The 115,343-nt window shown below is 70.3% G+C and carries 102 protein-coding genes, 1 tRNA gene and 3 pseudogenes (1 of these 106 running past the window's edge); 66 read left to right on the forward strand and 40 right to left on the reverse strand.

Annotated elements, in window-relative coordinates:
- Positions 1-7: 7 nt before the first annotated feature.
- The 3 genes from E0E30_RS02930 to E0E30_RS02940 all read right to left on the reverse strand — a co-directional run bounded on the left by E0E30_RS02930 (position 8) and on the right by E0E30_RS02940 (position 2,327).
- Positions 8-1,315, reverse strand: coding sequence for an ISL3 family transposase (locus E0E30_RS02930; protein WP_130865021.1), 1,308 nt, complete (start codon positions 1,313-1,315; stop codon positions 8-10).
- 104 nt (positions 1,316-1,419) lie between these two features.
- Positions 1,420-1,902 carry a metal ABC transporter substrate-binding protein gene (locus tag E0E30_RS02935; protein ID WP_130865022.1) on the reverse strand — a complete coding sequence of 161 codons (483 nt, stop codon included), beginning with the start codon at positions 1,900-1,902 and terminating at the stop codon, positions 1,420-1,422.
- Positions 1,903-1,919: 17 nt separating this feature from the next.
- On the reverse strand, positions 1,920-2,327 hold the full coding sequence (locus tag E0E30_RS02940; RefSeq protein WP_130865023.1) for a peptidase inhibitor family I36 protein: 408 nt from the start codon (positions 2,325-2,327) through the stop codon (positions 1,920-1,922).
- Positions 2,328-2,932: 605 nt separating this feature from the next.
- Here E0E30_RS02940 and E0E30_RS02945 point away from each other — a divergent pair.
- Positions 2,933-3,172, forward strand: a complete 240-nt coding sequence (locus tag E0E30_RS02945) for a DUF2283 domain-containing protein (protein ID WP_130865024.1) — start codon at positions 2,933-2,935, stop codon at positions 3,170-3,172.
- Between the two features lie 253 nt (positions 3,173-3,425).
- Here E0E30_RS02945 and E0E30_RS02950 read toward each other — a convergent pair whose 3' ends face one another.
- Positions 3,426-4,895 carry a GuaB1 family IMP dehydrogenase-related protein gene (locus tag E0E30_RS02950; RefSeq protein WP_130865025.1) on the reverse strand — a complete coding sequence of 490 codons (1,470 nt, stop codon included), beginning with the start codon at positions 4,893-4,895 and terminating at the stop codon, positions 3,426-3,428.
- A 56-nt stretch (positions 4,896-4,951) separates the two neighbouring features.
- On the opposite strand from E0E30_RS02950, the gene E0E30_RS02955 reads away from it, so the two are divergent.
- The gene (locus E0E30_RS02955) at positions 4,952-5,275 is read left to right on the forward strand and encodes an MGMT family protein (protein ID WP_130865026.1); all 324 of its coding nucleotides are present in this window, start codon (positions 4,952-4,954) and stop codon (positions 5,273-5,275) included.
- A 3-nt stretch (positions 5,276-5,278) separates the two neighbouring features.
- On the opposite strand, the gene qcrB is transcribed toward E0E30_RS02955, so the two are convergent.
- The 4 genes from qcrB to ctaE are packed head-to-tail and all read right to left on the reverse strand — an operon-like array spanning position 5,279 to position 9,568.
- Positions 5,279-6,991 (reverse strand): cytochrome bc1 complex cytochrome b subunit, encoded by a 1,713-nt coding sequence (gene qcrB / locus E0E30_RS02960; protein ID WP_130865027.1) that lies wholly within the window; start codon positions 6,989-6,991, stop codon positions 5,279-5,281.
- Positions 6,991-8,073, reverse strand: coding sequence for a cytochrome bc1 complex Rieske iron-sulfur subunit (qcrA, locus tag E0E30_RS02965; RefSeq protein ID WP_210115854.1), 1,083 nt, complete (start codon positions 8,071-8,073; stop codon positions 6,991-6,993). The genes qcrB and qcrA overlap by 1 nt, the downstream gene beginning before the upstream one ends.
- The gene (qcrC, locus tag E0E30_RS02970) at positions 8,040-8,843 is read right to left on the reverse strand and encodes a cytochrome bc1 complex diheme cytochrome c subunit (RefSeq protein ID WP_130865029.1); all 804 of its coding nucleotides are present in this window, start codon (positions 8,841-8,843) and stop codon (positions 8,040-8,042) included. Before qcrC ends, qcrA begins: the two co-directional genes overlap by 34 nt.
- A gap of 29 nt (positions 8,844-8,872) precedes the next feature.
- A complete protein-coding gene (gene ctaE, locus E0E30_RS02975; RefSeq protein WP_130865030.1) occupies positions 8,873-9,568 on the reverse strand; it encodes an aa3-type cytochrome oxidase subunit III in 696 nt (231 codons plus the stop codon).
- A gap of 267 nt (positions 9,569-9,835) precedes the next feature.
- Here ctaE and E0E30_RS02980 point away from each other — a divergent pair, with 267 nt between their 5' ends.
- Positions 9,836-10,243: a DNA-binding transcriptional response regulator gene (locus E0E30_RS02980; RefSeq protein WP_130865031.1), complete on the forward strand. Its 408-nt coding sequence runs from the start codon at positions 9,836-9,838 to the stop codon at positions 10,241-10,243.
- A gap of 235 nt (positions 10,244-10,478) precedes the next feature.
- Positions 10,479-11,525: an anthranilate phosphoribosyltransferase gene (trpD, locus tag E0E30_RS02985; RefSeq protein WP_130865032.1), complete on the forward strand. Its 1,047-nt coding sequence runs from the start codon at positions 10,479-10,481 to the stop codon at positions 11,523-11,525.
- Positions 11,526-11,541: 16 nt separating this feature from the next.
- On the opposite strand, the gene E0E30_RS02990 is transcribed toward trpD, so the two are convergent.
- From E0E30_RS02990 to E0E30_RS03000, 3 genes are all read right to left on the reverse strand, one after another.
- The gene (locus E0E30_RS02990; protein ID WP_130865033.1) at positions 11,542-12,231 is read right to left on the reverse strand and encodes an A24 family peptidase; all 690 of its coding nucleotides are present in this window, start codon (positions 12,229-12,231) and stop codon (positions 11,542-11,544) included.
- Position 12,232: 1 nt separating this feature from the next.
- On the reverse strand, positions 12,233-12,766 hold the full coding sequence (locus E0E30_RS02995) for a hypothetical protein (RefSeq protein WP_130865034.1): 534 nt from the start codon (positions 12,764-12,766) through the stop codon (positions 12,233-12,235).
- A gap of 210 nt (positions 12,767-12,976) precedes the next feature.
- A complete protein-coding gene (locus E0E30_RS03000) occupies positions 12,977-14,083 on the reverse strand; it encodes a sunset domain-containing protein (protein ID WP_130865035.1) in 1,107 nt (368 codons plus the stop codon).
- A 226-nt stretch (positions 14,084-14,309) separates the two neighbouring features.
- On the opposite strand from E0E30_RS03000, the gene E0E30_RS03005 reads away from it, so the two are divergent.
- Both E0E30_RS03005 and E0E30_RS03010 read left to right on the forward strand, forming a co-directional pair.
- On the forward strand, positions 14,310-14,822 hold the full coding sequence (locus tag E0E30_RS03005; protein ID WP_130865036.1) for a peptidylprolyl isomerase: 513 nt from the start codon (positions 14,310-14,312) through the stop codon (positions 14,820-14,822).
- Between the two features lie 31 nt (positions 14,823-14,853).
- On the forward strand, positions 14,854-15,498 hold the full coding sequence (locus E0E30_RS03010) for a rhomboid family intramembrane serine protease (RefSeq protein ID WP_130865037.1): 645 nt from the start codon (positions 14,854-14,856) through the stop codon (positions 15,496-15,498).
- 54 nt (positions 15,499-15,552) lie between these two features.
- Here the strand turns inward: E0E30_RS03010 and E0E30_RS03015 are convergent, their stop codons facing one another.
- The 4 genes from E0E30_RS03015 to E0E30_RS03030 form a co-directional block, all read right to left on the reverse strand.
- Complete coding sequence (locus E0E30_RS03015; protein WP_130865038.1) at positions 15,553-15,828, reverse strand: Lrp/AsnC family transcriptional regulator; 276 nt, start codon at positions 15,826-15,828, stop codon at positions 15,553-15,555.
- A 152-nt stretch (positions 15,829-15,980) separates the two neighbouring features.
- Entirely contained in the window at positions 15,981-16,790 is an 810-nt protein-coding gene (locus E0E30_RS03020; protein WP_130865039.1) for a hypothetical protein, read from the reverse strand.
- Positions 16,787-17,347 carry an RNA polymerase sigma factor gene (locus E0E30_RS03025; RefSeq protein WP_210115756.1) on the reverse strand — a complete coding sequence of 187 codons (561 nt, stop codon included), beginning with the start codon at positions 17,345-17,347 and terminating at the stop codon, positions 16,787-16,789. Before E0E30_RS03025 ends, E0E30_RS03020 begins: the two co-directional genes overlap by 4 nt.
- 221 nt (positions 17,348-17,568) lie before the next feature.
- On the reverse strand, positions 17,569-19,266 hold the full coding sequence (locus tag E0E30_RS03030; RefSeq protein WP_130865040.1) for a DEDD exonuclease domain-containing protein: 1,698 nt from the start codon (positions 19,264-19,266) through the stop codon (positions 17,569-17,571).
- A gap of 260 nt (positions 19,267-19,526) precedes the next feature.
- Between E0E30_RS03030 and E0E30_RS03035 the strand changes: the two genes are divergently transcribed.
- From E0E30_RS03035 to E0E30_RS03060, 6 genes are all read left to right on the forward strand, one after another.
- Positions 19,527-20,684, forward strand: a complete 1,158-nt coding sequence (locus E0E30_RS03035) for a C40 family peptidase (protein ID WP_130866703.1) — start codon at positions 19,527-19,529, stop codon at positions 20,682-20,684.
- Entirely contained in the window at positions 20,685-21,734 is a 1,050-nt protein-coding gene (locus E0E30_RS03040; RefSeq protein ID WP_130865041.1) for an ROK family glucokinase, read from the forward strand.
- Positions 21,735-21,805: 71 nt separating this feature from the next.
- A complete protein-coding gene (locus E0E30_RS03045; protein WP_130865042.1) occupies positions 21,806-22,582 on the forward strand; it encodes a lysophospholipid acyltransferase family protein in 777 nt (258 codons plus the stop codon).
- A complete protein-coding gene (locus E0E30_RS03050; protein WP_130865043.1) occupies positions 22,579-23,355 on the forward strand; it encodes a lysophospholipid acyltransferase family protein in 777 nt (258 codons plus the stop codon). The genes E0E30_RS03045 and E0E30_RS03050 overlap by 4 nt, the downstream gene beginning before the upstream one ends.
- A gap of 10 nt (positions 23,356-23,365) precedes the next feature.
- Positions 23,366-24,760, forward strand: coding sequence for a class II 3-deoxy-7-phosphoheptulonate synthase (locus E0E30_RS03055; protein ID WP_130865044.1), 1,395 nt, complete (start codon positions 23,366-23,368; stop codon positions 24,758-24,760).
- Between the two features lie 44 nt (positions 24,761-24,804).
- Positions 24,805-25,455 carry an MBL fold metallo-hydrolase gene (locus E0E30_RS03060; RefSeq protein WP_130865045.1) on the forward strand — a complete coding sequence of 217 codons (651 nt, stop codon included), beginning with the start codon at positions 24,805-24,807 and terminating at the stop codon, positions 25,453-25,455.
- Here the strand turns inward: E0E30_RS03060 and E0E30_RS03065 are convergent.
- A pseudogene (locus tag E0E30_RS03065) lies at positions 25,361-26,567 on the reverse strand (protein kinase domain-containing protein); the annotation flags it as partial. The gene E0E30_RS03060 and the pseudogene E0E30_RS03065 sit on opposite strands and share 95 nt — an antisense overlap.
- A 296-nt stretch (positions 26,568-26,863) precedes the next feature.
- Between E0E30_RS03065 and E0E30_RS03070 the strand changes: the two are divergent.
- The 3 genes from E0E30_RS03070 to E0E30_RS03080 are packed head-to-tail and all read left to right on the forward strand — an operon-like array spanning position 26,864 to position 28,406.
- Positions 26,864-27,580, forward strand: coding sequence for a thiamine phosphate synthase (locus tag E0E30_RS03070; protein ID WP_130865047.1), 717 nt, complete (start codon positions 26,864-26,866; stop codon positions 27,578-27,580).
- On the forward strand, positions 27,577-28,047 hold the full coding sequence (locus E0E30_RS03075) for a guanyl-specific ribonuclease (RefSeq protein WP_130865048.1): 471 nt from the start codon (positions 27,577-27,579) through the stop codon (positions 28,045-28,047). Before E0E30_RS03070 ends, E0E30_RS03075 begins: the two co-directional genes overlap by 4 nt.
- The gene (locus tag E0E30_RS03080; RefSeq protein ID WP_130865049.1) at positions 28,044-28,406 is read left to right on the forward strand and encodes a barstar family protein; all 363 of its coding nucleotides are present in this window, start codon (positions 28,044-28,046) and stop codon (positions 28,404-28,406) included. The genes E0E30_RS03075 and E0E30_RS03080 overlap by 4 nt, the downstream gene beginning before the upstream one ends.
- 13 nt (positions 28,407-28,419) lie before the next feature.
- Here the strand turns inward: E0E30_RS03080 and E0E30_RS03085 are convergent, their stop codons facing one another.
- The gene (locus E0E30_RS03085; RefSeq protein ID WP_130865050.1) at positions 28,420-29,514 is read right to left on the reverse strand and encodes a polyprenyl synthetase family protein; all 1,095 of its coding nucleotides are present in this window, start codon (positions 29,512-29,514) and stop codon (positions 28,420-28,422) included.
- A gap of 115 nt (positions 29,515-29,629) precedes the next feature.
- On the opposite strand from E0E30_RS03085, the gene E0E30_RS03090 reads away from it, so the two are divergent.
- A complete protein-coding gene (locus E0E30_RS03090) occupies positions 29,630-30,538 on the forward strand; it encodes a methylenetetrahydrofolate reductase (RefSeq protein ID WP_130865051.1) in 909 nt (302 codons plus the stop codon).
- Here the strand turns inward: E0E30_RS03090 and E0E30_RS03095 are convergent.
- Positions 30,468-32,756, reverse strand: a complete 2,289-nt coding sequence (locus E0E30_RS03095; protein WP_130865052.1) for a HelD family protein — start codon at positions 32,754-32,756, stop codon at positions 30,468-30,470. The two genes, E0E30_RS03090 and E0E30_RS03095, sit on opposite strands and share 71 nt — an antisense overlap.
- 87 nt (positions 32,757-32,843) lie before the next feature.
- Positions 32,844-34,088, reverse strand: coding sequence for a carotenoid dehydrogenase (locus tag E0E30_RS03100; RefSeq protein WP_130865053.1), 1,245 nt, complete (start codon positions 34,086-34,088; stop codon positions 32,844-32,846).
- A 184-nt stretch (positions 34,089-34,272) separates the two neighbouring features.
- On the opposite strand from E0E30_RS03100, the gene E0E30_RS03105 reads away from it, so the two are divergent.
- The 3 genes from E0E30_RS03105 to E0E30_RS03115 are packed head-to-tail and all read left to right on the forward strand — an operon-like array spanning position 34,273 to position 37,318.
- Positions 34,273-35,409, forward strand: a complete 1,137-nt coding sequence (locus E0E30_RS03105) for an ABC transporter substrate-binding protein (protein WP_130865054.1) — start codon at positions 34,273-34,275, stop codon at positions 35,407-35,409.
- The gene (locus E0E30_RS03110; RefSeq protein ID WP_130866704.1) at positions 35,406-36,476 is read left to right on the forward strand and encodes an ABC transporter permease; all 1,071 of its coding nucleotides are present in this window, start codon (positions 35,406-35,408) and stop codon (positions 36,474-36,476) included. Before E0E30_RS03105 ends, E0E30_RS03110 begins: the two co-directional genes overlap by 4 nt.
- Entirely contained in the window at positions 36,470-37,318 is an 849-nt protein-coding gene (locus E0E30_RS03115) for an ABC transporter ATP-binding protein (protein ID WP_130865055.1), read from the forward strand. Before E0E30_RS03110 ends, E0E30_RS03115 begins: the two co-directional genes overlap by 7 nt.
- 43 nt (positions 37,319-37,361) lie before the next feature.
- Here E0E30_RS03115 and E0E30_RS03120 read toward each other — a convergent pair whose 3' ends face one another.
- Complete coding sequence (locus E0E30_RS03120) at positions 37,362-38,546, reverse strand: TDT family transporter (RefSeq protein ID WP_210115757.1); 1,185 nt, start codon at positions 38,544-38,546, stop codon at positions 37,362-37,364.
- Between the two features lie 71 nt (positions 38,547-38,617).
- Between E0E30_RS03120 and E0E30_RS03125 the strand changes: the two genes are divergently transcribed.
- The 3 genes from E0E30_RS03125 (at position 38,618) to E0E30_RS03135 (ending at position 42,284) form a co-directional block, all read left to right on the forward strand.
- Complete coding sequence (locus E0E30_RS03125) at positions 38,618-39,550, forward strand: LysR substrate-binding domain-containing protein (protein WP_210115758.1); 933 nt, start codon at positions 38,618-38,620, stop codon at positions 39,548-39,550.
- A 64-nt stretch (positions 39,551-39,614) separates the two neighbouring features.
- Positions 39,615-41,726: an MMPL family transporter gene (locus E0E30_RS03130; protein ID WP_245306477.1), complete on the forward strand. Its 2,112-nt coding sequence runs from the start codon at positions 39,615-39,617 to the stop codon at positions 41,724-41,726.
- Between the two features lie 123 nt (positions 41,727-41,849).
- Positions 41,850-42,284, forward strand: coding sequence for an Hsp20/alpha crystallin family protein (locus E0E30_RS03135; protein ID WP_130865057.1), 435 nt, complete (start codon positions 41,850-41,852; stop codon positions 42,282-42,284).
- A 103-nt stretch (positions 42,285-42,387) separates the two neighbouring features.
- Here E0E30_RS03135 and E0E30_RS03140 read toward each other — a convergent pair whose 3' ends face one another.
- From E0E30_RS03140 to gcvT, 6 genes are all read right to left on the reverse strand, one after another.
- Positions 42,388-43,248 (reverse strand): ABC transporter permease, encoded by an 861-nt coding sequence (locus E0E30_RS03140; RefSeq protein WP_130865058.1) that lies wholly within the window; start codon positions 43,246-43,248, stop codon positions 42,388-42,390.
- Entirely contained in the window at positions 43,245-44,150 is a 906-nt protein-coding gene (locus E0E30_RS03145) for an ABC transporter permease (RefSeq protein ID WP_210115759.1), read from the reverse strand. Before E0E30_RS03145 ends, E0E30_RS03140 begins: the two co-directional genes overlap by 4 nt.
- A 1-nt stretch (position 44,151) precedes the next feature.
- Complete coding sequence (locus E0E30_RS03150) at positions 44,152-45,090, reverse strand: ABC transporter ATP-binding protein (protein WP_210115760.1); 939 nt, start codon at positions 45,088-45,090, stop codon at positions 44,152-44,154.
- 593 nt (positions 45,091-45,683) lie between these two features.
- On the reverse strand, positions 45,684-48,629 hold the full coding sequence (gene gcvP, locus E0E30_RS03155) for an aminomethyl-transferring glycine dehydrogenase (RefSeq protein WP_130865059.1): 2,946 nt from the start codon (positions 48,627-48,629) through the stop codon (positions 45,684-45,686).
- 114 nt (positions 48,630-48,743) lie between these two features.
- Positions 48,744-49,115 (reverse strand): glycine cleavage system protein GcvH, encoded by a 372-nt coding sequence (gene gcvH / locus E0E30_RS03160; protein ID WP_130865060.1) that lies wholly within the window; start codon positions 49,113-49,115, stop codon positions 48,744-48,746.
- Positions 49,116-49,144: 29 nt separating this feature from the next.
- Complete coding sequence (gene gcvT / locus E0E30_RS03165; RefSeq protein ID WP_130865061.1) at positions 49,145-50,266, reverse strand: glycine cleavage system aminomethyltransferase GcvT; 1,122 nt, start codon at positions 50,264-50,266, stop codon at positions 49,145-49,147.
- A gap of 249 nt (positions 50,267-50,515) precedes the next feature.
- Between gcvT and E0E30_RS03170 the strand changes: the two genes are divergently transcribed.
- On the forward strand, positions 50,516-50,947 hold the full coding sequence (locus tag E0E30_RS03170) for a DUF3040 domain-containing protein (protein ID WP_130865062.1): 432 nt from the start codon (positions 50,516-50,518) through the stop codon (positions 50,945-50,947).
- A 109-nt stretch (positions 50,948-51,056) separates the two neighbouring features.
- Here the strand turns inward: E0E30_RS03170 and E0E30_RS03175 are convergent, their stop codons facing one another.
- The 3 genes from E0E30_RS03175 to E0E30_RS03185 are packed head-to-tail and all read right to left on the reverse strand — an operon-like array spanning position 51,057 to position 55,631.
- Positions 51,057-53,462 carry a DUF3488 and transglutaminase-like domain-containing protein gene (locus E0E30_RS03175; RefSeq protein WP_130865063.1) on the reverse strand — a complete coding sequence of 802 codons (2,406 nt, stop codon included), beginning with the start codon at positions 53,460-53,462 and terminating at the stop codon, positions 51,057-51,059.
- Positions 53,381-54,643, reverse strand: coding sequence for a DUF58 domain-containing protein (locus tag E0E30_RS03180; protein WP_130865064.1), 1,263 nt, complete (start codon positions 54,641-54,643; stop codon positions 53,381-53,383). Before E0E30_RS03180 ends, E0E30_RS03175 begins: the two co-directional genes overlap by 82 nt.
- A gap of 4 nt (positions 54,644-54,647) precedes the next feature.
- On the reverse strand, positions 54,648-55,631 hold the full coding sequence (locus tag E0E30_RS03185; RefSeq protein WP_130865065.1) for an AAA family ATPase: 984 nt from the start codon (positions 55,629-55,631) through the stop codon (positions 54,648-54,650).
- A 215-nt stretch (positions 55,632-55,846) separates the two neighbouring features.
- On the opposite strand from E0E30_RS03185, the gene mraZ reads away from it, so the two are divergent.
- The 21 genes from mraZ to pyk all read left to right on the forward strand — a co-directional run bounded on the left by mraZ (position 55,847) and on the right by pyk (position 78,237).
- On the forward strand, positions 55,847-56,275 hold the full coding sequence (gene mraZ / locus E0E30_RS03190; RefSeq protein WP_130865066.1) for a division/cell wall cluster transcriptional repressor MraZ: 429 nt from the start codon (positions 55,847-55,849) through the stop codon (positions 56,273-56,275).
- 171 nt (positions 56,276-56,446) lie between these two features.
- Positions 56,447-57,457, forward strand: a complete 1,011-nt coding sequence (gene rsmH / locus E0E30_RS03195; RefSeq protein ID WP_130865067.1) for a 16S rRNA (cytosine(1402)-N(4))-methyltransferase RsmH — start codon at positions 56,447-56,449, stop codon at positions 57,455-57,457.
- A gap of 83 nt (positions 57,458-57,540) precedes the next feature.
- Positions 57,541-57,924, forward strand: a complete 384-nt coding sequence (locus E0E30_RS03200) for a cell division protein FtsL (RefSeq protein ID WP_342588121.1) — start codon at positions 57,541-57,543, stop codon at positions 57,922-57,924.
- Between the two features lie 388 nt (positions 57,925-58,312).
- Positions 58,313-60,061 (forward strand): peptidoglycan D,D-transpeptidase FtsI family protein, encoded by a 1,749-nt coding sequence (locus tag E0E30_RS03205; protein WP_130866709.1) that lies wholly within the window; start codon positions 58,313-58,315, stop codon positions 60,059-60,061.
- Positions 60,058-61,674, forward strand: coding sequence for a UDP-N-acetylmuramoyl-L-alanyl-D-glutamate--2,6-diaminopimelate ligase (locus E0E30_RS03210; RefSeq protein WP_459348730.1), 1,617 nt, complete (start codon positions 60,058-60,060; stop codon positions 61,672-61,674). The genes E0E30_RS03205 and E0E30_RS03210 overlap by 4 nt, the downstream gene beginning before the upstream one ends.
- Positions 61,671-63,185, forward strand: coding sequence for a UDP-N-acetylmuramoyl-tripeptide--D-alanyl-D-alanine ligase (locus tag E0E30_RS03215; RefSeq protein WP_130865068.1), 1,515 nt, complete (start codon positions 61,671-61,673; stop codon positions 63,183-63,185). The genes E0E30_RS03210 and E0E30_RS03215 overlap by 4 nt, the downstream gene beginning before the upstream one ends.
- A complete protein-coding gene (mraY, locus tag E0E30_RS03220) occupies positions 63,182-64,252 on the forward strand; it encodes a phospho-N-acetylmuramoyl-pentapeptide-transferase (RefSeq protein ID WP_130865069.1) in 1,071 nt (356 codons plus the stop codon). The genes E0E30_RS03215 and mraY overlap by 4 nt, the downstream gene beginning before the upstream one ends.
- Positions 64,234-65,742, forward strand: a complete 1,509-nt coding sequence (murD, locus tag E0E30_RS03225; RefSeq protein WP_130865070.1) for a UDP-N-acetylmuramoyl-L-alanine--D-glutamate ligase — start codon at positions 64,234-64,236, stop codon at positions 65,740-65,742. Before mraY ends, murD begins: the two co-directional genes overlap by 19 nt.
- Positions 65,743-65,744: 2 nt before the next feature.
- Entirely contained in the window at positions 65,745-67,013 is a 1,269-nt protein-coding gene (gene ftsW / locus E0E30_RS03230; protein ID WP_130865071.1) for a putative lipid II flippase FtsW, read from the forward strand.
- A gap of 48 nt (positions 67,014-67,061) precedes the next feature.
- Positions 67,062-68,180, forward strand: a complete 1,119-nt coding sequence (gene murG, locus E0E30_RS03235) for an undecaprenyldiphospho-muramoylpentapeptide beta-N-acetylglucosaminyltransferase (protein ID WP_130865072.1) — start codon at positions 67,062-67,064, stop codon at positions 68,178-68,180.
- Positions 68,177-69,586, forward strand: a complete 1,410-nt coding sequence (murC, locus tag E0E30_RS03240) for a UDP-N-acetylmuramate--L-alanine ligase (RefSeq protein ID WP_130865073.1) — start codon at positions 68,177-68,179, stop codon at positions 69,584-69,586. The genes murG and murC overlap by 4 nt, the downstream gene beginning before the upstream one ends.
- 5 nt (positions 69,587-69,591) lie before the next feature.
- Complete coding sequence (locus E0E30_RS03245; RefSeq protein ID WP_167853868.1) at positions 69,592-70,308, forward strand: cell division protein FtsQ/DivIB; 717 nt, start codon at positions 69,592-69,594, stop codon at positions 70,306-70,308.
- A gap of 164 nt (positions 70,309-70,472) precedes the next feature.
- Positions 70,473-71,669, forward strand: a complete 1,197-nt coding sequence (gene ftsZ / locus E0E30_RS03250) for a cell division protein FtsZ (RefSeq protein WP_130865075.1) — start codon at positions 70,473-70,475, stop codon at positions 71,667-71,669.
- Position 71,670: 1 nt separating this feature from the next.
- A complete protein-coding gene (gene pgeF, locus E0E30_RS03255; protein WP_130865076.1) occupies positions 71,671-72,438 on the forward strand; it encodes a peptidoglycan editing factor PgeF in 768 nt (255 codons plus the stop codon).
- A gap of 126 nt (positions 72,439-72,564) precedes the next feature.
- Complete coding sequence (locus E0E30_RS03260) at positions 72,565-73,089, forward strand: cell division protein SepF (protein WP_130865077.1); 525 nt, start codon at positions 72,565-72,567, stop codon at positions 73,087-73,089.
- Positions 73,090-73,107: 18 nt separating this feature from the next.
- Entirely contained in the window at positions 73,108-73,395 is a 288-nt protein-coding gene (locus E0E30_RS03265) for a YggT family protein (protein ID WP_130865078.1), read from the forward strand.
- Positions 73,396-73,503: 108 nt separating this feature from the next.
- On the forward strand, positions 73,504-74,607 hold the full coding sequence (locus E0E30_RS03270; RefSeq protein ID WP_130865079.1) for a DivIVA domain-containing protein: 1,104 nt from the start codon (positions 73,504-73,506) through the stop codon (positions 74,605-74,607).
- Positions 74,608-74,835: 228 nt separating this feature from the next.
- Positions 74,836-75,258, forward strand: a complete 423-nt coding sequence (locus E0E30_RS03275) for a TraR/DksA family transcriptional regulator (protein ID WP_130865080.1) — start codon at positions 74,836-74,838, stop codon at positions 75,256-75,258.
- A 44-nt stretch (positions 75,259-75,302) separates the two neighbouring features.
- Positions 75,303-75,767, forward strand: coding sequence for a signal peptidase II (gene lspA, locus E0E30_RS03280; RefSeq protein WP_130866711.1), 465 nt, complete (start codon positions 75,303-75,305; stop codon positions 75,765-75,767).
- Positions 75,764-76,687: an RluA family pseudouridine synthase gene (locus E0E30_RS03285; RefSeq protein ID WP_130865081.1), complete on the forward strand. Its 924-nt coding sequence runs from the start codon at positions 75,764-75,766 to the stop codon at positions 76,685-76,687. The genes lspA and E0E30_RS03285 overlap by 4 nt, the downstream gene beginning before the upstream one ends.
- A 119-nt stretch (positions 76,688-76,806) precedes the next feature.
- Positions 76,807-78,237: a pyruvate kinase gene (gene pyk, locus E0E30_RS03290; protein ID WP_130865082.1), complete on the forward strand. Its 1,431-nt coding sequence runs from the start codon at positions 76,807-76,809 to the stop codon at positions 78,235-78,237.
- 57 nt (positions 78,238-78,294) lie between these two features.
- On the opposite strand, the gene E0E30_RS03295 is transcribed toward pyk, so the two are convergent.
- Positions 78,295-78,377 (reverse strand) — tRNA-Leu (locus tag E0E30_RS03295).
- Between the two features lie 222 nt (positions 78,378-78,599).
- Here E0E30_RS03295 and E0E30_RS03300 point away from each other — a divergent pair.
- On the forward strand, positions 78,600-79,256 hold the full coding sequence (locus E0E30_RS03300) for an ANTAR domain-containing response regulator (RefSeq protein WP_411914009.1): 657 nt from the start codon (positions 78,600-78,602) through the stop codon (positions 79,254-79,256).
- A gap of 65 nt (positions 79,257-79,321) precedes the next feature.
- On the opposite strand, the gene E0E30_RS03305 is transcribed toward E0E30_RS03300, so the two are convergent.
- Positions 79,322-79,744 carry a PaaI family thioesterase gene (locus E0E30_RS03305; protein WP_130865084.1) on the reverse strand — a complete coding sequence of 141 codons (423 nt, stop codon included), beginning with the start codon at positions 79,742-79,744 and terminating at the stop codon, positions 79,322-79,324.
- 137 nt (positions 79,745-79,881) lie between these two features.
- Here E0E30_RS03305 and polA point away from each other — a divergent pair, with 137 nt between their 5' ends.
- A complete protein-coding gene (polA, locus tag E0E30_RS03310; RefSeq protein ID WP_411913984.1) occupies positions 79,882-82,563 on the forward strand; it encodes a DNA polymerase I in 2,682 nt (893 codons plus the stop codon).
- Positions 82,564-82,639: 76 nt separating this feature from the next.
- Here the strand turns inward: polA and E0E30_RS03320 are convergent, their stop codons facing one another.
- The 3 genes from E0E30_RS03320 to E0E30_RS03330 form a co-directional block, all read right to left on the reverse strand.
- Positions 82,640-85,483 carry an FAD-binding and (Fe-S)-binding domain-containing protein gene (locus E0E30_RS03320; RefSeq protein WP_245306480.1) on the reverse strand — a complete coding sequence of 948 codons (2,844 nt, stop codon included), beginning with the start codon at positions 85,481-85,483 and terminating at the stop codon, positions 82,640-82,642.
- 26 nt (positions 85,484-85,509) lie between these two features.
- Positions 85,510-86,313: a class F sortase gene (locus E0E30_RS03325; RefSeq protein ID WP_411913985.1), complete on the reverse strand. Its 804-nt coding sequence runs from the start codon at positions 86,311-86,313 to the stop codon at positions 85,510-85,512.
- 147 nt (positions 86,314-86,460) lie between these two features.
- Positions 86,461-87,678: an integrase catalytic domain-containing protein gene (locus E0E30_RS03330; protein WP_130865088.1), complete on the reverse strand. Its 1,218-nt coding sequence runs from the start codon at positions 87,676-87,678 to the stop codon at positions 86,461-86,463.
- A gap of 245 nt (positions 87,679-87,923) precedes the next feature.
- Between E0E30_RS03330 and rpsA the strand changes: the two genes are divergently transcribed.
- The 5 genes from rpsA (at position 87,924) to E0E30_RS03355 (ending at position 94,023) form a co-directional block, all read left to right on the forward strand.
- Positions 87,924-89,423 (forward strand): 30S ribosomal protein S1, encoded by a 1,500-nt coding sequence (gene rpsA / locus E0E30_RS03335; protein ID WP_130865089.1) that lies wholly within the window; start codon positions 87,924-87,926, stop codon positions 89,421-89,423.
- 164 nt (positions 89,424-89,587) lie between these two features.
- The gene (locus E0E30_RS03340; RefSeq protein WP_130865090.1) at positions 89,588-90,109 is read left to right on the forward strand and encodes a hypothetical protein; all 522 of its coding nucleotides are present in this window, start codon (positions 89,588-89,590) and stop codon (positions 90,107-90,109) included.
- A complete protein-coding gene (gene coaE / locus E0E30_RS03345; protein ID WP_245306481.1) occupies positions 90,106-90,714 on the forward strand; it encodes a dephospho-CoA kinase in 609 nt (202 codons plus the stop codon). Before E0E30_RS03340 ends, coaE begins: the two co-directional genes overlap by 4 nt.
- Before the next feature lie 10 nt (positions 90,715-90,724).
- Positions 90,725-92,836 (forward strand): excinuclease ABC subunit UvrB, encoded by a 2,112-nt coding sequence (gene uvrB, locus E0E30_RS03350; protein ID WP_130865091.1) that lies wholly within the window; start codon positions 90,725-90,727, stop codon positions 92,834-92,836.
- Between the two features lie 206 nt (positions 92,837-93,042).
- The gene (locus E0E30_RS03355; RefSeq protein ID WP_130865092.1) at positions 93,043-94,023 is read left to right on the forward strand and encodes a TerC family protein; all 981 of its coding nucleotides are present in this window, start codon (positions 93,043-93,045) and stop codon (positions 94,021-94,023) included.
- A 167-nt stretch (positions 94,024-94,190) separates the two neighbouring features.
- Here the strand turns inward: E0E30_RS03355 and E0E30_RS03360 are convergent, their stop codons facing one another.
- Positions 94,191-94,703 carry a GNAT family N-acetyltransferase gene (locus E0E30_RS03360; protein WP_167853870.1) on the reverse strand — a complete coding sequence of 171 codons (513 nt, stop codon included), beginning with the start codon at positions 94,701-94,703 and terminating at the stop codon, positions 94,191-94,193.
- A 143-nt stretch (positions 94,704-94,846) separates the two neighbouring features.
- Positions 94,847-95,485: a DUF4386 domain-containing protein gene (locus E0E30_RS03365; RefSeq protein WP_210115762.1), complete on the reverse strand. Its 639-nt coding sequence runs from the start codon at positions 95,483-95,485 to the stop codon at positions 94,847-94,849.
- Between the two features lie 97 nt (positions 95,486-95,582).
- Between E0E30_RS03365 and E0E30_RS03370 the strand changes: the two genes are divergently transcribed.
- On the forward strand, positions 95,583-96,281 hold the full coding sequence (locus E0E30_RS03370; protein WP_130865095.1) for a TetR/AcrR family transcriptional regulator C-terminal domain-containing protein: 699 nt from the start codon (positions 95,583-95,585) through the stop codon (positions 96,279-96,281).
- A 32-nt stretch (positions 96,282-96,313) separates the two neighbouring features.
- On the opposite strand, the gene E0E30_RS03375 is transcribed toward E0E30_RS03370, so the two are convergent.
- On the reverse strand, positions 96,314-96,976 hold the full coding sequence (locus tag E0E30_RS03375; RefSeq protein WP_130865096.1) for an MBL fold metallo-hydrolase: 663 nt from the start codon (positions 96,974-96,976) through the stop codon (positions 96,314-96,316).
- A gap of 22 nt (positions 96,977-96,998) precedes the next feature.
- Positions 96,999-97,706, reverse strand: coding sequence for a maleylpyruvate isomerase family mycothiol-dependent enzyme (locus E0E30_RS03380; RefSeq protein ID WP_280953298.1), 708 nt, complete (start codon positions 97,704-97,706; stop codon positions 96,999-97,001).
- A gap of 108 nt (positions 97,707-97,814) precedes the next feature.
- Between E0E30_RS03380 and uvrA the strand changes: the two are divergent.
- Positions 97,815-100,658 (forward strand): annotated as a pseudogene (gene uvrA, locus E0E30_RS03385) (excinuclease ABC subunit UvrA); the annotation flags it as partial.
- 57 nt (positions 100,659-100,715) lie between these two features.
- Here the strand turns inward: uvrA and E0E30_RS03390 are convergent.
- A complete protein-coding gene (locus E0E30_RS03390) occupies positions 100,716-101,123 on the reverse strand; it encodes a Rieske (2Fe-2S) protein (protein ID WP_130865099.1) in 408 nt (135 codons plus the stop codon).
- A gap of 63 nt (positions 101,124-101,186) precedes the next feature.
- On the reverse strand, positions 101,187-101,933 hold the full coding sequence (locus tag E0E30_RS03395) for a histidine phosphatase family protein (protein ID WP_130865100.1): 747 nt from the start codon (positions 101,931-101,933) through the stop codon (positions 101,187-101,189).
- Positions 101,934-101,968: 35 nt separating this feature from the next.
- On the opposite strand from E0E30_RS03395, the pseudogene uvrC reads away from it, so the two are divergent.
- The 13 genes and pseudogenes from uvrC to E0E30_RS03460 form a co-directional block, all read left to right on the forward strand.
- Positions 101,969-104,013: pseudogene (gene uvrC / locus E0E30_RS03400) on the forward strand (excinuclease ABC subunit UvrC).
- 146 nt (positions 104,014-104,159) lie between these two features.
- Positions 104,160-104,984: an RNase adapter RapZ gene (gene rapZ / locus E0E30_RS03405; RefSeq protein WP_210115858.1), complete on the forward strand. Its 825-nt coding sequence runs from the start codon at positions 104,160-104,162 to the stop codon at positions 104,982-104,984.
- A 95-nt stretch (positions 104,985-105,079) separates the two neighbouring features.
- Positions 105,080-106,027, forward strand: a complete 948-nt coding sequence (locus E0E30_RS03410) for a gluconeogenesis factor YvcK family protein (protein WP_130866713.1) — start codon at positions 105,080-105,082, stop codon at positions 106,025-106,027.
- 29 nt (positions 106,028-106,056) lie between these two features.
- Positions 106,057-107,043: a DNA-binding protein WhiA gene (gene whiA, locus E0E30_RS03415; RefSeq protein ID WP_130865102.1), complete on the forward strand. Its 987-nt coding sequence runs from the start codon at positions 106,057-106,059 to the stop codon at positions 107,041-107,043.
- Between the two features lie 114 nt (positions 107,044-107,157).
- Positions 107,158-108,165: a type I glyceraldehyde-3-phosphate dehydrogenase gene (gene gap, locus E0E30_RS03420; protein ID WP_130865103.1), complete on the forward strand. Its 1,008-nt coding sequence runs from the start codon at positions 107,158-107,160 to the stop codon at positions 108,163-108,165.
- Between the two features lie 106 nt (positions 108,166-108,271).
- The gene (locus tag E0E30_RS03425; RefSeq protein ID WP_130865104.1) at positions 108,272-109,480 is read left to right on the forward strand and encodes a phosphoglycerate kinase; all 1,209 of its coding nucleotides are present in this window, start codon (positions 108,272-108,274) and stop codon (positions 109,478-109,480) included.
- Positions 109,480-110,259 (forward strand): triose-phosphate isomerase, encoded by a 780-nt coding sequence (gene tpiA, locus E0E30_RS03430; RefSeq protein ID WP_130865105.1) that lies wholly within the window; start codon positions 109,480-109,482, stop codon positions 110,257-110,259. The genes E0E30_RS03425 and tpiA overlap by 1 nt, the downstream gene beginning before the upstream one ends.
- A gap of 202 nt (positions 110,260-110,461) precedes the next feature.
- Positions 110,462-110,722: a preprotein translocase subunit SecG gene (secG, locus tag E0E30_RS03435; protein ID WP_245306482.1), complete on the forward strand. Its 261-nt coding sequence runs from the start codon at positions 110,462-110,464 to the stop codon at positions 110,720-110,722.
- 87 nt (positions 110,723-110,809) lie between these two features.
- Positions 110,810-111,166 (forward strand): RNA polymerase-binding protein RbpA, encoded by a 357-nt coding sequence (locus E0E30_RS03440; RefSeq protein ID WP_130865107.1) that lies wholly within the window; start codon positions 110,810-110,812, stop codon positions 111,164-111,166.
- Complete coding sequence (locus E0E30_RS03445; RefSeq protein ID WP_130865108.1) at positions 111,163-112,602, forward strand: bifunctional folylpolyglutamate synthase/dihydrofolate synthase; 1,440 nt, start codon at positions 111,163-111,165, stop codon at positions 112,600-112,602. Before E0E30_RS03440 ends, E0E30_RS03445 begins: the two co-directional genes overlap by 4 nt.
- 77 nt (positions 112,603-112,679) lie before the next feature.
- Positions 112,680-112,994, forward strand: a complete 315-nt coding sequence (locus E0E30_RS03450; RefSeq protein WP_130866714.1) for a DUF4233 domain-containing protein — start codon at positions 112,680-112,682, stop codon at positions 112,992-112,994.
- A gap of 45 nt (positions 112,995-113,039) precedes the next feature.
- Positions 113,040-113,465: a nucleoside-diphosphate kinase gene (gene ndk, locus E0E30_RS03455; protein WP_130865109.1), complete on the forward strand. Its 426-nt coding sequence runs from the start codon at positions 113,040-113,042 to the stop codon at positions 113,463-113,465.
- Positions 113,466-113,499: 34 nt separating this feature from the next.
- Positions 113,500-115,343: the 5' portion of a TIGR03960 family B12-binding radical SAM protein gene (locus E0E30_RS03460; RefSeq protein ID WP_411913986.1), read on the forward strand. It continues 121 nt past the right edge of the window; 1,844 of the gene's 1,965 nt are visible here — the first part of the coding sequence; it begins with the start codon at positions 113,500-113,502; its stop codon lies beyond the right edge, outside the window.

Genomic DNA, 115,343 nt, shown 5'->3' on the forward strand with positions numbered 1-115,343 from the left:
CGGCTCTTCAGGATCCAGGGTGTAGTCGGGGTCTGAATCCTCCGGTCTCCAGGAGTGATCTGGTGATGTAGTGGGTGAGGTTGCGGAATCCCAGGGCGATGCCGCGGAGGTGTTCGAGTCTGCCGTTGATGGCTTCACTGGGCCCGTTCGAGGTCCCGGGGTGGTCGAAGTAGGCCAGGATGTCGTCGGCCCGCTTCTTCAGGGTGTGGCCCAGAGTGGTGACTTCGGGCAGGGCCTTCGGGACTTTGGTGGCGATCGCGTCGATGAGGTGGGCCATGATGCGTCTGCCCTCGGCACGGTTCTCGGCGCGGTAGGCGGCCACGATCTCCTGGTAGACCGCCCAGGTGACCTGGACCGGGGCGTGGGCGTCGGCGGCGAACACCTGTTCCAGGCGGGCGGCCTGCCGGTCGGTGAGCAGGTCCCGGCCCGTGTGCAGGGTCAGCCTGACCCCGAACAGGGGGTCGCCCGCCCGGCCCCGATGGCCCGTGGTGTCCTGCTGGACGCGTTGGCGGGTGACATCGAGCTGGTCGCCGGCGAGCTGCACGACGTGAAACGGATCCACGACCTCGACCGCGGCCGGGAGTTCTTCGGCGGCTGCGGTCTTGAAGCCGGTGAACCCGTCCATCGCCACGATCTGGATGCGGTCGCGCCAGGCCTGGTCGCGGCCGGCCAGCCAGGTCTTGAACACCTTCTTGGAACGTCCCGCCACCATGTCGAGCAGCCGGGAGGCCCCGGTGCCGTCGCGTCTCGGTGTCAGGTCGATGATCACGGTGACGTACTTGTCACCACGGCTGGTGTGGCGCCACACGTGCTCGTCGACCCCGATGACCTCCACGCCCTCGAAGCGGTGCGGGTCGTCGATGAGCCGGCGGGTGCCCTCGGCCAGCACCGCATCGTTGGCGGTGGTCCAGTCCACCCCCAGACCAGCGGCGATACGGGAGACCGGCAGGTGATCGAGCACCAGGCCCTCCAGTGCCCAGGCCAGCCCGCCCCGCGACAGTTTCGCCCTCGCCTCGGCGGCCTGGTCGGTGTTCTGGCGCCACACGTGTCCGCAGCCGGTGCACCGGTACCGGCGCACCCGGATCCGGAGGATCGTGGTCCGGTGCCCCATCGGGGTATGGGCCAGCCGGCGGATCACCGTGTCACGAGGGACCCCCTGGCATCCGCACCAGTGGCACCAGTCGTCGGGGGCGACGACCCGGCAGGCCAGGACCGTCTCCTCGTCACTGATCAGCTGGCCGGTGACCTCCAGACCGAGTTCGTCCAGACGGGCGAATGTGGTCAGGTCAGGGGCGCCGAAGGTAGCGTGGTTCATGGAGGACCTTGCGATTCACGAGGACGGGACTTAAGACACTCCGATCCTCGCGCAGGGTCCTCCCCCCACGCACCCCGGCCCCACAGGCCAACTACAGCAGACTCTCACACAGTCAAGTCACAACTACACCCTGGATCCTGAAGAGCCGGGTTCCCATCGGCGTCCTGACCGGTCATGACCTCCGCTTCACGCGGTGACGGGTCCCACGAACCCTCGTCGACGTGCTCCATCATCGGGGCCTCGCTTCCGTGCTTGGCGATCCACGCGAGGTCGAACGAGCCGTAACGCGTGGGTAGGTCAATGGTGTCGGTCGCCATCGCATTCGGTGTGAGGTCGGGTTTGAAATCGACACCGAACCTCTGGGCACAGGGAATCGCAAGGATGTCGATGGCCTTGGAGATGGTCGCCGCATCGCGCCCGGTGGGGGCGAACTTGAGCAGGGGAGGCTGTACCTGGGCGATGGAGGTGAGGGGTGGCGGGGAGGCGGCGATGGTCGGTTCGCTCACCGGCGCCGAGGACCCCCCGCCGCAGCCGGCGGCCAGCAGGAGGCAACCGGCTGCGGTGAAGGCTTGAAGATACCTGGACATCGTCGATGGTGTCGTCGTCAGGAGATGATGAAAAAGCTGGCACGGTCGTTCCAGAGCGCGCCGACGTAGCTTCCCTTCTCTGTGTAGTCCACCCACCCCGTACTATCGCCGCCATAATTCAGGTCGGCAAAGAGCTTGACGTCACAACGATTATAATCTTTGATAGAGGTGATGACATCATTCCAGCCGACGGAACCTAGATATGACGAGACGGTTTCGCGATCGGACGTCTGAGGTGTGCATGCTCGGGATCCGTGGACCGTGAATACAGCTCCCTTGAATCCTGAGTGTTCCCAGAATCGCGCTCTCACTACCGATCCGGTAGACCAATCGACACTGTCTATCGCATGAGCCGGCGTTGCGATGGTCGGTGTGATAAGAACCGCGGCCAAGCCGCAGGATGCGATGATTCTCTTGAAGTTCATGATGGATTTCGTCCTTGACTTGTGAGATACAGCGACATCAATGTAGGTTCCCTGGGTGAGAGCTTGCATCCACGTTGGCGACGCTGGATGCACGACATCCCCGAGGGTGCGGTAGGCGGAAGGTCGGATGCTTGCGAGCCCACGTCGTCCGTGGCGAAGGCTCAACCACATGATGACACCTGGGCATACGGATACGCAAGAGGTGGGATGAATACGTTTGTGGAGATCGCGGACATCCACACACGGACTATCCCGGTGAGTGGTGAGCAGCGGTCACGTCCCCGGTAGAGGCGCGGCGATCTTTCGCGGGGGGCTGGGTGGTCAGGGTGGACGGGCTGAGGGAGCGGCGTCCGTGGCCCCTGCATCGGTTGGCTCGACTCGGGCTTGGCCATGGGAGCCGGAAGGATGACATCGTGGTAGCGCCCATGTCCGGCACCGTCAGGGCACGACACACTGTCGAGGATTCACCTGGCGATCGAGCCCATCCTTGTAAGCTTCGTGGACAGCACCGTCGAGGACGCCGAGATGAGCGATCTCCTGGCGATGGTCGGGCACGTGGGCGTGCTTCTCCGCAGGGCAGGGACACAAGACGTTGGAGGCCGTGAATGATCGTGAGGACGACGTCCACGTACAGTCGACTGATCGATGCCGTTTACCTGTATCCCGGTGATCTCAGAGACACCGACGCGCAATACGCTTGCACACTGGTCGTTGACGTCGAGGGCCTGACTCAGAGCATCAATATCGATGTCGACGACCGCGGACGGATACTCGGATTCGAGATTTTGTGTGCCTCGATGGTGTTCTCGCCGGACATCCTCCGCTCGCTCGAGCAGATGGACTGAAGTCCGGACGGGTGTGGCCCACGAAGGGCCGTCCACCGTCCATGTCGTGATGCCGGCGAGGTGTGATCCTTGTGACCTGGCCGTGGCACCTTTCGGGCGATGTCGAGTACTTCGCTCGACCGCCACGATTCACCGCGCAACCGCCGGCGCAGGGCCGTCCGAACGGATCGGGTGGGTTGCGCGGTGAATCGTGGCGGTCGGTGGCTGCGTCGTCCCTGCCCGACGGGCGGGGGAAGGGACAGGCAGATGCGACTCAGGTCCAGGAGGACGGGACCGGGCGGCCCTCCTCGTAGCCGGAGGGCGACTGGACCCCGACAACGGCCTTCTCGTGGAACTCGGCGAGGTTTCCCGCGCCGGCGTAGGTGCACGAGGAGCGTACCCCGGACGTGATGAAGTCGAGCAGGTCCTCGACCCCCGGGCGGTCCGGGTCGAGGTACATCCGCGAGCTCGAGATCCCCTCCTCGAAGAGCGCCGCGCGGGCCCGGTCGAAGGCCGACCGTGACCGCGTGCGGTGACGCACCGCCCGGGCCGAGGCCATGCCGAAGGACTCCTTGTACAGCCGGCCCTGGGGATCGACCATCATGTCGCCGGTCGACTCGTGCGTCCCGGCGAACCACGACCCGATCATGACCGACCCGGCTCCCGCCGCCAGGGCGAGGGCGACGTCGCGCGGGTGACGGACCCCACCGTCGGCCCACACCGAACCGCCGACCTCGGCCGCCGCCTCGGCACACTCGAGGACGGCGCTGAACTGCGGCCGACCGACCCCGGTCTGCATCCGGGTCGTGCACATGGCCCCCGGGCCGACCCCGACCTTGACGACGTCGGCTCCGGCGTCGAGAAGGTCGAGGGTGCCTCGCCGGGTCACGATGTTCCCGGCCACGACGAGGATCCGCCGACCCGTCTCCTCCTCGAACCGGTCGCGGGCCTGCCGCGCGATCCCGAGGGCCTCGATCATCCGATCCTGGTGGCCGTGGGCGGTGTCCATGACGAGGACGTCGGACTCGGCCTCGAGGGCGGCGCGCACCCTCCCGGCGACATCCCCGTTGATGCCGACCGCGGTCCCGATCATGAGGCGCCCCTGCGGGTCGAGGGCGGGCCGGTAGATGGCCGTACGCAGCGCCCCGCGCGAGGTCATGATGCCGATGAGCCTGCCGTCGTCATCGACCGCCACGGCGACCTTCTGGTGGTGATCGGCCAAGGTGTCGAAGACCTCGTCGGGGCTGGCGGTGGGGGACACGAGGGTGAGGTCCGTCGTCATGACCTCCCCGACCTGGGCGAAGCGGTCGACCCCCTCGGCCTCCTCGGGTGAGACGAGCCCCAGCGGCCGATGGTCATCGACGACGAGGACGACCCCGTGCGACCTCTTCTGCAACAGGCTCATGGCCTGCCCGACGGTCGTCTCCGGGTCCACCGTGACCGGGGTGTCGAAACGGGTGTGGGCCGACTTCACGCGCTTGATCGACCGGGCGACGAAGGGCACCGGGATGTCCTGGGGGAGGACGGCGATCCCACCACGCCGGGCGATGGTCTCGGCCATGCGACGCCCGGAGATGGCCGTCATATTGGCCACGACGATGGGCAGGGGAGTGGCCAGACCGTCGGTGGAGGTGAGGTCGACGTTCATCCTCGACCCCACCGAGGAACGGTTCGGCGCCATGAAGACGTCGTTGTACGTGAGGTCGTAGGTCGGCTGTTCGTTGAGGAAACGCACGATCCCCATCTTCCCACGCCAGCCGCGCGATGCCGGTCACCTCGCGCCCGTGCCACACTGACCTCATGGCCGACGAGCTGCTCACCGAACGCGTCCTGCGCGCCGTCGAGACCCTGCCGTCCGGGGCCGTCGTCACCTACGGGGAGGTCGCCGAGCTCGTCGGCACCGGGCCCCGTCAGGTCGGTCGCGTCATGGCCGAGTACGGGTCGTCCGTGCCCTGGTGGCGGGTCGTCAATGCCGCCGGGTGCCTGCCCGAGCACCTCGTGGCCGAAGCGCGTCGACACTGGCTTGAGGAGGGGTTGGAGACGACGCAGCGCGGGGTCCGGATCAGTCGTCCCGACCCCGCGCTGTGGCGTGATGCGTGGCTCGCCGCGGTGGGCGACCTGTGAGACTCAGACGGTGACGCCGTCCTCGGCACCCTTGGTGAGCTCGTCGCGCTCGGCTCCCTCGACCTCGCCATGGTGGCGGGCGGCCTCGAGCTCCTCGCTCGTCGGCTTGGGGACATTCTGACCGAGGAACCACTTCATGACGCGGGCCCGACGCTTCGACACCCGGCCGGCGACCGGCAGGGCCGAGTCGTCGTCACCGGTGGCCTCGAGCACCGGGTGGGTCCGGTGCTGGGTGAGGGTCCAGGCCTCGTCGTGGGTGATGGGCTCGTGGTCCTCGTGGAAGCCACCGTCGGCAGTGCGCACGATCTCGCCGGTCGGCGACCCGTGGAGCAGGCGTTCACGGTCGGCGTGCTGCAGCGAGACGCAGATCCGCTTGGTGATGATGAACGCCAGGATCGGGGCCACGAAGACGGCCACCCGCATGAAGTAGGTCACCGCGTTGAGGCTCACGTGGAAGTGGGTGGCGATGATGTCGTTGCCGCCGGAGAGCCAGAACATGGCGTAGCAGGTCATCGCGGCCACACCCAGCGCCGTGCGGGTCGGGACGTTGCGCGGCCGGTCGAGGACGTGGTGCTCGGAGGTGTCCCCGGTGATCCACCGCTCGACGAAGGGCCAGGCGACGAGGATGACGGCGAGCAGGCCCATGAGGCACACACCGGGCAGGAAGATGTTCCAGCTCCACGTCGTGTGACCGATGTGCCACTCCCAGTTCGGGGTGATGCGCACCGCGCCCTCGAGCCAACCCATGTACCAGTCGGGCTGCGAGCCGGCGGTCACCTGGGCCGGGTTGTAGGGCCCGAACTTCCAGACCGGGTTGATCTGCATGAAGGTGCCCATGAGCGTGAGGACGCCGAAGACGACGAAGAAGAATCCGCCGGCCTTGGCCGCGTACACGGGGAACAGCGGGTAGCCGACGACGTTCTTCTCGGTGCGTCCGGGGCCCGGGTACTGGGTGTGCTTGTGGTAGACGACGAGCATGAGGTGCGCCGCCACCAGTCCGAGGATGAGGGCCGGGATGAGGAGGATGTGTGCCATGTAGAGGCGCGGCACGATCGCGGTGCCCGGGAACTCGCCGTTGAAGACGAAGAACTCGACCCAGGTGCCGACGAGCGGGATGGCGCGCATGAGACCGTCGGCGAACCGCAGGCCGGTGCCCGAGAGAAGGTCGTCGGGCAGCGAGTAGCCCGCGAAGCCCTCGACCATGGCCATCATGAACAGGCCGACGCCGATGAGCCAGTTGATCTCACGAGGACGACGGAACGCGCCGGTGAAGAAGACACGGAGCATATGGACCATCGCCGCGGCGACGAAGAGGATCGCCGCCCAGTGGTGGATCTGACGCACCAGCAGCCCACCGCGCACGTCGAAGGACAGGTCGAGGGTCGAGGCGAAGGCCTCGGACATCGGCACGCCCTTGAGCAGCTGGTAGGAGCCGTTGTAGTCCACCTCGGCCATCGACGGCTTGAACCAGATCGTGAGGAAGACGCCGGTGATGAGCAGGACGATGAACGAGTACAGGGCGATCTCGCCCAGGAGGAACGACCAGTGGTCGGGGAAGACCTTGCGCAGGTTGTCCTTGTTGAGGATCTTCGCGACGCCGAGTCGGTCGTCCAACCAGGTGGCGGCCGTCGGACGCTCGACGGAGGCGGGGACGTCCTGGGGCAGGTGCGCGTCCAGGGCGGGTGAGGTGTCGGCTTTGCCGGTCGGCCGTGCCATCAGTTGTCACCCTTCTTGTAGTCGTGACGCGAGTCCCGCTCGAAGTAGCTCGGACCGACCGGGACGGTGAAGTCGCGGCGGGCCACGAGGTAGCCCTTGTCGTCGACGGTGATGGGCAGCTGCGGCAGGGAGCGCGCGGCCGGCCCGAAGACGACGACTCCCGAGTCGCCCAGGTCGAAGGTCGACTGGTGGCAGGGGCACAGCAGATGGTGGGTCTGCTGCTCCCACAGGTTCACCGGGCAGCCGACATGGGTGCAGATCTTGGAGTAGGAGAGGATCCCGCCGACCTGCCAGTCCTTGCGCGAGTCGGGGATCTTGATGGAATCGGGGTCCATCCGCACGACGAGGATCGACGACTTGGCCTTGGCCCGCTGCAGCTCGACACCCTCGAGGTCCTTGAGGTTCTCGGGCTGGGCATTGATGAGCTGGCCGATCTCGACCTCCTCGGCCTTGATGGGCAGGTAGGTGACGTCGTTGACGAGCCGGATGCCGGGAGCCCAGATGGTGCGCTCGATGGTGGCCCGACGCATTCCCGGTCCCGGCTTGGGGCCCAGATCGGCGAGGGTGACGAGGGCCGGCAGGGCGATCATGCCGACGGCACCACCGGCGGCGCCCAGGAGGAGCTTGCGGCGCGGGACTCCGGAGTCCTCGACCCCGGCCTTCCACTCGGTGATGAAGGCCTCGCGTTCGTCCTTCGAGGACTCCAGGGGATGACGCTCCTGGATCCACTCGCGGTCGCTCATGATCTGGCGTCCCCACTGGATGAGGGACAGCCCGATGAGCAGGACCGCCACACCGGCGGTGGTGCCCAGGCTGAACGACATGGCGCTCATGTACAGCGGGCCGAGGTGGATGGTGGCGTCGCGCGGCACGGCGAAGTACAGGACGACGAAGGCGATCGCCAGCACCGGCACGAGGCCGAGCATGAGGAGGATCTCGCGATAGACGCGGCGTCCGGTGGCCTGGTCGGCGTCGGCCCAGCGCTCGACGTGAGGCTCGAGGCCGGGGTCGGTGACCGGCTGGTCCAGATCAGTGTTGTGGCCGTCGCTCATCGCGCGCGGGCTCCCTTCCGTGCCAACCAGTGGGCGACCAGGATGAGGCCGCCGATTCCGACGATCCAGCCCCACAGACCCTCGGTGACCGGGCCGATCCCGCCGAGGGCGAGGCCCCCGTCATTGGGCTGGGTGCGCACCGTGTTGAGGTAGCCGATGATCTCGCGGGCGTCCTCGTCGGTGACGACCCCCTTGGAGAAGACCGGCATCTGCTGCGGACCGATGCGCATGGCCTCGTAGATGTGCTTGTCCGAGGTCTTCGACAGGCTCGGGGCGTAGGAGCCACCGGGCAGCGCGCCGCCGCGTCCCTCGATGTTGTGGCAGGCCGAGCAGTTCGTCTTGAAGAGCTCCCCGCCGCGGGCCAGCTGTTCGGCGGTGAGACCGGAGGCGTTGTAGGTCGACGACGACGGCACCTGCGGTCCGGGGGCCAGGGAGGCCACGTAGGCCGCGACCTGGGCGATCTCCTCGTCGGTGAACTTCGTCGGTTTCGACGGGGCCTGGGCCTCGGGGCGGGCCATGGGCATACGTCCGGTGCCCATCTGGAAGTCGACGGAGGCCGCGCCGACGCCGGCCAGGCTCGGGCCCTGGGTGGTGCCCGCCCCGCCCAGACCGTGGCAGGAGGAGCAGTTCTGCTCGAAGATCGCCTTGCCTGCGGCGACCTGGCTGGAGGCGTTGGTGTCGGCCTGGCTCGAGGTGGCCGGGCTCACTACGGCGTAGACGCTGCCCACCAGCATGAGGGCCAGCAGCAGCATGATGGGCTTGGCTGCCCGACTGCGTCGCCTCGTGGAGAGGAATCTCACGGGATTGACCTTTCTGTGGGTGGTGGGCGTCAGCGGATGAGGTAGATCACCGAGAAGAGGATGATCCAGATGACGTCGACGAAGTGCCAGTAGTACGAGACGACGATCGCCGTGACCGCCTGCTCGTGGGTGAAGGTCCGGGCCAGGTAGGTGCGGGCGAGCGTGAAGAGGAAGGCGATGAGGCCGCCCAGCACGTGCAGACCGTGGAACCCGGTGGCCAGGAAGAAGGCCGAGAAGTAGACGCTCGACGAGATCGTGTGGCCCTCGGAGACGAGGGTGGCGTACTCGGTGAGCTGTCCGGCGATGAAGACGGCGCCCATGACGAAGGTGAGGGTGTACCACTCGCGCATTCCCCAGGACATGATCGAGGCCAGACCCTTGGTACGGCGCACTCGGCCGTGCTCGGCGGCGTGCACGCCCAACTGGCAGGTGACCGAGGAGGCCACGAGGATGAGGGTGAAGACCGCCGAGAGGGGCACGTTGAGGTGCCCGGACTCGAGCTGCCAGAGGTTCTGGGAGCCGGCGATCGCCCGGTCGCTCGTCGTCTGGCGGATCATGAAGTACGCGGCGAAGAGGGCCGCGAAGAACATGAGCTCGCTGGCGAGCCAGATCCACACGCCGACGGGCAGCAGGTCGGGCCGTCCCGCCGGAGCGTTGAGTCGCGACTGTGCGATCGGGTGGACGGCTCCTGATGGTCGTTCGGAGGTCTGCGCTGAAGTGGCCACGGCCTCATTATGGCGGCAATTGTGCGTTTGGTCATGTCCTTGGGGTCTCGACAGGGACGCGACGTTGAAGTTGCGCGGTCAGGTGGCATAATCCGGCGCCCCTGCGCGGCGTGTCATCGCAGGAGGGAAGGGGCTAGCATGAGCTTGGACGCGCAGGCGTCCGGGAATCCCCGGACCGGCGTCGCCCAGTGTCAGGTGCCAGGACCAGCGCTGCGATCCACGGCGCGGAACCGGGCACGGTGCCGAACGACCCGACGAGGACGAGGGATGAGCGAAGACCAGAAGACCGCAGGCGACACCCTTCACGTGCTCGTGTACTCCGATGACCGGGGTGTGCGCCAGCAGATCAGGCTGGCCCTGGGGCAGTCGGTCGCCGCCGACCTGCCGCCCGTCGAGGTGGTCGACGCCGCCACCCAGAAGGCCGTGCTCGACGCCGTCGAGTCGGGCTCGTACGACGTCGTCATCGCCGACGGTGAGGCGGTGCCCTCCGGTGGCATGGGGCTGACCCATCAGCTCAAGGACGAGATCGCGGACTGCCCCCCGGTGGTGCTCGTCGTCGCCCGCCAGGCCGACGCCTGGTTGGCGACGTGGTCGCGGGCCGATGCGGTGACGACCCATCCGATCGACCCGGTGAAGCTCCCGGGGATCGTCGCGGACCTCGTCCGCGCCCAGTGAGACCCGCGGACCTCGTCCGCGCCCAGTGAGACCCGCGGACCTCGTCCGCGCCCAGTGAGACCCGCGGACCTCGTCCGCGCCCAGTGAGACCCGCGGACCTCGTCCGCGTGCGGTAGCTTGGCACCCCGCCATCCGCGGGTGAGACGCCCTCCCAGCTCGGCCCGGCTGGCCCTAGGATCCGGTGACGTCCCCTCCGACCATCGTGGGGGTGACGTCGTCGGAGAGGAACTCGCCCATGACCCCGCAATCCTGGCCCGATCTGCTCACCCGCCTCGTGCGAGGGGAGAACATGGACTCCTCGACCGCCCGCTGGGCGATGGACCAGGTGCTGTCCGGTGACCTCACCCCGGTCCAGATCGCCGGGTTCGCCGTCGCCCTGCGCGCCAAGGGGGAGAGCGTCGACGAGATCTCCGGCATGGCCGACGGGATGCTCGGTCGCGCGACAGCCCTCGAGCTCGACCGGGAGGCCGTCGACGTCGTCGGCACCGGTGGCGACCGGGCGAACACCGTGAACGTCTCGACGATGGCCGCCATCGTCGCGTCCTCGGCCGGGGCCAGGGTCGTCAAGCACGGCAACCGGGCCGCCAGCTCGGCCTGCGGCACCGCCGACTGCCTCGAGGCCCTCGGGGTCGCCCTCGACGTCCCGCCGGCGCGACAGGGTGAGGTCTTCGAGAAGGCCGGGCTCGTCTTCCTCTTCGCTCCGCTGTACCACGCGTCGTTGCGGTTCGCCGGGCCGGCCCGCAAGGAGCTCGGCATCCAGACGACGTTCAACATCCTCGGTCCGCTCACCAACCCGGCCCGCCCGCGCGCCAATGCCATCGGCATCGCCGACCGGAGGATGGCACCCCTCGTGGCCGGGGTGCTCACCGCCCGGGGCTGCCGTGGCATGGTCTTTCACGGAGACGACGGGCTCGACGAGTTGACGACGACGACGACCTCGCAGATCTGGGTCTTCCGGGACGGCGAGTGCGCCGAGACGACCTTCGACCCCGCGGCCCTGGGACTGGCGCGGGCCGACGTCGACGACCTCGTCGGTGGCGACGCCCGGCACAATGCCGGGGTCGTCCGCGACCTCCTCGACGGCAGGACGGGCCCGGTGCGCGACATCGTCACCCTCAATGCCGCCGCCGCCCTGCTGGCCTTCGAGGGTCCCGACCCCTCCGCACCGCTCATCGACCAGATGGCCGTCCAGCTCCACCGGGCCCGACGGGCCATCGACTCGGGTGCGGGGACGGCAACGCTCGAGACCTTCGTCGAGGCGACGAACGCGGCCCGGCGCTGAGCCCGGGCCGTCCGCCTCACAGGGTCCGTGTGGCCAGGGCGATCCACGGACCCGCCCACAGGGCCGGTCCGTAGGGGACGGCCTCTCCCCAGGGTGAGGGGCGCCAGCGACGGATGACGGTGACCGTGAGCGTCCCGAGCGCCCCGGTGAGGGTGGCGCCGAGCAGACCGACGCCCAGGGCGGAGACCCCGAGGGTCGCGGTCAGCGCACCGGTGCCCAGGGCCAGTCGGACATCCCCGAAACCGAGCTGGCCGGTCCACCGCCACGCCGCCCAGAACGGCAGGGCGGCCGCCGCGGCGCACCCGGGGACCGTGATCAGCCACGTCCAGCGTGGGCCGACCAGGACCACCCCCAGGGCGAGCGCGAGCAGTCCCTCGGCCAGGCACAGGCGCCACAGGAGCCTCGGCAGGAAGGTCGTCTCGACGTCGACGGCGACGAGCGAGGTCACCGATCCGGCCCACACCCACCACAGGGGTCGCGCCCAGGGCGGGGCGACGACGGCGACCGCCCCGGCGAGACCTGCGATGGCGGTGACGACGACCTGACGGCCCGGCCCCGCCAGCGTCGCGTAGGCCGGTTTGGCGGCCACGACGTCGTCACCGACGTCCTCGACCCGCGGTTCGGGCAGCTGGGGGACGATGAGCCGGGTGTGCGTCAGGGCCAGCACGGCCGCGACGACGGCCCCGAGCAGGGCGTGGACAGCCATCTCAGGCCGCCTCGTCGAGCACGGTGGGTCCACAGGTGCGACGCGGGACGTCGGGGATGACGCGGTGCCGCTCGCACGCCGCCCGGGCTCGCAGCCGGACCATCTGGGTGCACTGGCGGCGTCGTCCCGATCCGATCTCGCCGACCTCGTGGCAGCTGACGTCGAGGTATCTGGCCACCTGGCGGCGCGTGTGGCCGGCGCGCAGCAGGGCGTCGACGCGATGTCTGGTGCTCGTGGCGTCCACCAGGTGGCGACGGGTCCGGTCGACCTCGTCGGGACCGAGGGTGAGCAGCCGGATGGCGTCGACCCGGCGGATGCGCGTCATGGGGCGGCCGTGGCCGAGCAGCCGGGCCACGGTACGACTGGAGACCCCGGAGAGGATCGCGATGACCCGCCAGGGCGCACCGGTCTCCTCGACGAGATGGCGGGCATGCCGGGCGAAGTCCTGGGCGGGCACCCACAGGGACTGCGGACCGACGGGCTGCCTGCGGGCGACGTCGGATGCCGTGACGGCGAACGTGGGGGCGTCGGTCATCGGGTCCTCCTTCGGGTGGGGTCGCCCCTCGTTGGACGACGCAGCTCCACCCTTTCGCGTCGATGTCCGCGTGCTGTGGAGACTCCGTGACGTCTGGGGGACAGGAGGGTGTGCCACTGGTGACAGGAGATGGCGCCACCGCGGGCGGACGCACCGAGGGGGCCCGACGCGAACGTCGGACCCCCTCGTGGTCAGCGTGTGCGGGTCAGCTCAGCGCTGGGCCCTGGTGAACCCCGCCGCCTCGGCGTCGGCCTCGGAGGAGAACCAGACGTCGGCGATGGTGCGGTCGTAGCCGCCGGAACCGGGCACGTGGTACTTCTTCGAGCGCTCGTTGCCCTTGATGACGAAGCCCTCGGGTGGGTTGTCGCCGACATAGGACGCGGTCGCCCCGCCCTCGGTCGTCCTGCCCTCGGTTCCCTCGCCGTCGATCATGGCCCCGTCCGCAGCGGCCGGTTCCGCCTCGGGGGCCTTCTCTTGGCCGGCCTCCTCGACAGGGGATTGGGCGGGCGTCTCGGCCACGGTCTCGGGAGATGCGGCGGCGGGCTCGGTGACGGGCGTGTCCTCGACCACGGGCGCCTCGGCCGGTGCGGACTCGGCCACGGGCTCGGCCGCAGCCTCTTGGTCGGCATCGCTCCGGGCGTCCTGGGTGGGGGCCTTCGGCGTCCACGAGTACGTCTCGGTGGGCTCATGGGCGGTCCACCCGTCATCGGCCTTGCCGAGGAACTTGCGGGCGGCGACGACCCCGGCACCGATGATCCCGACGACCGCGGTGAAGCCGAGGAACTTCTTGAACCCGCCGCGCTTCTTCACGGCGACCGCCTGGCTCGGGGCGACCTCGACGGCCTGGCCACGCAGGGCGGCGACGGCGGCCTGGCCACGGCGTCCCGCTTCCTGGGTCAGCGGATGCTGGGCGACCTGCTGGGCACGGTCCTCGATCTCGGGCAGGACGTCCTTCTGGAAGGTGTCGTAGGCCTGCTGCAGGGCGGGGACGACCTTGTTCTGGGTGACGTCCTTGGCGATGTCCCGGGCGTTCTCGAGGGCCGGACGCAGGTTCTTCTGGGCCTCGGTGAGCGCCTTGGAACCGTACTCCTTGGCCTGGTCGCCCAGCGGTGCGAGACGCTCGGTCGTCGCCTTGGCCAGGGGAGCGAGTTTCTCGCTGGCCTGGGCGGTGAGCGGCGCGGCCTTGGCCTGCGCGGCGGTGAGATAGGTGGCCGCGGTCTCGAGGGCCTGGGCACGCTGTTCCTTGGTCGACAACGGAACGTTCGCGGCGGCGGCCTCACGGGCGGCGGCCACGGACGACTTCTTCTTGCAGGACACGGTTCCTCCATGAATCGGCTGGTGCTCGTGATCGAGCGGCTCGTGTTCGAGCACTGTCCACGGTAGCCGGGACGACGTCCGGAACCCAGGGGTTCGTCGAAATCCGGGACGCCACGGCCCGATCCTCAGCCCACGGCTGATCGGCGCGACAGGAGAACGAGCCGTCCTGTCACCGGTCGTGGGTAGGGTGGTACGACGTCAACCCCTCTCACAGGAAGGCACCCCGGTGGCCTCTACCGCGACCCTGCACACCAACCACGGTGACATCGTCCTCACCCTCTTCCCCGACCAGGCGCCCAAGACGGTCGAGAACTTCGTCGGACTGGCCGGCGGCACCAAGGAGTACCTCGACCCACGCACCGGCAAGCCGACGACCGGCAAGTTCTACGACGGCCTCACCTTCCACCGCGTCATCGACGGGTTCATGATCCAGGGCGGCTGCCCGCTCGGCACCGGTACCGGCGGCCCCGGCTACCAGTTCGCCGACGAGTTCCACCCGGAGCTCAACTTCGGCAAGCCCTACCTCCTCGCCATGGCGAACGCCGGACCGGGCACCAACGGCTCGCAGTTCTTCATCACCGTCGCACCGACCCCGCACCTCAACCGGCGCCACACCATCTTCGGTGAGGTCGCCGACGAGGCCTCGCGCAAGGTCGTCGACGAGATCGCCGCCGTGCGCACCGGCCGGATGGACCGCCCGGTCGAGCCGGTCGTCATCGAGAGCGTCGAACTGGCCTGACCCGACTCCGGCTGACACGAGGACGACCGAGATGGCCGATCGCTGGGTCGAGCACCCCATCAGGCCCGGAGGGACGGGAACGCCGGCCAGCTCCGTGCTGGCCGGCCTCGTCGTCGTGGTCGCCGTCGTCTCGGCGGTGACGCCGTTGCTCGGCTGGCTGGCAGCCGGGGCCGCGCCGTCGTACGCCTTCCAGCTGTGGCGTCCGCTGCTGTACGGCCTCACCTCGGGATCGCTGCTCCAGGCGGTCATCAACGCCGTCTTCCTCGTCCTCGTGGGGCGGGCCCTGGAACCGGGATTCGGGAGCTGGCAGTTCGCCTCGCTCTATGTCCTGTCGGGGCTGGGAGGAGCGGCCGCACTGTGCCTCGTCGGGGTTCCTGCCGATGTCCAGGGGTCGATGTGCGGGGTCTTCGGCATCCTCGCCGCGGCGGCCGTCGTCAAGCATTTCCGGCGGGAGGACGTGCGCAGCGACATCGTCCTCATCAGCCTCTTCATCATCTGGTCCATCGTCGTCGGCAGCGCCGCCTGGGTCGCCGATCTCGGAGCGGTGGCGGTCGGGGTGGCCGTGGGGCTGGTCCAGGCGCGCATCCCGTTGGCCGACCGGCGCCGGGCCGTCATCGGGCACGTCGGCGTCGCCCTGGTGTGCCTCGTGGCGATCGTCGCGACCTGGTTGCGCTGACGTCCCAGCGGCGTGCCGCTGCCGAGATTTCCCAGCGGCGTGCCGGGGCCCCACTCACTCCCCGATGTCGAAGAGCGCCTCGAGGTCGTGGTCGGAGTAGGTCCGCAGAGCCACGTGGGTCTCGGTGTCGACGATGCCGTCGACCTTGTTGATGCGGTCGGCGACGATCGTCGCGACGTCGTCCATCGACGCGGCCCGCACCATGGCGATGAGGTCGATCGACCCGGTCGTCGAGTACACCTCGGAGACCCCGTCGATCTCGACGATCGTCTGGGCGACCTCGGGAATTCGCGGGGAGCTGGCCTGGATGAAGACGATGGCGTTGATCATGGGCCCAGCGTAGGACCTCGCCGCGTCGCTGTCCGCCGTGAGGTGGCGGTCGTGAGATGGCGTGAAGGCGGGTGCGGACCCCGGGACGGGCGGGGCCGACCCGACGCCCCGGCCAGGGCGTGGGGTCCGGCCGGGGCGTCGGGTCAGAGGGGTCACCTCAAGGGCTCATGGTTGCGCAGGACCTGCCCATCGCTGAGGACCAGGTCGTAGCGCGGTGTGGCCGGTGTGCTGCCCCGGGCGATGGGCCACCACGCCGCGAAGTGGCCATGGGTGACGGTGGCCCTGGTGTCGCGGCCGTCGGCATGGATGACCACGGAGACGACCTCGGACCCGACCTGGCCCTGCGCGCTGGTGAACGCCCCACGGCCGTCCTCGTAGAAGCCACCTGACTGGGCCGTGAAGCCGCTGGTCCCGAGCTCGGGCACGGGCGCGGCCCGGCCGGTGGCCACGGCGCCGATGCCCGCGACGACCCTCGCCGGTGAGGTGGCCTCCGCGATGCAGTCGTAGCTGCTGCCGTCCTGGGCGGCTAGGGCGGTGAACACCCACGGGCCCCGCACCTCGGTGACGACCTGCTGGTAGCCGTCAGCCCCGGTGAGGGCGTCCTGGCCGGAGATGTGCGCGAGTGATTCCTTGAGTGACTGCAGGCAGCCCTTCCCCGCGGCCGAGGAGACCTTGGTACCTGCAGGCTTCGCCGTGGCGGTCCAGGACGCGAAGGCGACGCCGTCGTCGCCGTGGGGCCAGCTCAGCACGGCCGCACCGATGACGGCGGCAGCCACCGGCGCCAGCCACCGCAACCGGGTGCTGCGGCGCAGCGGGATCGGGGCGGAGGGGGCGTCGCCGGCGGTCGCCAGGATGCGCTCGAGGGTGGCCGTGGCGGCCTTCCGCTCGGTAGCTGTGAGGGGCGTGGCGGCGGGGTCGCTGGCACGAAGTGCCTGGTCGAGAGCTTCGTCGGTGATGGTCATCGTGACTCCTGGAGACAGACGGGGGGCAGAGTGGTGACGGCGGTCGAGCGGAGCTCAGGTCCCTCGACGTGCAGATGGCTCCTGAGCCGGCTGCGGGCGCGGGACAGCCGGGTGCGGTAGGCGGCGGCACTGATGCCGAGGACCTGGGCGGCCCGGGCGGCGTCGAGGCCGTCCAGCACGGTCAGCGAGATGGTTTCCTGGTCGTCCTCGCTGAGGTGGTCCCAGGCGCGGACCAGGTCGATTCGGGTCACCGCGAGATCGTCCTCGTTGCCGAGGACCGGCTGTCGATGGGTGTCGAGTCGGATGGCCAACGCGGTGCGGCGTCGGCTCGACCGTCGGGCGTTGAGGATGGTGTTGCGCGCGATCCCGAACAGCCAGGCCAGAGCACTGTCCAGGTCGACCGGGAGGTCGTCCACGCGGCGCCACGCGGTCGCGAACGTCTCAGCGGTCACATCCTCGGGGTGCGGGCTGCGGCGCTTCGCATACCGCAGCACGTCGGGGTAGATGGCCCGGTACACGCTGCTGAACCGCGTGGCGGGGTCGGTCAGTGCTCTCACACCCTTCTCCTGTCCAGCTCACCCGAGGTGTCACAGGCCGACCCAGCATGACTCACTCGGCCCGCCATCCGCGACCGGATCCCGGTCGCTCAGCCGACCATCCGCGACCGGATCCCGGTCGCTCAGCCGACCATCCGCGACCGGATCCCGGTCACTCAGCCGACCATCCGCGACCGGATCCCGGTCACTCAGCCGACCATCCGCGACCGGATCCCGGTCACTCAGCCGACCATCCGCGACCGGATCCCGGTCGCGAGGGCCCTCTCGTCGACGCAGATGTCCCGCGGCCACGACCAGTCCCCGTCGATGTCGACGAGCCGGACGCCGTCCTCCTCGAGCCAGGAAGCGACGAGCTCGGCCTCCTCGACGCTGCACGCCGGCAGTCCCTCCACCGCCGGAGCAGCGACGGTCTCCGCGCAGCGGCACGTCGACTCGATGATGGGCATGGGGTTCTGCCCGGCCGGGCACAGTGCCGCCCCGGCCAGCCGGCCGTGCCGTACGACGTGCACCTCCCAGCGTCCCTCGATCCTGCGGGCCGCGACGATCTGTGGACAGCGGGCTATCGACGCGATCCGTGCCCGGCGTCGCCCCGCCGCCAGGAAGGTGCGCACCCGCTCGGTGAGTGCCCCGGCGTCCTCGAACCGGTCGGCCCCCGAGAGCTCGGCGATCCGCTGCGCCTGCGTGCGCACGACCGGGGTCACGTCGAGGGTCATGACCCGACGGGCCGTCGCCACGACCTCCTCGTACCCACTGCCGGCCGGGTCGAGGCACGGAGCCGGGCACCGTCCCATCTCGGCCAGGGGACATCCGTGGGGATGGGCCGACAGCGGCCCGGTGCACTCCCTCAGGGGAGCGGTCTCGCGAAGCACCCGACACGCCTCCAGGGCGTCGTCGCGCCGTGAGAACGGGCCCCAGTAGAGCCGATCGGCCTGCGCTGTCGATCGCACCACCGACAGCCGCGGGAACTGCTCCCGGGTGAGCGTCACCCACAGGACGTCGTCCTGACGGCGTGACCGACGGTTGTACCGCGGCTCGTGGGCGGCGATGAGCCGCAGCTCCCGCACCCCGGCCTCCAGCCCAGTGGCGCACGACCTGGCCTGCACCCCGGTCGCCACGCGGACCATCTCGTCCATCCGGCGTCGGGTCTCCGAGGCCGTGAAGTACTGCGCCACCCGACGCCGCACATCGACCGAGGTGCCGACGTAGAGCACCTCGCGGGGCCGACCCGGCTCATCCCGGTGGAACCAGTAGACGCCGGGGCCCTCGGGCAGCTCGGCCGCCCACCTCCGTTTGGCTCGACGTGCCGGACTCACCCGATGGGTCACCTCGAGGAGGTCCTCCAGGGTCGTCACGCCGAGGTTGCCGACCCGCTCGATGAGTCCGTGGAGCACGTCGACCGTGGCCCGGGCATCGTCGAGGGCACGGTGGTCGGGGGTCGTCGTGGCGTGGAAGAGCTGCGCCAAGGTGCCGAGCTTGTGGTTGTGCACCTCCCCGCGCTGCAGGCACGACCGGGCCAGGGCCAGGGTGTCGACGACGACGTTGCCCGGCCAGGGGTGATCGGCCGCCTCGCAGGCCCGCCTGAGGAAGCCGACGTCGAATCGGGCGTTGTGGGCCACCAACACGGTGCCGCGGCTGAACTCGAGCCAGCTCGGCAGGACTGCGCCGATCGGGGGAGCGTCGGCGACCATGGCGTCGGTGATCCCGGTGAGCACCTGGACCGAGGCCTGGATGTGGCCGCCCGGATGGACGAGGGTCTGGAACTCTCCCTCGACGACACCGCCGCGCACCTTGACCGCGCCGATCTCGGTGATGGCGTCGTCCTGCGACCCGCCGGTCGTCTCCAGGTCGACGACGCAGAAGGTCACCTCGGGCAGAGGTGTGCCCAGGTCGTCGAAGGAGGGTTGCAGGTCCGGCGTCATGGATCGGACTCTAGGAGCCGGCGGTGACGATTCTGAATGACACCCTCAGGGATGCCGAACAGACGTACCGATGAGGGGCGTTCAACCGCGTCATGACACGGGTTGCGAACCGGCTGAAGGCCACCTAAGATTTTCTCAGCCGTCAGGGGTGAGTCCTACGACGGCGTCAGAATCGGCTGCGACATGCAGCGACCGACGAGACGTGAGGATCCTCCGTGGTAGACGAGCGACTGGCCACCTCCGGCGTGCGTGCGAACGGCATGCGTCCGAGGACGTGGTGGCGAGGACTGACCTGCGCCGCTCTCACTGGTGCCTTCATCATCGGCGGGATGGTCGGGGCACAGAGCCCCGCGAGCGCCGACCCCGACGCCGTGGCCAAGGCCAAGGCCAGCCTGGAGACCATCCAGGCCCAGTCCGCCAAGATCGAGTCGGACTACACCGACGCCCAGGCGGCCCTCGACAAGGCGCAGAAGTCCCTCTCCCAGGCCGAGCGCGACCTCACCTCCCAGAAGGCCAAGGTCGCGTCGATGCGTGCCGCCCTCGGCCGCGTCGCCCTGGGCGACTACCAGTCCGGGGGCACGGTCTCGACCGCCACCCAGCTCGTCACCAGCGGTGACGCCGGCCAGTTCCTCACCAAGCTCTCCATGGTGCAGAACGTCACCTCACGCACCAACGAGCAGTTCCAGTCCTTCCAGGCCGAGCAGGCCACCCTGCAGACCCTCGAGTCGACGGCCGCCGCCGATCGCGCGACGATCCAGGCCAAGCGCGACCAGCAGGCCAAGCTCCTCAAGGACGCCGACGCCAAGGAGAAGCAGGCCAGGGCCGTCCTCGACAAGCTCACCGCCCAGGAGAAGGCCCGGCTGGCCGCCGAGCAGGCCGCGCAGGCGCAGGCCCTCGCCGCCCAGGCCGCGGCCCGGTCCCAGGCCACGACGACCGTCTCCCGGGACCAGTCGCGCACCACCGACACGACGACGACCACGACCTCGTCGCCCTCGACGACGAGCCGCTCGACGAGCACCTCGTCGTCGAGCACCTCCTCCTCGAGGACGACGGTGTCCACCTCGTCCTCCGGCCGTGCCGCCACCGCCATCGCCTACGCCATGGCCCAGGTCGGCAAGGCGTACGTCTACGGCGGCACCGGCCCCAACGGCTTCGACTGCTCGGGCCTCATGCTGCGTGCCTGGGGGGCCGCCGGCGTCAGCCTGCCGCGCACCTCCGGTGAGCAGTACGGTGCGGGCACCCCGGTGTCCGTCTCCCAGCTCCAGCCCGGCGACCTCGTCTTCTACTACTCCGGCATCAGCCACGTCGGCATGTACATCGGCAACGGGATGATCGTCCACGCCGCCAACCCGCGGTCCGGCGTCACCACCGCCCCCCTCATGTCGATGCCCTACCAGGGCGCTCGCCGGGTCGGCTGAGTGCTCAGTATCGGGGTTGACATCGGCGGCACGAAGGTTGCCGCCGGTGTCGTCGACGAGCACGGGGCCATCCTGCGGCGACTCCAGCTGCCCACCCCGTCCACCAGCCCGGAGGCCGTCGAGGACGCCATCGTCCGCAGCGTCGAGGAGCTGTCCGAGGGGCTGCCGATCGTCTCGGTGGGCATCGGCGCAGCCGGATGGGTCGACACCGAACAGGCCCTCGTCCGTTTCTCCCCGCACCTGGCCTGGCGCAACGAACCGCTGCGCGACCGTCTCTCCTCGAGGATCACGGTTCCGGTCCTCGTCGACAACGACGCCAACGCCGCCGCCTGGGCGGAGTACCGGTTCGGGGCCGGACGCGGCTCCAGGGTCATGACCTGCATCACCCTGGGCACCGGCATCGGCGGCGCCCTCGTCATCAACGGGCGCATGTTCCGGGGACGCTACGGCATGGCCGGCGAGTTCGGGCACATGACGGTCGTCCCGGGAGGGCACTGGTGCCCCTGTGGCAATCGCGGGTGCTGGGAGCAGTACGCCTCCGGCAACTCCCTGGTGCGCGACGCCAAGGCCCTCCTCGCCGAGGGATCGGCCGAGGCCCGGGGACTGCTGGACTACGTGCCCGACGGCGACCCCGACCACCTCGTCGGGCCCGACGTGAGCCGGGCGGCCGTGCACGGTGACCGCACAGCGATCGAGCTCATCGCCGACGTCGGTACCTGGTTGGGGCGGGGAATGGCCAACCTGGCCGCCGCCCTCGACCCCGACCTCTTCGTCATCGGGGGCGGGGTGAGCGCTGCCGGGGACCTGCTGCTCGAACCTGCGCGCGCCGCCTATGCCCGGACCCTCACCGGACGCGGCTTCCGTCCGGTCGCCGACATCGAGCGGGCGCGGTTCGGCAATGATGCCGGTCTCATCGGTGCCGCCGACCTGGCCCGGCACTCCATCGAGGAGCCCCCGGGCATCGCCCGCGGGTTCTGGCCGCGCCGGCGGGCGCCCAGACGGCGTCGTCGCCCCATGTTCTCCAACGGCTGGGCCTCGACCGCCGACTGAGGTCCGTGGGGATGCCGGGACCGACGAGTCGTCACCCCCGGCCGATATGGTTGCCCTGACAAGGAGGCCCCATGTGGTATCAGATCCTCAAGTACGGACTGTTCGCGCCCGGGATGCGGCTCGTCTTCCGTCCCTGGGTCATCGGTGAGGAGAACATCCCGGCCAGCGGCGGTGCCGTCCTGGCCGCCAACCACCTGGGAGCCCTCGACCCGCTCGTCATCGCCTCGATGATCTCGCGCAAGATGACCTACCCGGCCAAGAAGGAGCTCTTCGAGGGACGCGGGGGAGTCGGGCCCAGGGTCGTCGCCTGGTTCATGAAGGCCGTCGACCAGGTGCCGCTCGATCGTTCGGGTGGTCAACGCAGCGTGACGACGATGGAGCCGGTCCTCGAGCGGCTCGCCGAGGGCGGCCTGGTGGGGATCTTCCCCGAGGGCACCCGCTCGGCCGACGGCCGCATGTACAAGGCGCGCACCGGGGTCGCTCGGTTGGCCCTGCGGGCCAAGGTGCCGGTCATCCCGGTCGGCGTCGTCGGCACACGGACCGCTCCCGGGCTGTTCGGCATCCCCCTGACGCAGCGCCCCGGGCTGGTCATCGGCGAGCCCCTCGACTTCTCCGACCTGGCCGACCGGGCCGAAGAGACCGCCGTGCTGCGCTGGGTCACCAACGAGGTCATGGACGCCATCGACGCCCTCACCGGCCAGGACTACGTCGACGTCTACGCCACCCGCGTCAAGTACGGCGACCTCAAGGGCGCGGACCTGTCACGCTGGCAGCGTGAGCGTCCCGGCGGCAACACCGTCCCGGCCCCACGGAACGCGCCGAGTCCGACGATGAGGAACGGCTCATGAGGGTCCCGCGCGTCGAAGGACTCACCGGCGAGCCCGTCGTCCTGGCCGGTGAGGCACTACCCGAGGGTCCCTTCGTCCTGGCCGTCCACCACTGTCGGCGGACCGACGCCCTGGTCGTGCGCTCCGCCCTGCGCCGGGCCGGGCGTTCGATCTGGTTGGGCCTCGTCCTGCCCACCCGGGCCATCCCGTGGGGGACCTCGGCCCGGGCCGGGGCCCTGGCCAGGCTGCGCTCCGGAGTGCCGGTGCTGTGTTTCCCCGAGGGGGCGCCAGCACCCCGGGGGGCGATTCACAAGGGCGACGTCGAGCTGGCCCACCTGGCCCTCGAGGGACGGGTCGTCGTCGTTCCGGCATACCTGGACGACGAGTCGACCCAGCTCGTCGTCGGCGGGGCCCTCGACTTCTCGCGTCATGCCGACACCCCGCACAGCCGGGCGGTGTTGCGAGCCGTCACCGACGAGGTCATGGAGGCTCTGGCCTGCCTCACCGGCCTGCCCTACCGGGACACCCCCGTCGCCGCCGCCCGCTCCGAGCAGGCCGACGCCCGGCGCGAGCGGGCCCGTTCCCTCCGCGCCGACCGCCAGGCAGCCCGTCAGGCCGAGGCCCTGGAACGTCAGGAAGTGCGTGCCCAGGCCGCCCGGGAGGCTGCCGATCTGGCCCGGGCAGCCGTCGAGGCACGGGAGGCGGCCCGTCAGCAGGCACTGCGGGCGGCCATGGAGGACCGGCGTCGATCCGCGGACCGGAAGCCGACGGCCGATCCGGATTCGCCCCAGTAGACTGCCCGCCATGCCTGACGGTGTCCCCAGCCTCGAGTCCCTGCACGCCATGCCCCTGGTGCAGCAGCCGAGCTATCCGGACCCCGAGGCCGCGGCCAGGGTCGTCGAGCGGATGCGTCAGCTGCCGCCCCTGGTGTTCGCGGGGGAGTGCGATGAGCTGCGTGCCGGGCTGGCCGAGGTGGCCGCGGGGAGGGCCTTCCTCCTCCAGGGTGGTGACTGCGCCGAGACCTTCGCCGCGGTCAAGGCCGACAACATCAAGGGCAAGCTGCGCGTCCTGCTGTCGATGGCGGTCGTCATGACCTACGCCGGCCAGCTGCCCGTCATCAAGGTGGGACGGATCGCCGGCCAATACGCCAAGCCGCGCTCGCGCGACACCGAGGTGCGAGACGGCGTCGAGCTGCCCAGCTACCGGGGTGACGCCGTCAACGGCTTCGAGTTCACCGCCCGGGCCCGCGCCCACGATCCCGAGCGTCTCGAGCGGGTGTACAACGCGTCCGCCTCGACCCTCAACCTCGTCCGCGCCTTCGTCAAGGGTGGGTTCGCCGATCTGCGCGGCATCCACGCCTGGAACGCCGACTTCGTCCGCAACTCCAACGTCGAGGCGCGCTACGAGGCCATGGCCGACGAGATCGAGCGTGCCCTGGCCTTCATGATCGCCTGCGGGGTCGACGACGAGGAGCTGTCCACCGTCGACTTCTACGCCAGCCACGAGGCCCTCCTGCTCGACTACGAGCACGCCCTCACCCGCATCGACTCGCGCTCCCAGCTGCCCTACGACACCTCCGGCCACCTGCTGTGGATCGGGGAGCGTACCCGTCAGCTCGACGGCGCCCATGTCGCCTTCATGCGGTCCATCCACAATCCCATCGGCATCAAGCTCGGGCCGACCACCTCGGGCGCCGACGCCGTCGCCCTGGCCGAGGCCCTCGACCCCGATCACGTGCCGGGCCGGCTCACCTTCATCACCCGGATGGGGGCGCGCCACGTCCGCGACCGACTCCCGGCCATCATCGAGGCGGTCGAGGCCACCGGCCGCAAGGTCGTGTGGAGCTGCGACCCCATGCACGGCAACACCTTCGAGACGGCCAACGGCTACAAGACGAGGTCGTTCCGGGACGTCTGCGAGGAGGTCAACGGCTTCTTCGACGTCCACGAGGAGCTCGGCACCTGGCCGGGCGGGGTGCACGTCGAGCTCACCGGGGACGACGTCACCGAGTGCCTCGGCGGGGTCGACGAGTTGGCCGAGGCCGACCTCGAGCACCGCTACGAGACGGCCTGCGACCCCAGGCTCAACCGCAACCAGTCGCTCGAGCTGGCCTTCATCATCGCCGGGCGGCTGTCGGACGGGCGGATCAAGAGGGCGACGGCGAGCCCGCTCGCGCCCTTCCGCAGCCTCGACCTGTGAGGGCTTGAGGCCCCCCGCGCGGACGGAGGTGCCAGACTGAATGCATGAGAATCACCCATCTTGGACACTCCTGCGTGCTCGTCGAGGCGGCCGAGACGCGGATCCTCATCGACCCGGGCAACCTCTCGGACGCCTGGCACGGCATCACCGACCTCGACGCGATCCTCGTCACCCATCGGCACCCCGACCACGTCGACCCCGTGCACATCGAGGACCTCGTCAACGCCAACTCCGCGGCCATCTGCCGGGCCGAGGAAGGGGTCTGCCGCGAGGTGCCGCAGCTCGACGCCGACCCCATCGCCCCCGGCGACGTCCTCGACCTGGGTGGGGTGCACATCGAGGCGGTCGGGGGCCGTCACGCCATCATCCACCGGGATCTCGAGCCCATCGGCAACGTCGGGTTCCTCATCGGCGAGGGCCTGGGCACGATCCTCTTCCATCCCGGGGACGAGCTCGACGAGACCCCGCGCGGGGTGGACGTCCTGGCCATTCCAGCCCATGCGCCGTGGGCGGCGATGAAGGAGACGGTCGACTTCACCCGGGCCGTCGGGGCCCCCCACGGATTCCTCATCCATGACGGGCTGCTCAACGAGTACGGGTGGCGGCTCGCCCACGACCGGCACGCCGAGATGACCGACACCCAGATGCACGACCTGCGTGGCGGCCAGGCCTGGCAGGTGCCCGACCGGGGCTGACTCCCGGGACGTGAGGACGCCCGCGGAGGGATCCGCGGGCGTCGGGGAGTCGATGTCGGGACCGTGCCTCAGAGGTACCGGTCGAGGGCGACGTGGGGCGCCTTGACCGAGGGTTCCGGGCGGGNGTCATCGGTCGCCCCGGACCGGGGCTGGGTGGTCCGGGGCGCGCCGCCCTCCGGGACCGTTGGCCCCAGCTTCGCGAGGAGGGCGGTGAGCACCGGGTCGGACCCCTGCCGGGTGACGATGGCGCGGCGGGCTCGCCGGATGAGGTCGAGCATCGACCGGGCATCGGCCGGGCGACGTCGCGGGTCGCGCGCCGTGCAGGTCCGCACGATGGCGTCGAGGAAGTCGGGGATCCTGGCCGCGAGGTCCTGGCTCGGGCCGCTCTGGCCGGCCAGGAAGTCCGACGGCGCCGGGATGTCCTCGTTGACGTGTGCCCACGCCACCTGGATCGGGGAACCCCCGGTGTGCGGCTTGCTGCCGGTGAGCATCTCGAACAGGACGATCCCGGCCGAGTACACGTCGGACCGCTCGTCGGCGCGACCGCTCGTCACGAGCTCGGGCGGGATGTAGCTCACCGTGCCGATGAGCTGCCCGTTCGTCGCCGAGATCGTCTGGTTCGTCACGGCCCGCGCCAGCCCGAAGTCGGCGACCTTGATCTGCCCCCGATCGGAGATGAGGACGTTCTCCGGCTTGACGTCCCGGTGCACGAGGCCGTCCTCGTGGGCGCTGGCCAGGGCCGAGACGACCGGTTCGAGCAGGTCGAGGGCACGCAGCGGAGGCAGCGGGGCCTCGCGGGTGATGACGTGGCGCAGGGTGCACCCGGGCACGTACTCCATGACGATGTAGGCGCGGCCCTCGTCGGCCCCCTGGTCGAAGACCGAGACGATGTGGGGGTTGACGAGTCGCGCCGCCGCCTTCGCCTCGGTGTCGAAGCGTCGCGAGAGTTCGGCGTCGAGCCCCTCGTGGATGACCTTGACGGCCACCGTGCGCCCCAGGTGCAGGTCGTGGGCCCGATACACGGTCGCCATGCCGCCGCGGGCGATCTTCGAGGTGATCTCGTAGCGGTCCTCGAGGACACGACCCACCAGGGGGTCGGTACTCATGGTCATGCTCACGATTCGCCTCACACACGGTCGGGGGAAGAGAGGCCGTGTCAGCCTGCCGTCGAGTGTATGCGAGTGCCGGGGTCGTCGTCGTGCAGGTCGGCCGGCGTGCCCGGAGCTCGGTTCCCGCCGTGAGGTCGGCGACGGGCTCCGGCGGCGCGCTCCACCGTGTTCAGGCGCCTGACGGCGCGCCTTGCCGTGTTGTGGCGCCTGATGGCGCGCCTTGCGGTGTTGTGGCGCCTGTCGGCGCGCCTTGCGGTGTTGTGGCGCCTGTCGGCGCAGGGGACCTCTAGGCTGTGCCCGTGACTGTCCTCATGGGCCTTCGGGAGCGTCTGGAGGCGACCCGCCTGTGCCTCGTCACCGACCTCACGCCGCCCGCCGGCTCCTTCGTCGAGGTCGCCGCAGCGGCGGTGCGCGGGGGCGCGGGGATGGTCGAGATCCGTGACCGACACGCCGGCATCGACCAGATCGCGCAGGCCGTCGACGCCCTGCGGACCGACCTCGGGTTCACCTCGGTCCTCGTCGCCGTCCACGGTGACGCCGCCCTCTACCGGGCGGCGCGTGCCGACCTGGTCCACCTGCCCGCTGGCGGCGGCATGAGGGCGACCCGCAGGGGAGTCGCCCCGCACGGACTCGTCGGACGCTCCGCCCACGACGCCGCCGAGCTCGACGGCGCCTGGGACGCCGACTTCCTCGTCGTCGGACCGGTCAACCCCGGTCGTGCGGCGACGGCCCGGCTCGGCACCGGACGTGGCGGGCTCGACGTCGTCCGGTCGGCCGCCAGCAGGTTCCCGGCGACCGAGGAGTCACCCATGGTGTGGTTCGCCGCCGGGGGGATCGACATCGACCTCGTCGACGAGGTCGTCGCCGCCGGGGCCGGTCGGATCGCCGTCGGCCGTGCCATCACCGGGGCCACCGATCCCGGACGCGCCGCCAGGGACCTGACGACGGCACTCGACCGTGCCCTCGTACGCAGCTCGGGCGCCTCGAGTGAGCCCTGCCCCTGGAGCGCCTCATGAGACGGTTCGTCGGGCTCCTCCTCGGGTTGCTGCTCCTCGTCACCGGCTGCGCGGCCGGAGCCGGGGTGACCGACTCCCCGGCCGCCACGGCCACGAGCGCCGCCGCCACGGCCAGCCACGGCGCGTCGGCGCGGTGGATGGGGTCGGGCACACCGGCGACCTCCCACCGGTCCGGTCACGGTGCCGCCGACGGCTTGCCGACCGTCCCGCTGGCCGACCTGCCCGTCGAGGTCCGCACGACTGTGCGACTCATCCACGCCGGCGGGCCCTTCCCGTACTCGCAGGACGGCGTCACCTACCACAACTACAACCGGCTCCTGCCGCGTCATCCGGACGGGTGGTACCACGAGTACACCGTGCGCACCCCGGGCGAGCGCAGTCGCGGCGCGCGACGGATCATCACCGGTCGCGACGGCGTCCTCTACTGGACGCCCGACCACTACTCGAGCTTCGCGAGGATCACATGAGTGCCACCTTCCGGCCCACCCCCGGCGTCCACCTCCTCGACGAGGTCACCCGGTCGCGGACCGACGACCTCGCCGCCGCCTGGCGGCAGGCCGGCTGGCGGGTCGTCACCGTGTCCGGTGGCGCGACCCTGCCGCAGACCCTCCGGCTGCTCGGCGACGCCCTCGATCTTCCTGACCACTACGGCGTCAACCTCGACGCCCTGTGGGACTGCCTCTCGGAGCGGGAGGACCCGACGGCCGTCCTGTGGACCGGGTGGCAGGGGTTCCACGAGCACCACCGGGACGACTGGAACCGGCTCATCGAGGTCCTCATCGACGCCTCCCGCGAGGATCCCGGCCTGGCCGTGCTGCTGGGCTGAGTCGCGCCCGTCCTCAGGCCGCCCGATCGACCGACCGGTGGGCGAGTTCGAGCAGCCCGGCACGCCCCTCGGCGGTCATGTCCGTCCCCTCGAGCACGGCGACGGCGCGCCGCAGGCCGTCCTCGATCATCTCCTCGACGGCTGTCCGCGCCCCGGAACCCTCGATGATGCCGCGGGCGGTGGCGATGTCGGAGTCGTCCAGGTCGGCGCGTCCGAGCATCGACGCCAGCCGGGAGGCCTGGGCGGGTGTCGACCGGCTCAGGGCGTGCGCCACGAGCACCGTGCGCTTGCCCTCGCGCAGGTCGTCGCCGGCGGGCTTGCCGGTCTGGGAGGTGTCCCCGAAGACGCCGAGGAGGTCGTCGCGATACTGGAAGGCCCGGCCCAGGGGAGAACCGAACCTGGCCATCGCCTCGACGAGCCCGGGCCCCCCGGATCCGAGAGCCACCCCGATCTGACAAGGCCGTACGACGGTGTACGAGGCCGACTTGTACTCGACGACCCGACCGACGAGGTCGAGGGCCGACTCGTCGTCGGCACCGGCCATCCCCGCCTGGGCGGTGACGTCGAGCACCTGGCCGCAGGTCACCTCGGTGCGCACCGCCTCGACGAGCGGACGGGCCGCGGCCAGGGCCTCGGGCGGCAGCGGGCTCGACTCGAACATCTCGACGCTCCACATGGTGAGCAGGTCCCCCAGCAGCAGGGCCATGTCGGTGCCGTAGGAGGTCGACGAGCCCACCCCTGCGGCGTCCTCGTGGGCCAGTTGGAAGCGTCGATGGGCCGACGGGAGCCCGCGGCGGGTGTCGGAGTGGTCCATGAGGTCGTCGTGGACGAGGGCCGAGACGTGCAGCAGTTCGAGGCTCGATGCCGCCTGGAGCAGGCCCGTCGGGTCGTCCGGCTGCCCGGTCGCGGCGACCCGACCCCAGTAGCAGAACGCCGGACGAAGCCTCTTGCCGCCGGAGGTGTAGTCCCGGGCGGCCCGGATCACGGGGTCCAGCTCGGCCCCGATCCGGCGCAGCACGGGGCCCTGCCCGCCCAGGAAGTCGCCGAGGCGCGCCTGGACCGCGTCGCGGAAGTCCTGGCCCGCGGGATCTGCCGGATCGAAGCTCATGGGTCCACCCTAGAGGGCCCGGGCGTGGGGCGGCGTACGCCAAGCCTCCCGACGTGGTCGCCCGACACGTGGGACGCGGACATCACCAGTGCGCCGGATCCCTAGGGTGGCGGCCATGACCAGCCCGACCCGGAAGCCGACCATCGCCGACCTGCTGGCCGCAGGGGGGCGCCGCCTGCACTCCTTCGAGTTCATGCCGCCTCGCTCCGAGGAGGACGTCTACCGGCTGTGGAGCGCCACCGACGCCCTGGCGCCGCTCGACCCCGACTTCATCTCGGTGACCTACGGGGCCAACGGGTCACGACGCGACCGGACCCTGCGCTGCTCCCAGCACATGGTCTCGACCGGGCTGCGCACCGTCGGCCACCTCACCGCCGTCGACCAGGGTGTCGCCGACCTCGAGCGGATGGTCGCCGACTACGCCGACTCCGGGATCGACCACATCCTGGCCATCCGCGGGGACATGCCCGGGGGGGCCACCGAACCCTGGGTCGCGCGGGCCGACGGACTGCCCAACGCCACCGAACTCGTCAAGCTCGTCCGTCGGGTGCATCCCGAGGCGTGCATCGGCGTGGGGGCCTTCCCCGACACCCACCCGGCCGGCAGTCCTGACCTGGACGCGCGCATCCTCGTCGACAAGTACGAGGCGGGGGCGTCCTTCGCCATCACCCAGCTCTTCTTCGTCGCCGACCACTGGAGCCGGCTCGTCGAGCGGGTGCGTGCCCTGGGCTGCCCCATCCCCATCATCCCGGGGATCATGCCCATCACCTCGTACGGCCAGATCTGCCGGTTCACCGAGCTTGCCGGCACGGTCGTGCCCGACGAGGTCGTGGCGCGCGTCGACCAGGTCAAGGACGACAAGGCCGCGGTACGTCGGGTCGGCATCGAGATGGCGGCCGAACTGTGCTGCCAACTTCTCGACGCCGGAGCTCCCGGCCTGCACTACTTCACCCTCAACCGGTCGCGTGCGACCACAGAGCTGCACGCCATGGTGACCCGGCTCCGGCCGGGGCTGTGGGGCTGACCGGTCCCGCGGACCCGGCCGCCTCCGGGCCCACCCCGAGGACGACGAGCCGCTGGGTCGGCCGGGTGAGGGCCACGTAGAGCACCCGGACGCCGCCGGGTGACTCGGCGACGATCCGGTCGGGATCGACGACGATCGCCGCGTCGTACTCCAGCCCCTTGGCCTGCATCGTCGTGACGACGAGCACCCGGTCGGACTGATCGGCCAGCGGACCGTCCTCCTCGACCAGCGGTCGGAGCGTGCCGACGAGGGACGGCGGGCAGATGATGCCGACCGTGCCGTCGACGTGGTCGACGAGCTCCCCGGCGTGCTCGACGACCGATCCGGGCAGGTCATCGGCCCTCACCGTCGTCAGCACCGGGTCGATCCCGGTCGAGCGCACCGCCTCGGGCAGGTCGGCGTCGGGCTGGACGGTGACGATGACCTCGGCGGCCAGGTCGAAGACCTCGGCGGGCGAGCGGTAGTTCTTCGACAGTCGGAAGGTCCGGTGGGGAGCGTGGCCCACGAGTTCGTCGAGGGCGGCGCGGGTCTCCTCGGGGTGCGGATAGGCCGACTGGGCCGGATCCCCGACGATGGTCCACGAGGCCTGCGGGCCCCGGCGGCGCAGCATCCGCCACTGCATCGGGGTGATGTCCTGGGCCTCGTCGACGAGGACATGGGCGAAGGTGTCCTGGGGGTCGTCGTCGGGGTCGACCGTACGGTGGTCGGTGAGCGTGTCGGCGATGGTGACGAGCTCGGCCACCGACTCTCCGCCGGTGAGGAAGACCGGCTCCTCCGACTCCACCGGGGCTGGACCGAGGATGGCGACGAGCTCGTCGAGCAGGGCGACGTCGGCCACGCTCCACGGACGCCGTCCTCGGTCATCGGCCGCCGGGATCGACCCGGCCAGGACACGCCGCTCGTCCTCGTCCAACTCCGCCCCGACCGCCTCGACGACGGCCGGGTCGGCGAGCCGGGCCAGCACCTGCTCGGCGGTGAGGTGCGGCCACCAGGCGTGGAGGAACATGCGATAGGCGGCCTGCGAGGTGACGAGGTCGTCGAACTGGTCGCGGGTGAGCTCGTAGGAGTTGAGCACCTCGGCCGGCAGCTTGGCCCACAGCTGGTCGAGCAGGGACTGCTCGGCCGCCGCCCGGGCGCGGTTGTACCGGGTGCGTCCGAGAATCCTCGCCCGGGTGCGCGAGAGGGTGGACGGCCTGAGGGTGAGCACCTCGCCCTTGATCGTCACGCGCAGGGCGAGGTCCTCGGGGGCGGCGACCATGGGCAGGTCGACGAGACGACGCAGCAGCTCGACCATGCTCAGGCTGCCCTTGAGGGTGGCGGCATCCGACTCGTCGAGGCGGTCAGAGCCCGTCGACAGGACGTCGGAGGCCACCTGGCCGATGGAGCGCAGGGTCACCGAGTCCTCGCCGAGGCTCGGCAGCACCCGCTCGATGTAGCTCATGAAGACCGCGCTGGGCCCGACGACGAGCACCCCGCCGTTCTCCAACCGGGTGCGGTGGGAGTACAGCAGGTAGGCCGCCCGGTGCAGGGCGACGACGGTCTTGCCGGTGCCCGGGCCGCCCGAGATCGAGGTGACGCCCTGGTAGGGGGCGCGGATGGCCTCGTCCTGCTCGGCCTGGATGGTCGCCACGATGGAGTGCATCCGGGTGTCCCGGGCGCGGGTGAGGGCGGCCATGAGGGCTCCCTCCCCGATGATCGGCAGGTTCGCGGCGTTGTCGGAGTCGATCAGGTCGTCCTCGATGCCCACGACCTTGTCGTCGCGACACCGCAGGACGCGTCGGCGGACCACGCCCATGGGGTCGGTCGGGGTGGCCCGGTAGAAGGGCTCGGCGGCCCGCGCACGCCAGTCGATGACGAGCGGCTCGTAGTCGGCGTCGCGCACCCCGATACGCCCGATGTGACGCACCTCGTCGTCCCGCACCAGGTCGATGCGGCCGAAGACGAGGCCCTCGTGCTCGGCGTCGAGGACGGCCAGCCGGCGGGCGGCGTTGAAGGAGAAGGCGTCCCGCTCGAACATCGCGGTGCCGTCCTCCTCGCGCACCCAGGTGGTGCGGTCGGAGTGGTAGATCTGCGAGCTGGCCCGCGCCATCCGGCGTGCCTGGGCCTCGTCCACCTTGAGCTGGGCGTACACGCGGTCGACATGCTCCTGCTCGGCGGCCAGCTCGGCTGCGGCGACGGCTGGTGGGGTGGAGCGCTGGGACGACGACTCTGGGCTCAAGATCGATCCTCACACTGTGGGTTCCCGAACAGGGCTGAGGAACGATGCTACGCGCCGTGACCCCCGTGCGCCCACCTCAACGGCGGCTCAGGGTTGCTCATGTCGACGTCGTGGTCGGCCCGCGGCGCCGATGAGCCGGTTCGTGGGGCGGACGTCGTGGCCGGTGAGGTGTTCGTGCACGGCGTAGGTGGCCAGGGCACCGGCGAGGACCCGGGCCCAGGGTTCGGGACCACCGTGCCCGTCGGGGCCGGCGTGGAGGGTGGGGACGCCGTCGACGACCTGCCAGGTCATGGGGGGTCGGGCCGCCCAGGTCGCCACCGCCATGCCCGGGCCCAGGTGGGGGGCCTCGATGGGACGGGAGTGGTCGTGCACCCGGGTGACGACGACGTCGCCGCGCCGCCAGTTCCATGTGACGACGGGCAGGCCGCCCTCATGGGTGACGAACTCGGACAGGACGTCGGCCGCGTCGGCATCGGTCGCCGGACGGGTGGACGTCGTCACCGTCGGGGCGAGGAAGGGTGCGTGGCGTCGGGCCCGCAGAGCGCGCAGTGGTCCGCCGGCCGAGGGTGGACTCACCCGGGTGTCGATGACGACGTCGGGGGAGAGGGGCAACTCGGTGGTCTCGACGACGCGCACCCCGCGTCGCTCCAGTCTGGCGGCCAGGACGTCGAGGAGGGGTTGCACATCGGTCGGACCGTCGGCGTCGACGAGCTGCCAGCGTCCGAAGACGCGCTGGACGGCCAGGTCGGCCAGGAGCAGAGTCGCCCCGTCCCGGCAGCCGCCCCGCCGGGCCGACAGGTCGGCGAGGACCTGTCCGAGCTGCCCCGGCAGTTCGCGGGCGAGCAGCCGCAGGGTGTCGCGTCGACCCTTCTGGGGGAAGGCGCTGGGGACGTCGGCCAGGGTGGGTCGCTCGACGACCGCATGCTCCAGCCCCCAGGCACGTCGGGTCTGCCACAGGTCGTCGGCCTCGTCGAGGACGCCGGTCCAGCGCTGGGCGATGGCCTCGTCGAAGGATTCACGGACGGCGCTGATCTGCGCACCGCGTTCGGTGGGCAGGATCAGCCCGTCGTGGACGGCGGAGGGGGCCTCGACGAGGCTGACCCCGGCCTCGAGCAGGTCGGCCTCCATGTTGCGGCCGGTCTTGGCGCACAGGTCCCGCCAGACCGAGGGCAGTTCGAGCACGGGCTCGAGCTCCAGGTGCAGGGGCGAGGTCGAGGACGGTGTCCATCGTGGGTCGTCGGTGCCGATGTGGACCCGGTGGCCCAGCCGTGAGAGCCGCAGGGCTGCGGCCAGGGCGGTGAGGTCTCCACCGAGGACGTGGACGGTGTGCATGGTGACCATTGTCCCTGCGCTCGTCGTCGCGCCCGTCACGGAGCCCTCCGTGCAGGCCCGAGGGGGTCGCCCCGGTCATCCCGTTCGTCTCGGCACATGGGATGTCATCTCGCAATACAGGACATTCTTGGACTGTGGCAAGGGGCGATCCTAACCTCCTGTCACCACCTCGTAGGAGAATCCCATGGCTGACACAGACCCCGACCAGTCCGGACCCACCGTCCTTCCCTCCGGCGCCACCGTGCGCACGGAGCCCGAGACCTCCACCGCCGAGACCTCCGGGCGCGGCCCGGTGAGTCGACGCACCCTCCTCACCGGGGTCGGCGTCGCCGCCGTCGCCGGACTGGCCATGGGAGCCGGCGTCGCCGGACCCATCGCCTACCACCGCGGGAGGTCCACCGGTGGTTCGGCGAGCGTCGCCAACCGTCCGCTCACCCTCATCTACGGCGGCGATGTCTGCGATGCCCCGGCCATCGTCGCCAAGGAGAAGGGCTTCTTCGCCGACGCCGGGCTCGACGTCACGCTGCGTCGCACCGTCGGCGACGAGGACATCAAGGCCGCCGTCGGCTCGGGCCAGTACGACGCCTCCTCGGGCATCTTCTACTCCTGGCTCAAGCCCATCGAGCAGGGCCAGAACGTCAAGTTCATCGCCGGCCTGCACGGCGGCTGCCTGCGACTCATCGTTCCCAAGAACTCGAAGTTCACGACGGTCGCGAACCTCAAGGGAGCGACCATCGGCATCCCCAGCCTGCACTCCTCGGCGACGATGTTCTTCTCCATGGACCTGCTCGACGCCGGCATCAACCCACTGCCCGAGGCCAAGCAGGTGGTGTGGAAGGTCATGGACTCCTCGGTGCTGGCCGACGCCCTCAAGAAGGGCGAGGTCGACGCCATCGCCACCTCCGACCCCATCGCCTACCTGCCCGTCCTCGACGGCTACGGCGTCGAGCTGGCCAGCAACATGTCCGGGATGAACGCCCAGGCCTACTGCTGCTGCACGGCCCTCAACGGTGATCTCGTCAAGAACGAGGCCCCGCTGGCCCGCAAGCTCATCGACGCCTGGTGCCAGGGGTCGCGCTACGTCGCCGGGAACGAGGCCGAGGTGGCGCGCATCGAGGTTGACAAGAAGTACGTCGCCGGGGATGTCAAGACCATCGAGACCCTGCTCAAGAGCTACACGTGGAAGCCGTCGGTGACCAAGCTCAAGAGCTCCCTGCTGCCCGGGATCGAGAAGTTCAAGAAGACCGGCTACCTCGAGAGCTCCTCGAGTCCCCAGCAGCTCGCCGACAAGGCGTTCACCACCCTGGGCCTCACGTGGTGAGCGGGGTCGTCGAGGCCAGGGCGGAGGTCTCGGATCGGGACGCCGCCCTGGCCGCCGACCCCGGGGTCTTGGCTGCCCTCAACCGGCGCCACCGGCCTCGCAAGGCCCACGAACCGCTCGTCGGCTGCGCTGTCGCCCTCTGGGTGGTGACGACTCTCGTTATCCTCCTCGTCCCCGACACCACAGCGTTCCTCGTCCATGGCCAGGTGCCGCTGGCGGTGTGCACCGGGCTCGTCGCCCTGGTCCTCTCGGTGCTGGGAGTGCTGGCCGTCGGAGCCACCAGCGGTGCCCGGCTCGGGGCCTCCCGGTGGCTCGGGGCGTGGACCCCGTGGTGGGTCGCCATCGGCGTCGTCACCCTCGTGCTCGACGTCCTCACCGCCAAGACGGCGGTGCTGCGTCCGCCCTACGTCCCGCCGCCGGGCCAGCTGCTCACCGAGGCCTGGACCGACCGTGTCCTGCTCGGCCAGTCGATCGCCAACTCGGCCCTGCTCCTCGTCCTCGGGCTCGTCATCGGTGGCGTCGCCGGACTGCTCACCGGTCTGTGGATGGGCTGGTCGCGGCGCGCTGGGTACTGGTTCAACCCCATCGTCAAGTACATCGGCCCGGTGCCGACCCTGGCGTGGATCCCCATCGTCTTCCTGGCCTTCCCCGACACCTTCTGGGCGGCGGTCTTCCTCGTCTCGCTCACCGTGTGGTTCCCCATGACGGTGCTGACGAACGCCGGCATCCGTTCGGTGCCGAAGAGCTACTTCGACGTCTGCCAGACCCTCGGCGCCTCGACCCGGTTCCTCGTGCTCAAGGTGAGCCTGCCGGCGGCGCTGCCGAACATCTTCACCGGCATCTTCATGGCCCTGCCGACGGCCTTCGTCACCCTGACGATCGCCGAGACCCTGGGGGTCAACTCGGGTCTGGGCTGGTACATCAACTGGAAGAAGGGGTGGAGCGCCTACCCGGCCATGTACGCCGCGATCGCCGTCATGGTCGTGCTCTGCGGCAGCCTGCTCAGCCTCGAACTGGCCGTGCGCAACCGCGTCCTGGCCTGGCAGAAGGACCTCACGAGATGGTGAACGACCACACCGACGACATCGATCCGGCCGGGGGAGCCGACCGGGCCAGTCAGGCCGGTCAGGACGGTCAGGACACTCCGGCAGGGGACCGGGGGACGACCGGCGCCGTCGACGTCCTCGGCGTCACCCAGGCCTTCCTCAACCACGGCAAGCCGCTGCCCGTCCTCGACGGGGTCGACCTGTCGGTGCGTCCGGGGACCTTCGTCAGCCTCGTCGGGCCCTCGGGCTGCGGCAAGTCCACGCTGCTGCGCCTGGTGGCTGGCCTCGACCTACCGGTCTCCGGCACGGTCTACGTCGACGGACGCGTCGTCACCGGACCTGACCCCCGTCGCGGACTGGTGTTCCAGGACCCGACCCTGTTGCCCTGGCTCGACGTGCAGCACAATGTCGCCCTGGGGCCGACCGTCCAGGGCCATGAGGACGACCCGGTGTGGACCCGTCGGGTCGACGAGATGATCGAGATGGTCGGTCTCGACGGGTTCCGTCACGCCCTGCCCTCGGAGCTGTCGGGCGGCATGGCCCAACGCGCCTCCCTGGCCAGGGCCCTGGTGACCAGACCCGAGATCCTCCTGCTCGACGAGCCCCTCGGCAAGCTCGACGCGCTCACCCGCTCCTCCCTCCAGACCGAGCTGGCCAGGTTGTGGGCCACCCAGGGGTTCACCGGGATCATGGTGACCCACGACGTCGAGGAGGCGCTCCTCCTGTCGGACCGGGTCGTCGTCTTCTCCCCGCGCCCGGCGCACGTCGTCGCGGACATCCCGGTCGACCTCGAGCGTCCGCGGACCCAGGACGACCCGCGGTTCCGGGCGTTGCGGCACGAGATCCTCGATCTGCTCTTCTGAGCCGGCAGGGCCGGTCACGGGGGAGCGTCCGCGACGGGTGAGTTCAGGCCGCCCTGACGACGGCGCCGGCCACGGCGCGGATCGTCGCGACCGCGCAGAGGGTCCACGTGCCCACGAGGGCCAGGCACGCCCCGACGGACGCGAACTGGTAGCCATCGAGCCCCGACCCCGTGGCCAGCAGGTGCGATCCCAGGCACAGTGTCCCGATGGGGAAGGTCAGCGCCCACCACCCCGGGACGAAGGGCATGTGCTGGCGGAACCCGCGCACCGTCATCGCGACGGCCCATCCCACGAGGGGAATGCCGATGGTGAGCATGACGAAGCCGTAGACGTTCGCGATCTGCTGCACCGTGGCCACGTCGGGCACCCGGAGGAAGGTCTCGGAGCGCCGGGCGATGGTCTGGGCGGCAGCCGTCGACTGGCCGACGACGCCCAGGGGGATCCACGCCGTCGTCGAGGCGATGATCGGCAGCGGCTTGACCCGCCAGTGATGGTTGTACGCGACCGCGAAGACGAGCAGGCCGAGGACCAGCGAGAGGAAGAAACACCCGACCGTGGCCATGAGCATCCAGATCTGGGCCGGTCGGCTCCCCAGGTGACCGATGAGGGCCCCGCCGGTGGTGGCCGACACCATGGGCGGGACGACGGGAAGTCCCCAGGTGGCTGCCGGACTGCCGACGTCCCGGCCCACGAGCCGCAGGCCGAAGTCCAACGCGGTGAGGACTCCCAGGCCGGTGCCCAGAGTCCACAGCACGGCGTCCACGACGATCGCCGCATGGGCGTGCGCCGGCCAGTGGACCGGGATGACGGTGGCGGTGGCGGAGCCGACGGACAGCATGCCCATGGCGACCATCCCCCAGGTGACGAGGACGGGGATCTCCCGGACCGTCTCGGCGAGGCGAGCTGGCCGGCGTGCCACCCCGAGGGCGAAGGCGCCGGTCAGACCGATGAGGGCCACCCAGCCGATGACCAGGAGCGCCACCGCCATGACCTGTCCGCCGGGTATGGACCCGCGCAGGGTCTGGGTGAGTGTCGAGAGGATGCCGGTGCCCATGACCGACCCGTACCACTGCGGTCCTGCCGGTGGCAGGCGCGGTCCGGGCCCCGCTGTCGGGGCCGAGCTGGGTTCCGGGGCCGAGCTGGGTGGCGGGGCCGAGCTGGGTGGCGGGGTCGGGGCCGACCGGAGGTCGTGGGGCGTGACGGGCAGAGTGGTCGCGTCGGTCGGCATGGGGACCACTGTGCTCGGTGTCGTCATCGGGCGGTAGACCTCGTCCCGACATGGTGACATATCCTGTGGATATGCGCTCCTGGCCCGACATGGCGGCTCTGGACCTCCTCGTGGGTGTCGCCGACGACGGCAGCCTGTCGGCTGCCGCGAGGTCCGTCGGCATGGCCCAACCCAACGCGACCCGGTCCATCGCCCGTCTGGAACGTCGGCTGGGCCTCGTCCTCCTGCACCGTTCCACCCACGGTTCGACGTTGACGGCGTCCGGACTGCTCGTCGTCGAGTGGGCCCGGGCGGTCATGTCGGCGGCCGGCCAACTCCTCGACGGTGCGGCATCGCTGGCCGATGGTGCAGCCGGGACCTTCGTCGTCACCGCGAGCCAGACCGTGGCCGAGCACCTGCTGCCACGGTGGCTGGCCTCGCTGAGGGCGTCGTGGCCGGGGACCCGGATCGAGGTGCGCGTGGGCAACTCGACCGGGACGGTCGACGAGGTCCACCGAGGGGTGTGCGACCTCGGGTTCATCGAGGGGCCGTGCCCGCCGCCCGGCCTGCACAGCCTCGTCGTCGCCCGTGACGACCTGGTCCTCGTCGTGCCCCCCGGGCACCCGTGGGCCGGCCGGCGTCATCCGGTCGGGATGGAGGAGCTGGCGGGCACCCCGTTGGTCCGCCGGGAGCCCGGGTCGGGCACGAGGAGCGCCCTGGACGCGGCTCTGGGGCGGCCCGCGATCGGGCTGCTCGACCTGCCGAGCAATGCCGCGGTCCGGGTGAGCGTCCAGTCGGGCACGGGACCGGCCGTCCTCAGTGGGCTGGCCGTCCGCGACGCCGTGGCGGCCGGCGCCCTCGTCGAGGTCCCCACCACTCTCGACCTGCGCCGTGACCTGCGCGCCGTGTGGTCCGGACCGAGGGTGCTTCAGGGGCCCGCGGCCGACCTCGTCCGCCTGGCCCTCGCCGGGACGGGGACGGGTCCCGCGATGGATCCACGCCCTGACGATCAATCTTTCGGCTGATGCCCGGGCGGACGACGATCCGTAGCGTCGATGGAGTCCACAACCGTCGACGAAAGGCTCTGTCGTGCCCCTCCACGAACCTCACGATCTCCGGGGCGTCCCCCCGAGGTCGGCCACCGACACCGCCGGCCGGGACGGCGGGCTCATGGGTCCGCTCACCGGGCGACGGTCGGCGTGGATCGTCATCGCGCTCTTCGTCGTCATCGTCGGGTCCCTGGCCGGTGCCCTGCGCGGAGGTGGACCCGTGGGTGGGATGGACACCATCCCCGCGACGAGTGAGTCGGCCCGTGAGGCGGCTCGCTCGGCGACCTTCCCGGGGGCCGGCACCGGGCAGGCCATCGTCGTCGTGGAGCGACGCGACGCAGGTCGCCTCACCTCGTCCGACCTGGCGGCCCTGGGCCGGGTCGCCAAGGACCTCGGTGCCGGAGGTTCGGCCTCCGGTGCCTCGGCCTTCGGGCCCCAACCGTCGAAGGACGGCAGGGCCGCGGTCATCGGCGTCCCCGTCCGGACGGACGTCGACAAGACCTCGCTGCGCCACGAGATCGACACCCTGAGAAGTCGCGCCCACGCAGCCGTCCCGCCGACGACGACCGCCCAGGTCACCGGCGGGCCGGCCTTCGGTGTCGACGTCGCCAAGGCCTTCGACGGCACCGACGTCACCCTGCTGCTCGTGACGATCGGCGTCGTCGCCGTGCTGCTCCTGCTCACCTACCGGTCGCCGATCCTCTGGTTGCTGCCGTTGTCGGTCGTCGCCCTGGCCGACCAGGCCTCCAACGTCGTCACCGGCGCTCTGGGGAAGGCGGCGTCGCTGAGCTTCGACGCCGGCGTCATCTCGGTCCTCGTCTTCGGCGCCGGGACCAACTATGCGCTCCTGCTCGTCTCGCGGTACCGCGAGGAGCTCACCCGCCATGACGACCACCGGGCCGCGATCCGGGCTGCCTGGCGCACCACCGTCGGTGCCGTCGTCGCCTCGAACCTCACCGTCGTCGTCTCCCTGGCCACCCTCGTGCTCGCCGTCATGCCGGCCGCCCGGGGCCTGGGTCTGGCCGCGGCGGTCGGCCTGCTCATCGCCCTGGCCAGTGTCGTCCTCGTCCTGCCGGCGGTCCTGGCCGTGTGTGGACGGCGGGTCTTCTGGCCCTTCGTGCCGAGGCCCGGCTCCCGGGACGAGGCCGGCGAGGGGATCTTCGCCCGCGTGGCCCGGTGGGTGACGCGCCGGCCCGCGATCGTCGTCGGTGCCGGCGCCGTCGTCATGGCGACGATGGCCGCCGGGCTGCTGGGCACACGGATCGGCCTGACCCAGATGGAGCAGTTCTCGGCGCCCAACGAGTCGAGCGCCGGGTACGCCACCCTGGCGCGACACTTCGACCCGGGGGAGGCGCAGCCGAACGTCGTCGTCGCCCGGGCCGATCGTCAGGCGGCCGTCATCGCCGCCGCGCGGGGGGTCGACGGGGTGAGGTCGGTGCGTCCGACCGGCACCGCGAACGGCTGGGCCCGCATCCAGGTCGTCGGTGACGCCGAGCCGGAGTCCGCCCGCAGTCTGGCCACGGTACGGCAGCTTCGTGACGCCGTCCACGCCGTTGCGGGAGCGGACGCCCTCGTCGGGGGAGCCAATGCGCGCGCCGTCGACGTGCACGACGGGTCGATGCGCGACCTGCGGATCATCGCCCCGCTCATCGCCGTCGTCGCCCTGGTGGCGCTCGTCGTCCTGCTGAGGGCCGTGGTCGCCCCCGTGCTGCTGGCGGTGACGAACCTCGTGAGTGCCGCGGCGTCCATCGGTCTGGGGGTCCTGCTCGGCCGGCACCTCTTCGACTTCCCCGGGCTCGATGTCGCCGTCCCGCTGCTGGCGGTGCTCTTCCTCGTCGCCCTGGGCGTCGACTACACGATCTTCCTCGTGCACCGGGCGCGGGACGGGGTCTCGCGATGGGGGACCCAGGAGGCCATGGTGCGTGCGGTCGGCAGCACCGGGGTCGTCATCACCTCGGCCGGTGTCGTCCTGGCGGCCGTGTTCGCCGCGCTGGGGGTGCTGCCCCTCGTCGTTCTGGGGCAGCTCGGTCTCATCGTCGGGGTCGGTGTGCTCGTCGACACGCTCGTCGTGCGGACGGTGCTCGTGCCGGCGCTCTTCGCCCTCGTCGGTGACCGACTGTGGTGGCCGACGCGAATCGACCCGACGAACTGATCCTTGCCTTGAGCGAACATGACTCAACTCTTGTTTGCATGGCGCCCAAACGGGTCTAGAGTTGAGTCCGTAAGGCTCAAGGAGAGCCTGACGGGATGTCCCGCCTGAGATGAAGGACCTGAGATGACTCGTACTTTCGACCCGTTCCGCGACATGGACCGCTTCTTCGCCGACGCGACCCGTACGCCCGCCTCGGTCGCCATGCCGATGGACCTCTACCGCTCCGGCGACGAGTACGTCGTCGCCATCGACCTGCCCGGGGTCGACCCGGCCAGCATCGACATCGACGTGGAGGACAACACCCTCACCATTCGCGCCGAACGTCCCTCCCGTGCCGGTGAGGACGCCCAGTGGCTGTCGCGCGAGCGTGCCTTCGGCACCTTCGCCCGTCGCCTCAACCTCGGCAGCGGTCTGGCCACCGACCGGATCGGCGCCGACTACTCCGACGGCGTCCTCACGTTGACCATCCCGGTCGCCGAGGCCGCCAAGCCGCGCAGGATCGAGGTGAAGCACGGCACTCGGACCATCGCCGGCGCCGTGGAGACGCCGCAGGAGTGAGCCGCTCCCGAGGCACGACGCCCTCGGCCCCCGGACCCAGACCCATGGGTTCCGGAGGCCGAGTCGTCGTCGACGCCTCGGTGCCTCCCGGTCGCCCGACGGGTCAGCGCAGGAAGAGGTCGCGCAGGCGCGTCGTCGTCAGCCACATGCCGAGCACAGTCATGGCGACGAAGTAGAGGCAGTGCAGCCAGGTGACGCCGGTGACGGCGCCGACCGAGAACTGGCGCATCATCTCGACCCCGTGCCACAGCGGCATCGCCTCGACGAGCCACTGGAGGGGGCGTGGGTAGACGCTGATGGGATACAGGGTGGCCGAGAAGAGGAACATCGGCAGCATGAAGAAGTTGATGAGATCCATCTGCTGGAAGGTCTTCATGAAGCTCGTCACGCCCATGCCGAACGAGGCGAACCCCAGGGCGACGAGGAGCGCGGCCGGGATCATGAGCAGGGCCCACCAGCTCGTCACCAGTCCGAGACACGCGATGACGACCATGAATCCCAGGGCGTAGAGCAGCCCGCGGGCCAGGGCCAGTGTGATCTCGCCCAGGGCGACGTCGAGCGGGCCGAGGGAGGTCTGGAGCATCGCCTGGTAGAGCTTGGCGAACCGCAACTTGAAGAAGACGTTCCAGGTGGAGTCGTAGATGGCCCCGTTCATGGCCGAGGTGGCCAGCAGGGCCGGGGCGATGTACGCCGCGTAGCTCATCGGTCGACCGCCCGGCCCGGCGATCTGGCCGACGAGTCCGCCCATGCCCAGACCCATGGACAGCAGGTAGAGCACCGGCTCGAAGAACCCGGAGATGAGCACCGTCCAGTTCTGGGTGCGCACGGCGAGCCAGCCGCGCTGGAGGACTGCCCGCGCGTTGCCGGCGTACAGGCCCGGCAGGGGCCGACGCCGTTCGAGCCGGCGGACGATCTCCAGGGTCGGCTCCGGCGCCGAGGCCGGGCGTGAGGTCGGGGCGGTCATCGACTCAACCTCCGTCGGTAGAGCCGGAAGGACATCCACAGACCGGCTGCCGCGGTCGTGACGAGGAAGAGGACGTGGACGCCGGTGAGCCACATCGGCTCGTGCAGTCCGAAGGACGCCGTCCGCGCCAGTTGGGTGCCGTGCCAGATGGGCGAGATCCAACCGATCCACTGCAACCACAGAGGCATGACGCCCAGCGGGTAGTAGGTGCCGGCGAAGAGGGACATCGGCATGACGACGAAGCGCTGGACGAAGGCGAACTGGCCCTTCTCGGTCTCGATGGATGCCGAGTAGGCCTGCAGGGGTGCCCCGAAACTCGACGCCGTCAACAGGGCGATGGGGATGGTGAGCACCGACCAGTGCGAGGGTGCCGCCCCGAATGCCACCATGATGAGCCAGAACACCGCGGACTGGGCGAGGAACCGGATCATGACGGCGACGTGGTGTCCCAGGGCGATCTGGGCCGGGGAGACCGGCGTCGCCACCGGGCCGTCATAGAGGTGCGACCACTTGAAGCCCTCCATGACGGGGTAGGTGAACTCCTCCCCGGCGCTCATGACGATGGTCGAGATGAGCAGGGCCGGGGCGACGAAGACGATGTACGGGACGCCGTCGACCCGTTGGCCGTTGGCGCTCACCAACGCTCCCAGGCCCAGCCCCATGGCGACGAGGTAGAGGACGGGGTTGCCGATGGCGGTGCCGACGATGGTCCAGCGGTAGGCGCGCATCCTCATGAGCAGCCACCGGGTGATCGACCAGAACCCCCAGAGCCGCTGGTGGGCGGCCATGGCGGTGGCGTCCACGGGGGTGCCGCGGGACGTCAGGGTGAGGTCGTCGGCGTGGACGAAGGTGCCCCCGGCGGAGTCCGGGGAGCCGTGGTCGGGAGAGTCGGGCGGCGTCATGTCAGTCGATGAGGGATCGGCCGGTGAGGGTGAGGAAGACGTCCTCCAGGCTGGTACGGCGCACCAGGGAGGTCGTCGGCGTGAGGCCGCGGGCGGTGATGGCCTCGAGGGCGTCGTCCCCGGACTCGGCATAGACGAGGATGCGGTCGGGCAGCACCTCGCGGCGCACCCCGATCCCCTCGAGCTGGCCGACGACGGTGGCGTTGCGGTCGGCGCCGAAGCGCACCTCGACGACCTCGCGCGAGCAGTACCGGGCGATGAGCGCGGCGGGGGAGCCCTCGGCCATGATCCGGCCGTGGTCGACGACGATGAGGCGATCGCACAGCTGCTCGGCCTCATCCATGAAGTGGGTGGTCACGACGAGGGTGACGCCCTGCTCCTTGAGCCGGAAGAGGCGGTCCCAGAGGATGTGTCGGGCCTGCGGGTCGAGGCCGGTGGTCGGTTCGTCGAGCAGGAGGATCGACGGCTCGTTGACGAGGCCCCGGGCGATGGTGAGACGCCGCTTCATGCCGCCGGAGAGGTTCTGGACCCGCTCGTCACGCTTCTCGGTGAGCTGGGCGAACTCGAGCAGGTCGACGGTCTTGGCACGCAGCCACGACGTCGGCAGACCGAAGTACCGGCCGTACATGAGGAGGTTGTCGGCGACCTTGAGCTCCTCGTCGAGATTGTCCTGCTGCGGGATGACTCCCAGGTGTGCCCGGACCCGCGGGCCGTCGTCCTGGGGATCCAGGCCCATGACGGTGAGGGTGCCGTCCGTCCGGCCGAGGGTGCCGCCGATCATGCTCATCGTCGTCGACTTGCCGGCGCCGTTGGGGCCGAGCAGTCCGAAGGACTCCCCGGGGGCGACGTCGAAGTCGATGCCGTCGACGGCGACGAAGTCACCGTAGGTCTTGCGCAGGCCACGGGCCGAGATGACGGGGGCGGTGGGGGCTGGACTCACTCGCCCAAGGGTAGCGGTTCGGGCGTCGACGTCGCGGGTGGTGGGACGAGGAGGGTGGCACTGGGTTGGTGGTACTGGGCTGGTCCGGGCGTCCGGATGAGTCAGGTCGCTCGTCGGGGACCTAGGCGTCACCGTGGTGGTCCGGGGGGCCGCGCGCCTGACCCGAGCTCCGCTGGCCCGGCCCTGCCTGCGCCTTGTTATCCCTACCCTAGCCTGTCCCGGCCCTGCCCGCGCCGGCTCTGGCCCTGCTATCGCCGGCCTTGTCCACTCCCGCCCTGCATGCGCCGTGCCCTCGCACGACGTCGCTCCAGAAACGTCACGCTGCTCCGGAAACGGTCCCACGCCCGCCCGTCGAAGAGACGTGGCTCCAGAACCTGCACGATGCTCCGGAAATACCGGGAGCAGCGTGCAGATTCTGGAGCTGAGTGGACGCCCGGCCACGCCAGACTCACTTTTCCGGCGCACAGTGGCGCCGGGGTGCGGTCTGGCGGCCGGAGCTGCGGGTCGGGGTGGAGTCCGGGGGCGGGGACGGCGGAGAGGGGTGGGGCCGGCGGGCGGGGCCACCGCCCGCGCCAGCCCTCGGCCCCCGCCGATCAGTGCTCCTCGAAGGCCTCCGGGGGCGGGCACGAGCAGACGAGGTGCCGGTCGCCATAGGCGTTGTCGATGCGTCCGACCGGCGGCCAGTACTTGGCCTGGATCCGGGTCACCGGGTTCATGTGCAGGCCCGACTCGGCATCGCGGTCCTTGGAGGCCCACATGCCGGGGTAGGCGGCCAGACGGCGCGAGTACGGATGGTTCCAGGCGCCGTCGAGCAGCCGGTAGGCCGGGTGCGGGGCGTTGACGAGGGGATTGTCATCGGCGGGCCAGACGCCGGTGGCGACCTGGTGGGCCTCCTCGACGATCATGAGCATGGCGTCGCAGAAGCGGTCGACCTCGGCGAGGTCCTCCGACTCCGTCGGCTCGACCATGAGGGTGCCGGCCACCGGGAAGCTCATCGTCGGGGCGTGGAAGCCGTAGTCGATGAGCCGCTTGGCGACGTCGTCCACCGTGATGCCGGTGTCATGGGTGAGCGGGCGCAGGTCGAGGATGCACTCGTGCGCGACGAGCCCGTTGGCCCCGGTGTAGAGGATCGGGACGGCGTCGCGCAGCCGACGAGCCACGTAGTTGGCGTTGAGGACGGCCTGACCGGTCGCCTCGCGCAGCCCGTCGAGCCCCATGAGCCGGATGTACGCCCAGGAGATCGGCAGGACGGAGGCCGAACCGTAGGGGGCCGCCGACACGGGGTGTCCGCCGTGCTCGATCGTCCCACCGTCGGCCGTGGGGTGCGTCGTCCGCGACATCTGACCGTGCCCGGGCATGAACGGTGCCAGATGCGCCTTGGCCGCCAGGGGCCCGACGCCGGGGCCGCCGCCACCGTGCGGGATGGCGAAGGTCTTGTGGAGGTTGAGGTGCGAGACGTCGCCCCCGATCTCGCCGGGCCGGGCGACGCCGACGAGGGCGTTGAGGTTGGCCCCGTCGATGTACACCTGACCTCCGGCCTCGTGGACCATCCGGCAGATCTGGCGCACCCCGGGCTCGTAGGCGCCGTGGGTCGACGGGTAGGTGATCATGATGGCCGCCAGCTCGTCGTGGTGCTCGGAGATCTTGGCCGCCAGGTCGTCGAGGTCGACGCTGCCGTCATCGGCCGAGGCGACGACGACCACCCGCATCCCGGCCAGGGCGGCCGAGGCGGCGTTCGTCCCGTGGGCCGACGCCGGCACGAGGCAGACGGTGCGCTGCTCGTCGCCGCGCGACCTGTGGTAGCCGCGGATGGCCTGGAGACCGGCGTACTCGCCCTGGGATCCGGCATTGGGCTGCAGGCTCACCGTGTCGTAGCCGGTGAGCTGGGCCAGCCAGGTCTCGAGCTGGTCGATGAGTTCGAGGGTGCCTGCGGCGTCCTCGGCCGGCACGAAGGGGTGCAGTCCGGCGAACTGCGGCCAGGTGATGGCCTCCATCTCGATGGCGGCGTTGAGCTTGAGGGTGCACGAACCCAGCGGGATCATGCCGCGGTCGAGGGCGAAGTCGCGGTCGGCCAGACGCTTGAGGTAGCGCATCATCGCGGTCTCCGAGCCGAAGCTCGTGAAGACCGGATGGGTGAGGTAGGACGAGGTGCGGACGAGCTCGGTCGGCCAGACCCAGGCGTCCTGCCCGCCGTCCGATCCACCCAGCACCGACGAGAGCGTGTCGAGGTCGGACGGCGTCACCGTCTCGTCGAGGACGATCTGCAGGGTGTCGGCGTCGACGAGGTCGAGGGTGATGTCGGCGGAGCGGGCGGCGTCCCACAGGTCCCGGGCGCGCCCGGGAACCGAGACGCGGACGGTGTCGAAGAAGGGAGCGTCGGTGACGTCGAGCCCGCCGGCGCGCAGCCGGGAGGCCAACTCGACGGCCCGCTCATGGACCTGGGTGGCGATCCGGCGGATGCCCTCGGGGCCGTGCCAGACGGCGTACATGGCGGCCATGACGGCCAGCAGCACCTGGGCGGTGCAGATGTTCGAGGTCGCCTTGTCGCGGCGGATGTGCTGCTCGCGGGTCTGCAGGGCCAGGCGGTAGCCGGGATTGCCGTCGGCGTCCCGGGACATGCCGACGAGACGGCCGGGGATCTGGCGTTCGAGGCCGTGGTGGACGGCCATGTAGCCCGCGTGCGGACCACCGAATCCCATGGGGACGCCGAACCGCTGGGTGTTGCCGACGGCGACGTCGGCACCGAGCTCGGCCGGCGGCGTCACCAGGGCGAGCGAGAGGATGTCGCACTGGGCCACGGCGACGCCCTTGATCTCCTTGACGGCGGAGAAGACCTCGGCGGGGTTCCACAGGGCTCCGGTGGCGTCGGGGTAGGGGGCCAGGACGCCGAAGCAGCCGGCCTCGACCTCGGCACGCCAGGCGGCCTCGTCCCGCAGATCGACGTCGACGACGTCGATGCCCAGGGCGTCGGCCCGGCCAGCGATGACCTCGCGGACCTGGGGGAAGACGGCGGTGTGGACGAGGAACCGGGTCGACTTCGAGCGGGAGGCCCGCCGGGCCAGGAGCATCGCCTCGGCAGCGGCGGTCGCTTCGTCGAGCAGGGAGGAGTTGGCGACGTCGAGACCGGTGAGGTCCTCGATCATCTGCTGGAAGGTGATGAGGGCCTCGAGGCGGCCCTGGGAGATCTCGGGCTGGTACGGGGTGTAGGCGGTGTACCAGGAGGGGTTCTCCAGGACGTTGCGTCGGATGACGGCCGGCGTGATGGTGCCGTGGTAGCCGCGCCCGATGAGGGCGTGGGTGAGGCGGTTGTGGGACGCCATGGAGCGCAGTTCGGCGGCGACCTCCTGCTCGTCGGCCGCCGGCGGGAGGGCCGGGGCCTCGACAGGCACGAGGATCGTCGCGGGGGCGGCCCTGGTGACGAGGTCGTCGAGGCTCTCGGCGCCGACGGCGGCGAGCATCGCTGCCCGGTCGTCCCCGATGGCGCCGACGTGACGCGAGGCGAAGGTGCTGCCCTGACGGGAACTGCGGGTCGATGTCATGGGTCCTGGTCTCCCTGGTGGTGAGTGGTGTTGCACGTGGTGACATGGGGGCCGTCGCGGCCCGGAGCGGGAGCGTGGCCCGGCCACTGCCAGGGCGACCGGGCCAGCGGGTGGTCAGTCCTCGGTGAGCTTGAGGTAGGCCTCGCGGTCCATGAGGTCGGCGGGGACCTCGGAGACCTGGGCCTTGAACAGCCAGCCCCGGCCGAAGGGATCGGAGTTGACGAGCTCGGGGGACTCGACGACCTCCTGGTTCACCTCGGTGACCGTGCCGGAGATGGGGCTGAAGAGGTCGGACACCGACTTCGTCGACTCGACCTCGCCGACGGTCGCCCCGGCGGCGACGTCGGTGCCCTCCTCGGGAATGTCGACGTAGACGACGTCACCCAGCGCATTGGCGGCGTAGTCGGTGATGCCGATGGTGGCGATCTCGCCGTCGACGGCGACCCACTCGTGCTCGGCGGAGTAGCGAAGCTCGGTCAGTTCCATGGGTGTGCTCCTCGGGTTGGTTGGGGCGATCAGTGACGGGAGTAGAAGGGCAACGGGACGACGGTCATCGGCAGGGACCTGCCGCGCACGTCCACCTGCAGCACGGTACCGGGCTCGGCGCGGTCGGGCTCGACGTAGGCCATGGCGATGGGGTGCTCGAGGGTGGGCGAGAGGACCCCGGAGGTGACGACGCCGATCGACGCCTCGCCGTCCTTGACCTCGTAGCCCGCGCGTGCGGCGCGGCGTCCCTGACCGGCCAGGCCCACGAGGACCCGGTCGTCGGAGGCATCACGGTTCTCCAGAGCGGAGCGTCCGACGAAGTCGTCCTCCTTGGCGAAGTTGACGACGCGCCCCAGCCCGGCCTGGGAGGGGAAGGTGGACGTCGTCAGTTCGTGCCCGTAGAGCGGCATGCCCGCCTCCAGTCGCAGGGTGTCGCGGCAGGCGAGGCCACAGGGGACGAGGTCCTCGCCGCCGGCGGTGACGAGGCTGTCCCACAGCTCCTCGGCGTTGGCGGCCGGCACGTAGAGCTCGAACCCGTCCTCGCCGGTGTACCCGGTCCGGGCCACCATGATGTCGACCCCCTGCCAGGTGCCGGTGAGCACCCGGTAGTACTTGAGGTCACGGACCTCGTCGAGATCCAGATCGGTGTCGGCCGCACCGAGCGCGTCGAGGACGATGCGCGCTGCCATCGGGCCCTGGACCGCCACCAGGGCGGTGTCGACGGACTCGTCGGTCACCGAGACGTCGAAGGAAGCGGTGCGCGCGGCCACCTCGGTCAGGTCGACCTCGACGTTGGCGGCGTTCGCCACGATGACGTACTCGTTGTCGCTGACGTGGTAGACGACGAGGTCGTCGACGACCCCGCCGGCCGAGGTGAGCAGCAGGGAGTACTTGGCCCGTCCGACGCCGACAGCCGACAGCTTGCCGGCCAGGGCGTGGTCGAGGGCGGCGGCGGCCCGGGACCCGGCGACGCGGATCTCACCCATGTGCGAGAGATCGAAGATGCCGGCGCTGGTGCGGACCGCGTGGTGTTCGACGAGGTCCGAGGTGTACCGGACCGGCATCCGCCAGCCGGCGAAGTCGGTGAAGGTCGCCGACAGGCGCTCGTGCACCGCCGCCAGGGGTGTGGATCGCAGGTTCTCCTCGGTCATGGGCTCTCCCTCTTCGGTGACGCCGGGCCCCGATCGAGTCGGTGACCGGGCCGGCACGGGCAGGTCTCGGGGCGGTCCGCCGTGGGCCGTTCCCACGGGCAGTATGGCACGGACCGGACACCGGGAGACGGCTCCCCCCGGCCGGCGTCACCGCTCGTGACGTACTGGTTTCGTCACGCGGCAGGGCGGCCTAGACTTGGGGTACGACCACGAGTGTGGGCAGGTGTGACCGCAGCGAGGAGGCCCGACGTGCCACTGTCAGCAGAGGAGCAGCGACGGCTCGCCGAACTCGAGCAGTCACTGGCCCAGGACGACCCCGCCTTCGCACGCACCTTCCAGCGTCACGCGCCGGGATCGTCCCGGTCGCGCGAGGCTCGATCGGGACGCGGTCGGACCGTGGCCTGTGCGGCCGGGCTCGTCCTCGGCGTCGGACTGCTCATCGCCGGGGTCGAGTGGACCCCCGTCGTCGGGGTGCTCGGATTCGTCGTCATGCTGGTGAGCGTCGTCCTGTGGGTGGGGCCCGGTTCGCGCACCCGGCCCTCAGGTCACCGTGGGAACGCCGGGTCGCCGGGTCCACGGGCCCGCGCGCCGAAGGCGCGCAAGGGCGGCAGGTCGTCGGGTCAGTCGTTCACCGAGCGCATGGAGGACCGGTGGCGCCGTCGCTCCCGTGGGGAGTTGTGACGCCTCAGCCCTGAGGGGCGATGTCCGCCGGCGCGGGCGCACATCAAGCGGGTCGCTGGCGCCACGACGACAAGGTGATTCAGTGTCGTCGCACCAGCGACAGGTCCATTCAGTGTCGTCGCAGGAGCGACAGGGGCAACCACACCGCCATCCAGTGCGGACGTCTCGTCCGACCGGCGCGCACGGCCTCGCGCACGGTGCCGACGTCACCGCGGACGTCACCGAGATCACCGACGGTGCGGGCGAACCGGGCCCGCTCGTCGAGCACGGCCAACCGTTCCAAGGGCTCGACGGCGTCGGCCCCCAGCGACTCCCTCACCGCGGCCAGTTGCTGGCGGGGTGTCCCCGTCGGCCACGGCAGCCCGTGGTCGATCCACTCGTCCCTGACCTCCCGCCAGGCCCCGGTCGCCAGGGCCGCGGGGTCACCGGCGCCGAGTCGACGCCGTCGCAGCAGCATGCGCACTGCCATCGGCGCGGCCAGGACGACGACGCCCAGCAGCACCCAGCCGAGCACCGTGAGGACCCGGCCCCAGTCGATGCCGCTGGTGCCCGCGTCGACTCCCACCGCCGTCGGGCTCACCGAGGGCACCTGCGAGGCCTCGGGGCTGGCAGAGATGCTCGGGGTCGTCGAGGCGCTCGACGAGGGTTCGGTCGAGGAGCTCGGCTCGGCCGAGGGGGTCGGGGTCTGGGCGACCCCGGAGTCGGGGTTCTCGACGGTCCACGCGGGGGCCTGGGCGACCCCGGCCGTCGGCTCGAACCTCACCCAGCCGTAGTTCTGGAAGTACAGCTCGGGCCAGGCGTGCATGTTCGAGGCCTTGACGTCCCAGCTCTGTCCGGACTTCGTGCCGGGCAGGAAGCCCACCGAGACCCGCGACGGGATGCCCTCGATGCGGGCCATGAGGGCCATCGCCGAGGCGAAGTGGATGCAGTATCCGGAATGGGTCTTCGTGAGGAAGTTCGTGAGAACGTCATAGCCCGACCCGGGAGGGGCCGTCGTCGAGTAGGTGAACCGACGCGGGTCGCGCAGCCACTCCTGGATGGCCACCGCCTTGGCCACCGGGGAGGTCTTCGACTGGGTGATGTCGCGGGTGAGCGTGATGATGGCGTTCGGCACCCCGGTCGGCGTCTCGTACATGGACTGGTCGTCCAGATGGCCGATGCCCGAGGTCTCGAAGGTCGCCAGATCGGGGTCGGGGCTCGTCGCGGAGACGTCGTACGAGAGCCCACGGGTGGCCTCGGTGCGGTTGGTCCCGGTGGCGACGACGGCCAGGGTCGTCGGGTCCCAGGCCCAGTCGCGGGTGCCGACACTCGACGACGTCGGGGCGTACGGCGCCGGCAGGTACTCCGAGGAGAAGTTCCCCACGCGCACGTGCACGGAGCGCTCGGTACTCGGCCCGGTGAGCCCGGGAACCGAGGTGGGAGCCGTCGTCGAGAGGTTGACCGGGGCCAGGTGCCAGCCGGCGGAGTCGACCTTCGTCAGGGAGGCCAGGCGCAGGTACTCCCCGTCGGAGGAGGAGGTGGTGTACGAGAGCACGGTCGAGGTCGACTGGTTGTTGAGGTTGCGCTGCAGATCGATCGTCGGATCGGTCATCTGGATGGGGCCGTTGCCCCGGGGGCGTGGTGAGGTGATGTCGAGCGACCCGAACGTCGGCAGGGCCGAGCCGGCGAGCAGGGCCAGGGCCAGGGCCGGGACGCCGACCGCGGCGCCCACCCCGAGGACGGCGCCGGGCGCCCCGCTGAGTCGTGAGCGGTGGGCCGAGTCCGAGCCGAGGTTGCGGGTCCATCGGGTCGAGTCGAGCAGCTGGTCGGCGAGCAGGACGAGGAGGAAGGCCGCTCCGACGGCGACGAAGCCCCACCAGGGGGCCTGTCTCGTGTCGGCCAGAGCCGGCACGAGGTACATCGCCAGCAGCGGGGCGATGGCCCAACCGGCGGACTCCAGGGTGACGACGAGGACGTCGGCCAGGATCGCCACGACCCCGATGACCAGGACGATGAGCCAGCGCACCGAGGGGTCGGCCGGCATCGGCGCAGCCTGGGTCTGGATGACGGTGATCCCGTCGACGGCCACCCGGCCCAGACCGCGCCACCACGACCCTCCCAGGTGCTGGGAGTGGGCGGCCGACAACCCCAGTCCGACGCCCACGGCAGCCAGGGCCAGCAGCTGCCACAGGTGGACCAGGGCCGGATGGACCCGGAACCGACGCGACAGTGCCGAGAGCACCTGGACGATGAGGACGACGATCGCTGCCACCGGCCAGTACCCGCGGTCGGAGGTCAGCGGAGCCAGGCAGAGCGAGCCGATGATGACGGCCACCGCGACGACGAGGGACATCGTCGCGGTGGCCGTCATCATCGGCTCGCTCTGCCTGGCTCCGCTGANGACCGGAACGGACTCACCGGCGCGGGACGGCGACGGCAGACGCAGACGTTGGCTCACAGCGTCACCTCCTGTCGGCCGAGGGCCGCCCACACCTCGGGCATCGACATCCCGGCGGTGACGACGACGGTGCGCCATCCATGGGTCTGGAGGGCGTCGATGGCGGCCAGGTGCTCGTCGGCCTCCTCGACGGTGCCGCGGAACCGCCGGGCCGTGAAGGTGTCGGGGTCCAGGACGACGGCCATGCCGACCGGGCGACCGGCACGCAGCCCGTCCAGGGCCGAGGCGTCGGCCAGGGTGAGCCGACCGAGGACCGCCACGACCGTCTGTCCCGATCGTGCGGACCGGCAGGCGGCGATGCCCGTCGCCAGGTCCTCGGCCCCCGACAGGCTCGCGTCGGTGAGCGCGACGATCGACGTCTCCCGGGCGGTGGTGACGGGCGCCGAGGTCGGTTCGACGAGCACCCCCTCGGCGTCGCACACGGCGACCCGGTAACCGTTGGAGATCATGTGGTCGGCGATGGAGGCCGTCGCCGAGACGGCCCACTCGAAGGACCCCTCGGCCCCCTGCCCGGCATGGCGCGAGGCCCGCGAGTCGAGGAGCAGGGCCAGGGACGGGTCCCAGGCCTGTTCCTCACGGCGCACCATGAGGTCTCCCTTGCGTGCCGTCGACCTCCAGTGGACGCGGCGCAGGTCGTCGCCCTGGCGGTACTCGCGGATGAGGACGTCGTCCTGGCCCTGCATGCCGACCCGGTGCGGGGTCGACTCCCCGGACCGTCCGACCCCCGCCGCCGCTCCGACGGTCGTCAGCGGATGGATGCGGGGGGTCACCATGACGTGGTTGGACGAGGTGAAGGCGTGGTCGGCCACGGCCGTGCCGAAGGGATCGCAGGCGCGCACCCGCAGGGGCCCGACCGTGAAGTGTCCTCGGGCGCGTCCCTCCAACCGGTACCCGACGCGGCGGTGCCATGAGCCGGACAGGGTGTGGATGGCGAAACGGGGACGCTCGCCGAGCGCCCGGGGGACCGCCTCCTCGAAGCGCAGGATGCCCACCGGCAGCCCACCGTCCCGGTCGAGGGTGGTCGTCACCTCGAGGTGGGAACCCAGGGCGCACCGAGCCGGTTCGATGTGGCGATGGCAACTCATCCGCAGCCGGGTGAGTCCGACGAGGGCCATCCCGAGCACCGGCACGAGGACAAGGAGGAGTCCCACCCAGGCCAGGTCGGTCTGCCCGACGGCCAGGGAGACGACGGTGAGGACGAGACCGCCGGCGAGGAACACCCACCCGCGGGCCGAGGGTCTGACCGGGAACCGTCCCACGGCGTCAGTCCTGCTGCGGCACGGGGGTCGCGGCGACGATCGAGGAGACGATCTCGTCGGCCCCACGGCCGTCGAGCTGGGCGCGGGTCGAGGGCAGCAGGCGGTGGGCCAGGACCGGCACGGCGAGCGCCTGGATGTCATCGGGGATGACGTAGTCGCGTCCGCTCATGGCGGCCCGGGCGCGGGCAGTGCGCACGAGGTGGAGGGCGGCGCGGGGGGAGGCTCCGAGGCGCACGTCCTCGTGGTCACGGGTGGCGCTGACGATGTCGAGCAGGTAGTCGCGCACGACCGGGGCGACGTAGACCTCCCGCACGACCTCGACGAGCCGACGCACCTCCTGGGCCGTCGTCACCGGGGCCAGGTCGTCGAGGGGGTTGTGGGCACCGTGGTGGTCGAGCATGTCGAGCTCGGCCGAACGGGCCGGGTAACCCATGGTGATGCGTGCCATGAACCGGTCGCGCTGGGCCTCGGGAAGGGGATAGGTGCCCTCCATCTCGATGGGGTTCTGGGTCGCCACGACCATGAACGGTGCCTCGAGGACGTGGGTGACGCCGTCCGCCGACACCTGGTGCTCGGCCATGGCCTCGAGCAGCGCCGACTGGGTCTTGGGCGAGGCACGGTTGATCTCGTCGACGACGACGATGTTGGCGAAGATGCCGCCGGGCTTGAACTCGAACTCGCGGGTCTGCTGATTGAACACCGAGACCCCGGTGATGTCGGAGGGCAGCAGGTCGGGGGTGAACTGCATGCGGTGCACCGAGCAGTCGATGGAGCGCCCCAGCGCCCGCGCGAGCATCGTCTTGCCGACCCCGGGGACGTCCTCGAGCAGCAGGTGACCCTCGGCCAGCAGGACGACGAGGGCGGTGTCGATGCGATCCGGCTTGCCCTCGATGACCCCGCACACCGCCGAACGGATGCGGTCGGTCACCGCGACGAGATCCTGCACTGAGTCGGCCACGGTCGTTCTCCTCCTACCGGTGGGGTCCATCGCGCAGATCCTACCCAGCCTTCGGGCCGTGGGCTCGCGGTCACCGCGCCGGCGGCGCTCCCGGACCCGACGGCCCCCTCATCGCGCAGCGGGTCGACGGGTCTGCCGACACATCCCTCGACCTCGTGTCGAAGGTGGGGTCAGGTGGAGCGCAGTGGAGTATGGTGGAGCCAAGTGGAGCAGATCGGTGCGATCGTGGAGCGAGGAGGTGCCCGGTGTTCCTGGGTACTCACACCCCCAAGCTCGACGAGAAGGGCCGATTCTTCCTCCCGGCGAAGTTCCGTGAGGAGCTGGACGGTGGGTTGGTCATGACGAGGGGCCAGGACAGGTGCCTCGCGATCTACCCGACGGCCACCTTCGTGGAGATGACCCGAGAGATCGCCAAGGGTTCGGTGAGCGTCAAGAAGGTCCGCGACTACCAGCGCATGCTGGCGGCCGGTGCCAGTGACAGCGTTCCCGACAAGCAGGGACGCGTCATGATCCCGCCCATGCTCCGGCGCTACGCCGGGCTGGACAAGGACATCGTCGTCGTCGGCGCGATCACCCGGGTCGAGCTCTGGGACGCCGCCGAGTGGGAGAGGTACTCCGCCGAGCAGGAGTCGGTCTTCGCGCAGATGAATGAAGAGGTCTTCGCACAGGACTGAGTTCGGGTCGCGGGCCGCGGCTCCGGGCTGACGACGTCGTCCTGGCACAACTTCCCCTGTGCCAGGGCTGCGATCGCCGGACCGGAACCCCGGTCCACGACCCACCGGACGGATCGGGAACCCGATCGGTGTCCACGGATCGGGGGCAGCACTCACCGGGAGGGGGTCGGCATGGAGCAGCACGAGGGCGTCATCGCCAACCCTGCAGCCGGCGACGCCCTCCATGTCCCCGTCATGCGCGACCGGATCGTCGAGCTCCTCTCCACTTCCCTCCACCGTCGTCCCGACGACCCTCATGAGCCCCACCGCGTCCACGTCGACGGAACCCTGGGCATGGGCGGTCACGCCGAGGCCGTCCTCGATGCCTGCCCCCGGGTCCACCTCGTCGGCATCGACCGGGACCCCGAGGCCCTCGCCCTGGCGAAGGCACGCCTGAGTCGGTTCGCCGACCGGATCGACCTCGTCCATGCCGTCCACGACGACCTGCCCCGGGTGCTCGACGACCTGGGCATCGACCGGGTCGACTCGATCCTCCTCGACCTCGGCCTGTCCTCCCTCCAGATCGACCACGCCGAGCGGGGCTTCGCGTACTCCGTCGACGCCCCCCTCGACATGCGGATGGACCAGACCGAGGGTCCGACCGCGGCCGACCTCGTCAACGGGGCCGAGCCCGCCGAGCTGGTCCGCATCCTGCGCCAGTGGGGCGAGGAGAGGTTCGCCGACCGGATCGTCCGGGCCATCGTCCGACGCCGGCAGACTGCCCCCCTGCGCACCTCGGGCGAGCTCGTCGAGGTCATCTCCTCGGCCGTGCCGGCCGCCGCCCGGCATCGTGGCGGCCATCCGGCCAAGCGGACCTTCCAGGGGCTGCGGATCGCCGTCAACCACGAGATGGACACCCTGCCGCGGGTGCTCCCCGAGGCCCTCGACCGGCTCGCCGTCGGCGGGAGGATGGCCGTCCTGGCCTACCACTCCCTCGAGGACCGCCCGGTCAAGGAGGCCTTCCGCGCGGCCTGCTCCGACAGCGCCCCTCCCGGCCTGCCCGTCGTCCCCGAGTCCATGTCCGCGCGTTTCGTCGCCGTCACCCACGGCGCCGAGCGTCCCGGCCCCGACGAACTGTCCACCAACCCCCGTTCCGCATCCGCGCGTCTGCGCGTCATCGAGAGAGTCAAGGAGCCAGCATGAGTGCCGAGATCGCCAGCGCACCCCTGTGGCAGTCCGCCCGCCCGACGCGCATCCTTCGTGCGCTGCCCCGTCAGGCCTTCCGCATGGGACGGCTGCCGTTCATCGCCTCGATGATCGCGCTGCTCGCCCTGGGCCTCGTCGGTGCCCTCCTGCTCAACACCCAGATCCAGGCCCAGTCGGTGCAGCTGTCCCACGAGCGTGCCCGGATCGCCACCCTCTCGCACCAGGAGGCCGCGCTGTCGGCCCAGGTCGACGTCCTGCGCTCCCCGACCCACCTTCAGCAGGCGGCCAAGGACCTCGGCATGGTGCCCAACCCGTATCCCGGCTTCGTCGACCTGCGGACCGGCAAGGTCGTCGGCACCGCCAAGGCCGTCACCGGCAAGGAGGTTCCCGGGCTCACCGGCTCCGGGACGACGCCGAACCTGCAGGCCGGCACGACGACCAACGGCCGGACCACGGGCCGGTGAACCCTCGTCCGGGGACCGCCGGAGGTCCCAGACGGAACCCGGGCAGCTCGCGACTGGGCGGCCCGGGTGGGTCCCGTGCCTCCCACTCGGGTGAGGACCGGCGGGGCAGGGGTCGGTCCGGCCAGGACGGCCATGGCGATGAGCATGAGGCACAGCAGGACGGCGAGGCGACCACGCTGGTCGGCGGCCCGGCCGTCGTGGAAGAAGGAGTGCAACGCACCGGGTTCGGTGCGGCCGGTGGAGCCTGCCCGGCCNGTCCGGCCAGGGGCGTCCCGGGGCGGGCCGGGCAGGCTCCACCGGCCGCACCGAACCCGGTGCGTTGCACTCCTTCTTCCACGACGGCCGGGCCGCCGACCAGCGTGGTCGCCTCGCCGTCCTGCTGTGCCTCATGCTCATCGCCATGGCCGTCCTGGCCGGGCGAGCCCTCCAGCTCCAGGCCATCGAGGCCCCGACCTACGCCAGGTCGGCGGCCAGCCGGATGCGCTACACCTATGACCTGCTGCCGACCCGCGGCCAGCTCACCGACCGCAACGGCACGGTGCTGGCCCAGTCCGAGTCGGCGGTCCTCGTATTCGTCGACCCCCGGATGATCAGCCGCAACGGCGTCGACGAGCGGGTGACGATGACCCAGCACCAGCAGCAGGTGGCCGCGGCCGCGCCGAAGGCCGTCGCCAAGATCCTCGCGAAGTATCTCGGTGGCCAACCCGAGGACTACCGCGACGCCGTGACGAAGAAGGGTTCGGACGGCCAGTACACCCGCTACAGCGTCGTCAAGCGTCATGTGCCGAGCTACACCTTCGACCAGATCAGCGCCGCGATGAAGGCGGAGAAGCTCTACGGCGTCTTCTCGACGAACGACCCGGTGCGCAACTATCCGGCCGGAACGGTCGCCTCGAACGTCGTGGGCTTCGTCAATGCCGACGGTCAGGGAGCCGGCGGGCTCGAGTACACCCTCGACAAGCAGCTCACCGGGACCAAGGGCAAGGAGTCCTACGAGGCATCCACCTACGGCCGCATCCCGCTGGGCCAGAACACCCTGGTGCCGGCTGTCAACGGGACGAGCTACACCCTCACCCTCGACTCCCAGCTGCAGCTCATGGTGCAGAACGCCCTCAGCTCCGCGGTGAACTCGTCGAAGGCGGAGTCCGGCGAGGCCATCGTCATGAACGTCAAGACCGGAGAGGTCCTGGCCATGGCCTCCACCCCGACCTTCGACTCGAACGATCTGGCCAAGGCCACCGCCAACCAGTTGCGCAACCGGGCCGTCTCCGACGCCTACGAGCCCGGCTCGGTCGAGAAGGTCCTCACCATGGCGGCGCTGGCCGACAAGGGACTGGTGACGCCCGACACCCACGTCGTCGTGCCGGCCTCCCTGGCCAGTGGGGGAGGCAGGATCACCGACGCCTTCGACCACGGGACCCTGTACCTCACCGCCCGCGGGGTCATCGCGAACTCCTCGAACATCGGCACCTCCTTGCTCGTGCGCAACCTTGACAAGGCCGACCTCGTCTCCTACCTCAAGAAGTTCGGGCTCGGGGCCCGCACCGGGATCGGACTGCCGGGGGAGGCGAGCGGGTACCTGCCCGACGCCTCCATGGCCGACTACACCCGCGACCAGATCTCCTTCGGTCAGGGCCTGTCGGTGACGGCCATCCAGGAGGCGGCGGCGGTCGCCGCCATCGTCAACGGCGGCGTCTACCACTCGCCGACGATCCTCAAGTCGGCGGTCGACGGCAACGGTCACGCCGTGGCCGTGCCGAGGTCGACGACCCGCAGGGTCATCTCTGCCAAGGCCTCGGCCGCGGTGCTCGACATGATGGAGTCCGTCGTCACGCTCACCGCCGACCGTGCCGTGCCCGGCTATCGCACCGCCGGGAAGACGGGAACCGCCCAGCGGGTCGACCCCACCTGCCACTGCTACCGCGGGTACACCGCCTCGTACATCAACGTCGGACCCGTCGAGAACCCGCAGATCCTCACCTACGTCGTCCTCAACAACCCGACCAAGGGAGGCCATCAGGGGTCCGAGGTGGCCCTGCCCGTGGTGCGTCAGATCATGTCGGTCGCCCTGCCGCGGTACGGTGTCGAACCGTCGACCACCCCCGCGCGCAAGGAACCCCTGGAGTACACGCCGTGACCGCTCATGATTTCCCTCGGCAGGACGCCGACACCCTGGTCCGTCCCGGACATGCGGTGAGTCTGCCCTGGTCGCAGCTGCTCGCCGTCCTCGACCACCCCGCCACCAGTGGCCCCGCCCCTGAGGCCGTCACCGGCATCACCCTCGACTCCCGTCAGGTGCGTCCCGGCGACCTCTACGCGGCACTGCCGGGGACCCGCGTCCACGGGGCGCGGTTCGCCCCGGCCGCCCTGGCCGCCGGAGCCGCCGCCGTCCTCACCGATGCCCAGGGACGCGCCCTCCTCGAGGCCGACGGGGTACCGGTCGTCGTCGTCCCCGACGCCCGGGTCGCCATGGCGGCAGCGGCCGCCGAGATCTTCGGTCACCCGGCCCGCTCGATGACGATGTTCGGCATCACCGGCACGAACGGCAAGACGACGACGGCCTTCCTCGTCGAGGCCGGGCTGCTGGCCGCGCGTCGCCGTCCGGGCACCATCGGCACCATCGGCTTCCGGCTCGACGGTCGGTCCCTGGCCAGTGCGCGGACGACCGTGACCACCCCCGAGGCGCCCGACCTCCAGGGTCTCTTCGGGGTCATGGCCGAGCGCGGGGCCACCGACGTCGTCATGGAGGTCTCCTCCCACGCCCTGGCCCTGCACCGGGTCGACGGGACGGTCTTCGATGTCGTCGCCTTCACCAACCTCGGCCGTGACCACCTCGACTTCCACCACACCCTTGAGGCCTACTTCGAGGCCAAGGCACGACTCTTCACCCCCGAGCTGGCCCGGGCGGCCGTCGTCAACGTCGACGACCCGCGCGGCGTCGAGCTCGTCCAGCGGATGCACCGTGACGGTCGGGTGCGGGTCGTCACGACCTCCCTCGAGGCCGGTTCCGACTACCGCATCGAGTCCTGGTCGCCGGACGGCGCCCTCGGGGCGCGTGTCACGGTGTCGACGCCGTCGGGCCGCCGCGAGTTCACCATCAGCCTTCCCGGCCTCTACAACGTACGCAACGCCGTCATGGCCCTGGCCATGCTCGAGTCCGCCGGGCTGGGGTTCGACGCGGTCGTCGACGGCCTGGAACACGCCCAGGTGCCCGGCCGGATGGAGCAGGTGCGGCTCGGGGAGGGTGCCCCCGGCGTCCTCGTCGACTTCGCCCACACCCCGCAGGCCATCTCCTCGGCCCTGGCTGCCGCCCGCACGGCCACCTCCGGGCGCATCCTCACCGTCGTCGGGGCCGGCGGCGACCGGGACGCCGCCAAGCGCGGCCCCATGGGGCTGGCCGCGGCGCAGGGCTCCGACGTCGTCCTCGTCACCGACGACAACCCGCGCACCGAGGAGCCGGCGTCGGTCCGGGCCGCCGTCCTGGCCGGTGCCCGCGAGGTGCCCGGGGTGGTCGTCGAGGACGCCGGGGAACGCCGGGCGGCCATCGGCCGGGCCCTCGAGCTGGCCGAACCGGGGGACGTCGTCTGCATCCTCGGCAAGGGGCACGAGACGGGCCAGCAGGTCGGCGGGCAGGTGCTGCCCTTCGACGACCGGGTCGTCGTGGCCCGGGAATGGGCCGAACGGCACCCCGATGCGGCCAGGGACGTGGCAGGGTCGGGGGACGCCCCGGAGTCAGGAGAGAGGTCATGAGGACAACCACCGTCGCGAGGATCGCCGAGCGGATCGGCGCCCGCCTCGAGGGCGACGGGACCGCGGAGGTCGGTCCGGACGTCGTCATCGACACCCGCAGGGCCACGTCCGGCAGCCTCTTCATCGCCCTGCCCGGGGAGCGGGTCGACGGTCACGACTTCACCGAGGCCGCCCGGGTCGCCGGGTCGAGGGCCGTCATGGCCACCCGGCCCACCGACGCCGACCTGCCGCACCTCCTCGTCGACGACACCCGCGAGGGGCTGCCCGCCCTGGCCCGCGTCGTCGTGGCCCGGGAGCGTGACCGCGGCATGGTCACCGTGGCCCTCACCGGGTCGTCGGGCAAGACGAGTACCAAGGACCTCCTCGCCCAGGTCCTCGAGGACCACGGCCCGACGGTCTCGCCCGTCGGCTCCTTCAACAACGAGATCGGCGTGCCGCTCACGGCCTGCGGCGTCGACGAGCACACCGACTTCCTCGTCTCCGAGATGGGGGCGCGCGGCAAGGGTCACATCGCCTGGCTCACGTCGATCGTCCCGCCCGACGTCGCCATGGTGCTCAACATCGGCACCGCCCATCTGGGCGAGTTCGGGTCGCGGGAGGCCATCGCCGAGGCCAAGGGGGAGATCGTCGAGGCCCTCGGCCCCGACGGTTGGGCCGTCCTCAACGCCGCCGACGAGCGGGTCGCCGGGATGGCCCCGCGCACTCGGGCCCATCTGGCATGGTTCAGCCCGGATGCCGACCACCGCCACCCCGAGGCCGACATCGAGGTGTGGGCCGGCGATGTCGTCGCCGACGACCTCGACCGGCACTCGTTCACGCTGCACGCCCGGGTGGACGGCACGACCTGCGAGCACCCGGTGAGCCTGCGGACCCTCGGCGCCCACCAGGTCGCCAACGCCGTCGCCGCAGCCGCCGCGGCCCTGGCTGCCCTCACGTCCGCGACGGGACATCGACCCGACCCGGCCGCGGTCGCCGCATCGCTGAGCTCGGCGACGACCCGCTCCCCGATGCGGATGGAGCTGCACGAGCGGGCCGACGGGCTCGTCGTCGTCTCCGACTGCTACAACGCGAACCCGGACTCGATGGCCGCCTCCCTCGCCGCCCTGGGAAACATCCTCGGACGCCGACGCGCCGCCGACCCGCACACTCGTGGGGTGGCGGTGCTCGGCGACATGCTCGAGCTCGGCCCGGACGCCCCGGCGCTGCACCGTGAGGTCGGCGCACTGGCCGCCCGCAGCGGGTTCGACCTCGTCCTGGCCGTCGGGGAACACGCCGGTGACCTGGCCGCCGGTGCTCGCGCCGGTGGCGCCGAATCGAGGGTCGTCACCGTCGAGGAGGCGGCGAGGTCGATAGGTTGGACCTCGCACGACGTCCTGCTCGTCAAGGCGTCCCGGGCCCTGGCCCTGGAGCGTGTCGCGGAGCAGGTGTTGGACCTCGGCGGTCCGTCGGCCGCTGGGTTGGACTTCGACGGCCGGCCGGCCGTCGGGGAGCATGAGGAGGCCCGCAAGTGAAGACCATCCTGCTGGCCGGCGGCGTCGCCATGCTCGGCACGCTCGTCGGCACCCGGTGGTTCATCATGTTCCTCGCCTCGCGCGGGTACGGACAGTTCATCCGGGACGACGGCCCCACCACCCACAAGACGAAGAAGGGCACCCCGACCATGGGTGGTGCCGTCATCATCATCTCGGTGCTGCTGGCCTACTTCCTGGCCCACCTGGTGCTGTGGAGCCCGCCGAGTATGTCGGCCGTCCTCGTCCTGTGGCTCTTCGCCGGACTGGGGTTCATCGGTTTCCTCGACGACTGGACGAAGATCTCCAAGCAACGGTCCCTGGGGCTCAAGCCTCGGGGCAAGCTCATCGGCCAGGCCATCGTGGCCATCACCTTCGCCGTCGGCGTCCTCTACTTCCCCGACGCCCACGGGGCCACCCCGGGCTCACGGGCCATCTCCTTCCTGCGCGACCTGCCCTGGGCCCACCTGCCACTCGTCGTCGCCGTCGTGTGGATCATCCTCCTCATCGCCGGCACCTCGAACGCCGTCAACCTCACCGACGGTCTGGACGGTCTGGCCTCCGGTGCCTCGACGATGGTCTTCGGCGCCTACACCCTGCTGAGCATCTGGCAGTTCAACCAGTGGTGCACGAAGGCGTCGATCGCCAGGTCCACCTGCTACGCGGTCCGCGACCCGCACGACATCGCCGTCGTCGCCCTGGCCCTGGCCGGAGCCTGTTTCGGATTCCTATGGTGGAACGCCAAGCCGGCGAAGATCTTCCTCGGCGACACCGGTTCGCTCGCCCTCGGTGGGGCGGTGGCCGGACTGGCCGTGGTGTCCCGTACCGAGCTGCTGCTCATCGTCATCGGCGGGCTCTTCGTCATCGAGACCCTCTCGGTGATGATCCAGGTGAGCGTCTTCAAGGCGACCGGTGGCAAGCGGGTGTTCAAGATGGCGCCGCTGCACCATCACTTCGAGCTCAAGGGCTGGGACGAGGTGACCGTCGTCATCCGCTTCTGGATCATCTGCGGTCTGTTCGTCGCCGCCGGACTGGGCGTCTTCTACACGGAATGGGTGGCTGGACAGTGACGGGCGTGGATCTTCGGGACGCCGACCGGCTCTTCGACTGGTCGAGGGTGCAGGCGGTCGTCGCCGGCCTGGGTACCAGTGGGTACGCCGCGGCCGATGCCCTCCTCGAGCTCGGCGCGCACGTCGTCGTCCTCGACGACTCCGACGACGAACGGCATCACGACAAGGCCGGGCTCCTCGAGGTGCTCGGGGCCACGGTGCGGCTCGGCCCGGGGTCCGCCTCCGAACTGCCCGCCGGCACCGACCTCGTCGTCGTCTCGCCCGGGTGGCGTCCGGTGCAGTCGCTCGTCGCGCAGGCCCTGGCGACCGGGATCCCGGTGTGGGGCGAGCCCGAGTTGGCCTGGCGTCTCATGCACCCCGATCGCGTCGTCCCGTGGTTGGCGATCACCGGGACGAACGGCAAGACGACGACGACCCAGATGACCGAGTCGATCCTCCTGGCCGCCGGGTTCAAGGCGGCCGCGGTGGGCAACATCGGCCGGCCCATCCTCGAGGCCCTGGCCGACGAGGTCGACCACGACGTCCTGGCGGTGGAGCTGTCGAGCTTCCAGTTGCACTGGTCGCGGTCCCTGTCCCTGCACTCGGCCGCCGTCCTGAACGTCCACGAGGACCACCTCGAGTGGTACGCCCACGAGGCCGACCCGTTCGCCGCCTACGCGGCCGACAAGGCGCGGATCTACGAACGTGTCACCCACTCCTGTGTCTACAACGTCGCCGATCCACGGACCGAGCACATGGTCGAGGAGGCGGACGTCGTCGAGGGGGCCCGGGCGATCGGGTTCACCACCGGCATCCCCGGGATGTCCATGCTCGGCGTCGTCGACGACCAGCTCGTCGACCGGGCCTTCGTCGAGCAGCGGGCCAGCTCGGCGCTGCCCCTGGCCTCCCTGTCCGACGTCCACCCGTTGGCCCCGCACAACATCGAGAACGCCCTGGCCGCCGCAGCGCTCACCCGCTCCTTCGGTGTTCCCGCGGCGGCCGTGGCCCAGGGACTGCGGGACCTCCACCTGGGCGGGCACCGGATCGAAACCGTCCACAGTGCCGGTGGGGTCACCTGGGTCGACGACTCGAAGGCGACGAACCCGCACGCGGCGAACTCCTCCATGCGGGCCTTCGACCACATCGTGTGGATCGCCGGCGGCCAGGCCAAGGGCACCTCCTTCGACGAGCTCGTCACCACCCACGCCGACAAGCTGCGCGGTGCCGTCGTCCTGGGCATCGACCGCGACGTCGTCGCGAGGGCCCTGGCCCGGCACGCACCGGGGGTGCCCGTCGTCGTCCTCGACGGGTCCGACCGTTCGGTCATGGCTCGAGCGGTCCGCGAGGCCGCCCGGATGGCCCGCCCCGGCGACACCGTCCTCATGGCTCCCGGCTGCGCCAGTCGGGACATCTGGACCGGGTACGACGTGCGCGGGGACGACTTCGCCGCGGCCGCCCGGCAGGAGCCGGGTCCGGCCTCCGGGGACCCGGTTGGCCCCGTCGAGGAGTGAGCATGTCGCAGCGGTACGACGACGCCATCGCACGCCTCGGCCGGTTCCTGCGTCTCGACAGCGGTGGTTCCCGGGCCGACGGCAAGGCACCCTCCCTGCTGGCCCAGCCCCTGCTCGACTACTACGTCGTCCTGGCGACGACCGTCCTGCTGGCCGGGGTCGGGGTGCTCATGAGCCTGTCCTCCTCGTCGGTCTACGCCCAATCCTTGGGCAAGACCCCCTACTACTTCGCCACCCGACAGCTGCTCTTCCTCCTCATGGGTGCGGTCGCCGCCACCATCGCCTCGCGGCTGGGTCCCGATCGGCTGCGCAAGCTCGGTGGGCTCGTCGCCGGGTTCGTCATCCTCATGCTCGTCCTCGTCTTCACCCCCCTGGGGGCCGACGCCGGCAAGGGCAACCGGTCCTGGCTCGTCCTCGGGCCGATCGGCCTGCAGCCCTCGGAGTTCGCCAAGTTCGCCCTCGTCCTCGTCGGCTCGGCCTTCCTGGCCAGGAGACGCCGCACCATCGGTGACATCAAGGAGATCGCCGGATACCTCGGCCTCTACGGGGTGTTCCTCCTGCTCATCGTCGCCCAGGGAGACTTGGGGACGACCCTCGTGCTCGGCACCATCATGTTGGCCCAGATGTGGGCCTTCGGGGTGCCCCGACGTTACGTCTTCGGGGTGGTCACGCTGGCCGTCGTCGCCGCCGTCGGACTCATCCTCACGACCCCCTACCGACTCGCCCGGGTCATGAGCTTCCTCGACCCCAACTCGGGCTCGTCGACCTCGGACCAGCCCCTGGCCGCCATCTACGCCCTGGCCACCGGCGGCTGGTGGGGGGTCGGCATCGGTGCCTCGAGACAGAAGTGGGGCGGGCTGTACGACGGCGCGCAGAACGACTTCGTCTTCGCCGTCCTCGGCGAGGAGATGGGTCTGGTCGGCACCCTCGTCGTCATCCTCCTCTTCGCCCTGCTGTGCTGGGCGGGCATCCGCATCGCCATGCGCTCGGACGTGCAGTTCCTCCGGGTGGCGGCGGCGACGGTCACGGCGTGGACCGCGATGCAGGCGCTCATGAACATGTCGGTCTCGCTCAACCTGCTGCCGGTCGTCGGGGTACCGCTGCCCCTCATCTCGATCGGCGGATCGGCACTCGTCTCCAACCTCGCCGCCATCGGCGTCCTGTTGGCCTGCGCCCGCAACGAACCGGCGGCCCGACGTCGCCTCGAGGTGTCGCGCCGCAAGGCGCCGCCTAGGGTCACTACCGTGGTGGACGGGGGTCGACGTGGCTGACCGGCCGGTCGCCCCATGGACGAATCGACTTCCCGGAGGACGCTGAAGATGGTCAACGTCGTACTGGCCGGTGGTGGCACCGCCGGCCACACCTCACCGCTCATCGCGACCGCGCAGGCCCTGCTCGACCACGCCGGGGTCGACGCCGTCTCGTGCATCGGCACCCCCAAGGGGCTGGAGGGCCGGGTCATCCCCGAGGCCGGGCTCGAGCTCGACATGATCCCTCCGGTGCCGCTGCCACGGAAGGTCTCGGTCGACCTGGCGAAGGTCCCGCTGCATCTGGCCGACGCCGTCCGGCGCGCTCGTGCGGTGCTGCGGACCCGCCGGGCCGATGTGCTCGTGGGCTTCGGCGGCTACGTCTCGATGCCCGCCTACCTCGCAGCCCGGGGTGCCGGGGTCCCGGTCGTCATCCACGAGCAGAACGCCGTGCCCGGACTGGCCAACAAGGTGGCCGCCCGTTTCGCCCGCCAGGTCTTCACGGCCTTCCCCGACACCCCACTGCCGCACGCCGAGTTCATCGGGATGCCGTTGCGCACCGCGGTGCGCGAACTGGCCGAGCTCGACGACGAGGCACGCACCGCTCGCCGCCTCGCCGCACGCAAGGACTTCGGTCTGGACGCCGACCGCCCGACCCTCCTCGTCTCGGGGGGCTCCCAGGGGGCGGTGGCCATCAACTCCGCCGTCATCGGGGCCCGGGAGCAGCTCCTGGCCGACGGCGTCCAGGTGCTCCACGTCCTGGGGCCGCGCAACGTCGGCGACTCCCGGAAGGTCACCGATCCGACCACCGGTGCGGCCTGGCTTCCGGTCGGCTACGTCGATGACATGTCGCAGGCCTATGCCGCCGCCGATCTCATGGTCGCCCGGTCCGGCGCGGGCACGGTCGTCGAGACCGCCGCCGTCGGGTTGCCGACCGTCTACGTCCCGTTGCCGCACGGCAACGGTGAGCAGGCACGCAACGCCTCCTCGGTGGTCGCCGCCGGGGGAGGGGTGCTCGTGCGCAATGCCGACCTCGACGCCCGTCGCCTCTTGCTCGAGGTCGAACGGATCCACGACCCGCAGGCCCTGGCCGGGATGTCCCGGGCCGGACGCGGACTCATGCCCTCCGGGGCCGCCCAGGAACTTGCCGACGCCATCGTGTCGGTCGCCACGACGAGGAGGAGCAGATGACACTTCGTGAACCTGTCGAGCTCGAGGACGCCCGGGCCATCGGTCCGGTGCACTTCATCGCCATCGGCGGTGCCGGGATGAGCGGCGTCGCCCGCGTCTACGCCGAGCTCGGGGTCGAGGTGAGCGGTTCCGACCAGGTCGACTCGACGAACCTCCGGTCGTTGGCCGAACTCGGCGTGCGCACCTGGGTGGGGCACGACCCGCAGCACGTGCACGGCGCCCGCACGGTCGTCGTCTCCTCGGCCATTCGCGAGGACAACCCCGAACTCGTCGAGGCCCGCCGCCTGGGCCTGCGGATCTGGCACCGCAGCGCCGCGCTGGCCGCCCTCATGCTGGGCCACGAGGGGATCTCGGTGGCCGGCACCCACGGCAAGACGACGACCACCGGGATGGTCGCCCGGATCCTCGCCCATGCCGGCAAGGACCCCTCCTACGTCGTCGGTTCCCCGCTGGCCTCCACCGGGGTCTCGGCCCACCTGGGCCAGGGTGACGCCTTCGTCGTCGAGGCCGACGAGTCCGACGGGTCCTTCCTCCAGTACCCCAGCCAGATCGTCGTCGTCACCAACGTCGAGGCCGACCATCTCGACAACTGGGGGACGCCGAGCAACTACTTCGACGGCTTCGTGCGGATGGCCACCCGCCCGCAGGTGCGGTACGTCGTCGCCTGCGTCGACGATCCGGGCGCCGCCGAGTTGGCCAGCCGGCTCGAGCAGACCGGCTCGGTCCGGGTCGTCACCTACGGCGAGTCCCCGGAGGCGGAGGTGCGCCTCACCGACATCGAGCTGGAGGGGACGACGGCCGTCGCCACCATCAGCCACGGACGGACGACCGGTCGGCTCCGACTCAAGGTTCCCGGTCGCTACAACCTGTCGAATGCGGCGGCGGCCTACTGCGTCGGATCGTTGCTGGGGATCGGCCACGAGGAGATCCTCGCCGGGGCTGCGAGCTTCGGCGGCACCCTGCGCCGCTTCCAGCTCGTCGGACGTCGCGGCGGCATCTCGGTCTTCGACGACTACGCCCATCACCCGACCGAGATCCGGGCCACTCTCGGTGCCGCCCGGCGTGCCGCCGAGGACGGGCGGGTCGTCGCGTGCTTCCAGCCGCACCTGTACAGCCGCACCCGCGACTTCGCCGCCGACTTCGGCGCCGCCCTGTGCCTGGCCGACCGGGTGGTCGTCACCGACGTGTACCCGGCGCGGGAGGACCCCATCCCCGGTGTCACCGGCCGCCTCGTCCACGACGCCGTCGTCGCCGGGGGAGGGTCGAGTCGGTACGTCGCCGACAAGTCCCAGCTCCCCGAGGCGCTGGCCCAGGAGGTGCGTCCCGGCGACCTCCTCATCACCCTGGGAGCCGGTGACGTCAGCCTCATCGGTCCGCTGCTGCTCCCCCTGCTCCCGGGCGACTGATGCCGATGGCCACCCCTGTCGACATCACCGGAGCCATCGACCTGCGCCGACGCAGGGCGAACCGACGTCGTCGCATCGTCCTGGCGGTGCTGCTCGTCCTCGTCCTCCTGCTCGGCGTGGGGCTGTGGGTCGTGCGGCAGTCCTCCCTGCTCGACGTCCGCCAGGTCGAGGTGACGGGCTCCACCCTCGTCGACCCGGCCCGGGTGGGATCGGTCAGTGGGATCAGGCTGCACACCCCGCTGGCCCGGGTCGACACCGGGGCGGCCGCGTCGAAGGTGGCCGCCCTGCCGACGGTGCGCAGTGTCGAGGTGTCCCGTGACTGGCCGCACACGGTGCGGATCACGGTCACCGAGCGCACGGCGGTGTACCAGCTGTCGACGCGTGACGGGTTCGTCCGCGTCGACTCCAATGGCATCGCCTTCCTGCGCACGACGACGCAGAGCAGTGGCCTGCCCAAGGTGCTCATCTCCAGGCCGGACGCCCGGCTCCTACGCGACGTGGCCACCGTCGCGGGGTCCTTCGACGCGGGTCTGCGCGGACAGATCGAGCAGGTCGAGGTGACCGGGGCCGACTCCATCACCCTCGTGCTCACGAAGAACCGTCGGGTGGTGTGGGGATCGGCCGACGAGTCGGCGCTCAAGGCCAAGGTCACCTCGGCCATGCTCAAGGTGCCGGCGAAGGTCTACGACGTCTCCTCACCGGAGCACCCCACCTCGCGGTGAGGGTCTGCGCCCCCGTGCCCACACCCCGGTCGAGGGTGTCGACCCGCAGTCTCAACCCGGGGTTGAGGGTCTGGGTCGAAGGTCGCGCCGGTGTTGGACACCCCCACGGTCCGCCCATAGCCTTTCTGCTGACCGGCTCCCGACCTAAGTGAGGCAGAACTCCAGTGGCAACTCCATCCCAGAACTACCTCGCGGTCATCAAGGTCGTCGGGGTCGGTGGCGGTGGCTGCAACGCCGTCAACCGCATGATCGAGGCCGGACTCAAGGGAGTCGAGTTCATCGCGGTCAACACCGACGCCCAGGCCCTCCTCATGAGCGACGCCGACGTCAAGCTCGACGTCGGCCGTGACCTCACCCGTGGTCTCGGCGCCGGAGCCGACCCGGACAAGGGCCGTCAGGCCGCCGAGGACCACTCCGAGGAGATCGAGGAGTGCCTCAAGGGCGCCGACATGGTCTTCGTCACCGCCGGTGAGGGAGGTGGCACCGGCACCGGTGCGGCCCCCGTCGTCGCCAAGATCGCCCGCTCCCTGGGGGCCCTGACGATCGGCGTCGTCACCCGTCCCTTCTCCTTCGAGGGACGCCGCCGTTCGAACCAGGCCGAGGAGGGCATCGGTCGGTTGGGCGAGGAGGTCGACACCCTCATCGTCATCCCCAACGACAAGCTGTTGTCGATGACCGACCAGCAGATCGCCATCATCGACGCCTTCAAGCAGGCCGACCAGGTGCTCATGCAGGGCGTCTCGGGCATCACCGACCTCATCACCACGCCCGGCCAGATCAACCTCGACTTCGCCGACGTCAAGGCGGTCATGTCGAACGCCGGCTCGGCCCTCATGGGCATCGGCCACGCCTCCGGTGAGGACCGCGCCCGGGCCGCCGCAGAGATGGCCATCTCCTCGCCCCTGCTAGAGGTCTCCATCGACGGTGCGCACGGCGTCCTGCTGTCGATCGCCGGCGGCTCCGACCTCGGCCTGTTCGAGGTCGCCGCCGCGGCCAACCTCATCGAGGCCGCGGCCCACGACGAGGCCAACATCATCTTCGGCACGGTCATCGACGACGCCCTGGGTGACGAGGTGCGGATCACCGTCATCGCCGCCGGGTTCGATGGCGGCCAGCCGCCCAAGCGTCAGCCCGGGGTGAGCACCCGCCCGGCCTCCCGTCCCACGCCGATCCGGCCCCAGTCCTCCCCGCAGCCGCGTCCGGTGACGACCGAGTCGACGACCTCGTCGGTCCTGCGTCCGGGCACGACCCGCCCCGCCCAGAACCCGTCGGTGGTCGAGCGTCCGGCCCAGCCGGTGCAGCAGCCGCGTCCGCAGACCCCTCCGGACGACGACCTGGACGTTCCCGACTTCCTCAAGTGACGTGCTGAGGATGCGCATCGACCCCGGCGCCAACCACGGCGTCGGGGTCGCCTTCACCGATCGGCACGGGGGAGTGTCCACCGGCTCCCTGGGGTCGTTCAATCTCGGCCGTACCGACGTCGACGAGCCCGACGCGGTGCGCACGAACGTCTCGCGACTGGCGTCGGCGCTCGGGGTCGACGCGGTCGTCGTCTGCCACCAGGTGCACGGCGACCGGGTCTGGCAGGTCACGGCGGAGGACCTCGAGCACTGGGGTCCCGACTCGGTGCTCGGCGATGACCTGGCGGGCGGCCGTCCCCTCGAGCAGGCCGACGCCATGGTGACGACCTGCCACGGTGTCGCCCTGGCCATCCGGGTCGCCGACTGCATGCCGGTCGCCCTGGCCGATCCGCGCACCGGGGTCATCGCCATGGCCCACGCCGGACGTACCGGGTTCCTCGCCGGGGTGCTCGAGCGCACTGTGGAGGCGATGAGGGCCCTGGGGGCCACGGACATCCTCGGTTGGATCGGCCCGCACATCTGCGGGCGGTGCTACGAGGTTCCCGAGGAGATGGCGGAGCAGGCCGCCGAGGCGGCGCCGGCGACGGCCGTGAGGACCCGCTGGGGCACGCCCGGCATCGACCTGGGTGCCGGCGCCATGGCACAGCTCGAGTCCCTGGGCGTCGAGGCCGTCGGTCTCGATCCGTGCACCTACGAGCACGAGGAGTTCTTCAGCCATCGACGCGACCCGGGCGCGGGCCGGCTCGTGGGTGCCGTCTGGATGCCCTGACCCCCCGATCCCGGGGTGCACGGCGTGTCCGCGTGCGTGTCGGCGGCACTGCGGCGTCGATCCGTGGCAGGCTAGGGGGCGCGTCCCCCGGTACCAGGGCGCACACTCGTGGTGAAGGAGAGCCCCATGGCTGGTTTCGGCAGGAAGATCGCCTCGTACGTCGGCATCGTCGATGACCACCGCTATGACGAGGACCTTCCCGACGACGAGCTCACCGAGGAGGTGTACTCCGACGAGGGCTACGAGCCCTCCGAGGTGACCCCCCTGGCGCAGCGTCAGCACGGTCGGGGCGACCAGGCCGTCCGGCAGCGGCAGTCGGCCAGGCCGGTGCAGCAGTACTCCGTCGTCGCCGACGAGCCGTCCATCGCCGACATCAACCGGATCCTCACCGTGCACCCGCGCAACTACAACGAGGCACGCACCATCGGGGAGCAGTTCCGTGACGGGGTGCCGGTCATCATGAACCTCACCGAGATGGAGGACGCCGACGCAAAGCGCCTCGTCGACTTCGCCGCCGGCCTCATCTTCGGATTGCGTGGCACCATTGAACGAGTCACCAGCAAGGTCTTCCTGCTGTGCCCACACAATGTCAACGTCGCCCCCGAGGACAAGGCCAGGATCGCCGGGGAAGGGTTCTTCAACCAGTCCTGAGGGGACAGGAGGAGCCGCATGTCCGTCCTCGGTCTGGTCCTGTACACGCTGCTGCAGATCTACACGCTGCTGCTGGTGGTGCGGATGATTCTGTCCTGGATCCCGCTGCTGGCCAGGGACTTCGAGCCCAGGGGAGTCGTCGCGGTGCTCTTCGAGGGGGTCTACACGGTGACCGATCCGCCGATCCGTGCGGTCGATCGGGTCCTGCCCCCGGTGCGCCTGGGCAATGTCGGGCTGAGCCTGGGGTTCATCGTCGTCCTCCTCCTCGTGTCGGTGGCGCAGAATCTGGTCCTGCGGTACATGTGACGCCGTGGCTCCGTCTGGAGTAGCCTTGGGTGAGTCTCGTGGCCGCCGCGGGTGCATCCGTGCGCGACGTCACGGGTAGCTTCAGTTCCCGAGCTCTTGGAGTGCACTATGACGCTGACCCTCGACGATGTGCGCAGGATTCGTTTCCCGATGGCCCGTCGTCCCGGTGATGGGTACCGCGCGGCCGAGGTCGACGACTTCGTCGACAAGGTCGACGCCACCTTCGCAGCGATGACCGACGAGACCGAGCGGCTCAAGGCCCAGCTCGAGGCCCTCAAGTCCGGTGACGCCGCGGCCCAGCCGGCCGATTCGGGACTGGCCGACGAGAACAAGGAGCTCAAGGCCCAGCTGGAGCAGCTGCGCAAGGAGCAGTCGGAGGGTGCCTCCCCGGCCGCCGAGCTCGAGTCGGCCCGTCAGGCCCGGAAGGCCGCCGAGGACGAGAACGCCTCCCTCAAGGAGCAGGTGGAGAAGCTGCGCGCCGCCCAGAGCGCCACCGACGCCAAGACCCAGGACGCTGCTCGTGCCCAGGCCGACGCCGCCGAGTTGGCTCGTCTGCGTGGCGAGAACGAGAAGCTCACCGCCCAGTTGGCCGACGCCCGTCGCTCCGCCGAGGCCGCCAAGCCCGCTGCCCTCGCCGACGGGGCCAAGGCCGACGCCGGCAAGGTCGAGAAGATCGAGGTCACCACCGCCGCCGAGGCCTCCCCGGCCGTCGTCCGCATGGTCGAGCTGGCCATCGCCGACGCCGAGCGCGTGGTCAAGGAGGCCGAGGTCGAGGCCGGCCGCAAGGTCGCCGCGGCCGAGCAGAAGGCCCACGAGCTCACGGTCGACGCCCAGACCCGCGCCGAGCGCATCGAGTCGGTCGCCCGCGTCAACGCCGAGAAGGTCACCAGCGACGCCAAGGCCAACGCCGACCAGGTCAACGTCGACGCCCAGAACCGGCGCAACGACCTCTTCAGCCAGCTCGAGATCGAGCGCGACACCCTGGCCGGCAAGGTCGACCACCTGCGTTCCTTCGAGTCGACCTACCGCGAGTCCCTCGTCAACCACCTTCGTTCGCAGGCCGACAACCTCGACAAGGGCGTCTTCGAGCCCCAGGACCTGCCCGACCTGCTCAAGCCCGAGCAGCGCGCCGAGAAGGGAGCGTCGGCCACCCCGCGCCTCGACGCCCTCATCGGCCGTGGACAGCAGGCCCACGGCGACGCGAAGAACTGACGCGTTCCCGGTGACGACGCTCCCCGGCGGCCTCGGCTGCCGGGGAGCGTCGCCGTCCCGGCGAGCCGAGGCGTGACCGTCGAGCCGCCGGCGGCGTCGACTGCGTCGTGGCAGGTGGTGACGGACCGGTCGGGGGTGTATGGTCTGCGCACGGTCGCGACTCACCGTGGACCGCGTCCGCACGACCCGGGTGCCCGACACCCGACATGACACAACATGGAGAACACGATGTCGCAGCATGACGTGAAGGCGATCGCCGCCTCGCTGCCGGTCCGTGACGGTGACGAGCCGTGGACGGTCGAGGAGGTGGCGGAGATCATCGGCGATCTCCAGCACGACGTCGACCGCATGGCCCGCTCCCTCGCGAAGTCCGACGAGGACCTGGCCAACCTCATGCAGGAGGGCAGCGATGGTGCCGGCAAGGACACCATCGACGTCGGTTCCTCGCAGTTCGAGCGTGACCAGGAGATGTCCCTCAACCAGAACGCGCGCGCCGTGTACGAGCAGTCCAGGCTCGCCCTGGCGGCCTTGGACGACGGCAGTTACGGCACCTGTGAGGTGTGTGGCAAGCCCATCGGCAAGGCTCGTCTGTCGGCCTTCCCCCGGGCCACCATGTGTGTGGCCTGCAAGCAGCGCGAAGAGCGCCGGTGAGCGGTGAGCTGAGCGGCGGTCGGCTGCGACGCTGGCGCGTCGTCATGGCCGCCGTGGCGGTGCTGGGATACACCCTCGACCAGGCGACGAAGGTCCTCGCCGAACGTCACCTCGATCCCTCCGATCCGCCGAGCTACCTCGGCGGGCTGCTCACCCTGCGGCTCATCCACAACTCGGGGGCGGCCTTCTCCCTGGGTTCGGGGGCGACGGTCGCCATCTCGGTCTTCGCCCTGGTGGCCTTCCTCGTCGTCCTCGTGTGGCTGGCTCCGCGGGCCCGGCACCGCTGGTCGACCCTGGCCTGCGGGATGCTCCTGGCCGGCATCGCCGGCAACCTCACCGACCGGCTCGTCCGCGCGCCGGGGCCCTTCCGGGGCCACGTCGTCGACTTCTTCGCCCTGCCGCACTTCGCCATCTTCAACGTGGCCGACATCTTCATCACGGCGACGGCGGTGCTCGTCGTCCTGGTGAGCCTCTTCGGTGACCGACGCGGCTCCGGGGCCGACTCATGAGCCTGCTGCTGGTGCCCGACGGGCTCGACGGGGACAGGGTCGACGCCGCAGCGGCGCGGATGACCGGGGTCTCCCGGTCACGGATCGGCGATCTCGTCGACGCCGGCAAGCTCGTCCTCGACGGGGTGACGGTGACCCGCGCGTCGACGAGGGTGCGGTCGGGTCAACTGCTCGAGGTCGACCTGTCCGATCCGGCCCCCGTCGCCACCGTCACCCCACGGTTCGTCGACGACATGCGGATCGTCCACGACGACGCCGACGTCATCGTCGTCGACAAGCCCGCCGGGGTGGCAGCCCATCCCTCCCTCGGGTGGGACGGGCCGAGCGTCGTCGAGCACCTGGCCGCCGCCGGGTTCGGCATCTCGACCAGCGGCGCGCCGGAGCGCCAGGGCATCGTCCAGCGCCTCGACGTCGGCACCTCCGGGCTCATGGTCGTCGCCAAGAGCGAGCACGCCTACACCCTGCTCAAGCAGGCCTTCCGTGACCGCGCCGTCGACAAGGTCTACCTCGCCCTCGTCCAGGGGCTGCCCGACCCCCTCGCCGGCACCATCGACGCCCCCATCGGACGGCATCCGGGCCATGACTGGAAGATGGCCGTCATCGACGGCGGGCGGCACTCGGTGACCCACTACGAGACCATCGAGGCGTTCCGGTACGCCAGCCTGCTGCGGATCCACCTTGAGACCGGGCGGACCCACCAGATCAGGGTGCACATGGCGGCGGTCCACCACCCCTGCTGCGGTGACCCGCTCTACGGGTGCGACCCGGTGCTCGCCGCCCGACTCGGCCTGGACCGCCAGTGGCTGCATGCCGCCGAGCTGTCGTTCACCCATCCGGGCACGGGGGAGTGGGTGACCTTCCACTCCGATCCACCGGCCGATCTGGCCCACGCCATCGACGTCGTGCGGTCCGACTCCTGACCGGATCGGGGTCGATCACCCCGCCCATTCGTTCACGGCAGGTGAACGCTGGATGCACAGTCGGTGGCCCGGGCCGCTCCGGGTGAGGGCCCGGCTGGGCCTCAGGGTAGGCTTGCCGCGTGCGTAGAGCGAAGATTGTCAACACCCTCGGGCCCGCGGTGACGAGCCACGACGGGATGAAGGAACTGATGCAGGCCGGGATGAACGTCGCCCGGCTCAACATGAGTCACGGCGACTACTCCGAGCACCAGGAGCGCCTGGACCTCGTCCGCTCCGTCTCCGAGGAGCTCGGTCTCAACGTGGCAGCCCTGGCCGATCTGCAGGGTCCCAAGATCCGTACCGGTCTGTTCGAGAAGCCCGAGGGCGTCTCCAACGGGAAGGTCGACCTGGCGGTCGGCGACAAGTTCACCATCACCACCGACGACATCTTGGGCAACCAGGAACGCGTCTCCACGACCTTCAAGGGTCTTCCGGGGGACTGCCATCCCGGTGACGTCATCCTCATCGACGACGGCAAGACCGTCCTCCAGGTCGACTCGGTCGTCGGCAACGACGTCAACTGTCACTGCACCGTCGCCGGCCCGGTCGGCGATCACAAGGGCATCAACCTGCCCGGCGTCGCGGTCTCCATCCCGGCCCTCACCGAGAAGGACGAGGACAACCTGCGCTGGGCCATCAGGGCCGGCATCGACCTCGTCGCCTTGTCCTTCGTGCGTCACGGCAGCGACATCGACCGCGTCCACGAGATCATGGACGAGGAGGGACGCCGCGTCCCGGTCATCGCCAAGCTCGAGAAGCCGCAGGCCATCGAGAACCTCGACGCCATCATCGACGCCTTCGACGCCGTCATGGTCGCCCGTGGCGACCTGGCCGTCGAGTGCCCGCTCGAGGAGGTGCCGCTCATCCAGAAGACGATCATCGAGAAGGCCCGACTCCAGGCCAAGCCGGTCATCGTCGCCACCCAGATGCTCGAGTCGATGATCCACGCCCCGCGCCCGACCCGTGCTGAGGCCGCCGACGTCGCCAACGCCATCCTCGACGGCGCCGACGGCGTCATGACCTCCGCCGAGACCTCCGTCGGTGACTTCCCCGGCGAGACGGTGCGGACGATGGCCAAGATCGTCGAGTCCACCGAGGCCCACGGCCTCGACAAGATCGCCGAGATCGACTGGGACCCGCACACGACCTCCGGCATCATCTCGAAGGCGGCCGCCGAGATCGCCGAGCGCATCCAGGCCCGCTACATCGTGTCGTTCACGAAGTCCGGTGACACCGCTCGCCGGATCTCGCGGCTGCGTCCGGCCACCCCGCTCATGGTCTTCACCCCCGACGAGACCACCCCGAAGACCCTCGCGTGGACCTGGGGTGCCCAGGCCATCGTCACTCCCGTGTTCGAGAACGCCGAGGAGCTCTACCGGTGGGTCAACGCCTACCTGCGCGACCAGAACCTCGTCCCGGTGGGCGAGCGCGTCGTCGTCGTGTGTGGATCGCCGATGAACGTGCCCGGCAAGACGAACAACATCCGGGTGCTGCGGATCAAGGAGAGCTGAGCCCTCCGACCCGGACGTGCCGGAGCCCCGAACCTCCACGGTTCGGGGCTCCTCTCGTGCCCGGGAGGGGACTCGAACCCCTACGCCCTCACGGACAGCGCATTTTGAGTGCGCCGCGTCTACCATTCCGCCACTCGGGCCGGCCCGGTCATTGTGCCACATCGCCGCGGTCCACGCTCGGGAGCCGGCCGCGGCGGCGCTGCACACAACTGGTCTGACCATTTCTCGGGAAGATGCTGACCGAGGGCCTCTCGTGTGGCACGATCAGTGCAGAACCCGTGGTCCATCCGGAGGCAAGGACGGCTGACGGTGCGGGCGTCCGACGTGGCGCGGTACCATGGGCGACGTTGTCAGCGTTCGACATGCAAGGAATAAACGTGGGTAACTCACAGAACTCCGACAAGCGACCCGGAGCCGCGGCATCGGGCACGTCCGCGCGACCGAGGGTCGTCGTCGCGGAGGACGAGGCCCTCATCCGTCTCGACCTCGTCGAGCTGCTCGAGGAGCAGGGCTACGACGTCGTGGCACAGGCGAGTGACGGCGAGGAGGCCGTCGCCCTGGCCACCGAGCTCGAGCCCGATCTGGTCGTCATGGACGTCAAGATGCCGAAGATGGACGGGATCACCGCGGCCGACAAGATCGCCGAGGAACGGATCTGCGCCGTCGTCATGCTCACCGCCTTCTCCCAGCGCGATCTCATCGACCGCGCCAAGGAGGCCGGGGCGATGGCCTACGTCGTCAAGCCCTTCGACGCCTCCGACGTCGTCCCGGCCATCGAGATCGCCATGGCCCGGTTCGCCGAGATCCGCGCCGTCGAGGACGAGATCGTCGATCTCGAGGAGCGGCTCGAGTCGCGCAAGATCGTCGACCAGGCCAAGGGCATGCTGCAGACCAGCCTGGGGCTCACCGAGCCCGAGGCCTTCCGGTGGATCCAGAAGACCGCCATGGACCTGCGCAAGTCGATGCGCGAGGTCGCCCAGGGGGTCATCGACCACGGGGCGCACAACAAGCACAAGTGAGCCCGTGGGCCCCGGGGGACCGGGGCCCACGACTCGGGGGTGGTGCAGGTGACCCCCGGCCCCGCTCAGCGCAGGTCGACCACCTGACAGCTCATCCTCCCCACGGCGCAGGTCCGACCCATGTCGTCGACGATCTCGACGACATGGGTCGTCGTGTGTCGTCCCAGGTGGACGGCGGTGGCGGTGGCGGTCATCCGCTCCCCTCGGGGGGCGCGCAGGTGCGAGACCGACAGCTCGGTGCCGACGGCGCCACGTCCCGACTCGTGGGCGTGGAACATGGCCGCCAGGGAGCCGGCGGTCTCGACGAGCACCCCCGACCCGCCGCCGTGCCACAGCCCGGTCGGCTGGGTGTTGCCGGCCAACGGGGCCGAGACGACGCAGCGTTCCGGACTGATCTCGTGCACCTTGACGCCGAGCTTGTCGTCGAGGGGGCTGACGAGATCGGTCAACCACTGGGGCAGGTCTGATCCGGGAAGTGCATAGCTCATGGGGGCAGCTTGCCACCGCGTCGAGCGGGATGGCGCAGGATCTCAGGACCTGTCGGGGCGGCCCACGGATCGGTCGGAGGGGGCGCTGGAGGGCGGGACGACCGGAACCGTCGTACCCATCCCCTACAGTCGTGTCCATGAGCGAGCGTCCCACCCTCATGGTCCTCGATGGCCACTCCATGGCCTTCCGGGCCTTCTTCGCACTGCCGGTCGAGAACTTCACGACGACGACGGGCCAGCACACGAACGCCGTGCACGGGTTCGTCTCGATGCTCGTCAACCTCCTGCGCGACGAACAGCCGACCCACGTCGCCGTCGCCTTCGACCTGGCCGGCGGGACCTTCCGCACCGCGCAGTACGGCGAGTACAAGGGAGGACGGGCCGCGACCCCGCCGGAGTTCCCCGGTCAGGTCGACCTCATCCGCGAGGTCCTCGACGCCCTCAACATCGTCCACCTGTCGAAGACCGACTACGAGGCCGATGACATCCTCGCCACCCTGGCCACCAGGGCGTCCCGGGCCGGGATGCGCACCCTGCTCGTGTCGGGGGACCGGGACGCCATGCAGCTCGTCGACGACGACGTCACGGTGCTCTACCCGCGCAAGGGGGTCTCCGACCTGGCCCGGATGACGCCGGCCGCCGTCGAGGAGAAGTACCTCGTGCCGCCGGCCCGCTATCCCGAGCTGGCCGCCCTCGTGGGAGAACATGCCGACAACCTGCTGGGGGTGCCGGGGGTGGGGCCCAAGACCGCGGCGAAGTGGCTGGCCGCCCATGACGGCCTGGAGAACCTCATCCGACAGGCCGACTCGGTCACCGGGAAGGCCGGGCAGTCCCTGCGTGAGCACCTCGACGACGTCCGCCGCAACCGGCGACTCAACGCCCTGGTACGCGATCTCGACCTCGACGTCGAGCTGTCCGACCTGGCCCGTCGTCCGTGGGACGCCACCGCCACGAGGCGTCTCTTCGAGACCCTGGAGTTCCGGTCGCTGTGGGACCGAGTCAAGGCCCTCGAGGATTCCGCGAACCCGCAGGACGCGGAGCCCGATTCGACGATCGAGGTCGTCGGTGGGGCGGTGGCGTCCGACGCCCTCGGGGCTTGGCTGACCGAGCACGCCACCGAGCGGGTCGGGATCGACGTCGAGGGCGCCTGGTCGGCCGGGGCCGGGGACGTGCGAGCCCTCACCCTCGGCACCGAGGGCGGGGTGGCGACGCGCATCGACCCGACCGAGCTGTCGGTGGCCGACGAGACGGCGCTGGCCGCCTGGCTGGCCGACGAGTCCCGCCCCAAGGCCATGCATGCCGCCAAGGGACCCGTCGAGGCCCTCGCGGCCCGTGGTCTGCCGGTCGCCGGGGTCACCTGCGACACCGAGCTCGCCGGGTACCTCCTGCGTCCGGACCGTCGCTCGTACCCGCTCGACGAGCTCGCCAGCACCCATCTGGGGGTCGACCTCGCCGCGGGTGCCGACGAGCCGGCCCAGGGGATGCTCGAGTTCGGCCAGTCCGACGAGGCGACGACGATGGCCGCCATGGTGCGCGCGGTCGCGGTCGTCCGGTTGGCCACGGCCATGGAGGCCGATCTGGCCCGGCGCGGCGAGGCCCACCTGCTGCACGACCTTGAGATGCCCGTCCAGAACAGCCTGGTCGCCATGGAGAGGGCCGGGATCGCCGTCGACACCCAGGTCCTCGATGAGCTGCGCGAGGACTTCGACGACCGGGTGCGCGCTGCCCAGGAGGCTGCCTGGCAGGCGGCCGGACACGAGGTCAACCTCGGGTCCCCCAAGCAGCTGCAGACGGTGCTCTTCGAGGAGCTCGACATGCCTCGCACCCGGCGCACGAAGTCGGGGTGGACCACCGATGCCGCAGCCCTCGAGGGCCTCTTCGAGAAGACCCAGCACCCCTTCCTGGCCCACCTGCTCGAGCATCGGGACGCCATCCGACTACGCCAGACCGTCGACGGGCTGCTCAAGTGCGTCGGCGACGACGGCCGCATCCACACGACGTACCAGCAGACGGTGGCGGCCACCGGGCGACTGTCGAGCACCGACCCCAACCTCCAGAACATCCCGCAGCGCACCGAGGAGGGACGCCGTATCCGGGCCGGCTTCGTCGTCGGGGACGGGTTCGAGTCCCTCATGAGCGCCGACTACTCGCAGATCGAGATGCGGATCATGGCCCACGTGTCCGGGGACGAGTCGCTCATCGACGCCTTCCGGTCCGGGCAGGACTTCCACACGGTCACCGCCTCCCACGTCTTCGGCGTCGACCCGGCCCAGGTGAGCCCGGCCCAGCGGTCCAAGGTCAAGGCCATGAACTACGGTCTGGCCTACGGACTGAGCGCCTACGGTCTGTCGAACCAGCTCAAGGTGTCGGTGGCCGAGGCCAGGGACCTCATGGACGACTACTTCGACCGTTTCGGCAAGGTGCACGAGTACCTCACGAGTGTCGTCGAGCAGGCGCGCAAGGACGGGTGGACCTCGACCCTGCTGGGACGACGTCGGTACCTGCCCGACCTCACCTCGTCCAACAGACAGCGCCGCGAGATGGCCGAACGAGCGGCCCTCAACGCCCCCATCCAGGGATCGGCCGCCGACCTCATCAAGCTGGCCATGCTGGCCACCGACCAGGGTCTGGCCGACCGCGGCCTGCGCTCCCGGGTGCTCCTCCAGGTGCACGACGAACTCATCCTCGAGGTGGCGCCGCAGGAGGAGCCGCAGGTGCGGGAGGTCGTCACCGAGGCCATGGGGCACGCCATGGATCTGGCGGTACCGCTCACGGTGTCGATCGGGGTGGGGAGGTCCTGGCTGGACGCCGCCCACTGAGCCCCGCGCCCACCGAGCCTCCCGTGGGGGCCGGGTGTCCCCGACCCCCCAAGACCGACCTGGAGCCCGGGCGACCTCAGGCCGGGGCGTACTCGACGACGCGCTCGGCGAGCACCGACAGGACATGCCGCCAGGGCTTGCCGGTCGCCCGCTCCATGCCGATCTCGCAGGTGCGGTTGGCCGACAGGTACAGGTCGAACTCGCGTCCGGCCAGATCGGCGGCCTCGGGGCCGGTGGCCGACGCCGTGAGCTCGGGATGCAGCAGACCGCGATCCCCGGCGAACCCGCAGCATCCCCACCCGTCGGCGACGACGACCTCCTCGGCCACCGCCTCGGCACACCGGCGCAGGGCGTCGTTCCAGCCCATCCGGGTCGACGAGCAGGTCGGGTGCAGGGCCGCTGCCGCCACCTTCGGCAGCCGCGGCAGGGCCGGCAGCAACTCGTCGGCGATGTACTGCACCGAGTCGACGACGCGGATGTCGGTGACCCCCTCGTACTCGAGCTCGTGGACGAAGCCCTCCGAGCAGCTCACGGCGTCGGAGAGGACCGTGAGCTCACCATCGCGAGTGGCCCGCCGCATGATGTCGACGACGCGACGACGCATCGTCCTGTAACCCTCGGTCATCCCCTTGGACTTCCACGGGGTGCCGCAGCACACCGAGTTGATCCCCTCGGGAACGGTGACCCCGACCCCGGCAGCGGTGAGCAGCGACAGCACCGAGTACTCGAGGGTCTCCTCGCCGGGTACCGCCGACCCGAACATCGTGTTGACGCAGGCCGGCAGGTAGACCACCTCGGGCCGTCCGGTCGGTGCCGGGCGGTGTCCGGTGGTGCGACGGCGTCCGCCCCCGGGCAGCTCGTCGGAGACCCTCGGGATCCGGTCGGACCCCAGGGCCGCGCGGGTGGCGTCGAGCAGGACGTTCGTCGCCCTGGCCGGGATCGGCCGCAGGGCGCTCATGCCGAGGCTGGCGGCGCTGACGAAGGGGTTCCAGCCCTTGGCGGCGGCGTTCCAGACACCCTGCCAGGCCCGGGGGTTGCCCTCGGCGCGCAGCCGACGGACGAGGTCGCCGGTGTTGATGTGCAGCGGGCAGTTCGTCTGGCACATGCCGTCGACGGCGCAGGTCTGGATGACCTGGTACTGCTCCTGCTCGGTGAGCCGCGCGGCGAGGTCGTCGTCCCCGTCGGCCCTGGCCTGCGCGATGGCCCGCTGCATGACGATCCGCTGGCGCGGGGTGAGGGTGAGGTCGCGCGAGGGGCAGACCGGCTCGCAGTAGCCGCACTCGACGCAGCGGTCGACCTCCTCCTGGACGGTCGGGGTGAGCTTGATGTCCTTGAGGTGCAGGGTCGGGTCGTCGGTGATGATCGTCCCCTCGTTGAGCATCCCGTCGGGGTCGACGGCGTGCTTGAGCTGCACCATGACGTCGTACAGGTCCGGGCCGTACTGACGCTCGACGAAGGGGGCCATGATCCGGCCGGTGCCGTGCTCGGCCTTGAGGGTGCCCTCGGCCGACAGGACCAGTCCGACCATGTCCTCGGTGAACCGCTCGTAGCGGTCCAACCCGCGCTGCTCGCGGAAGTCCTCGAGGACGAGGAAGTGGATGTTCCCGTCCTTGGCGTGGCCGAAGATGATCGACTCGGGGTAGCCGTGCTCCCCGAAGAGCTCCTGCAGGTCGCCGCAGACCCCGGCGAGGGTCTCCACCGGAACGGCGATGTCCTCGAGGAGCGGAGTCTGGCCCGACTGTCGGGTGCCGGCGACCTTGGTGTAGAGCCCATTGCGCAGGTTCCAGATGGGACCGCGGACGGCCGGGTCGTCGGTGAACACCGGCTGGTTGACCAGATCGAGCCCGGCGATGACGGCGTTCCCGCGCTCCTCGGCCGCCAGACGCTCGGCGTCGTCGGCACAGTGGTACTCGACGAGCAGGGCCGCGTCGGAGCCACCGGGGGAGGGCGGGACGATGTGCCCGTCCTGCGGATCGGCGCGGCACAGCTGGAGGGACGCCGAGTCCATGAGCTCGGTCACCGCGACCCCCGACCCGACGAGGGCCGGCAGGGCCTTCGCGGCGGCGTCGAGGCTGGGGAAGTGCAGCAGGGCGGTCGACACCTGCGGCATGATCGGGACCGTTCGCAGCACCGCCGAGGCGATGAAGCCCAGGGTGCCCTCCGAGCCGATCATGAGGTGCTCGAGGATGTGGGCCGGGGTGTCGTGGTCGAGGAAGGAGTTGATCCCGTACCCCATGGTGTTCTTCATCGAGAACAGGTGCCTGATCCGCGCCGCGGCCTCCGGCCGACGACACCGGTCGCGCAGCGAGGTGAGGGTCGCGACGAGCTCGGGCTCGGCGGTGGCGAGCTTCTCGTCGACGGCGGGGTCGGCCGTGTCGACGACGGTGCCACTGGGCAGGACGAGGACCATGGACTCGAGGGTCCGGTAGGAGTTGGCCGTCGTCCCGCAGCTCATGCCCGAGGAGTTGTCGGCCAGGACGCCGCCGAGGGTGCAGGCCACCGAGGAGGCCGGGTCCGGCCCGAGCTTGCGGCCGTACCGGGCGAGCACGGAGTTGACGGCCCGCACGGTCGCGCCGGGTTGGACGCGCACCCGCAGGCCGCCGTCGAGCACCTCGATGCCGCGGAAGGACCGGCGGGTGTCGACCATGACCCCGCGGGTGAGGGCCTGACCCGACAGGCTCGTGCCGCCGGAACGGAAGGTGAGGCTGAGCTGGTGGCGTCGCGCCTGCGCCATGGCAGCGGCGACGTCGTCGACGTCGGCCGCCCGGACGAGGGCGCCGGGGGTGAGGAGGTAGTGGGACGCGTCGGCGGCGACGGCGGACAGGTCGAGCGGGTCATCGCTGACCCGATCCGGCCCGAGGGCGTCCCGCAGTCCGCTGATGACGTCGGCTGGGACAAGGGAATGTTCTGCTCGGTGCACGCCCTCACACTAAATGGTTTGACCAATCAGGCGGTCACCGGGGTCGCGTAGAAGAGCACCCGGGAGTCCCAGTCCTTCTTCGTGGCGTCGTAGTCCCAGCAGATGCAGATGACGACCTGCGGCTTGCCGGCGTCGTCGTAGACGAGATCGGAGTTGGGGTCGTAGTCCTTGACGGCGATCTTCGTGAGGTGGTCGTAGCGATAGCACATGGTGTGCCCCTGGGCGTCGGACAGGCGGATGAGATCGCCCTTCTTGATGCCCTTGGAGGAGTCGTAGAGGGTGTTCCCGAGGGCGCCACCGGCGTGGTACGTGTGGATTGACAGCAGCACCTTGCCCTGCTTCGAGCCGGGCTTGGGGCCCTCGTCGTACCACGCTGCGGTCGAGGGCTCGTTCTTCGGCGGGGCGGCTGCGGCGCCGTCGGCGTCACGACCCAGGGCCAGCACCTTCGTCGAGACCCCCATGCCGTCGATCTTCATCGTCGTCGGCACGAGGGGGGTGGCGGTCGCCATGCACCCGGCCGGGACCGCGCCGGCCTTGCTGCTGGCGATCGCCGAGGTCGAGGCGGTCGCCGTGCTCGTCGTCGTGCCCGAGGCCGCCGGTGCGACGGTGTCCCCGGTGTGTCCGGAGGACTGGCGGACGACGGCGTACCCGATGCCGGCGACGAGTGCGAGTGCCAGGAGGATGCCCGCGACGATGCCGACGGTGTGGTTGTTCCGTCCGTCCTGGTCCGGACGAGGCGGCTGCTCCGCCCGTCGGGCTGGCTGCTGCGGGTCCTGGGGAGTCTGCGAGGTCATGGTGGGGTCCGTCCGGCCGTCGTGTCGATGGGTCACCGCTACCATAGCCGGTACTGTGTGACGCGCCGGTGAACGATGGGCGGCGTCAGGTTGACTCATGGCCATCTCGGCGTCTTGCCTCATGTCAAGATGTCCGGATGAGCGCAGCGCTTGCCTCAGCTGAAATGTCCGGATGGAGATGAGTCAGGCGGCGGGTTGGTCGGTCTGGGTGCGACGTTCGGCTAGGCGGATGAGCTGGTTCTGGATGTCGGTGATCCGCCGGGCCAGATCGGCGGGGGTGAGCCTGTCGTGCTCGGCTGCCAGGCGGGCCCGTGTGGCGGGGTCCAGGACACGGGAGTCGACCAGCCGCTGGTAAGGGGTCTTGGGCTTGTCGTAGACCCGCTTCTTGCGCCCCGCGGAGGTGGTGGTCCAGCCGATGGCCTTGACGCAGGGCAGTAGGTGGTTCTTGCGGGCCATCACCAGGGGCCACAATTGGTTGAGCAGCTGAAGCTCGGTTGCGGTCTCGTAGCGGTATCTGAAGGCGTGGCGGCGGACCCAGTCGCCGTTGCGCTGCTCGACGTGGGCGTTGTCGTTCTTCTTGTAGGGCCGCGAGCGGGACATCGCGATGTCGTGGCCCTTTGCCCAGTCGATGAGGCCCCAGTTGATGAACTCCGACCCGTTGTCGACGTGGACCTCCGCCACGGGCACGGGCATCTGGTCGACGATCCGGTCCATGCCGGCCCCGATGTGGACGAATGCCTTGTTCTTGACCGTGGTCAGGACCGTGTAGCCGGAGACGGGCAGGGTGGCCGACAAGGTCCACAGGAATTCCCCGACCAGGGTGTGGCCGCAGTGGGCCACGGTGTCGACCTCTACCAGCCCGGGATCGGTGATCGGCCCGTCCAGGCTGGTGCGCAGGGGCACCGCGGCACGCAGGATGTGAGGGGCGGGTCGGGTGGCTGACAGGCCGGCGGCCGGGTAGGCGGCGTCCTTGAAGGGTTTCAGGTACCTGTCGATGGTGGCCGCCGACATGGAGCGCAGTTCGGTCAGCACCGCGGGGGTGGCCCGGCGGGTGACTTTCCCGAACTCCTTGAAGCGTTCCAGCCTGTTCAGGGTGTCGTCCATCACGGGGGCCAGGTACTTCCCGGAGGGCTGACCCGTCACGCTCCACACGTGCTGGAGGACCTTCACGGCGTCGTAGGAGTACTTGCGGGGCCGGGGCCGGCGCTTCTGCTGGGACGCGGCACCTTTCCGCGTCAGGGCTGCCCGGATCGCGCGGCGGGCGTGGTCACGGGTCCAGCCTGTGGTGGCGGTCAGGGAGTCCAGCAGCACCGACTTGTCCTTCTTCGATGCGGCCCGGTACTGGTGGGCGTACTTCTTGGTGATCTCACGGCGTGCGGCCATCGACAGCTCCCGATCCATGGCCCGGGCCTACACCGTCAGTACGCGGACATCCTCATCTGAGGCACGTGCTGCCGCATCCGGACCTTTTACGTGAGTCTCGTCGCTCGGTTGACCCTGCCTTGAGGCCATCTGTAGAATCTTCGACGCACCATTGCTGTGCGTTCCCGGACCGAGTGGATCGCGCGCGGGGGCCCGATCCCACGATCGGACCGTCCGAGTGCCATGGTGCGCCATCATCACCAGATCATTCGGAGCCCTACTACATGACCTCCTCCACTGAGGCCTCCACCTCGAACACGGTCGATCTCGACCAGCAGACTGCCGCCAACGTCACCGAGAACGGCTCGGTCACCGTCGACGACCTGGGCAGCCCCGAGGCCTTCATGGCCGCGGTGGACGCCACCATCAAGTACTTCAACGACGGCGACATCGTCACCGGCACTGTCGTCAAGGTCGACCGGGACGAGGTCCTCCTCGACATCGGTTACAAGACCGAGGGCGTCATTCCTTCCAAGGAACTCTCCATCAAGCACGACGTCGACCCCTTCGAGGTGGTCCAGGTCGGCGATGAGATCGAGGCCCTGGTCCAGCAGAAGGAGGACAAGGAGGGTCGTCTCATCCTGTCCAAGAAGCGCGCCCAGTACGAGCGCGCCTGGGGCACGATCGAGAAGATCAAGGACGAGGACGGGGTCGTCAACGGCACCGTCATCGAGGTCGTCAAGGGCGGCCTCATCGTCGACATCGGTCTGCGCGGCTTCCTGCCGGCCTCCCTCGTCGAGATGCGTCGGGTCCGCGACCTCCAGCCCTACGTCGGCCAGGAGATCGAGGCCAAGATCATCGAGCTCGACAAGAACCGCAACAACGTCGTCCTGTCGCGTCGTGCGTGGCTCGAGCAGACCCAGTCCGAGGTCCGCCAGAACTTCCTCAACCAGCTCCAGAAGGGCCAGATCCGCAAGGGCGTCGTCTCCTCGATCGTCAACTTCGGTGCCTTCGTCGACCTCGGTGGGGTCGACGGCCTGGTCCACGTCTCCGAGCTGTCCTGGAAGCACATCGACCATCCGAACGAGGTCGTCGAGGTCGGCCAGCCGGTCACCGTCGAGGTGCTCGACGTCGACATGGATCGCGAGCGCGTCTCGCTGTCGCTCAAGGCGACCCAGGAGGATCCGTGGCAGGCCTTCGCCCGTCTGCACCAGATCGGCCAGATCGTCCCCGGCAAGGTCACCAAGCTCGTCCCGTTCGGTGCCTTCGTCCGCGTCGAGGACGGCATCGAGGGCCTGGTCCACGTCTCCGAGCTCGCCGAGCGTCATGTCGAGATCCCCGAGCAGATCGTCACCGTCGGTGACGACGTCATGGTCAAGATCATCGACATCGACCTCGACCGTCGTCGCATCTCGCTGTCGCTCAAGCAGGCCAACGAGGGCGTCGACGTCGACTCCGACGAGTTCGACCCGTCGCTGTACGGCATGACCGCCTCCTACGACGAGAACGGCAACTACATCTACCCCGAGGGCTTCGATCCGGAGACCAACGAGTGGAAGCCGGGCTACGACGAGCAGCGGATCGCCTGGGAGCAGCAGTACGCCGAGGCCCAGGCTCGCTGGGAGGCCCACAAGAAGCAGGTCATCGAGGCCGAGAAGGCCGAGCAGGACGCCGCCCTCTCCTCGGGCAACCCCTCCTCGTACACCTCCGCCGCCCCGGTCGAGGGCTCGCTGGCCTCCGACGAGGCCCTGCAGGCCCTGCGTGACAAGCTGACGAACAACTGATCGTCCGCGAACTGACGTCCTCCCCTCCCCGGTTCGCCCGGGGAGGGGACGTCTGTGTCCGGGCCCGGGCGGTGGGCCCGGCGTGGAGGCGCCGACGGTCGATGCGGCGCGCAGGCGCGCGAAGACGCGCTCGGTGTGGCCACCTCGGTGGGATCATGGAACCCATGGACGACACGAGGGTTCGCTGGCACACCCTGCCCGGGGTGTGGGCCTTCTGGCTCGCCCTGGCGCTCCACGCCGGGCTCGTCGTGTGGCTGGCGGTCGCCGGTCCCGACGTCGTCGCCAGTCATGCAGGGTTGGACGGCACGGTCGACGCCTGGCAGTCGCGGACGGCGGCCGTGGTGACGTGGACCGTCATGGGCGTCGTCTGGACCGGTCTGGGGATCGCCATCGTCCGAATCCCCGCCGCGATCGTCAACGTCCCCCATCCGGAGTACTGGAAGCGGCCCGAGCACCTCGGGCAGCTGCGGCGCAGGTCGATCTCGGGCCTCAGCTGGTTCGCCGCGATGACTGCCGTGCTGCTCGTGGCGGTCCTCGCCGGGATGGTCTCGACGTCGGGGTGGGCGCGGCAGCTGCCCACCGTCGCCCTGGTCATCTACCTCGTCGCGACGGTCCTGTGGATCGTGGTCTTCGTCCGGTCCTTCCGGGTTCCCGAGGACCCCGCGGATTCCTGGGGCGACCGGTGAGACGAGGCAGCCCACGGCGTCGGATCGCCCTCACCGGCGGTATCGCCACCGGCAAGTCGACGGTCGCCTCGCTGCTGGCCGGCCACGGGGCCCTCGTCATCGACTACGACCAGCTCTCCCGTGAGGTCGTCGCCCCCGGCACCACCGGCCTGGCTCGGGTGGCGGAGCGGTTCGGCAGCCGGGTGCTGTCCGCGGACGGCTCCCTCGACCGGGCGGCGCTGGCGCGCGTCGTCTTCGCCGACCCTCATGGACGCCGTGACCTCGAGCGGATCATCCATCCGCTCGTCATCGCGCGGGCCGACGAGCTCGAGGACGCCGCCGGGGCCCAGCAGCTCGTCATCCACGACGTCCCGCTGCTCCTCGAAGCCGGGATGGACGCCGACTTCGACGTCGTCGTCGTCACCGATCTTGACCCCGAGGACCAGGTGCGGCGGGCGGTGGACCGGGACGGCGCCCGGGCCGAGGCGGTCCGGGCCCGGATGGCGGCGCAGGTCGGGCGCGCACGGCGTCTGGAGCGGGCCGACCTCGTCGTCGACACCTCCGGGCCGCTGGATGCGCTACCGGCGAAGGTCGACGCGCTGTGGGCCCGGCTCACCGCGGCATAGCCTTGGACCCATGCGTCCGGTCACCGATCTCATCCGTCGTGTCGCGCCCTTCCACGTCGTCAGCGACTTCGCTCCCTCCGGCGACCAGCCACGGGCCATCGACGAGCTCGAGCGGCGGCTGCGCGCCGGCGAGCAGGACGTCGTCCTCCTCGGCGCGACCGGTACCGGCAAGACGGCCACGGTGGCCTGGCTGGCCGAACGGGTGCAGCGTCCGATGCTCGTCATGCAGCCCAACAAGACGCTGGCCGCGCAGTTCGCCCAGGAGTTGCGCGGGTTCTTCCCGGACAACGCCGTCGAGTACTTCGTGAGCTACTACGACTACTACCAGCCCGAGGCATACATACCGCAGACTGACACGTACATCGAGAAGGACTCGAGCCTCAACGAGGAGGTCGAGAGACTGCGGCACTCGGCGACGAACTCGCTGCTCACCAGGCGTGACGTCATCGTCGTCGCCACCGTCTCGGCCATCTACGGCTTGGGCACCCCGCAGGAGTACGTCGACCGCATGGTGACCCTCGAGGTCGGCCAGGAATGGGACCGCGACGACCTGCTGAGGCGCCTGGTGACGAACCAGTACGTGCGCAACGACATCGCCGCCGAACGAGGCACCTTCCGGGTCCAGGGGGACACCATCGAGATCTTCCCGGTCTACGAGGAGAACGCCGTGCGCGTCGAGTTCTTCGGCGACGAGATCGAGGCGCTCACGACCCTCCACCCGCTCACCGGGGAGGTCATCAGCGAGGACGAGCTCGTCCACGTCTTCCCGGCGACCCACTACGTCGCCGGGCCCGAGCGGATGGAGCGGGCCATCAAGGGCATCGAGGAGGAACTGAGCGAACGCCTGAGCGTCCTCGAGCGGGACGGCAAACTCCTCGAGGCCCAGCGGCTGAGGATGCGCACCTCCTACGACATCGAGATGATGCGTCAGGTCGGGTCCTGCGCGGGGATCGAGAACTACTCGCGGCACATCGACGGGCGCGGTCCGGGAACCCCGCCGAACTGTCTGCTCGACTATTTCCCCGAGGACTTCGTCCTCGTCATCGACGAGTCGCACGTCACCGTCCCGCAGATCGGGGCGATGTACGAGGGCGACATGAGCCGCAAGCGCACCTTGGTCGAGCACGGCTTCCGGCTGCCGAGCGCCATGGACAACCGCCCGCTCAAGTTCGACGAGTTCGTCGAGCGGATCGGGCAGACGGTGTACCTCTCGGCGACCCCCGGGACCTACGAGACGGAGCGGTCCGACGGGCACGTCGAGCAGATCATCCGGCCGACGGGCCTCGTCGACCCGCGGGTCGTCGTCAAGCCGACGAAGGGTCAGATCGACGATCTCGTCGCCCAGGTGCGCGAACGCGCCGAGCGGCATGAGCGGGTGCTCGTGACGACGCTCACCAAGAAGATGGCCGAGGATCTCACCGACTACCTCATGGAGCACGGTGTGCGCACCCGCTACCTCCACTCGGAGATCGACACGCTCAAGCGGATCGAGCTGCTCAAGCAGTTGAGGATGGGGGAGTACGACGTCCTCGTCGGCATCAACCTCCTGCGCGAGGGGCTCGACCTGCCCGAGGTGTCGCTCGTCGCCATCCTCGACGCCGACAAGGAGGGGTTCCTCCGGTCCGAGCGTTCGCTCATCCAGACGATCGGTCGGGCCGCGCGCAACGTCAACGGCGAGGTCATCATGTACGCCGATCGGGTTACCGATTCCATGCAGGTGGCCATCGACGAGACCAACCGACGTCGCGACATCCAGCTGGCTTACAACGCCGAGCACGGGATCGACCCCACCCCACTGCGCAAGAGGATCGGTGACATCACCGAGATGCTCGCTCGGGAGGACGCCGACACGCAGGAGCTCGTCGCGCGATTCGACTACGGCAAGGGCCATCGCGGCTACGACTCGATGATCTCCGACGAGCAGCGGGCCCTGGCCGGTCATCGCAAGGCCCTCGACACCGGGGCGATGGGGGCCGAGCAGCTCGGTCAGCTCATCGTCGAGCTCACCGCCGAGATGCGCACCGCCGCCGGGGAGCTCAAGTTCGAGGTGGCCGCTCGGCTGCGCGACGAGATCGCCGACCTCAAGAAGGACCTGCGGCAGATGGTCGAGGCCTCACGCTGAGGGACGGGGACGACGGCCCCGGCGTCGGCCCGGTCGGGGTGACAGGTCCGCCCCGGCGGTGGAAGACTGGGGGTACTGGAGGGGAGTAGTCCCCGTCACGCCCCGGTCGTCACCACGGTTGCGCCATCGCGACCCGGCCGCGCGGCTCCTGCCGGTCGCGGGAGCGGACAAGACCTCCGGACCTTCGCTCACCCCAGGAGGCCCGGATGCACATCCACCCGTACGTATGGATCGTCACCATCGTCGTCATGGCGGGTCTGCTGGCCTTCGATGTCGGGATGATGCGGCGTCACCCCCACGTCCCCTCCCCCAAGGAGTGCGCGGGATGGGTGTCGATGTTCGTCGGCATGGCCGTCGTCTTCGGACTGGGGGTCTGGTGGCTGGCCGGTTCCGAGTTCGGTGGCCAGTTCTTCGCCGTGTGGGTCACCGAGTACAGCCTGTCGATGGACAACCTGTTCATCTTCATCATCATCATGGCGAAGTTCAAGGTGCCGGAGAGACTGCAGCAGTTCGCGCTGCTCGTCGGCATCATCATCGCCCTGGTGTTCCGGGGTGTCTTCATCGCGCTGGGACGGGCGGTGCTCACGGCGTGGGCGTGGGTGTTCTTCCTCTTCGGGGTGTTCCTCCTCTACTCGGCGGTCAAGCTCGTCCTGGATTTCATCCGCGGTGAGTCCGAGGAGGACGCGCCCGACAACCCGGTCATGGCCTGGATCCGCGAGAAGATGCCGACGACCGGTGACTACCGTGGCACCCGGTTCGTCATCCGGGAGCGGGGACACCTGCTGGCGACCTCGCTGGTGACGGTGACCATCGCGTTGGGGACCACCGATCTGCTCTTCGCCCTCGACTCGATCCCGGCGAGCTACGGCCTCACCGGGGAGCCGTACCTCATCTTCACCGCGAACGTCTTCGCCCTCATGGGCCTGCGGCAGCTCTACTTCCTCATCGGCAACCTCCTCAACCGGCTCGTGTACCTGCCGTTGGGGCTCGCCGTCGTCCTCGGGTTCATCGGCCTCAAACTGCTGGGTCACGCCATGCACCACTACCACCTCGACCAGTCCCTGGGCTTCCCGATCGAGGTCCCGGTGAGTTGGTCGCTGGGGATCATCGTCGGCACGCTGCTCGTCACCATGGTGGCCAGCCTCATCCAGTCCCGGCTGCACCCGGGAGCCGGCGGGCGCGACTGACTCCGGGGCGACCCGGGCGAGGGGGCAGGAGCTGCGCGGGGCGGGATGCGCGTCGCCGATGTCGGAGAATTCCCGTGAGCGGGGCTTTCGTCCCCGTGTGGGGAACATTGTCGAGCTGGGGGGATTTTCCTGACGTTCGTCCGCTCAGCCCAGCGGCATTCCTGCCCTCACGTCGCGCCGTCGTCGGGTCGATCGAGCCGGAACAGGAGGTCGAGGTCGTCGGCGTCGGGGTTCGGCTCGACACCGGTCGACTCGAACCCCGCGTTCTCGAGGACCCGTTGGCTGGCCGCGTTGTCGACGTGCACCCGGGTCGTCACGGCCGGGATCCGCAACTCCTCGAAGGCCCAGCGACACACGGCCAGGAGCGATCGGGTCGCGACGTGCCGGTCACGGTGGTCCGGGTGGACGAAGTACGAGACGTTCCACCGCTGGTCGACGACCTTGAGGTCGATCCCGCCGACCAGACCAGTGGCGTCGCGGATCGCCCAGACGTATGAGGTGGGGGAGTCGTCGAGGGAGACCCGGGTGAGGTGGGCACGGCATCGCGCGACGTCGGGGCGGTGCGGCCAGTCGAACCAGTGGGCGCACTCGTCGTCCTGGCAGGCGCACCAGGCCTCGGCGTCCTCCGGCGAGGGCGGGTCGAGGACGAGCTCGTCGACGAGGAGCAGGGGGCTGCGCATGGCAGCAGGATAGGGGTCCGGCCCTGGGCCGCGTGTCGGGAAAATCCCCTGAGGTGAGGTTTCCTCCCCTGGCGGGGAGGATTGCCACGCTGGGGGGATTCTCCCGACACTTGCCCCACCCCTCCCTGAGCCCGGGCCCCGGATCATCCGCCGTGGAGCCCCCGGACGATGAGATGGACGGCCAGCGAGATCTCCCAGAGGAAGATCGGCAGGGCGCTCACGGCGATCGGCGTCATGAGTCCGTACAGGAGGGCGAGGTTGTGGGTCGTCGTCACGAGTGCCCCGGTCAGCCCGAGCAGCGGGATCCACCGGGGCACCATCCTGTGTCGCAGGAGCAACGTGGCGAGCACGGCGGTGTGCACTGGTGCGACCAACCCGGGGCCGACGAGGAAGGTCCAGTCGTGCACCAGGTGAAGGGCTGCGGTCACGTCCGGCGTGACCCCGGAGCCGCCACGGGCCGCCGGACGGGCGACCGTCGGGAGAATGGTCACGACCCCGACGAGGATGACGGACGCCTCCAGGGTTCGCAGGGCGGTGTAGGACGCCGCGAGGGTCGGTGCCGCCCGCCGCAGCAGCGGGTACAGCACGACTCCGGTTCCCACGATGGCCAGGGCCAGCACCACCTCGAGCAGCGCTCCGGTGATGACCGAGGGGCGGTCGGCGAGCGCCGCACGGGTGTCGAGGGCGGACGAACCGTAGAGGATGACCGCCACGACGGAGGTCACATGGGTGACGAGATAGAGAACTCCGGCGAATCGGTACGGGGTGCGGGTGTCGGTCATGGTCAGCGTGCCTCGCATCGGGTCTGAGGTGTACGACGTACACCATCTGGGGCACGACTGTAGGTGTACGCTGTACGCCACGTCAAGAGGAGGACCCATGGCCCCGCGCACACCCTTGTCCCGCCAAGCAGTCCTCGACGCCGCCGTGGCGCTGGCGGACGCGGAGGGACTCGCCTCGGTGAGCATGCGACGGCTGGGCCAGCAGCTCGACGTCGTCCCGATGGCGCTGTACAAGCACGTCGCGGACAAGGAGGACCTGCTCGACGGCATGGTCGACACGGTGCTCGCCGAGATCGGCCGACCCGGATCGACCGAGTCCGACGCCGTCGGTGCGGGCCCGACCTGGCGCAATCGAGTCCGGGGCACGGCCCTGGCTGCGCGTGCGGTGATGCGGCGTCACCCCTGGGCGCGGCGAGCCATCGAGACCCGGACCCATCGCACTGCAGCGGTGCTCCGGCACATGGAGACGGTGACGAGTCAGCTCCTCGCCGGAGGGCTGACACCCGACCTGACCCACCACGCCATGCACGCCCTGGGCAATCGGATCTGGGGATTCAGCCCCGAACTCTTCGACGAGTCGACCGCGGCGCCCGCTCGACGACGACGGCGGTCCGAGTCACTCGACCCCCGTGACTTCCCCGGCATCATGGCGGTGACTACTGACTCGCGGGCGCGTCGCCCCGATGCGACCTCGTGCGATGAGGACTTCGAGTTCGAGTTCGCGCTCGATCTTGTCCTCGACGGTGTGGAACGGCTCCACCGGGATGGCTGGGACAGCGGCCCCGGGCGGGACTGATCCCGGGAACCCTCCTCGCGTCGGGCGACCCCTCACCATCCGCGGGCCCGCCACAGGGGCAGGGCGTCGCGTTCGGCACCGAGGGTCGTGGCGTCCCCGTGCCCGGGGTGGACGACGGTGTCGTCGTGCAGGGGAGCGAAGAGTTTGAGGCAGACCCCGGTGAAGAGGCTGTCGAACTCGCGCGACCCCTCGGTCTTCCCGACACCACCGGGGAAGAGACAGTCCCCGGACAGGACGTGGTCGGGCCGCCCCTCCCCTCCGCGGACGATGAGGGCGACCGAGCCGCGCGTGTGCCCGACGAGCCCGACGACCTCGAGCTCCAGCTGCCCGACCCGCAGCAGGTCACCGTCCCACATGGTCCGACAGCGGACCCCGGTGGACGCCTCGATGGCCTCGGCGTCCGGCGTCCCGCACCAGGGCTCGGCGCCCGTCTCCTCGACGATCCGGGCCAGTGCCCCGGTGTGGTCCTCATGACGATGGGTCGTGACGACCGCTCCCAGCGTCCGGTCGTCGATCATCGACCTGAGCCGCCCCGGCTCGGCGGCGGCGTCGACGAGGACGACCGGCCCCTCGGCGGGTCGCAGCAGGTAGGCATTGTTGTCCATCGGACCGACGGAGACCTTGACGATGTCGAGCCCGTCGCGGACGGGGACGACGAGCGGATCGGCGCCGGGAAAGACGTGGTGGCGAGGCATGACGGACTCCTTCGGCCGGGGATCAGGACATGAGCGGCAGGGCCAGGCCGTCCACCCCGCGCAGCCCCTGGGCCTCGCCGGCGCAGGTTCGACCCGACAACCATCCGGCGAGGACGGCGTCCGGTCCGCTCACCGTCGTGGCGAACCCCGTCCCGCCGATCCGGTCGGTCAGCCCGGAGTCGGTGACGACGTGCAGGGCCGGGATGTCGCGGCGGCGCCGCAGCCGGAAGCACACCCACTCGACGAGCACCCGGGCGCTGAGGTCGTCGATCGAGGCCAGATCGAAGCCGACGTCGAGGTCGACGTGGTGCAGGAGCACCTCGGCCAGTCGCACCGCCGGCAGGTCGTGGGCGTGGACGACGACGTCGGGCAGGAGAATGACCGGTGTCGCGGGATCGACCTTCTCGAGGTCGTCGAACCATTCGTGCAACCGCCCGGCGCTGGTGTCCAGATCGATCTGCAGCTCGATACCGGGCCGCTCCGAGCCTCGCTCGATGGCCGTCGTCCGCTCCTGCTGCGAGTCGTACATCGGCACCGGTGGGCGGTGGTCGACGAGGGCCGAGCAGACCCGCGAGAGGGCGTCGGCCCCGCGCGCCAGATGGGTCGCGACGTGCGCCCGCGTCCACCCGGGCAGCCGACTCGGCGACTGCCAGTGCTCGTCGGTGATGGCCATGGTGGCGCCGAGCAGACGCTGCGTCGCCTCGCGTTTGGCGTCACGGACCTGCGCCATGGGCGCGCTCAGACGCAGCCCTGACGAGGAAGGTCGCTCGAGGCTCATGCCCCCAACCTAGTGCCGCGGAAGGTCTCGGACCAGAACTGTCGTCGCCCGCCCCTACGATTGCTGCCCGTGAGTGGAGATCGCATCGTCGTCCGGGGAGCCCGGGAGCACAACCTGCGCAACGTCAGCCTCGAGCTGCCGCGGGACGCGCTCATCGTCTTCACCGGCCTGTCCGGTTCGGGCAAGTCGTCGTTGGCCTTCGACACCATCTTCGCCGAGGGCCAACGCCGTTACGTCGAGTCCCTGTCGGCCTATGCCCGCCAGTTCCTCGGCCAGATGGACAAGCCCGACGTCGACTTCATCGAGGGGCTGTCGCCGGCGGTCTCCATCGACCAGAAGTCGACCTCGCGCAACCCCCGGTCGACCGTCGGCACCATCACCGAGATCCACGACTACCTGCGCCTGCTGTGGGCCCGCATCGGCGTCCCACACTGCCCCGAGTGCGGCGAACCCATCGCCCGTCAGACCCCGCAACAGGTCGTCGACCGGCTGCTGGCCCTCGAGGAGGGCACCCGGTTCCAGGTGCTCGCCCCGGTCGTGCGTGGCCGCAAGGGTGAGTACGTCGAGCTCTTCCGCCAACTCCTCACCGACGGGTTCACCCGGGTCCGGGTCGACGGTCAGGTCCATCGCCTCGGCGAGGTGCCCGCTCTGGACAAGAAGCGCAAACACGACATCGACGTCGTCGTCGACCGGATCTCCGTCAAGCCGTCCACGAAGCAACGGCTCACCGAATCCGTCGAGACCGCCATGAGACTGGCCGAGGGGGTTGTCGGCATCGACTTCGTCGACCGACCGGCCGATGCCCCCGACCGCGAGCGTCGGTACTCCGAGAACATGGCCTGCCCCAATGAGCACGACATCGACATCGACGAGCTCGAGCCGCGCCAGTTCTCCTTCAACGGCCCGTGGGGTGCCTGCCCGGACTGCTCGGGGCTGGGCACCACCCTCGAGGTCGATCCCGACCTCGTCGTCCCCGACCAACAGGTGAGCCTCGTCGACGGAGCCGTCGCCCCGTGGTCGACGCCGCAGGTCGCCCGTCACTTCGCGCACGTCTTCGAGGCCCTCGGCAAGGAGCACGGGTTCGACCCGACGGTTCCCTGGGCCGAGCTCAGCCCACAGGTCAAGGGGCTCATCCTCCACGGTGACGGGGAGCCGGTCATGGTGAGCTACCGCAACCGCTTCGGCCGGGTGCGCAGCTTCTCCCAGAACTACGAGGGGGTGCTGCACTACGTACGACGCCGTCATGACGAGGCCGAGACCGACGCCGCCCGCACCCGGTGGGGACAGTACCTCCGCGAGCATCCCTGCCCGTCCTGCCGGGGACGTCGTCTCAAGCCCTCGAGCCTGGCGGTGACGGTCGCCGGACGCAACATCGCCGAGGTCTCCGACATGTCCATCGGCCAGGCCTCCGAGTTCCTCACCTCCCTCGAGCTCACCGAACGCCAGGCGATGATCTCCGCCCGGGTCGTCAAGGAGGTGCGGGCACGACTGGCCTTCCTCGTCGACGTCGGCCTGGACTACCTCACCCTCTCGAGAGCCGCCGGGTCGCTGTCGGGCGGTGAGGCCCAGCGCATCCGGCTGGCCACCCAGATCGGGTCGGGTCTCGTCGGCGTCCTCTACGTTCTCGACGAGCCCTCCATCGGTCTGCACCAGCGTGACAACCGCAAGCTCATCGACACCCTCGTGCGCCTGCGCGACATGGGCAACACCCTCATCGTCGTCGAGCACGACGAGGACACCATCCGGGTCGCCGACTGGGTCGTCGACGTCGGTCCGGGGGCCGGTGAGCACGGTGGGAGGATCGTCGTCTCGGGCACCGTCGACGAGCTGCTCGCCAGCGAGGAGTCGGTCACCGGCGCCTACCTGTCGGGACGCCGTTCCATCCCGACCCCGGCGGTCCGGCGGCCCCGCACCGGCCGCGACCTCGTCGTCAAGGGGGCCCGGCAGAACAACCTTCGGAACATCGACGTCGACTTCCCCCTGGGCCAGCTCGTCGTCGTCACCGGGGTGTCCGGGTCGGGCAAGTCGACCCTCGTCAACCAGATCCTCTACACCTCCCTGGCGGCGCGGATCCACGGTGCCCGCGCGGTACCCGGCAAGCACGAGACGATCACCGGCATCGAGCAGGTCGACAAGGTCATCCACGTCGACCAGTCGCCCATCGGGCGCACCCCACGGTCGAACCCGGCGACGTACACCGGCGTCTTCGACAAGATCCGCGCCCTCTTCGCCCAGACCCCCGAGGCCAAGGTGCGCGGCTACCAGCAGGGCCGGTTCTCCTTCAACATCAAGGGTGGCCGCTGCGAGAACTGTCAGGGCGACGGCACCATCAAGATCGAGATGAACTTCCTGCCGGACGTCTACGTCCCCTGCGAGGTGTGCCACGGCGCCCGCTACAACCGGGAGACCCTCGACGTCCACTACAAGGGCAGGACGATCGCCGAGGTGCTCGACATGCCGATCGAGGAGGCGGCCGAGTTCTTCGAGCCCATCTCGTCGATCCACCGGCACCTCAGGACCCTCGTCGAGGTGGGCCTGGGCTACGTCCGTCTCGGCCAGCCGGCGACGACCCTGTCAGGAGGTGAGGCCCAGCGCGTCAAGCTGGCCTCCGAGCTGCAACGTCGGTCGACCGGCAGGACCCTCTACGTCCTCGACGAGCCGACGACCGGACTGCACTTCGAGGACATCAACAAGCTCCTCGGGGTGCTCGGGAGGCTCGTCGACCAGGGCAACTCGGTCATCGTCATCGAACACAACCTCGACGTCATCAAGACGGCCGACTGGATCATCGACATGGGACCCGAGGGCGGCAACGGCGGCGGAACGGTCGTCGCCGAGGGCACGCCGGAACAGGTCGCGGCCTGCCCGCAGTCGTACACGGGGCAGTTCCTGGCCGAGATCCTCGACGCCGGCTGAGGGCCGGGAGCTACGGGTCGGGAGCCGTCCCGGGCAGGGGTGACGTCAGGACCCGGAGACGGTGAGCGAGTCGCCGGAGACGGTGACCTTCGCCGCCCCCAGACCGCTCGTCGCCGGACCCTGGGTCACCGACCCGTCCTTGATCGAGAACCTCGAGCCGTGACAGGGGCAGATGATCGACCCGTCGGTGACGGCGTCGACCTGGCAGCCGGCATGCGGGCAGACCCGGACGAACCCCTCGAACTGCCCCTTCGTCGGCTGTGTGACGACGAAGTTCGAGCCCTTGATGACCAGGCCCCCGCCCACCGGCACGTCGGCGGCCTTCGCCGTCGCGGGACCGGTGTGCACATCGTCGGAGTTCTGGTACGAGTTGCAACCGGTGAGCAGGCCGGTCGTGGCCAGGGCAGCCAGTCCTCCGGCGGTGTGCAGGATCTGTCGGCGGGTCGGTGACATCTCGTCCTCCTCGGCGGGGTCGTGTCTCGTGGGTCGTTCGGCGTGAAGGGTGGGGGAGAGGTCTCAGCGGGTGCCCGGGTTCCCGGTGGCGAACGCGGTGGCGCCGGTCACCAGGCCGGCGAGCACGAGGTGGTCGACCCGGTTGATCCAGTGCACCTCGCAGCGGTCGCCATGCATCTCGACCATCGAGGTCGACGTGTTGGCCAGGTCGAACCACCACGGCTCGGACCCGATGGGGCTGTCGCGCAGCTGGGCCGCCCGCGCTGGGGCGAGGATCGTCTCGAGGACCAGGGCGCCGATGGCGCCGTGCCCCACATAGGCGACGACGTCGTCGTCCCGGTGCTCGGTGCGCAGCCACTCGACGATCCGCGCCGCCCGGTCGACGGCGTGCGCCGGGGTCTCGATCTGCTCGCGGTACCAGCCCTCCTCGGTGATCTCCTCGCCGAGGACCGCCCGTGGCGTCACGGCCGCGAGAGTCGTGCGGGAGGAACCGGGGTGGGCACGTCGGCCCTGAGGCGTCACCTCGACCGGACCCGGGCGCTCGTGGAGGAAGTCCCGCACGAGGATCGGCAGGTCGAGCGTCCGGGACACCGGATCGGCGGTCTGCAGGGTGCGCGTCATGGGGGAGGAGTACAGCACCGTCGGCCGCGGTTCGACGCCGCCGATCCACTCTCCCAGGGCCTTCGCCTGGGCCAGGCCGAGGTCGGTGAGGGGAGGGTCGGGCAGCCGGTTGGCCTCGTACTCCTCGACCCCGATGTCCGCCAGGGAGTTGTTGACGGACTGGCCATGGCGAATGAGGAGCAGGTGCACGGGACCACCCTACCGACGCGCATAGAGTTCACCCTATGGCCGACCCGTCCACCTACCGACCCGCCCCCGGCACCATCCCCACCNGCAGCGTCAGCTGTGTATAAGAGTCAGGCCCGGGGTCTACCGGTTCAGCGACGAGCACGGCCAGGTCATCTACGTCGGCAAGGCCAAGAACCTGCGCAATCGGCTCAACTCCTACTTCCAGGACCTCTCCGCCCTGCACCCGCGCACCCAACGGATGGTGACGACGGCCGCCCACGTCCAGTGGACCGTCGTCCAGAACGAGCTGGAGTCGCTCCAGCTCGAGTACACGTGGATCAAGGAGTTCGACCCGCGGTTCAACGTCATGTACCGCGACGACAAGAGCTACCCGTGGCTCGCCGTCACCTGGACCGATGAGTTCCCCCGGGTCTTCGTCGGCCGCGGCGCCCATCATCGCGGCTGGCGCTATTTCGGGCCCTTCGGCCAGGCCTGGGCCATCCGCGACACCATGGAGACCCTGCTGCGGGTCTTCCCTATGCGCTCCTGCTCCGCCGGCGTCTTCAACCGGGCACGGGCCCAGGGGCGGCCGTGCCTGCTCGGCTACATCGGCAAGTGTTCGGCCCCCTGCGTCGGCCGGATCGACGCCGACGCCCACCGGGCCATCGCCGAGGACCTGTGCTCCTTCATGGCCGGCCGGACGACGCCCATCGTCCGGCGGATCCGCACCGAGATGGAACGGGCTGCCGAGAACCTCGAGTTCGAGCGGGCCGCCGTCCTGCGCGACTCCCTCGAGTCCCTCGAGAAGGCGATGGAGCGCAATGCCATCGTCCTGGGCGACGGGACCGACGCCGACGTCATCGCCCTGGCCCTCGACCCGCTCGAGGTCGGCGTGAAGATCTTCCACGTCCGCGACGGACGGGTGCGTGGGGAACGGGGCTGGGTGGCCGACCGGGCCGACGACGCCGAGGCCGAGGAGCTCATGGAGATCTTCCTCCTCCAGCTCTACGGGCTCGACGGTCTGGCCGGCCACGAGGGGGAGCACGGCCAGGTCCGGGACGACGGCATGGGCCCGGCGGTGCCCCGGGAGATCCTCGTCTCGGTCGAGCCGACGTCGTCGGAGGGCCTCACCGAACTGCTCTCCGAGCTGCGCGGATCCCACGTGGACCTGCGCGTCCCCCAGCGGGGGGACAAGCGCACCCTCATGGAGACCGTGACGAAGAACGCCCAGGAGGTGCTCGAGCAGCACAAGCTCAAGCGGTCCTCCGACCTGGCCACGCGCACCCGCGCCCTCGAGGAGATCCAGGAGGCCCTCGGTCTGGACCGTGCCCCGCTGCGGATGGAGTCCTACGACATCTCGCACATCCAGGGCACCAATGTCGTCGGGTCGATGGTCGTCTTCGAGGACGGGATGCCACGCAAGTCGGAGTACCGGCGGTTCGTCATCAAGAGCTTCGAGGGGTCCGACGACTTCCAGGCCATGCACGAGGTGCTCACGCGGCGTCTGCGCCGTCTCGTCGAGGACCGCAGGGCGATGGCGCAGGCCGCGGGGGCCGACGGGGACCTCACCGGGACCCTCATCGACCCGACGACCGGGGCGCCGCGTCGTTTCGCCTACGCCCCGCACCTCATCGTCGTCGACGGCGGTGCCCCGCAGGTGCACGCCGCCCGCGACGTCCTCGAGGAGTTCGGGCTGGCCGACGAGATCGCCCTGTGCGGGCTGGCCAAGAGGCTCGAGGAGGTGTGGCTCCCCGACGAGGAGTGGCCGGTCATCCTCCCGCGCACCTCGGAGGGGCTCTACCTCCTGCAACGGCTGCGTGACGAGGCCCATCGTTTCGCCATCACCTTCCACCGGTCGAAACGGTCGAGGGCCATGGTCGAGTCGGTCCTCGACGACGTCCCCGGCCTGGGTGAGGTGCGGCGGCGGACCCTGCTGAGCCACTTCGGGTCGGTTCGCGCACTACGCAAGGCCGGGGTGGAGGAGATCGCCGCGGTGCCCGGTTTCGGGCCGACCCTGGCGGCCTCCGTCGTCGCCGCCCTGGCTCGCCAGGGGCAGCCCGAGGGCGTCGACACGGCCACCGGGGAGGTCCTGTCGGACTGAGCCCTGCCGGGCGCGGCAGGGGGGCGGCCGACGGCGGAGGTCGGACGAGGACGGCGTCGGATCTCTACGATGGCCCCGTGAGCACGACGTCCGACCAGCACACCGACAGCACCGGGACACCGGCGCGCGTCGTCATCATCACGGGCATGTCGGGGGCCGGTCGACGGACCGCCGCCCATGCCATGGAGGATCTCGGCTGGTACGTCGTCGACAACCTGCCGCCGACCATGCTGCTGTCCCTGTGCGACGAGGTCGCCGGTCACGGGATCGACCGGCTCGCCGTCGTCGCCGATGTGCGCACCCGCAGCCTCTTCGAGTCCCTCGACGGCGCCCTCACGCAGTTGCGTGCCCGCGGGGTCGAGCCGGAGATCCTCTTCCTCGAGGCCACCGACGAGACCATCGTCAAGAGGCAGGAGTCGAGCCGTCGTCCGTTGCCGCTGCAACGAGGCGGCCACCTGCTCGACGCCGTCGACCTGGAACGCCGGATGCTCTCGGGGCTGCGGGCCGGGGCCGACCTCGTCATCGACACCTCGGGGATCACCACCCGCCAGCTCGCCCAGCGGATCGACCACGCCTTCGCCGACGGGGACGAGGCCGCCCTCGCCTACCAGGTGATGTCGTTCGGGTTCAAGCGCGGGGTCCCGGTCGACGCCGATCTCGTCTTCGACGTCCGCTTCCTGCCCAATCCCTACTGGGTGCCCGAACTGCGTCCCAAGACCGGACTGTCACCGGACGTCTCCTCCTACGTCCTGGCCCAGCGGGGAGCCCTCGACTTCATCGAACGGGTGGACGACCTGCTCGCCGGCATGGAGGAGGGGTACCTTCGGGAGGGCAAGAGACAGGTCACCGTGGCCATCGGGTGCACCGGTGGCAAGCATCGGAGCACCTCGATGGCCGAGGAACTCGCCGGACGGCTGAGAGCGCGCGGTCGACGCACCGCCGTCCTGCACCGCGATCTGGGAAGGGAGTGACGATGACGTCGCAGTTCTATCCGGAGTACGACGAGTGGACCGAGGCCGAGGCCCGGGAGGCCCGCGACTACGGCCCCATCGGTACGACGACGCCGATGTACCGCCCGGCCGTGACCGCCTTCGGGGGTGGCCACGGGCTGGCGGTGTCATTGCGTGCCCTGCGCCGGATCACCGACCGGATCACCGCCGTCGTCACCGTGGCCGACAACGGGGGATCCTCGGGCCGGCTGCGCGAGGAGTTCGACTGCCTGCCGCCCGGCGACCTGCGTCGGGCGCTGGCCGCCCTGTGCGCCGACGACTTCGTCGGACGGACCTGGGCCCAGGTGCTCCAGGCCCGGTTCCGCGGCTCGGGGGTGTTGGCCGGTCACGCCATCGGCAACCTCCTCATCGCCGGACTGTGGCAGGAACTGGGCGACCCGGTCGCCGGGCTCGACATGGTCGGTCAGCTCCTGGGCACCCGCGGTCGCGTCCTGCCGATGGCCCTCACCCCGCTCGACATCGCCGCGGAGGTCGTCGGACTCGACCCGCTGCAGCCCGACGAGACGTACACCCTCACCGGCCAGTCGACGGTGGCCAAGACCCGCGCCGAGGTCATCAAGGTGCGGCTCGACCCGCCCGATCCGCCGGCCTGCCCGACCGTGCTCGAGGCCATCGCCGCCTCGGACGTCGTCGTCCTGGGGCCCGGGTCGTGGTTCACCTCGGTCATGCCCCACCTGCTCGTGCCGCAGATCGTCGAGGCGATCATGGACTCGCACGCGACGAAGATCCTCACCCTCAACGTCGCCGGGGCCGACGAGACCGACGGGTTCAGCCCGGCCCGACATCTCGAGGTCATCGCCGAGCACGAACCGCGGATCCGCTTCGACGTCGTCCTCGCCGACCGCTCCTTCGCCGGCTCGGACTCCCACCTGGAGTCCTTCGCGCACAACCTCGGGGCGCGTATCGTCGAGGCCGACTTGGCCATGCGGGACGGCTCGGCACGTCACGATCCCCTTCGGCTGGCCTCCGCCTACGCCGACATCATGGGCGTGCGAATCCGTTGACCATGCCAGACCCAGGAAGGACCAGCATCGTGGCCCTCACCTCGACCCTCAAGTCGGAGCTGTCCACCGTCACCGTCCCCAAGGCGTGCTGCCGGAGGTCGGAGATCGCCACCGTGCTCCGGTTCGCCGGGGGCATCCACATCGTGCGCGGCCACATCGTCATCGAGGCCGAGCTCGACAGCGGGGGAGCGGCCCGCCGGCTGCGTCAGGGCATCCAGGAGGCCTACGGGCTGGAGTCCGACCTCATCGTCGTCCAGGGTTCCGGGCTGCACCGGGCGACGAGGTACGTCGTCCGGCTCGTCCGCGGAGGGGCCGACCTGGCCCGTCTCGTCGGTCTCATCGACCGTCGCGGCATGCCGGTGCGCGGACTGCCGGCGACCGTCGTCGGGGCGGGGCGCTGCTGCCAGGCCGCCGCCTGGCGCGGGGCCTTCCTGGCCCGCGGGTCGCTCACCGAACCGGGACGGTCGATGTCGATGGAGATCACCGCCCCCGGCGCCGAGGCCGCCCTGGCCCTCGTCGGAGCCGCACGGCGTCTCGACATCACGGCCAAGTCGCGGCAGAGCCGGCATGTGGACCGGGTCGTCATCCGTGACGGGGACGCCATCGCCGCCATGCTCACCCGGATGGGTGCGCACGAGTCCGTCCTGGCCTGGGAGGAGCGTCGCATCCGTCGCGAGGTGCGCGCCTCGGCCAACCGCCTGGCCAACTTCGACGACGCCAATCTGCGTCGATCGGCGCGTGCCGCGGTGGCCGCGTCGGCCCGGGTGGAGCGTGCCCTGGAGATCCTCGGCGACGAGGTGCCCGATCACCTGCTCGTCGCCGGGCACCTGCGACTGGAGCATCGCAACTCGAGCCTCGAGGAGCTCGGGCAGCTGCACGAGCCGCCGCTCACCAAGGACGCCATCGCCGGACGCATCCGTCGTCTGCTGGCCATGGCCGACAAGGAGGCGCGTACCCGGGGCATCCCCACGACGATGGATGCCCTCCCGAACGCCGCGCGCGAGGGCGGGGCCTGACGGCTGCACGAATGTGACTTCGACCGCCCCGGCCTACCGTTCCGGGCCGGGGCCGCTATTGTTGGAGTTGTCCGAGTGCAGCATGCACATACCTCATCTGGAGGAGATCACTGAATGACCGTCAAGGTTGGTATCAACGGATTCGGCCGCATCGGCCGTAACTTCTTCCGCGCCCTCAAGGCCCAGGGCGCCGACCTCGAGGTCGTCGCCGTCAACGACCTCACCGACACCAAGACCCTGGCCCACCTCCTGAAGTACGACTCGATCCTGGGTCGGTTCCCGGGTGAGGTCAGCTACGACGAGAACTCGATCACCGTCGACGGCAAGCAGATCAAGGTCCTCGCCGAGCGCGATCCCGCCAACCTTCCGTGGAAGGACCTCGGCGCCGAGATCGTCGTCGAGTCCACCGGCTTCTTCACCGACGGCACCAAGGCCAAGGCCCACGTCGACGCCGGCGCCAAGAAGGTCATCATCTCGGCCCCCGGCAAGAACGTCGACGGGACCTTCGTCATGGGCGTCAACGACGCCGACTACGACAACGCGCAGCACACCATCATCTCGAACGCGTCCTGCACGACCAACTGCCTGGCCCCCCTGGCGAAGGTCCTCAACGACGAGTTCGGCATCGAGCGCGGCATCATGACGACGATCCACGCCTACACCGGTGACCAGCGTCTCCAGGACGCCCCCCACAAGGACCTGCGTCGCGCCCGCGCCGCCGCCCTCAACATGATCCCGACGAAGACCGGTGCCGCCCAGGCCGTGGCCCTGGTCCTGCCGGAGCTCAAGGGCAAGTTCGACGGTCTGGCCGTGCGCGTCCCGACCCCGACCGGCTCCCTCACCGACCTCACCTTCCAGGCCTCCAAGGAGGTCACCGTCGAGGCCGTCCAGGCTGCCGTGAAGAAGGCCGCCGAGGGCCCGCTCAAGGGCATCCTCGCCTACACCGAGGATCCGATCGTGTCGACCGACATCCAGGGCGACCCGCACTCGAGCATCTTCGACGCCACCGAGACCAAGGTCATCGGCAACCTCGTCAAGGTTCTGTCCTGGTACGACAACGAGTGGGGCTACTCCAACCGTCTCGTCGACCTGACCGAGCTCGTCGCCGAGAAGCTGGCCTGAACCACGACGCCTCGAGCGTGAACCGTACGACGGCCCTGTGCCCCCTCACCGGGCGCAGGGCCGTCGTCGTCGCCTCGAGAGCCACACACCACACGAAAGGACTGTCATGAAGTCTGTCGAGGACCTCGGCGACCTGCGCGGCAAGCGCGTCGTCATCCGTTGCGATTTCAACGTGCCGCTCGACGGTGAGACGATCACCGACGACGGCCGCATCAAGGCCGCTCTGCCCACCCTCACCCAGCTCCACGAGGCCGGCGCGCGCACCACCGTGCTCGCCCACCTCGGCCGCCCCAAGGGTGCCGTCGACCCCAAGTACTCCCTGGCTCCCGTCGCCAAGCGCCTCGGTGAGCTCATGGGGCTCGACGTCAAGCTCGCCGGCGACGTCGTCGGCCCCTCCGCCCAGGAGCTCTCGGCCTCCCTGGCCGACGGCGACGTCTGCCTCGTCGAGAACGTCCGCTTCGAGCCGGGGGAGACCTCCAAGGTCGACTCCGAGCGTGAGGCGCTGGCCGCCGAGTACGCCAAGTTCGGTGATTTCTTCGTCTCCAACGGCTTCGGCGTCGTCCACCGCAAGCAGGCCAGCGTCTACGACCTGGCCAAGCTCCTGCCGAGTGCCGCCGGGTCGCTCGTCGACAAGGAGGTCAAGGTGCTCGAGGGTCTCATCGACGACCCCCAGCGCCCCTTCGTCGTCGTCCTCGGTGGGGCCAAGGTCGCCGACAAGCTCGCCGTCATCGACAACCTTCTCAAGGTTGCCGACACCCTCGTCATCGGCGGCGGGATGCTCTTCACCTTCCTCAAGGCCCAGGGTCTAGAGGTCGGCACCTCCCTCGTCGACGACGCCTCCATCGAGGCCTGCAAGGGCTACCTCGAGCAGGCGAAGGCCGCCGGCAAGCAGATCCTCCTTCCGACCGACGTCCGGGTCGCCTCCGAGGTCGACTTCGGTGCCCACACCGTCGGTCGGATCGACGTCGTCCCCGCCGACGCCATCCCGGCCGACAAGATGGGCCTGGACATCGGCCCCGACACCGAGAAGGCCTACGCCAAGGTCATCGAGGAGGCTGCCAGCGTCTTCTGGAACGGCCCCATGGGCGTCTTCGAGATCAAGGGCCTCGAGGAGGGCACCAAGGCCGTCGCCGAGGCCCTCACCCAGGTCAAGGGCCTGTCGGTCGTCGGCGGCGGCGACTCCGCCTCGGCCGTGCGTGCCCTGGGATTCGCCGATGACCAGTTCGGTCACATCTCGACCGGCGGCGGCGCCTCCCTGGAGCTCATGGAGGGCAAGGAACTGCCCGGTATCGCAGTGCTGAAGGAGAACAACTGATGTCCCGTACCCCGATCATGGCCGGCAACTGGAAGATGAACATGGACCACCTCGGTGCCGTGTCCCTCGTCCAGGATCTCGGCAAGGCCCTCGAGGACGCCGGCTACGACCCGGCCCGGTCCGAGGCCGTCGTCATCCCCCCGTTCACCGACATCCGTTCGGTGCAGACCCTCGTCGAGGGTGACAAGCTGCCGCTCGCCTGGGGTGCCCAGGACATCTCGGCCCACGAGGACGGCGCCTACACCGGCGAGGTGTCCGGCTCCATGCTCGCCAAGCTGGGCTGCAGCTACGTCGTCACCGGCCACTCCGAGCGTCGCGAGTACCACGGTGAGACCGATGAGCTCGTCAACGCCAAGGCGAAGAAGATCATCGAGCACGGCATGACCCCGATCATCTGCTGTGGTGAGCCCCTCGAGGTCCGCAAGGCCGGCAAGCACGTCGAGCACACGGTGGGTCAGATCACCGCCGACCTCGCCGGGATCGACGCCGCCGACGTCGCCAAGCTCGTCATCGCCTACGAGCCCATCTGGGCCATCGGCACCGGCGAGACGGCCACCGCCGACGACGCCCAGGAGGTCTGCGGGGCCATCCGCAAGGCCGTCGCCGATCTGTACGACGAGGCCACCGCCGAGTCGGTGCGCATCCAGTACGGCGGTTCGGTCAAGGCCGGCAACGTCGTCGAGATCATGAGCAAGCCCGACGTCGACGGAGCCCTCGTCGGCGGCGCCTCGCTCAAGGCCGGTGACTTCGCCCAGATCGTCACCTTCTACGCCAAGTGATCGGCTGACCGTCCGTGTCGGACGGTGAGCCAGCGGTCGTCCCCGTCACCACCGGTGGCGGGGACGACGTGCGTCCCGGGCCCCCCTCGGGCGACCGGACCGCTCCTCCTGAGGTCGGCCGACGCCCGGTCCCGGCAGGCATCGGTCAGCTCAGGTGGGTGGGATGTGGGAGCCGGGGCACTCGTGGGCTACCCTTGACCCCGTGATCTTCGCCCCTCTCGCGACCTGGCCGGTTCTCACGCTGTCCATCGTCCTGTGCGTGCTGAGCGTCATCCTCACCCTCTTCGTGCTGCTGCACAAGAGCCGGGGTGGCGGCCTGTCCGACCTCTTCGGTGGCGGAGTCTCGACGTCCATGGGCGGCACCTCGGTGGCCGAGCGCAATCTCGACCGGATCACGGTCGTCGTGGGCCTCATCTGGCTGGCCTGCATCATCGGCCTGTTGCTGCTCTACCGCTTCAGCTGAGCGCCCGTCCCCGTCCCTCCCGCCGGTGAGGTCATGACCGGCCCTGCCCGTGTCGGCAGGTCATCACTGCTCGTTGAGGAGAAATGCATGTCTGGTGGAAGCGCCATCCGGGGCAGCCGTGTCGGTGCCGGCCCCATGGGTGAGGCCGAGCGTGGCGAGTCGGCCCCCCGCGAGTACGTGACGTACTACTGCGCCAATCACCACGTCATCCGTCCGGCCTTCTCGGTCGAGGCCGAGATCCCCGACACCTGGGACTGCCCCAAGTGCGGTCTGCCGGCCAACCGCGACCAGGCCAACCCGCCCGAGCCGCCGCGCACCGTGCCCTACAAGACCCATCTGGCCTACGTCAAGGAGCGTCGCAGCGACGCCGAGGCCGCGGCCATCCTCGCCGAGGCCCTCGCCAGCCTGCGGGAGCGTCGTCGCAGCGGTGAGGTCATCTATTGAGCTCCCACGAGCGCCTCGTCGCCGAACTGACGGCCCGCTGGCCCGAGCACCACATCGGCCCCGGACTGGAGCGCGAGCGCGCCCTGCTCGACCTCCTCGGCCACCCCGAGAGGTCCTGCCCGGTCATCCAGGTGGCCGGCACCAACGGCAAGGGATCGACCGCGATCATCATCGAGGCGGTGTTGCGTGCCGCCGGTCTGCGGGTCGGCCGGTACGCCTCACCCCACCTGGTCCGTGTCAACGAGCGCATCTGCATCGACGGTGAGCCGATGAGCGACGAACTCTTCGACGAGACCTGGGAACAGATCGCGCCCATGGTCGCCATGGTCGACGGGCAGCGCATCGACGGCATCGCGATGACCTTCTTCGAGGTCATGACGGCGATGGCCTTCGCCGCCTTCGCGGACGCCCCGGTCGACGTCATGGTCATCGAGGTGGGCCTGGGCGGCCGGTGGGACGCCACCAACGTGGCCGACGCCACCGTCGCCGTCGTCTGTCCGGTGGCCCTGGACCACATGCACATCCTCGGCGACACCCTCGAGGCCATCGCCTCGGAGAAGGCCGGGATCATCAAACCCGGGTCGGTGCCGGTCATCGCCGGTCAGCGGCCCGAGGCGGCCCCGGTACTCCTGGCCCAGTGCCGGGACGTCGGCGTCAAGCCCCTGCTCGAGGGCCCCGATTTCGGCCTGCTCGAGCGGCGCGGAGCCGTCGGCGGGCAGGTGATCCGCCTCCAGACCGCCGGCGGTCCGCTGGGGGAACTGCACCTGCCGGTCTTCGGGGAACACATGGCCCACAACGCCGCCCTGGCGGTGGCCGCCGCCGAGGCGCTCACCGGGCCGCTCAAGCCCGAGATCATCGAGCAGGGGCTGGCGGCCGTGCGTGCCCCGGCGCGCCTGGAACTCGTGCGTCGCTCCCCGGCCATCGTCATCGACACCTTCCACAACCCGCACGGGGCCGAGTCGGCCATGACCGGGCTCACCGAGGCCTTCGACCTGCACCCGCTCATCGGCGTCGTCGCGGCCATGAAGGACAAGGACGTCGACGGCGTCCTGTCTCGCATGGCACAGGACGTCGACGAGGTCGTCGTCACCACGCTGCCCGGACCGCGGGCACTTCCGGTCGACGAGATCGGCCGGATCGCCTCCCGGCACTGGGGCAGTGACGCCGTCACCACCGCCCCCGACGTGGCCAGCGCCCTCGAGTCGGCGATCCATCGGGCCGACGCCGCCGGACCGGGAGCCGGCATCATCGTCGCCGGATCGGTCGTCCTGGCCGGGGAGGCGCGACACATCCTCCTGCCGGACGGCGTCAACCATGCCAGCCTGCCCACGGCGGTCCTCGAGCCGACGGACCTGTCGGAGGAGGACATCGCCGCCATGGAGGGGCAGCCGCTCGAGGCCGTCGACGACGACGCCGACCCGGAGGGCCTGCTGTGAGTGAGCGGAGCGGCCTGAGTGGAGTCGACCCGCGTGGAGTCGACCCGCGTGGAGTCGGCCTGCGCCATGGCAACCCCATGGCCCGGGCCGTCCTCAGCCTGCTCGTCTTCGACGTCATCGTCGCCGGGTTGGCCATTCCCGGCATGATCTGGGTGTCCTCCGTGCCGGTCTGGGCAGCCGTCACCGCGGGGGTCGTCGGAATGGTGCTGGCCCTCGGGGCAGCGGTCGCGGTGAGTCGTGCCGACTCCTACCTGCTGGGTTGGGTCACCCACGTCTACCTCGTCCTGCTCGGCCTGGGCAGCCCGATGATGTACGTCGTCGGTGCGGTCTTCCTCGTCATCTGGATCGCCGCCATCGTCCTGGGACGGCGTCTGGAGGCCGAGGACCGCTGACCCCCGGGATGCCCGCCCGGTACCCGCTGGGATAGGGTCGCGGTCATGAGTGAGATCCAGAGGACCCTCGTTCTGCTCAAGCCCGACGCGGTGAAGCGTCATCTCATCGGCGAGATCATCGGGCGGTTCGAGCGCAAGGGCCTGACCATCGTTGCCCTGGAGCAGCGCACCATCGATGCCGAGATGGCGTCCCAGCACTATGCCGAGCACGTCGGGCGGCCGTACTACGACGGGCTCGCCGCGTTCATCACCTCCGGCCCCCTCGTGGCCCTCGTTCTCGAGGGACGCGAGGCCATCTCGGTGGTCCGGGCGATCAACGGCAGGACCGACGGAGCCCAGGCCGCCCCCGGCACCATCCGTGGCGACTACGGCCTGTCGAACCAGCAGAACCTCGTGCACGCCTCGGACTGCCCCGAGTCGGCCGCCCGCGAGATCTCGCTGTGGTTCCCGCAGGTCGCCGTCGAGGTCTGAGGTCCCGGCGGGCGAGAGCCCTTACCATGTGCGGGTGACCACACGGACCATCCCCGAGGATCTCCTCGGCCGACTCGAGCCCCTGCTGGCGCGGGTCAACAAGCCCATCCAGTACGTCGGGGGAGAGCACAACAGCGTCGTCAAGGAGTGGACGTCGGTCGACGTCCACTGGGCGCTCATGTACCCCGACGCGTACGAGGTGGGTCAGCCCAACCAGGGGGTGGCCATTCTCTACGAGGTGCTCAACGAGCAGGACTGGATCCTCGCCGAGCGCAGTTACGCCGTCTGGCCCGACATGGCCGAGCAGATGCGCTCCGCCGGGGTGCCGCAGTTCACCCTCGACGGGCACCGTCCGGTGCGGGCCTTCGACGTCCTCGGGGTGTCCCTGTCGACCGAACTGGGGTACACCAACCTCCTGGCCGCCCTCGACCTGGCCGGCATCCCGCTGCACCAGGCCGACCGCAGCCTCGACGACCCCCTCGTCATCGTCGGTGGGCATGCCTCCTTCAATCCCGAGCCGCTGGCCGACTTCATCGACGCCGCCATCCTCGGCGACGGGGAGGAGGCCGTCCTCGAGGTGAGTCGCCTCCTGCGCGACTGGCAGCGGGAGGGGCGTCCGGGAGGCCGTGACGGCCTGCTCTCCCGGCTGGCGTCGACGGGTGGGGTGTATGTGCCCTCCTTCTACGACGTGGAGTACCTGCCGGACGGACGCATCCGCCGGGTCGTCCCCAACCGCCCCGAGGCCCCGTTCAGCGTCTCGAAGCACACGGTGTCGAACCTCGACGCCTGGCCCTACCCCAAGGCGCCGATCGTTCCGGTGGCCGAGACCGTCCACGAGCGCTACTCGGTGGAGATCTTCCGGGGCTGCACCCGCGGCTGCCGGTTCTGTCAGGCGGGCATGATCACCCGTCCGGTGCGCGAGCGGTCGATCGACACCGTCGGGTCGATGGTGGCCCAGGGGCTGGCCGCCACTGGCCTGGAGGAGGTCGGGCTGCTCAGCCTGTCGAGTGCCGACCACTCCGAGATCGCCGAGATGACGAGCCAGCTGGCCGACCGCTACGAGGGCACGAATGTGTCCCTGTCGCTGCCGAGCACCCGGGTCGACGCCTTCAACATCGACCTGGCCAACGAGCTGTCGCGCAATGGTCGGCGTTCCGGGCTCACCTTCGCTCCCGAGGGAGGGTCGGAGCGGATGCGCAAGGTCATCAACAAGCAGGTCACCGAGGAGGACCTCATCCGCACCGTCGCCACGGCCTTCGGGCACGGATGGCGTCAGGTCAAGCTGTACTTCATGTGCGGTCTGCCCACCGAGACCGACGAGGACGTCCTGGGCATCAAGGACATGGCCGTGCACGTCATCGAGGCCGGGCGCCGCGCCTCGGGGCGCCGCGACATCCGCTGCACCATCAGCATCGGCGGGGTCATCCCCAAACCGCACACCCCCTTCCAGTGGGCCGCGCAGGCCTCCGCGGAGGTGGTCGACGCCCGCCTGGAGCTGTTGCGCGAGGCCATCCGCGGCGACCGGCGGTTCGGCCGGGCCATCGGCATGCGCTACCACGACGGGCGTCCCGGCATGATCGAGGGACTGCTCTCGCGCGGCGACCGTCGGGTGGGCCGGGTCATCGAGGCCGTGTGGCGGGACGGCGGCGTCTTCGACGGCTGGAACGAGCACTTCTCGTACGACCGCTGGGTCGAGTGCTGCCGGACCGAGCTCGAGCCGCTGGGTGTGTCCCTCGACTGGTACACGACGCGGGAGCGGGAGTACGACGAGGTGCTGCCCTGGGACCACCTCGACTCCGGGCTCGATCGGGACTGGCTCTGGGACGACTGGCAGGACGCCCTCGACGAGCGCGGCGTCGAGGACTGCCGCTGGTCGCC

It is taken from the genome of Acidipropionibacterium timonense, assembly GCF_900605005.1.
In the GTDB taxonomy this organism is placed as follows: Bacteria; Actinomycetota; Actinomycetes; order Propionibacteriales; family Propionibacteriaceae; genus Cutibacterium; species Cutibacterium timonense.

Bases quoted from the DNA above. Each gene is read 5' to 3' on its own strand.
- E0E30_RS02930 (WP_130865021.1), bottom strand. From the start codon at position 1,315: ATGAACCACGCTACCTTCGGCGCCCCTGACCTGACCACATTCGCCCGT.
- E0E30_RS02935 (WP_130865022.1), bottom strand. From the start codon at position 1,902: ATGTCCAGGTATCTTCAAGCCTTCACCGCAGCCGGTTGCCTCCTGCTG.
- E0E30_RS02940 (WP_130865023.1), bottom strand. From the start codon at position 2,327: ATGAACTTCAAGAGAATCATCGCATCCTGCGGCTTGGCCGCGGTTCTT.
- E0E30_RS02945 (WP_130865024.1), top strand. From the start codon at position 2,933: ATGATCGTGAGGACGACGTCCACGTACAGTCGACTGATCGATGCCGTT.
- E0E30_RS02950 (WP_130865025.1), bottom strand. From the start codon at position 4,895: ATGGGGATCGTGCGTTTCCTCAACGAACAGCCGACCTACGACCTCACG.
- E0E30_RS02955 (WP_130865026.1), top strand. From the start codon at position 4,952: ATGGCCGACGAGCTGCTCACCGAACGCGTCCTGCGCGCCGTCGAGACC.
- qcrB (WP_130865027.1), bottom strand. From the start codon at position 6,991: ATGGCACGGCCGACCGGCAAAGCCGACACCTCACCCGCCCTGGACGCG.
- E0E30_RS02980 (WP_130865031.1), top strand. From the start codon at position 9,836: ATGAGCGAAGACCAGAAGACCGCAGGCGACACCCTTCACGTGCTCGTG.
- trpD (WP_130865032.1), top strand. From the start codon at position 10,479: ATGACCCCGCAATCCTGGCCCGATCTGCTCACCCGCCTCGTGCGAGGG.
- E0E30_RS02990 (WP_130865033.1), bottom strand. From the start codon at position 12,231: ATGGCTGTCCACGCCCTGCTCGGGGCCGTCGTCGCGGCCGTGCTGGCC.
- E0E30_RS02995 (WP_130865034.1), bottom strand. From the start codon at position 12,766: ATGACCGACGCCCCCACGTTCGCCGTCACGGCATCCGACGTCGCCCGC.
- E0E30_RS03010 (WP_130865037.1), top strand. From the start codon at position 14,854: ATGGCCGATCGCTGGGTCGAGCACCCCATCAGGCCCGGAGGGACGGGA.
- E0E30_RS03015 (WP_130865038.1), bottom strand. From the start codon at position 15,828: ATGATCAACGCCATCGTCTTCATCCAGGCCAGCTCCCCGCGAATTCCC.
- E0E30_RS03020 (WP_130865039.1), bottom strand. From the start codon at position 16,790: ATGACCATCACCGACGAAGCTCTCGACCAGGCACTTCGTGCCAGCGAC.
- E0E30_RS03030 (WP_130865040.1), bottom strand. From the start codon at position 19,266: ATGACGCCGGACCTGCAACCCTCCTTCGACGACCTGGGCACACCTCTG.
- E0E30_RS03035 (WP_130866703.1), top strand. From the start codon at position 19,527: ATGCGTCCGAGGACGTGGTGGCGAGGACTGACCTGCGCCGCTCTCACT.
- E0E30_RS03045 (WP_130865042.1), top strand. From the start codon at position 21,806: ATGTGGTATCAGATCCTCAAGTACGGACTGTTCGCGCCCGGGATGCGG.
- E0E30_RS03050 (WP_130865043.1), top strand. From the start codon at position 22,579: ATGAGGGTCCCGCGCGTCGAAGGACTCACCGGCGAGCCCGTCGTCCTG.
- E0E30_RS03055 (WP_130865044.1), top strand. From the start codon at position 23,366: ATGCCTGACGGTGTCCCCAGCCTCGAGTCCCTGCACGCCATGCCCCTG.
- E0E30_RS03060 (WP_130865045.1), top strand. From the start codon at position 24,805: ATGAGAATCACCCATCTTGGACACTCCTGCGTGCTCGTCGAGGCGGCC.
- E0E30_RS03075 (WP_130865048.1), top strand. From the start codon at position 27,577: ATGAGACGGTTCGTCGGGCTCCTCCTCGGGTTGCTGCTCCTCGTCACC.
- E0E30_RS03080 (WP_130865049.1), top strand. From the start codon at position 28,044: ATGAGTGCCACCTTCCGGCCCACCCCCGGCGTCCACCTCCTCGACGAG.
- E0E30_RS03085 (WP_130865050.1), bottom strand. From the start codon at position 29,514: ATGAGCTTCGATCCGGCAGATCCCGCGGGCCAGGACTTCCGCGACGCG.
- E0E30_RS03090 (WP_130865051.1), top strand. From the start codon at position 29,630: ATGACCAGCCCGACCCGGAAGCCGACCATCGCCGACCTGCTGGCCGCA.
- E0E30_RS03100 (WP_130865053.1), bottom strand. From the start codon at position 34,088: ATGCACACCGTCCACGTCCTCGGTGGAGACCTCACCGCCCTGGCCGCA.
- E0E30_RS03105 (WP_130865054.1), top strand. From the start codon at position 34,273: ATGGCTGACACAGACCCCGACCAGTCCGGACCCACCGTCCTTCCCTCC.
- E0E30_RS03115 (WP_130865055.1), top strand. From the start codon at position 36,470: ATGGTGAACGACCACACCGACGACATCGATCCGGCCGGGGGAGCCGAC.
- E0E30_RS03120 (WP_210115757.1), bottom strand. From the start codon at position 38,546: ATGCCGACCGACGCGACCACTCTGCCCGTCACGCCCCACGACCTCCGG.
- E0E30_RS03125 (WP_210115758.1), top strand. From the start codon at position 38,618: ATGCGCTCCTGGCCCGACATGGCGGCTCTGGACCTCCTCGTGGGTGTC.
- E0E30_RS03135 (WP_130865057.1), top strand. From the start codon at position 41,850: ATGACTCGTACTTTCGACCCGTTCCGCGACATGGACCGCTTCTTCGCC.
- E0E30_RS03140 (WP_130865058.1), bottom strand. From the start codon at position 43,248: ATGACCGCCCCGACCTCACGCCCGGCCTCGGCGCCGGAGCCGACCCTG.
- E0E30_RS03145 (WP_210115759.1), bottom strand. From the start codon at position 44,150: ATGACGCCGCCCGACTCTCCCGACCACGGCTCCCCGGACTCCGCCGGG.
- gcvP (WP_130865059.1), bottom strand. From the start codon at position 48,629: ATGACATCGACCCGCAGTTCCCGTCAGGGCAGCACCTTCGCCTCGCGT.
- gcvH (WP_130865060.1), bottom strand. From the start codon at position 49,115: ATGGAACTGACCGAGCTTCGCTACTCCGCCGAGCACGAGTGGGTCGCC.
- gcvT (WP_130865061.1), bottom strand. From the start codon at position 50,266: ATGACCGAGGAGAACCTGCGATCCACACCCCTGGCGGCGGTGCACGAG.
- E0E30_RS03185 (WP_130865065.1), bottom strand. From the start codon at position 55,631: ATGGACCCCACCGGTAGGAGGAGAACGACCGTGGCCGACTCAGTGCAG.
- rsmH (WP_130865067.1), top strand. From the start codon at position 56,447: ATGGAGCAGCACGAGGGCGTCATCGCCAACCCTGCAGCCGGCGACGCC.
- E0E30_RS03200 (WP_342588121.1), top strand. From the start codon at position 57,541: ATGGGACGGCTGCCGTTCATCGCCTCGATGATCGCGCTGCTCGCCCTG.
- E0E30_RS03205 (WP_130866709.1), top strand. From the start codon at position 58,313: ATGCTCATCGCCATGGCCGTCCTGGCCGGGCGAGCCCTCCAGCTCCAG.
- E0E30_RS03215 (WP_130865068.1), top strand. From the start codon at position 61,671: ATGAGGACAACCACCGTCGCGAGGATCGCCGAGCGGATCGGCGCCCGC.
- murD (WP_130865070.1), top strand. From the start codon at position 64,234: ATGGGTGGCTGGACAGTGACGGGCGTGGATCTTCGGGACGCCGACCGG.
- ftsW (WP_130865071.1), top strand. From the start codon at position 65,745: ATGTCGCAGCGGTACGACGACGCCATCGCACGCCTCGGCCGGTTCCTG.
- murG (WP_130865072.1), top strand. From the start codon at position 67,062: ATGGTCAACGTCGTACTGGCCGGTGGTGGCACCGCCGGCCACACCTCA.
- murC (WP_130865073.1), top strand. From the start codon at position 68,177: ATGACACTTCGTGAACCTGTCGAGCTCGAGGACGCCCGGGCCATCGGT.
- E0E30_RS03245 (WP_167853868.1), top strand. From the start codon at position 69,592: ATGGCCACCCCTGTCGACATCACCGGAGCCATCGACCTGCGCCGACGC.
- E0E30_RS03260 (WP_130865077.1), top strand. From the start codon at position 72,565: ATGGCTGGTTTCGGCAGGAAGATCGCCTCGTACGTCGGCATCGTCGAT.
- E0E30_RS03265 (WP_130865078.1), top strand. From the start codon at position 73,108: ATGTCCGTCCTCGGTCTGGTCCTGTACACGCTGCTGCAGATCTACACG.
- E0E30_RS03270 (WP_130865079.1), top strand. From the start codon at position 73,504: ATGACGCTGACCCTCGACGATGTGCGCAGGATTCGTTTCCCGATGGCC.
- E0E30_RS03275 (WP_130865080.1), top strand. From the start codon at position 74,836: ATGTCGCAGCATGACGTGAAGGCGATCGCCGCCTCGCTGCCGGTCCGT.
- lspA (WP_130866711.1), top strand. From the start codon at position 75,303: ATGGCCGCCGTGGCGGTGCTGGGATACACCCTCGACCAGGCGACGAAG.
- E0E30_RS03285 (WP_130865081.1), top strand. From the start codon at position 75,764: ATGAGCCTGCTGCTGGTGCCCGACGGGCTCGACGGGGACAGGGTCGAC.
- E0E30_RS03300 (WP_411914009.1), top strand. From the start codon at position 78,600: ATGCAAGGAATAAACGTGGGTAACTCACAGAACTCCGACAAGCGACCC.
- E0E30_RS03305 (WP_130865084.1), bottom strand. From the start codon at position 79,744: ATGAGCTATGCACTTCCCGGATCAGACCTGCCCCAGTGGTTGACCGAT.
- polA (WP_411913984.1), top strand. From the start codon at position 79,882: ATGAGCGAGCGTCCCACCCTCATGGTCCTCGATGGCCACTCCATGGCC.
- E0E30_RS03330 (WP_130865088.1), bottom strand. From the start codon at position 87,678: ATGGATCGGGAGCTGTCGATGGCCGCACGCCGTGAGATCACCAAGAAG.
- rpsA (WP_130865089.1), top strand. From the start codon at position 87,924: ATGACCTCCTCCACTGAGGCCTCCACCTCGAACACGGTCGATCTCGAC.
- E0E30_RS03340 (WP_130865090.1), top strand. From the start codon at position 89,588: ATGGACGACACGAGGGTTCGCTGGCACACCCTGCCCGGGGTGTGGGCC.
- uvrB (WP_130865091.1), top strand. From the start codon at position 90,725: ATGCGTCCGGTCACCGATCTCATCCGTCGTGTCGCGCCCTTCCACGTC.
- E0E30_RS03355 (WP_130865092.1), top strand. From the start codon at position 93,043: ATGCACATCCACCCGTACGTATGGATCGTCACCATCGTCGTCATGGCG.
- E0E30_RS03360 (WP_167853870.1), bottom strand. From the start codon at position 94,703: ATGCGCAGCCCCCTGCTCCTCGTCGACGAGCTCGTCCTCGACCCGCCC.
- E0E30_RS03365 (WP_210115762.1), bottom strand. From the start codon at position 95,485: ATGACCGACACCCGCACCCCGTACCGATTCGCCGGAGTTCTCTATCTC.
- E0E30_RS03370 (WP_130865095.1), top strand. From the start codon at position 95,583: ATGGCCCCGCGCACACCCTTGTCCCGCCAAGCAGTCCTCGACGCCGCC.
- E0E30_RS03375 (WP_130865096.1), bottom strand. From the start codon at position 96,976: ATGCCTCGCCACCACGTCTTTCCCGGCGCCGATCCGCTCGTCGTCCCC.
- E0E30_RS03380 (WP_280953298.1), bottom strand. From the start codon at position 97,706: ATGGCGCAGGTCCGTGACGCCAAACGCGAGGCGACGCAGCGTCTGCTC.
- E0E30_RS03390 (WP_130865099.1), bottom strand. From the start codon at position 101,123: ATGTCACCGACCCGCCGACAGATCCTGCACACCGCCGGAGGACTGGCT.
- rapZ (WP_210115858.1), top strand. From the start codon at position 104,160: ATGTCGGGGGCCGGTCGACGGACCGCCGCCCATGCCATGGAGGATCTC.
- E0E30_RS03410 (WP_130866713.1), top strand. From the start codon at position 105,080: ATGTACCGCCCGGCCGTGACCGCCTTCGGGGGTGGCCACGGGCTGGCG.
- gap (WP_130865103.1), top strand. From the start codon at position 107,158: ATGACCGTCAAGGTTGGTATCAACGGATTCGGCCGCATCGGCCGTAAC.
- E0E30_RS03425 (WP_130865104.1), top strand. From the start codon at position 108,272: ATGAAGTCTGTCGAGGACCTCGGCGACCTGCGCGGCAAGCGCGTCGTC.
- tpiA (WP_130865105.1), top strand. From the start codon at position 109,480: ATGTCCCGTACCCCGATCATGGCCGGCAACTGGAAGATGAACATGGAC.
- E0E30_RS03440 (WP_130865107.1), top strand. From the start codon at position 110,810: ATGTCTGGTGGAAGCGCCATCCGGGGCAGCCGTGTCGGTGCCGGCCCC.
- E0E30_RS03450 (WP_130866714.1), top strand. From the start codon at position 112,680: ATGGCCCGGGCCGTCCTCAGCCTGCTCGTCTTCGACGTCATCGTCGCC.
- ndk (WP_130865109.1), top strand. From the start codon at position 113,040: ATGAGTGAGATCCAGAGGACCCTCGTTCTGCTCAAGCCCGACGCGGTG.